This window comes from Halopseudomonas sp., assembly GCF_036960865.1.
Lineage (GTDB): Bacteria > Pseudomonadota > Gammaproteobacteria > Pseudomonadales > Pseudomonadaceae > Halopseudomonas.
On record NZ_JBALWE010000009.1, the window covers coordinates 1 to 112,957 of the forward strand.

A 112,957-nucleotide genomic window follows, 5' to 3' on the forward strand; every position below is an offset into this window, starting at 1 on the left:
ACCATGGTCAAGAACCAAGAGCCATGGCGTAAAAAAACAGCCTAGTTTGGGGTGTTGACACCACAGTCACTTGTTAGATGAATTTTAGCGCAGAAAAAGCAACGCCCCGCGGTGATGTCCGACGGGGCGTTATCGGCAGCTGTTTAACGCTTGGGTTCAGTCGGCGGCGCGATCGATCACCAATTGAAGCTGCTCGTCGTTGCCGGCATGCACGTCGTCCAGTTGGCCCAGATGCGTGCCTTCACGCGCATCGCCGCTCGGCGACACCCGCGCCACCAGCTGCAGTGACTGCTCGCTGCTCAGCGTCACGCCGGGCAGCATGGCATCTGCCTGCGTGAGGGTGATATCCAGCGGCAGTTGCGACAAGGTCAGTCGCTTGGCGATCAGCGGCATGGGCGGGCCATTTGGGTCACGGGCGAATACGAACACACTGGACGCTGGGTCCAACTGGGCTAGCAGTTCAGGCGCTACGCTGACGCGCAGACTGATACTGGGCCCTGATTGTGTTTCTGCCGGCGTCTGACCCGAGGCGGCAAGGCGCTCCCGCGCGCGATCAATCCCGCCCTGAATCGCCTGAGCGCCCTGGCTGCCGGGTTCGGTGCTCTGCAGCAGACGCTCCCAGTAACCAATAGCGCCGCTGTAGTCGCCTGCCTCAAAGGCGGCGATACCCAGCAGGCCAAGCGCCGTGGCGTTGTTGGGCTGCAGCTCTAACGCCTTGTCGAGTGCCGCCACCGATTCCGAATCGAGCTGGTTGCCATTGGCGAAGTAGCGCGCCTGCGCCAGCTGGGCCAGCACGTCTGGCGCCTCACCTATCTGATTAAGACTGTTGCCAAAGGCCTGTACCGCATCAGCGGGACGCTGGGCGCTCATGTAGGCACGACCGAGCATGTACCAGGCTTCGCCGTTGGTGGGCTGCACCTCGACGACCCGCTCGGTGCGGTCGATCAGTGCCTCAAGGCTGCTGACCTGCGGGGTATCCTGCATTTCGCGGTAGAGCGCCAGGCCCTCGGGGTTGCCCCACAACTGGTACAAACCCACCACCGCCGCCGGCAGCAGCAGCGCCGCCAGTACCAGCACACCGGCGACCTTGCGGGTCAGCGGTGCACGCCGGGCGTCAGCATTGGCGGTGTCTTCCAGCAACAGTCGACTGGCTTCCTGACGCGCGCCTTCAGCCTGTGCTTCGGTCAGCTCACCGGCGCGCTGCTGGGCCTGAAGCTCCGCCACACGTTCTTCGTACAGGGCAACGTTCAGGGCGGTACGATCAACCCGACCGTGGGCGCGACGGCGCCACAGCGGCCAGATGACTACTGCTACTGCCACCAGCAACAGGGCGGCAGCACTCAACCAGAAATCAATCATCTTGGCTCTTCTTTTCTTCCAGCAGTTGATCCAGCCGTTCCCGCTCTTCGCTGGTCAGGATGTTGTCGAGCGGGTCGTTGGCCGCTCGCTGGCGCCGACGGATCAGCATGAATACAGCAAGAAAGCCCGCCAGCAGGAAGAATAACGGGCCAAACCAGAGCACCAGGGTGTCGCTGGTCAACGCCGGCTTGTAGCGTACAAAGTCGCCATAGCGCGCGACCATGTAATCGACGATTTCATCGTCGCTCTTGCCATCGTTCAACAGGCGATAGACTTCCTTGCGCAAATCATCGGCAATGGGCGCATTGGAGTCGGCAATATTCTGGTTCTGGCATTTTGGGCAGCGCAGCTCGGTGGATATGGCGTAGAAGCGCTCACGCTCCTGCTCCGAGGCGAACTCAAAAGTATCCACCGCGGCCTGTGCACTCAGCAAAACGGCAATCAGGCTCAAACCCAGAAGCGCGCGTCTCATGGTGTTGCCTCCTCAACCAGCGCCTGATATCGCGCCGCCAGCTCGTTCTGCCACACTGTTTCGTCGATCACGCCGATGAACTTGTAACGCACCACGCCCTGCGCATCGATGAGAAAGGTTTCCGGTGCACCGTAGACACCCAGATCAAGCCCCAGCCGGCCATCGGTATCGCTGATGTTCAACTGATAGGGATTATGAAAGTCGCGTAGCCACTTCTGCGCCTCCGCCTTGTCATCCTTGTAGTTGACACCGTGAATCACCACGCCCTGGGCCGACAGTTTGTTCAACACCGGGTGTTCCACCCGACAGGCCACACACCAGGTGGCCCAGACGTTGACCAGCGCCGGCTTGCCGAGCAGGTCACTGCGGGTGATGGTCTGCTCGGCGTCGGTGACCGAGGTCAGGGTGAATTCGGGGAACGGCTGATTGATCAGCGGCGATGGTAACGCCAGCTCGCTCTCGCCCGCCTTTTTGCCACTGAGGCCCGATAAAGCGAAACCGGCAATCAGCAGAAAGATGGCCAGTGGTACCAACAGAAACATACGCCGCATCAGACTGCCTCCCCTGCACTGGCTGGTACTTTCTCACGCTGGCGGGCCTTGAGCCGATAGCGCTTGTCACTGGCCGACAGCAAACCGCCAGCCATCATCAGCAGGCCACCCAACCAGACCCAGCGGACGAACGGCTTGATGTGCACACGAATGGCCCAAGCGTCTCTCTCCAGCGGCTCACCCATGGCCACAAACAGGTCGCGCGTGAAACCGGCATCGATGCCAGCCTCGGTCATCACCTGATTCTTGACCTTGTAGAGGCGCTTTTCCGGGTGCAGCAGGGTCACTTCGCGGCCGCCCTTGGTGACCCGGATGTGCCCCTGATCAGATACCCAGTTGGAGCCTTCACGGTGTTGCACACCCTCGAAGGTAAACACATACCCGCCCAGTTCCAGGCTATCTCCCGGTGCCATGCGCAGATCGCGCTGATTGTCGAACAGGCTGGCACCGATGATACCGACCGCACACACGGCAATACCCAGGTGCGCCAGAGTCATGCCCCAGTAGCTGCGCGGCAAGGCGCGCAAGCCCTTGGCCAGGCCTTTGTTGCGGGTCTTGTGCAAAATATCGCGAATACTCGCGCCAGTTACCCAGAAAACCAGCAACAACATGCTGCCGACCGCGAACAGGTGGTCACCAATCCAGATCGCGATGGCGACCGCTCCCACCGCCGCGAGCACCAGCACCCACTTCAACTGGCCGGTCAGCCAGGTCAGAGGTGTTTCTTTCCAGCGGCTGAGAATACCCACGCCCATGGCCAGCATCAGAATCGACATCAGCGGCAGGAACATGCCGTTAAAGTAAGGCGGCCCCACTGACACCAAGGTATCAAAAGCCGACATGATCAACGGATACAGGGTGCCCAACAGCACCATAAGCGCGGCGACGACCAGCACCAGGTTGTTCACCAGCAGCAGCGCCTCACGCGAGCTCCAGGCAAAACCAATCTGGCTTTTGACCACCGGCGCGCGCAGCGCGTAGAGCAGCAGCGAGCCACCGACGACGACCAGCAAGAAGCCGAGAATGAAGACGCCACGCTCGGGATCGGTCGCAAAGGCATGCACCGAAGTCAGCACACCGGAGCGCACCAGGAATGTCCCCAGCAGGCTGAGCGAGAAGGCGGCAATCGCCAGCAGCACCGTCCAGCTCTTGAACACGCCGCGTTTTTCGGTGACAGCCAGCGAGTGAATCAGCGCGGTACCGACCAGCCAGGGCATGAAGGAGGCATTTTCTACCGGATCCCAGAACCACCAACCACCCCAGCCAAGTTCGTAATAGGCCCACCAGGAGCCAAGTACGATCCCCAGGCTGAGGAAGGCCCAGGCGATGATGGTCCAGGGACGTGACCAGCGCGCCCAGGCGGCGTCCAGTCGGCCACCCAGCAGCGCTGCAATGGCAAAGGCAAAGGCCACAGAGAACCCCACGTACCCCATGTACAGCATGGGCGGGTGCACAATCAGGCCAAAGTCCTGCAACAGCGGATTGAGGTCGTTGCCATCGGCCGGGTGGAACGGCAGCTGACGATCAAATGGGTTGGAGGTCATCAGCATGAACAGCAGAAAACCAACGCTGATCATGCCCATCACGGCCAGCACCCGGCTCAGCATGTCTTCCGGCAAATCACGTGAAAAGATCGCCACGGCAAAGGTCCAGGCCGCCAGGATCAGGGCCCACAGCAACAACGACCCTTCGTGCCCACCCCACACTGCACTGACGCGGTAGTACCAGGGCAGCGCGGAGTTGGAGTTGAGCGCCACATAGGTCACGCTGAAGTCGTTGGTAACGAAGGCGTGCACAAGACAGAGAAAGGCAAAGAACACAAACAGACACTGGGCCATGGCCGCCGGCTGGGCGAACCCCATGGCCAGCGAGTCGCCGCGCCAGGCGCCGTAAAGTGGCACGGTGGCCTGCAACAGCGCGAGGCAAAGGGCAATAATCAGGGCAACCTGCCCAAGTTCAGGAATCATGCGATCGGCACCTCAGTAGTTGCTTGCTGGCGCGTCTGCGGCTGCTTCACCAGCCGCCGCTTTATTGGCCTTGGCATCGTTCATGGCCTTAGCCACTTCCGGCGGCATGTACTCTTCATCGTGCTTGGCGAGCACCTCATCGGCTTGCAGCACACCCTCGGCATTCAGCCGGCCAAGGGCAACAATGCCCTGCCCCTCGCGGAACAGATCCGGCAGGATGCCGCTGTAGGCGATGGTCACGGCGTGCGCGCCGTCGCTGACGTCAAAATGCACATCCAGGCTATCCTTAGCGCGTACGACACTGCCCTCTACCACCATGCCGCCGGCACGGATACGGGCCTGATCCGGCACCTCTCCGGCCACGATCTGGGTGGGCGTGTAAAACAGGTTGATGTTCTGCTGCAGGGCCGAGAGTGCCAAGGCAACGGCACCACCTACCCCCAGCATCACCAGCACAATCAGGATAAGACGCTTTCTGCGCAACGGATGCATCAGTTTTCCTCCCGCCGACGTCGGCGTGCTTCAGCCTGCACCAGCTGGCGTTTACCCAGCAGCGGTGGCAGGAACAACAGAATCAAAACCACTGCCGTAATCCCGTAGGCAGACCAGACGTAGGCACCGTGACCGCCCATCGCAATGAACTCGGATAGGTTACTCATGCACTCTTCTCCAGAATCTCGCGGACCCAACGGGCCTTGTGTTCGCGGCGCAGCACTTCCAGCCGCATGCGCAGCAACAGGTTGAGCGCAAACAGGCCATAAAACGCCAGCACCATTACCAGCAGCGGCAACCACATTTCCACCGGCATTGCCGGTTTCTCGGTTACGGTGAAGGTGGCCGGCTGGTGCAGGGTATTCCACCAGTCGACCGAGTATTTGATGATCGGAATATTGACCACGCCGACGATGGCCATCACTGCTGTGGCCTTGGCTGCCGTGTCACGATTGCTGATCGCCAGGCGCAAGGCAATGATGCCAAAGTACAGAAACAGCAGGATCAGCATCGACGTAAGGCGGGCATCCCACTCCCAATAGGTGCCCCAGGTGGGCTTGCCCCAGATGGAGCCGGTGATCAATGCCACAAAGGTCATCCAGGCGCCGATGGGCGCAGCACATTGCAGCGCCACATCGGCCAGCTTCATGCGCCAGACCAGACCGACAATACCCGCCACCGCGAGCAGCATGTAGCAGGACTGGGCCAGAATCGCGGCCGGCACGTGAATGTAGATGATGCGAAAGCTATTGCCCTGCTGGTAATCCTGCGGTGCAAACACCAGCCCCCAAACCACACCGACCACCAGCGCCAGCACGCTGAACGCCGTCAGCCAGGGCAGCAGCTTGCTACTGATGTCGTAAAACCACTTGGGCGAGCCCAGTTTGTGAAAAAAAGTCCAGCTCATTCGCTGTCAGTCTCCGCGCCTATTCACTCACGCCAATTCGTAATCCGGCGGCTATCGCCAAGGGTGCCAGACTCAGTGCCAGCAGCGCCAGGCAACCCAGCCAGAGCAGATAACCCAGTACCGGCAAGCCCTGCAGTGCGGCGTCCATGGCTCCAGTGCCCAGAATCAATACCGGGATGTACAACGGCAGTATCAGCAGCGCCAGCAACATGCTGCCACCACCTTTCAAACCTACGGTCAGTGCCGCGCCTATGGCACCCAGCAGGCTGAGCACGGCGGTACCCAGCAGCAGACTGAGGCACAGTGTCGGCATAACCGACCACGGCAGCGCCAGCATCAGGCCGAGCACCGGCGCCAACAGCACCAGCAACAAGCCGCACATCAGCCAGTGGTGCAGCACCTTGACCAGTACCAGCAACGTCAGCGGGTGCGGCGACAGCACCCACTGCTCCAATGAACCATCTTCAAAATCGCTGCGAAACAAGCCATCCAGGGACAACAAGGTAGCCAGGAGCGCTGCCACCCAGATAATGCCCGAAGCCATGCGTTGCAGCAGCTGCGGTTCCGGGCCCACCGCCAGCGGAAACAGGGTAATGACGATGGCGAAAAAGATCAGCGGATTCAGCAGATCGCCGGGACGACGCCACGCCAGTTGCCACTCGCGCTTGAACAGCAGCCAGATGATCTGCCGCATCAGCTCGCCCGTCCCAGCTCAAGACGACGCACACCCGGCACATGGGCCAGGCTGTGGTGTGTGGTCAGTACCACGGTACCACCACCGGCTGCAAAGGCCATGACATGCTGCTCCAGCGCCTGCACCCCGGCCTGGTCAAGCGCCGTGAAGGGTTCGTCCAGGATCCACACGGGAGCACCGGGCAGATACAAGCGAGCCAGAGCGACCCGGCGTTGCTGGCCGGCCGAGAGCTGCCGACAGGGAACATCCTCGAAGCCGCGCAGCCCGACCTGTTGCAGCGCCTGCCAGATCACGTCACGCGCGACCGGTCGGGTCAGTGCGCAGAGCCAGCTGAGGTTCTCCTCCGCGGTCAGCGCGCCCTTGACCGCCGGCGCATGCCCTATGTACAGCAGGTTGCGCCGCCAATGTTCGCGCCCCCGCCCCGACAGCACCGACTTACCGGCATAGCGGATATCACCGCCGCTGGCTGGCATTAGGCCGGCCAATATGCGCAGCAGACTGGTTTTGCCTGCGCCATTGGGACCCGCCACCTGCAGCACATCACCGGGTTGCAGGCAGCAGGACACAGCGGAGAAAAGCTCGCGCTCATCCCGTTCACAGGCCAGTTCGCTGATGTCGATCTGCTGCTTGCTCACTACTACTCCAGACCCAGGCTGAATCGCGCCGGTACCATTGCATTGATGATTCCGGCATGCTGGCCGCTATACTCTTTGAAAGCGCACCAGCAGCGGGCTAGAAGGCCCGTCAATGGGGCGCCATTATACATGCCCCCCTACCCCGGGGGACCTCGATTTACATCAACATGTGACAACATGAGCTCGGACTTTCGCCTACCGCCCAGCGCCATCATCCCCCCCAGCGCGCCAACTACGCCGGCTGCGGCGATCACTGCGCGTGCTGCCGATGCGGTCAGCCTGGCCCTGCAACTCTTGCGGCCAATTGACGCAGCGTTGCTGCCAGCAGGCGAAAAGGTCAGCGCCGAGGTCATCCAGAGCAGCACGCGGGCCAACGGCAACGGTCAGTTTGACGTCCTGCTGCGCCTTGCTCAGAGCACGGCAACCAGCACGCCGGCCACCCTGCCAGCCAGCAGCCCCCAGCCGCTCAACACCGGCACCCAACTGGTGGTTCAGGCTCTGACGCAAACCCAGCTGATGGCCGTGCTGCAGCCGGCCAGCAATGCGTCAGCCAGCGAGCCGCTGACCCGCCTTGACCCGGCCCAGTTTCCACCGGGCAGCACCTTGCAGGCACGCGTGGTTAGCCAGCAACCGGTGGCCGATAATGCTGGCAAGCAAATCGCCTTTGCCCTGCTGGCCAAGATCGTTCAGGGCGCCAGCAGCGGCAGCCTGCTGCAGCTAACCAGTAGCCAGCCGGTAGAGCCCGGCACACGCCTGAACGCCACGGTAGGGGCGCAAGGGGAGTTGCGCGTGCTGGCCAATAGCGCGCAGCAGCGCCAGCTCGACCTGTTGCAAGGCTTGCGTGCGACCCTGCAAAGCCAAGCCTCGAGCGAACCCCTGTTCAACCGGCTCGACCAGTTGCAGGCCAGCCCCCGCGACCTGCCTGCCGTACCAGCGCTACAAAGGGCCATAGCCCAGGTGTTGCAACAGGTGACCACGGCGCAACAATTAACGACAGCCAGCGGTGTGGAAAACGCGATCAAGCAGAGCGGCTTGTTCCTTGAGCCCAACCTGGCCAAAATTGCCGAGTCGCTGGTTGCTCAGAGTGCGGCCAAGCAGGCCGCAAACCCCACGGCACCAGCAGGCGCGGTCGATGCTTCCAGCCAACCGGCCGCCGCAGCACATAAAGTCTTTCCAGCACTCGACAAGCTGCTGCCGCTGCTCGCCAGCCTATCGACGCCCGGCGCACCTGAACCAGTGGCAGGGGTCGACCTCAAGGGCACCCTGGTGAATCTGCTGATAACCTTGCAACAACAATTGCCGCCCGGCAGCCTTAACGCGCTGAACCTTCCGCCCGGCCCCTGGCAGCAAGCCAGCCAGGCGGCGGCGCAGCAACAGCTCAAGCCGGGCATGTTCCCCTTACCGACCCGCGCGCTGCAGGCATTGGGCGAGAACAATGATCTGGGCAGCCTGCTGCGTCTGACCGCAGCCTTGCTCTCACGCATTCAGCACCACCAATTTCAGAGTCTGGGGCAAACCCAGAGCTTTGCCGACGGCAGCACCCAGACCACATGGCAACTGGAAATCCCCATGCGCGACGGGCACCAGTTCAACCATGTGCAACTGCGCATCGAGCGCGACACGCCGCCACCGAATGCCAAACAGGGCGAGCCAACGCCCCAGTGGGAGGTGCGACTGTCTTTCAACCTTGATGAGCTGGGCAGCCTGCAGGCCATCGCCCGCTTGCGAAAGGACAAGGTCAGCAGTGAGTTTTGGGCCGAGCAGGCCGCCACGCTGAAACTGGTCAACAACGAGCTGACCGAACTACGCGACCGCCTGCTGGCGAAGGGACTGGAGGTTGGCGAATTGAGCTGTCACCGCGGCACGCCCCCGCCGCCGCGCCAGGCGCTGCAGCAAACCTGGATTGACGAGGTCACTTGATGAGCAAAAACCGCGAAGCTATTGCCCTGGTCTACGACGGCGAACAGGCACCGACCCTGACTGCCAAGGGCGAGGGCGAGCTGGCCGAGCAGATCATTCAGTTGGCACTGGATTACGAAGTGCCGATTTACGAGAACGCCGACCTGGCACGCATGCTTACGCAGCTGGAATTGGGCGATCAGATTCCCGAGGCGCTGTACCGCACCATCGCCGAGATCATCGCCTTTGCCTGGTACCTGAAGGGCAAGCGCCCTACCGGCTTCAACCCCGACGGTGATCAGCCGCCACTCAAGCGCCTCGAGCGCAACATCCCGGAGTCAGGGGTGTAACGCACGAGCTAGGCAGCACAGGGGATGATCATCACCGAGCAGGTTTGCCAGGTGAAAAGCGCAGGGCACGAAAGGCAGAGGGCCTAGCTGCGGCGACCGCCGTGCAGCTTGACGAAGAGTTCCGCTTCGGCCTTGGACAGACCGCAGGATTGGGTGAGGTCCTCAATACTGGCGCCCATACCGACCAGGCGTGCCGCCTGGTTGTAGGGCAACGCTTGCGGGTCTTGGGTTTCCAGTTTCAGTTGCTTGTCTTCCAGACGTTTGAGCTGCAGCCGCACGGCTGCCAGCTCCTCACCCATGCGAATACTGCCCTGCTGGAAGGTGGCCAAATCCCGAGTGAGTTGCTCCTGCCGCTGACGCAGCTGCTCAGACTGCTGGCGCAAGTCGGCCGGAAGCTGACGGACCCGCGCAAACAGCACTACCAGCGCCGCTATCACGGCGCCCATCAGCGTGCCAAGCAGTAACAGCAACCAGGGCTCCATCATGCCCATCAAAAGCCGGACAACTCCGCCCACTCATCCTCAGTCATCATCTTTTCCAGATCGACCAGAATCAGCAGCTCATTGTTCTTGTTGCACACGCCCTGAATGAACTTCGCGGACTCATCGGTACCCACGTTAGGCGCGGTCTCGATTTCCGACTGACGCAGGTATACAACCTCGGCCACGCTGTCGACCAGAATCCCGACCACTTGCTTGTCGGCTTCGATGATCACGATGCGGGTGTTGTCAGTAATGGGGGCGGGTGTCAGACCAAAGCGCTGGCGGGTGTCGATCACGGTAACGACATTGCCGCGTAGATTGATGATGCCCAGCACGTAGGACGGCGCGCCCGGCACGGGAGCAATCTCGGTATGACGCAATACTTCCTGCACCTGCATCACGTTGATGCCGTAGGATTCGTTGTCCAGGCGGAACGTCACCCATTGCAGGATCGGATCTTCAGCGCCTTGTCCCGAATTATTTTTCATTGTCATGCTTCCCGATCATCGTTGATAGCAGTCCAGCAGCCTTGGACGCCGGACAAGAGCGCCGACCACAAGGTCGGCACCGGTTTACGGTTATCCTAATGCTGGCGATGCGGCATTACCAGACGCCTGACGCGCCATACCATTGACTATCAGGCTAGCCAGCGCCGAGACATCCAGCAAGGCACACATATGATCAATCACGGTACCGGCCAACCAGGGACGCTTGCCCTGCTGTGAGCGCCATTTGATCTGGTTCGGCTCCAGCCGTATCGACTGATGTACGCCGTGCACCGCCATGCCCCAGTCATACCCTTCTACCGAAATGACAAAGGACAGGCTCTCTTTCAGTTCTTCACTGTAACGCTCGGGCATTACCCAGCGCGCCGTATCCAGCACCTTCAAATTGCCCGCCTGGGTGGCGAGTATGCCGAGGAACCAGTCCGGCTGACCAAACAGCGGGGTGATTTCTGCATCCAGCGGGTATATGGTCCCCAGCGAAACAAGCGGCACCGCCAATTTCAACCCGCCCACATCAAACAGCAAGGCTTCGAAGGCCTGCTCCCGCCATGCTGGCTGAGCAACCGCTACCGGTGGCTCAGGTTGCGCAGCGGCAGGCGCAACAACCGGCTCTGCTGGCGCAGGCGTGCTGACCGGGGTCAGCGGCGCGCGCAGCACAGGCACAACCACGGTCGCACAAGGCTGTGCGGCGGTGACTTCAGGCGCAGCAGCCGGTGCCGGCACGGCTTCCACGCGGGCCAGTTCTTCCGCTGCGTCCTGCAGCAGCGCATCCAGATAATGCTGAATGGTTTGTTCCGGTACGAACTCCTGCACCGGCAATCTGGATTTACTCATAACACCCGTATCATCCTGGTTTGGCCACCAAAGGGTTGTGAGATGGCAATCACGGCTCATGCATCTGTATCGGCGGTACGCGGCAAAGCATTAGCCCGCGCAAGCGCGTCAGGCTACCTGCTCGCGGCGCGACAGGCTTTGCGCCAACAGATAGCGCAGCAGTGCACGGTACGCCAGTACCCCGCGCGCGCTCGCATCCAACTGAGATGGCACAACCCCGGCCAGACTGGCGTCGCGCAACTTGGTATCAATCGGAATGTAGGCTTGCCAGAGGTGGTCGGCGTAATCCCGGCGCAACATGCGCAGAGTGCTCAGCGAGGCCTGGGTCCGACGGTCGAACAGCGTCGGCACGATAGTATAGGGCAAGGCCTGCTTGCGCGAGCGATTCACCATATTCAAGGTATGCACCATCCGCTCCAGCCCCTTGAGGGCAAGAAACTCGGTCTGCACCGGTATGATCAACTGCTCACAGGCTGCCAGCGCATTGATCATCGATACACCCAGCAATGGCGGGCTATCAATGATGACAAACTGGAAGTCATTCCAGAGCTGCGCTAGCGCGCGCGAGATCACCAGGCCATAGCCGCCCTGCGCGGCCGACTGACGCTCCAGCGTGGCCAATGAAGTACTCGACGGCAGCAGCTGGATGTTTGGATGCGAGCTGTCCAGCAGCAACGCTGCAGCCAGCCCGTCCGGAACCTGCCCGTTATGCTGAAACAGATTGAACACGCTACTGGTCAGCTGGTCCGGATCATGGCCAAAGTAGCTGGTCATGGACCCGTGTGGGTCCAGGTCGACCACCAGCACGCGCTGCCCCTGATCTGCAAGCAGGCCAGCCAGTGCTACAGCGGAGGTGGTTTTGCCCACCCCACCCTTCTGATTGGCTACTGCCCAGACTCTCATGGCTTACCTCCGGGGGTATTCCAGCCGTGATAGACCCCATAACATGCGATAAACGACAACATTTTGACAGTCCAAACCTGTTTACTACTAGGGAGCAGGAGTCGATGCAGAACCCGTGCCAGATAGGCTCGAGGCTCCAGGCGGCGTTGCTGTTTCACTGCGCGCTTCGCGCATGGCATTGACCGACTCCGGTTCGCCGCCAAAGGGCACATGCCGCTTATCCACAAAACGCGACACCAGCAGCACCACACGGCGATTGGCCTTGCGGCCTGCGGCCGTGGTGTTATCGGCAACAGGCCTGAATTCACCATAGCCTACTGCGGCCAGTCGGTCAGGGTTCACGCCGCCATTGCTCAGCATGCGTACTACACTGGCCGCTCGCGCCGCAGAGAGCTCCCAGTTGGTCGGATAGGTGCCCGAGCGCATGGGCACATTATCAGTAAACCCCTCTACATGGACGGGGTTCTCGTAGGGTGCGAGTATCTCGGCAATACGGTCGACCAGTCCAAAGGCCGCATCCAGCGGCAATGCATCCCCACTGGGAAACAATAGACTCGAACTCAGTTCGATTTCGACCCAAAGCTCATTCCCACGTACCTCCAGGTTGCCCGCCTGAATCAAGTCACCAAACGCGGCCTGCATGGCTTGGGTAATGTCTTGCAGAGCATCGCTGCCACCGGCCTGCTGACCGGTCTGGGTGCCCTGCTCATCCTGCGTTCCGATGCCACGGGGTTTTTCCTGGCCAATCTGTATGGGGTCGATGGCGCGCTGTGGCTGGTTGAAGGCACCTTCAAGGGTGTCAGAGAGTACCTTGTACTTGCCTTCGTTGACCGAGGAGATGGAGTACATGACGACAAAAAAGGCGAAAAGCAGAGTGATGAAGTCGGCATAGGACACCAACCAGCGCTCGTGATTCTCGTGTTCTTCGTGGCGACGTCGCCGCATGTCGGTCTCCCACGCTAGTCGAGGAAGCCTTCAAGCTTCATTTCAATGGAGCGAGGATTTTCCCCTTCGGCAATCGAAAGCAGCCCCTCAAGCAACATCTCCCGGTAACGTGACTGCTGCAGCACCACCGCCTTCAACTTGTGCGCCACCGGCAACAGAAACAGGTTGGCCAGCGCCACACCGTAGATAGTGGCAACAAAAGCCACCGCAATACCGGACCCTAGCATGGACGGATCCGCCAGGTTGCCCATGACATGAATCAGCCCCATCACCGCACCGATAATACCGATGGTCGGTGAATAGCCACCCATGCTCTCATAGACCTTGGCAGCCATAAGGTCGTGGCTTTCGCGCGTCATCAGCTCGACTTCGAGAATCCCGCGTAATGCCTCGGGCTCACTGCCATCCACCAATAGCTGCAAGCCTTTGCGCGCGTAGGCATCCGGCTCCAGCTCAGCGATGGACTCCAGCCCCAGCAGACCATCCTTGCGTGCAATGGTGCTCCAGTTGATAACCTGGCTAATGCCTTCACGCAGCCGATTGGCCGGCGGAAAAATAATCCAGCGCAGGATCACCAGTGCACGCTTGAAAACGGTCAGGGGGGTCTGAATGAACGCAGCGCCGAGGGTGCCACCGATGACAATCAGTGCGGCCGGGGCATTGAGCAGCGCCGAGGCGTGACCGCCTTCCAGGTAGTTGCCGCCGATAATCGCGACAAACGCCAGAATGACCCCAATAACACTGAGAATATCCATCAGCCGATCTCTGCCAGATAGCGACCGATTTCATCCAGGTTATAGATGCCATCAGCAAGATTGGCCTTCGCCACCGCCATGGGCATACCATAAATCACACAACTGGCTTCGTCCTGAGCCCACACGGCGCTGCCTGCCTGCTTGAGCATACGCGCGCCTTCACGCCCGTCCGCCCCCATGCCGGTGAGCACGACCGCCAATACCTTGTCCTGAAATGCTTTGGCGGCCGAGCCAAAGGTTACATCAACACAGGGTTTGTAATTCAAACGCTCATCGCCGGGCAGAATACGCACCACACCACGCCCATCTACCATCATCTGCTTGCCTCCGGGCGCCAATAGGGCAACGCCTGGGCGCAGCACATCACCGTCCTCGGCTTCCTTTACCGAAATACGGCAAAGCTTATCGAGGCGCTCGGCAAAGGCCTTGGTGAAGGCAGCCGGCATATGCTGAATCAGTAGCAGCGGCGCAGGGAAACTGCCGGGTAGTTGCGTCAGCACTTTTTGCAGGGCGACCGGGCCACCGGTCGAGGTGCCAATGGCCACCAGCTTGTAATTGCGCTTGCGCGGCGCCGAGCTGGTGCGTGCCACAGGCGCTGCCGGCTTGGCGGTAGAAGCACCGCTCAGCGTGCTGCTGCCAGGGCGCGCTGCGGGAGGAGCCGTGCCCGCTCCAAGCGCAGGGTGCGGCGCTGCTACACCACTACCACCCAACCCCAGCGAGCGGCGGTTGGTACGTGCCAACGCGTTCACCCGCTCGCAAAGCAGCTGGCGCACCTTGTCTGGATTGCGGGAAATGTCTTCGAAGTTTTTAGGCAGATAATCCGCGGCGCCGGCATCCAGAGCGTCAAGGCTGACGCGGGCGCCCTCGTAGGTAAGCGAGGAAAACATGATTACCGGCGTAGGGCAGCGCTGCATGATCTGCTTGACCGCTGAGATGCCATCCATCACCGGCATCTCGTAATCCATGGTGATAACATCCGGACGCAGCGACAGGGTCTGCTCAATGGCTTCTTTGCCGTTGGTCGCCGTGCCGACCACCTGAATCTGCGGGTCACCCGCCAGAATTTCCGTTACCCGGCGGCGAAAGAAACCCGAGTCATCCACCACCAGAACCTTGACCGCCATACCCTCTCCTGAAACCGCATCGCCATCCAGCGCAGTCATGCGCCTGTTTCGAGTAATCGTACCCGTCTACCGCCTCAGCTCACTACGCCACAGCCATCGGCAGATGCGTCTGATACAGCATGATACAACCTATCACACCCGTCGCGCGTAGCGCTTGAGCAGGCTGGGAATATCCAGAATCAGCGCGATGCGGCCGTCACCGGTAATAGTCGCACCCGCCATCCCAGCAGTGCCTTGCAGCATGCGACCCAAGGGCTTGATGACCACCTCTTCCTGACCGACCAACTGGTCGACCACAAAACCAACCCGCTGGGTGCCAACAGAGACGATAACCACACTGGCCGCTGAATGATCGCTGGTGTCTTCCACGCCCGGCATCAGCCAGCGCTTTAGATAAAACAGCGGTAGCGCTTTCTCGCGCACGATAATCACTTCCTGGCCATCAACAATATTGGTGCGCGACAGGTCGAGGCTGTAGATCTCGTTGACGCTGACCAGCGGCAAGGCAAAGGCTTGGTTCGCCAGCATCACCATCAGCGTCGGCATGATGGCCAGCGTCAGCGGCACCTTGATGGCAATCCGAGAGCCCTGGCCTTTGGTCGACTCGATATTGATGGTGCCGTTGAGCTGGGAAATTTTGGTTTTCACCACGTCCATTCCCACACCACGCCCGGACACATCGGAAATTTCCGTTTTGGTCGAGAAACCGGGCGCAAGGATCAGATTGAAACACTCGCTGTCACTCAGGCGATCAGCGGCATCCTTCTCCATCATGCCCTTTTCAACGGCCTTGGCACGTAAAACCTCCGGATCCATGCCGCGACCGTCGTCAACAATGGTCAGCAGAATGTGATCGCCTTCCTGCTGCGCCGCCAGAACAACCTTGCCAGTGCGTGGCTTGCCGGCCGCCTCACGCTCATCCGGCGGCTCTACGCCGTGATCTACGGAGTTGCGCACCAAGTGAACCAGTGGATCGGCAAGCGCCTCGACCAAGTTCTTGTCGAGATCAGTGTCTTCACCGACTAGCTCCAGATTGATTTCCTTCTTCAGGTTGCGCGCCAGATCACGCACCACCCGCGGGAAACGACCAAAAACCTTCTTGATTGGCTGCATGCGGGTCTTCATAACCGACATCTGCAGGTCCGCGGTCACTACATCGAGATTGCCGACAGCCTTGTTCCACTCCTCGTCACCACTGCTAAGGCCAAGGCGCACCAGACGGTTACGCACCAGTACCAGCTCGCCCACCATGTTCATGATTTCATCCAGCCGCGCGGTGTCTACCCGTACCGTGGTCTCGGCAGCGGGCGGCGCTTCCTGCGCAGGCGCGGCTTTCGCCGCAGCAGCAGGAGGTGCTGCTGCGGGCTTGGCGACCGGTTTGGGCTCAGCCTTGGCGGCCGGCTTGCTCGCCGGGGCCGGATCGGCCTTGGCAGGCGGTGTTGACTCAGGCGCCGACATGTCAGCATCTGTCTTGCCCGGAGCAGCGCCCTTGCCATGCAACTGGTCCAGCAGCGCTTCAAACTCGTCATCAGTAATCTTGTCTGCATCGGCAGAAGAGGCGGCCGCGGACGCGTCTGCTACCTCAGCCTGCTTGCTTTCCTGCAGCCCTGGGGCACTGCCTTTGCCATGCAGCTCATCGAGCAGGGCTTCAAATTCGTCGTCAGAGATATCGTCGCTACTGGCAACCGCAGCTGGCTCGGGCGCTGCACTGGCGGGAGCTTTACCGCTGCCGTGCAGCTCATCCAGCAGGGCTTCGAACTCGTCGTCGGAAATGTCGTCACCCGAGGCCGTCACAGGTGGAGCGGCGGGCACTGCCGCAGCTACTGCCGGCGCACTGTCACCGTGCAGCGCCTCGAGTAACTGTTCAAATTCATCATCGGTAATATCGCCCTCGCCGCTGGCGATAGCATCCACTGTGGCAGCGGGTGTAACGGGCTCGGGCTCTGCGACCGGCGCAGCGACTTCAACTGCCGGCGGCGGTGCACTGCCTGGCTGCGCGAGTGCTGCCAAAGCCTCAAGCAGGGCCGGATCGGCGGGCGTGGGCTCTTGCTGATTACGAACCTGGTCAAACATGGTGTTGACCGCATCCAACGCCTGGAGCACCACGTCCATCAGGTCGGACGTTACCGGGCGCTCACCTTTGCGCAGAATGTCGAATACGTTCTCAGCAATATGACAACAGGCAACCAGCGCATCGAGCTGCAGGAATCCAGCACCACCTTTGACGGTATGGAAACCGCGGAAAATGGCGTTGAGCAGATCCATGTCATCGGGACGGTTCTCCAGTTCGACCAACTGCTCGGACAACTGCTCGAGAATTTCACCTGCCTCGACCAGAAAGTCCTGGAGAATCTCTTCATCCGCATCGAAACTCATGCACCCACTCCCCTCGGGCGTGTTGAAGTAAACGGCTATGCGCGGGCACCAATACTGCTACTTGGACGCAGTCCGTTGTTATTAGACGTTATTCCGGAACCAGCAAACCTGCCTACTTCCTACACTGCCTGGCGCTTGCCACCACCATGCTGTGGCAGCGCACATCGGCAGGAATCAGAAACCCAGACTGGATAGAAGGTCGTCGACTTCATCCTGACCGGAAACCACGTCTTCTCTTTTATCGGCATGAATCTGTGGACCTTCACCCCTGGATGACGGTTTTTTTGCCTCACTGACGGTTTCAACATGATTTATGCCGGTAATCCGATCCACTTGGCCTGCCATGCGAACCAGATTGAGCAGGCTTTCCTCGACATCGTGAACCAGAGTGATGACGCGCTTGATCACCTGGCCGGTGAGATCCTGATAATCCTGTGCCATGAGAATATCGTTGAGGTGGCCGGAAACGTCATTACTGGTGTTCTCAGCTTTCTCAAGAAAGTCGCCCATACGCTTGTACAGCTCGCGGAACTCGTCTGCCGCCATCTCACGACGCTGCAGACGTTGCCAGTCGGCGCGCAGCGCTGCGGCTTCACCGCCGAGTTCAGAAATCTTTGGTGCGCTGCTCTCTACCAGATCCATAGTGCGGTTGGCAGCCTTGTCGGTCAGCTGCACCACATAGTCAAGGCGATCAGAGGCATCGGAGATCTTTGAGGTCTCGCTGTCGTCTTCAAGCGCGTGAGAGGTATCGAGCTGAAAATTGACGATGGCGTTGTGCAACGCACGGGTCAGCTGCCCGACCTCGTGATAAAGACCGCGATCTCGGGCTTGATTGATTGCGTGGATCACCAGCAGAGCTTCGGCGAAATCACCTTGCTCCAGGTGGTCGACCAGTTGGCGCGCATTGTCTTTGAGGGAATGTTCAAATTCCTGAGCAGTCGCCTGGCCGGGATCCTTACTTAACGCCATAACCTGTACCCCGGTTGGTTGTTATTTTGCTTGTACTCGCTCAAAAATCTTTTCGATCTTTTCTTTCAAGGCTTGAGCGGTGAAAGGCTTGACCACGTAGCCATTGACGCCGGCCTGTGCAGCCTCGATGATCTGGTCGCGCTTGGCCTCAGCCGTCACCATCAACACCGGCAGGTGCTTGAGGCGGTCATCTGCGCGCACCGCGCGCAACAGGTCGATGCCACTCATGCCGGGCATGTTCCAGTCGGTCACCAGAAAGTCGAAATTACCGCTCTGCAGCATCGGCAACGCGGTATTGCCATCATCGGCTTCAGCCGTGTTGGTAAAACCCAGGTCGCGCAACAGGTTCTTTATAATGCGCCTCATCGTCGAAAAATCATCAACGATGAGAATTTTCATATTCTTGTCCAAGTCGACCTCCGTACAAACCAGGGAAAGTGCAGGCCTGCACCCCGAAAACCCATTGCAATGGCCAAACTAGCCGTATAAAGACATTCTGAACAACCTTCTGCGAGGCAAACTGCTGTTCACAACACCCTCGCTACTGCCATCAAAACAGGATCAGGCACAGTGCTACCATCAGCGCGATCCGAGCATTGTCCGGATGTTGGCGACAAAATCAATCATTTCGCCAACTTGATAAGCGAGCTCGCAGACGCGCCGCACATTGGCTGTGCAACTGACTGACCCGCGACTCACTGACACCGAGCACAGCGCCGATTTCCTTGAGGTTAAGTTCCTCATCGTAATAAAGCGACAGCAACAGCTTCTCACGTTCGGGCAGACCCTCGATCGCCTCAACCAGCGCCGCCCGGAAACGCTCATCCTCAAGCCCGGAAAAAGGCTCAAAGTCACCCTGCACGTCGGCCGGTGCACCGCTCTCCAGCAAATCATCAAAACTGAACAACTTGCTGCCGGCGGTATCATTGAGGATCGAGTAATAATCCTCAAGGCTCATATCCAATTCGGCCGCAACTTCGTGATCTTTAGCGTCGCGCCCCAAACGGGCCTCTACCGAGCGCATCGCCTCGCTGACCATCCGCGTATTACGGTGCACCGAGCGTGGCGCCCAGTCGCCCTTGCGCACCTCATCCAGCATGGCACCACGAATACGAATACCGGCGTAGGTCTCAAAGCTCGCCCCCTTGCCGAAATCGAATTTACGTGACGCTTCGAGCAGGCCAATCATACCCGCCTGCATCAGATCCTCTACCTGCACACTGGCCGGCAGGCGACCCAGCAGGTGGTAGGCAATACGTTTTACCAGCGGAGCATATTGCTCAACGAGTCGATCCTGATTGTCTGCAGAAACTTGCGCTCGTGTATACATGCTCAATCCGCCAGCCGATGCAATCATAGGCCTGACCCGGTGGGTCGTACCAGACGCTCGACAAAGAACTCAAGGTGCCCGCGTGGATTGGCTGGCAAGGGCCAGGCATCCACTTTTTGTGCAATCGCTCGAATAGCCATGGCCGCCTTGCTGCGCGGAAAGGCTTCGTAGACTGCACGTTGCTTCTGTACGGACTTGCGCACCGCTTCGTCGAAAGGTACGGCCCCGACGTATTGCAGCGCTACGTCGAGAAACCGGTCAGTTACTTTGGAGAGTTTAGCAAAGACCAGCCGACCTTCCTGCGGCGTGCCCACCATATTGGCCAGCACACGGAATCGGGTCATGCCGTGGTCGCGATTAAGCAACTTGATCAGTGCGTAAGCATCAGTAATCGAAGTGGGCTCATCACAGACGACGATCAGTGCTTCCTGTGCTGCACGGACGAAACTGACCACCGAGTCGCCAATACCTGCAGCCGTATCGACAATAAGTACGTCGATATTGTCGCCTAGCTCGCTGAAGGCCTGAATCAAGCCGGCGTGCTGTTGATGGTTCAAACTCACCATGCTGGCGGCGCCCGATGCAGCGGGCACCACACGCACGCCGCCGGGGCCGTTGAGCATCACATCGCGCAGATCACATTTGCCTTCGAGCACATCCGCCAGCGTCGCCTTGGGTTTGAGCCCCAGCAACACATCGACATTGGCGAGCCCCAAGTCGGCATCGAGCAGCACGACGCGGCGGCCCATGTCTGCCAGCGCCAAACTGAGGTTGACCGACACGTTGGTTTTGCCGATACCACCCTTGCCGCCGGTGACTGCGATAACCTGAACCGGATGATTGCTACCCATCTACGTTGATTACCTTGAATTATTGATTTTGCTTAGCTTGCCCGCTGGCCATGCATCATGCCGGCAAACACATCCGCCATCGCCTGATCGGCTGGCGCTTCATTTCCGGCCATGCTGACCGCACGACTGACCAGCTGGTGACCCACGGCCCGGTTTATATCGTCCGGAATTCGCTGGCCATCTGCCAGATAGGCTACCGGCAAACCCTGCTCCATAGCCAGCCCTAATGACTCGCCCAGAGTGGCTGCTTCGTCGACCTTGGTCAGAATACAGCCACTCAAACCGCAGGTCTTGTAGTTGTGGTATGCCGCCTTCATCACCCGATACTGACTGGTCGCTGCCAGTACCAGCAGGTTGCGAACCTGGCGACCCTGCTGCGCAAGTGCGCTCAACTGGCCACGCAGATAGGGGTCGTTTGCCTGGAGCCCGGCAGTATCCACCAGGACCAGACGTTTGCCAGCGAAATCGGCGAGCACATCCTCAAGACTGTTCTGCTCGTCTACCACGCGAACCGGCACATCCAGGATCCGGCCAAGCGTACGCAGCTGCTCGTGTGCGCCAATCCGATAGGTATCCATGGTTACCAACGCCACGTGCTGGCTGCCGTGCTTGAGCACATAGCGCGCTGCCAGCTTACCCAGAGTAGTGGTTTTGCCTGCCCCGGTCGGCCCGACCAAAGCGATGATGCCGCCCTGCTCCAATACTTCTTCGCGCAGCGTGGGAATACGGTGCGACAGGTGTGCCAGCAACAGGCGCCAGGCCTGACGTATATCGGGCACGTCAGCTACCTGGCGCAGCAAGTCCTGGCAGATTTCCGCCGGCAGGCCGATCTGAGTGAGGCGACGCCACAGCCCAGCCTGTTTGGGCTGACGCTGGTTAAGTTGCCCCCAGGCCATGCCACCCAGCTGCGATTCCAGCATTTCACGCAAACCAGCCAGTTCAGCGCGCATCGCGCTCAAACCCGAATTCTCGGCAGGCTCTGCCGCAGCGGGCGCTGCACTGGCCGCAGGCGCAGCCTTGTGCGGTGTCGGCGCGTCGCTAGGCTCCTGTACCAGGCGATCAAGCAGATCACGCGCGACGGGCGAGCCCTGCTCGGCCGCTGCACGCATGCTGTCACCAAATAATTGACGGTTGACGGTCGGCTGGTTGCGCGAGGCCATCTGCCCTACTTCCAGCTCGGCCCGCGCCGCAACGATGCGCTCCTGTGTCTTCTTCAGTTCCTGATCCAGGCCGGGGGTCGGCGGCGTGATGCGCGGCGCGACATAGTCCAGAGCAGCGGTCAGCTCAACGCCGCCAGCCACACGGCGGTTGGCGATGATGGAAGCATCAGCACCCAACTCGTCACGCACCAGCTTCATCGCCTGGCGCATATCGGCGGCAAAGAAACGTTTTACTTTCATGGCTGACCTCATCTGTTACCGGTGCCCCGCGCAGGGCGCCAGGCGGCTGTTAATCTCTATTCGCACTAGGCGTTCAGTTCTGACCGACGGTGGCAACAATGGTCACCTGTTTGCTGTCCGGTATTTCCTGATAGGACAACACATGGGCTCCGGGGGCAGCGTAGCGGACAAACTTGGCCATCATCATGCGTATCGGCCCAGCTACCAGCAGTATCGCCGGCTTGCCCTGCACTTCCTGCCGCTGCACCGCTTCAGAGAGCGATCGTTGCAGTTTTTCCGCCATCCCCGGCTCCAGCAGCATGCCATCATCGGCACCCTGCCCGGCCTTCTGAAGACTCTGTAGCAACATCTGTTCCAACCTTGGCTCCAGCGTGATCACAGGTAGCTCGGAGTCAAGCCCCACAATGCTTTGCACGATGGAGCGCGACAGCGCCACCCGCACGGCGCCGATCACAGCGCCAGTATCTTGACTCTTGCCCGAGCTGTTGGCGATGGCCTCGGCAATGGTACGAATATCCCGCACCGGCACCTGCTCCTGCAGCAGCCCTTGCAACACCTTGAGCAGGTTCGACAGTGAAATGAGCCCTGGCACCAGCTCCTCGGCCAGCTTGGGTGAGGCCTTGGCCAGCACCTGCAGCAATTGCTGTACTTCCTCGTGACCGATCAGCTCATGCGCATGCTTGTGCAGGATCTGGTTGATGTGGGTAGCAACCACGGTACTGGCATCCACTACCGTGTAGCCCAGTGATTGCGCCTGGTCCTTCTGCGACGGCTCGATCCACACCGCATCCAGACCAAAGGCCGGGTCCTTGCCCGCCAGGCCCTTGATTTCGCCAAATACCTGCCCGGGATTGATCGCCAGCTCGCGATCTGGATAAACCTCTGCCTCGGCCACGCCTACGCCCATCAGCGTCAGACGGTAAGCGTTGGGCGCCAGATCCAGGTTGTCGCGGATATGTACCGAGGGCATCAGAAAACCCAGGTCCTGCGACAACTTCTTGCGCACGCCCTTGATCCGCGCCAGCAACTGGCCTCCCTGATTGCGGTCAACCAGCGGGATGAGACGGTAACCGACCTCCAGCCCCACCATGTCTACCGGCGTAACGTCGTCCCAGCCCAGCTCCCGGGTTTCCGGGCTTTGCAGCGCCGGCGGCTGCGCCTGCTTGCGCTCAACCTCAGCTTCTTCCTCAGCCTTGACCTGCTGCCGCTTGGCGATCACATAGGCGCCCCCCGCCGCCAGCAGCCCCAGGCCGATAAAAGCGAAGTGCGGCATACCAGGGATCAGCCCCATGATAATCAGAATGCCCGCGGCAATCGCCAGCGCCTTGGGCGAGGCGAACATCTGACGCTGCACCTGCGCGCCCATATCCTCAGAAGTGGAGACCCGCGTCACCATAATGGCGGCAGCAGTAGACAGCAGCAGCGACGGAATTTGCGCCACCAGACCGTCACCGATGGTCAGCAACACATAGATCTTGCCGGCTTCGGCAAAGGGTAGGCCATGCTGCGCCATGCCGATGGCCAGACCACCGATCACGTTAATGAACAGGATCAGCAAACCTGCTACCGCGTCACCGCGAACGAACTTGCTGGCACCGTCCATAGAGCCGTAAAAGTCTGCCTCCTGGGCTACTTCCGAGCGCCGAAGCTTGGCTTGCTCCTGGTCGATCAGGCCGGAGTTAAGGTCGGCATCAATCGCCATCTGCTTGCCGGGCATGGCATCCAGCGTGAAACGGGCGCTCACTTCGGAGATACGCCCTGCACCCTTGGTCACCACGACGAAGTTGATGATCATCAAGATGGCAAACACCACCAGACCCACCACGTAATTCCCGCCAATCACCACCTCACCGAAGGCTTGAATCACCTTACCCGCGGCATCGCCCCCCTCGTGACCGTAGAGCAACACTACCCGCGTGGAGGCCACGTTCAAGGCTAGGCGCAGCAAGGTCGCGACCAGCAGAATGGTCGGAAAAACAGCGAAATCCAGCGGCCGCAGGGCGTAAGCACAAACCAGCAGTACCACCAGCGCCAGGGCAATGTTGAAGGTAAAAAGGACGTCCAGCAGGAAGGGCGGCACCGGCAACATCATCATGCCGAGCATGACCAGAAGCAGAATCGGCACGCCCAGACTGCCGTGCCGCAGTCCGGCGAGATTGGTCCGCATATTACCCATCAGTTGTGCGCGATCGACAGCCATTGCCCGGTAGGTTCCTGATCAATAATTTGACGCAAATTGCGTTCTTGCAAAGGCCTACGCAAGAAGCGTTCCAGCTCGCCGCGAACTGTTGCGCAATAGTGATGTCGTAGTGCTATACAACAACAAAGGTCAACGCCGGTGCTATGCTTTGCGAACGCCGTCACTCTGTTACACTGACGCCCCTATGACGGCAATGGATGGCCCGGTTCAGTCTTGCGCCGGCAGCTGCTCCGCATCGCCCTGCCCAAGACCCGTAGACCATCTCGGGATACCGCTATGAGCAGTAAGAAATGCGTTGACAGCCACTGCGTGCAGGCAACCCACACACGCAGGTTCTACGCAGGTTCAGGAGCACGATCCAGCGACCCCCGGCCATCACAGAGAGATTTCATGCGCGTACTTCTTGTTTTGCTGCTCGGCATGACAGCGGCCCTGAGCGGCTGCGAGAGCCTGTCCAAACCCGACGGGCTGCTGGCACGCTCAGGCGAAGTGTTGGAAAACCAGCGCCAACGCCTGGCCGAGCTGGCCGGCAGCCTGACCGGCGACCCGCAAGAGCAGCAGCGTCATGCCGAAGTGGAAGCGCTGTTTGACCAGCAATACATAGACCCACTCACCCGCTACCTGAACGCCCATAGCGGCGACGCCGCCTATGCCCCCTACCTTTCGTTGGTACGTGACGAGCGCCAGCAACGTTGCAGCGCCATTGCCGACCGCTACGCGGTCCAGGCACCTAGCCCGGCGGCCCTGCAACGCTTGAAGGGCGGCTACAACTTCTCCTGCCCCGACGTGGTAAGCGCCTTTGCGCAGCGACTAGACTCGCTGCCGGCGGACGCAACCGCGCTGCCCGACGCAGAACAGCGCAGGGCAACCGCCAAACCTGCGGCCAGCAGCCAACCCGCCAGCGACGATGCCAAAAATTGCTATCTGCTGTTTAGCATCAAGAACCTGCAGCAAGCCGCCACGCCCTGTCTCGCCGCCGCGACCCAAGGCGACGCCAAGGCCGAGCACCACATGGCCGTCATCGAACAAACCGCCAATAATCAAAACGAGGCGCTGCGCTGGGCTCGGCGATCGGCGGAGGCTGGCGACGCGGCAGGACAGTTGTTGCTGGCGAAGATGTTGAGCGCAGCCGGGGAGCAAGAGCAGGCCTTCGGATGGTTGCAGAAAAGCGCCGGCCAGAACCAGCGCGAGGCCAACTACTTGCTGGCCCAGGCCTATCAACAGGGCAAGGGCACTCGCACCAACTTTCCGCAATCGCAAATTCATTTGCAGCGCGCCGCCAGCGCCGGCCATGTGCCGGCCATGCTGCAACTGGCCAGCCAGCAGAAAGGCTCAGCCGGGGCCCGCCACTGGCTGAAGGAGGCGGCGCGCAAAAACTCCGCCGAGGCACAGTATCAACTGGGAATGGATTACCTGAAGGGCAGCAGCGGTGATATTGACCTGCAGGAAGCTTACGTGTGGCTCAGCCTGTCACTGGTCAACGGTGACAACCGCGGGAAAGGCACCGTGGAGAAACTGGCTGGCCAATTGAGCGCGCAAGAGTTGACGCAGGCCCAGAGCCGCATTCATTCTGGCTTGAACGGAATCTAGCCAAGGAATGCCCATGCTCCCGGTCAAGCCAGCGATCATGTTTTTGCTCAGTCTGCTGGTATGCATTTTCATGTTCGGCAGCTGGCTGATGTCCAGTCTGAATCTGGACTATGCGCAGAGCGCTATGGCCGAGCTGCGGCAACGGCAGATTACCGACACCTTTTACGCCAACCTTGACCGTATCAACGCCCACCATCGCCAGATGGAGCACAACACCCAGGGGCTGGCGCGCATGGGCAGCCTGTTTAACAGCCTGCAGGACAGCCCCGGCGTCACTGAACAACGCCTGCGCCAAAGCCTGCAACAGGCGCTCCGCGACTTTCCTGATAGCTACGGTGGCAGCGTCTGGTTCGCTGAAGGTCAGGGTGAGCGGGGGCTCTACGCCTATCGGCAGGAAAACCGCATTCTAGTGGAGCCCATCCCGGCGGCAGAGCAGCAGCTGATCAGGCAATGGTATGAGCGCCTCATCAGCCTGAATAGTCAGACTGACACCCTCCCCGACCCGGCCAACAACTGGATGCCGGCCTATTACAAAGCCAGTATCGACAGCGCCGTCATCAGCCACGTCGTGCTCATTTTCAACACCCAGCAGCAACCTGTTGGCGTGGCCGTTACCGACTGGCGCGCTGAAGACATCGTGCGCACTGTTAGCCGCGTCGAGGTCACCCCAGGCACCTTCTCCTTTCTGCTCGACACAGAGAACCGCAACCTCTCCAGCCTGGCGGAAGCCAAGAACGTGACCCGGGCTCAGGCCCTGATCAACGGCATCATCGACTTGAACCTGTATGAACAACTGAAGCCGCAGGCGGCACCGCAGATAATCAGCACCCGCCAGCTAGCCTCTCCCATGCAGCAACTGGAGCTGCCCCTCAACCAACGCGACTACGCACTGTTCTTCTCGCGTACCCAGGCCGGCATGCTGTTTGGTATCGGTGTCCCACGCGCAGAGATTGACGCGGTGTTGGAGCCCATGCGCGCCAGCAACTTTCGTATCGTCAGCGTGACCGCCCTGGTGCTGCTGCTTATCTCAGCGCTGATTTTGTATCTAGTGGCAGGCATCTTGCGGCAGTTGCATAACCTGTATACCGATAGTTTGACCGATCTGCCCAACCGCGAACGCTTACTGGTCGATCTGAAAAAGCGCCGCACCGACGCGCTGATTCTTCTGAACATCGACTCCTTTAAGGAAATCAACGACTTTTACGGGCATGAGTGTGGCGACCATGTGATTGCAGAGCTAGCCGACGCGCTCGACGAGTACCTGTTCAACGAAGAGCAATGGCAGGGCAGCCAGCTCTACCGTATGCCCGCCGACGAACTGGCGATCTGGCTGCCGGGCGATCACGACGAGGCATCGCTTCGCCCTCAGCTTAATGATCTGCTCAACTTCATCAGCGGCCTGCACATTACCTGGCACGATCAGGAAGTCCCGGTGAACGCCAGCCTGGGCGCGGCCAGCAGCGCCCAGCGCGGCAGCAGCGAGGTGACCGGGGAAGCATTGCTGCCCGGCGCTAACATTGCTTTGGAGCTGGCAAGGTTGCACAAGGACAACTACGTCATCTACGACGAGCGCCACAAGGTACGCGAGAGCTACGAGCAGAACCTGATCTGGGCAAGCCGGCTGAAAGGCGCTCTGGAAACCGGTCGCATTGTGCCTTTCTTTCAACCCATCATGGATATCAAGACCAACCGTATCGAGAAATACGAGTGCCTGGTGCGCCTGCTGGATGAACAGGGCGAACCCATCAGTCCCGTGCAATTCCTTGATCTGGCGAAAAAGGTTCGACTGTACCGCTCCATCACCCGCTGTATGGTGGAAAGCAGCATGCGCCAGTTTGCCGACCTGCCCCACACATTTTCGCTCAACCTGTCTTGCGAGGACCTGCTTGATAAGGAACTGTCGGATCACATTATCGACACGGTCGCGCACAACCAGATTGGTTCAAGGGTGATATTCGAGATCCTTGAATCCGAAGGCATCGAAAACTACGCCGCGGTGCGCCAGTTCATCGACCGCGCCAAGGCGCTGGGCTGCCGTATCGCGATTGACGATTTTGGCACCGGTTACTCCAACTTCGAGCACCTGTTGCGCCTGGACGTGGACCTGATCAAGATTGATGGCAGCCTGATCCAGCAGCTCGACACCAACCCCACCGCGATGACCATCTGCAAGGGGATCGTACAATTCGCCGAGGAGCTGCACATGCAGACCGTTGCCGAGTTTGTGCATAGCCCGGCGATTCTGGCCAAAGTACGCGAGCTGGGGGTGACCTTTGCGCAGGGCGCGGCCATCGGCATGCCCTCGGCCAGCCTGATTACCCGCATTACCATGACCGGCGAGTGACGCCGGTTGATCGGCCACTAGCGATAGATGATGTCGCTGCGCATCGGCGCCAGCCGCTGCAACAGACGATTCTGTGCCGGTACCGGCACACCCTCTGCCGTCATGGCGGCGATCAGGTCTTCCACCAGCGCATTGAAATCCGACTCGGTGATCGCAAAGCCGGCATGCACCTCGGCCATGCTGTCCCCGGTGTATTCACAGGGGCCACCTGCTTCAACGCAGAGCTGCTCCTGGAGCTTTTCCTGCAAGCGCAGGATATCGGTATCAGCAAAGTGATGGACAATGCGTTCATCGTCGGCGATTCGATAGAGCAAGCCTTCAACAACGCGGTCAATGCCGGCCTGCCCGCCCAGGGCCTGGTAAAGGCTGTCGTCGGGTAACGGGTGAGGTGCCGTGGCAGTGCAGGCGGTGAGAACAACAACGCCGCAACCGCTCAGGGCTCGGGACAATAACTTGAACATGCGCGCCTCAGTAGCTCAGTTGCAGCGATAGGTACAAGCCCTGCTGGGCTTCCAGCGTCGCTATTTCACCCAAATCAGCCCAGCCCGCCATCAGAGCCAGTTGCTTGCTGGGGAAATAGCCAACGAATACATCCTGCCAATCACTCTCGCCGGCAAAGGACAGATTGTCCGGCTTCTCGCGGTATTCCACGCCCACTACCCATTGAGGAGTGAGCAACACCGCCGCAGTGCCTTCCTTCAGCAGGCTGCGGCTGTCGCGCCGGTCGCCACCAAATCCCAGCAAGCCGGTTTCGTTGGCCCGGGAGTAACGCAACGTACCGTTGAGCAACAGGTTGTAGCCGCCCACCGCCCCCACGTACAGGCGCGACGCAGCCAGATAATAATCGGTATCCGAGTCGCGTGCGGCCCCCACCTGGGAAGGAACCAGAAAATTGCGCTGCCGCTTGTATTGCGCACCCAGCGCCACCTGCGGCATACGGTCATAGACGAGATCGCCAAACAGCCGCAGTTTGAGGCCGTAGATATCCTGATTGAGGGTTTTCTCGGTGAGACTGGCCGCCTTGGCCAGGGCGGCTATATCCAGACTCTGCCGGGCCACCGAAACCTCGAGGCGATTGCCCAAAGAGAGCGCAGCACCGTAGCTGTAGAGTTGATAGTCACCGGTGTCGACGCGGGTAGCGAACGCCGTGCCCCCCCACTCATCCCGCGCAGCATAGCCCGACATAACCGCCCAAGGCACGATACCACCGCCGGCAGCCCCCTCTATACTGCTTGCACCGCCGGTGGCCAGCAGGCGCCCACCGGGGGCTGCGGCAACACCACTGGAACAGACCGCCAGCAAGGCGGCCACAACTGTTCTATTCACGCAGGTTCCATTACTCCAAATGAGCCACGGGTATCCTCGAGCCAACGCTCCAGATCAACGGGCGACAGTGGCCGGCTGATGAAGTACCCCTGCGCTACATCACAACGGCGTTCTTTCAGCCAGTTCAGGCTGTGGATGTTTTCAATGCCTTCAGCGATCACTTTCAGGCCCATATTGTGCGCTAGCTCGATGGTCGATTTGACGATCACGGCATCATCGCCGCCTTCGGCCAGCTGCAGCACAAAGGATTTGTCGATCTTCAGGTCCTGCACCGGCAGGCTCTTTAGCGTGGCCAGCGACGAGTAGCCGGTGCCGTAGTCATCCACGGCTAGCTGTATGCCCAGGTCGCGCAGCGCCCTGAGACTACTGAGATTGCGTTCCGGATCCTTCATTACCGCGCTTTCGGTTACCTCCAGCGCGAGGTAATCGGTGCTGATTTCCTGGGCTTGCAGCACTCGCTCTATGCGCAGCGGAAAATGCGGGTCATCCAGATCACGTGCCGAGATATTCATTGCCACCTGCAGATGAATGCCCCGATCAATCCAGTTGCGCAGCTGCGAGGCGACCGCCGCCATCATCCACTGGGTCAGCATGCCAATACTGCCGGTCTGCTCGGCCAGGATAATAAACTCGTCGGGGCTGATAGGCCCAAGCTCGCTGTGGTTCCAGCGCATCAGGGCTTCAACCTGACGTACCTCCCCGCTGGCCAGATCCAGCTTGGGTTGATAGACCGCACTCAGCTCCTTGAACTGCGCGGCATAGCGCAGATCCCGCGCCAGGCGAATACGCCGTTGGTAAGCCTGATCGCGCTGCGCCTGGTACACCGCAATGCGCTCCGGTCCGGGCGCCGCATCAGCCAGCGCTATACTGGCCTGGCGCAGCAGGTCGTGGGCATCACTACCGTGCAATGGCCAGCTGACGACACCGGCCAACCACTGCGAGCGCAGTTTGATGTCATCGATCTGCAGCTTCTCGCCGAGCTTGCTCAGCAAGTTATCGACTACGACCACGGCCTCATCCAGATCACGCTGCTCCAACAGCAGCAAGAACCCGACGCCAGGCTGCCAGGCAAGCAAGGAATCCGCCGGCAGATGCCCCTGCAGGTGCGCTACCGACTGGCGTATCAGGGTATCCATAAAGTCCTGACCGCGCGCCTTGGCTATCAATTCCGCGGCGACCAGATTGCACTGTGCCAACACGCCCTGGTGCCCGCTGATCAACGCACCCCTGAGCCGCTCACGCACTACGCTGACATTCGGCAATCCCGTCAGCGGATCATGCATGGCATTGTGCGCAATCAACTCCTCCCGTTCGGCAATACCGCTACGCATGGTATCTATGCTGTCGGCAAGCAGCCCCAGCTCATCATCGCGCGCCAGGGCGACCTTGCCGGTGTAGTCGCCGCGGCCGATGCGCGTGGCCGCCTCGGCAAGCAGGGTGACCGGCCGCGCTAGACTGCCGGACAGGCGGACCGCCAGCAGGGAGGACGCCAGCAAGGCGATCAGGGTGATGACCAGCAGCTCTCGCTTGAGATCATCAAAGCTCGCCAGCGCTTCACTCAAGGGGCTCGCCAACTGGGCGCTCACGCTGTAGGGCGCTTGATCCAGCAGGGTAATCACCGTGGTCAGGTAGCCCTCGCCTTCCAATTTGCGGGTACCCTCCTGCAGGTTCATATCCTGCTGCGCGTAAGGCGAGGTGGAATAGGTACTCATGATCTCTTCGTCAAGGCTGCTGACAAAGCGGATTTCCAGGCCGGTGAGTTTCTGCAGCTCCCGCGCCAAGGCGGCGTCAAGACTGAAGACCATCGCCACCTGACCCACTGGCACTGGCGCACGTACCACGGCTTCCACCAACAGGTACGGCTGATGATCTATTACCGCGATAAAGGCCTGCTCGGAGAAGGGCTGCAGCGCTTCGACCACTACCCTGCCGACGTTAGCCGCAGCAGAAGAGGTTTGCAGCTCTCCCTGCACATCAAAGAACATTGCCTGGTCAGCCCCAATGCGCCGCACCTGATTCTGCAGGGCTGAGCGAATGGTAGGCAGATCGCCGGTGGCTACTGCCTGCCGAAAACCGAAATCGGCGACAAGTATCTGAGTCGCATTGGTCAGCTCACGTGCTCGCGCCTCTAACAGGTTGCTGAACACCTTGCTACCCACTTCCAGCTGATGCTGCGCCTGGCGCTTGGCAGAAAAGTTGGTGCTGGTATAAACCGCCAGAAAGACCGCAATCAGAACCAGCGCCAACAAGCCGACCGACGTGACGATAAGGCGGGTGCGCAGGTAGCGAACGCGCATTGGATCAGTACCCCGACTTGAAACGTTGTTGCAGCGGCGACAGCATTGGCACCGGCTTGGCCTGCGCCGCCGTCACCGGCAGGCTCAGCTTCTGGTCTTGCCCCAAGTCCAGCTCACCGAGCGACTCCGGCCCTTTCTGCAACCGCGAGGAATGCCACCAGGAGACCGGCCACTTGCCCGCGGGCAGGTCCGGTAGTGAAACCCGACCCTGCACGTCACTGACGGCAAAACGGGGACTATCGGTAATCAGAATGTACCCCAGCATAGCGTCATGAATATTGCAGCCCAGCACCACCACACCCGAGCGATCAAAGACCACCGGCGGCGCCTCCGAGCCCTTGAACAGGCGCAGCTCAAAGGGCTTGGCCTCGGAAAACGAGTAAACGTGATGCCGCACATCGTCACTGTTCGGGAAATCAACCTCGGCGCCCACTGGCGCCGCCAGCACATGCGGTACAAACTGCCGATCAATCTGATCCATCACATAACCATCGGCAGTCAATGGCGGCACGCCATCCACCAACAGCACTGCATTGGCCAACGGCGCACCAGTCGCATCAGTGAGGGTAATCTGCGCCGCCAGCGATCGTCCGGCTAGCAACAGCTGTGTGGCCGCGAGCAGAGCGGTCATCAGGGTACAGGCCAAAAAACGGCGATAGGGGGAATACAACATAAGGGCATTCACTCTCCGGATGTGAGGGTATTACTAAGGAACTGTCCCGCTCCGACGCCCAGACACCACAGGGAAACAGACTGCCGATTGATCATGCAGTCCTGTTTAGCGGTGTCGCCTGACATCATTCAACGTTAGCATAGCGTGATTGCAAATTGATGTGCAGGAGTGAAGATGACTACCTCGGCCATAAAGCTGTCCATACTGGATCTGTGTTCCGTCAGCGAAGATGCCACGCCGGCCGATGCGCTGCACAATGCCCTGGCCCTGGCACAGGTTGCCGAAGCCGAGGGTTACAACCGCTTCTGGGTCGCCGAGCACCACAACATGACCGGCATCGCCAGCGCCGCCACCTCGGTCGTCATGGGCTATCTGGCTGGCGGCACCCGCAGCATCCGCATAGGCTCCGGCGGCATCATGCTGCCCAACCACGCGCCGCTGCAGATCGCCGAGCAGTTCGGCACGCTGGAATCACTCTACCCTGGGCGCATAGACCTCGGCCTTGGCCGCGCGCCCGGCACCGACCAGTCAACCGCGCAAGCCCTGCGCCGCGGCCGCATAGACGGTGAAGACTTCCCGCTGATGCTCGATGAGCTGCGCAAACTCTTTGCCACCCCGGAACCCGGCCAACGCCTGCGCGCCGTGCCCGGCGCCGGCCTCAACGTGCCCATCTGGCTGCTCGGCTCCAGTACCTTCAGCGCTCAACTGGCCGGACGCCTCGGCCTGCCCTTTGCCTTCGCCGGTCAATTCTCACCCGACTACCTGTTCAGCGCCCTGCGCCTGTACCGCGAACACTTCACGCCCTCGGAGCAACTGAGCGAGCCCTACGCCATGCTGGGCATCAACGCCTACCTGGCCGACGACCGCGAACAGGCGCACTACCTGGCGACCTCACACCAGCAGGCCTTCCTCAACCTGATACGCGGCCGCCCTGGAAAACTACCCGCCCCGGTACGCTCGATGGAAAATCTCTGGCAGGCGCATGAGCGGCATCAGGTGATGTCGACCCTCTCCGGCAGCCTGATCGGCGACCCACAGGCCGCTGGCGAACAGCTGGAGCAGCTGTTGGAGCGCACGGGCGTCAACGAATTGATCGTCAACAGCCCGATCGTCGATCAAAGCGCCAGGCAGCACAGCTACCGCCTGCTCATGCAGCTCAATCGGCAGCGCTGACGCTGCGGCGCAGCCCAGCGCAAAACAAATAGGCGCGCCCTCTTCCCCACCGTCAGCGACTCTGGTACAAAGAGCGCCTGTGCGGGTGTAGCTCAATGGTAGAGCAGAAGCTTCCCAAGCTTACGACGAGGGTTCGATTCCCTTCACCCGCTCCAGTTTTAGCCTCATCCAGCGCTGCCTGCTGATAGCACGTGATCTCAAATAACCCGTCCACCCTTTATTTTCCCGCCCTGCGCACTAAACTCCCAGAACAGCCGCACATAAAATATGTGCCCTAAAAACAATGCGAGCAAGAAGTACTCTCAACACGCTTTTCAACACGACCTATACAAACATAACCTATTGTAAGTATTAGCGTTTTATTTGAATCGAGGGTGGCATTGCGCGCCATACTGAGGCACAATTTGCCACTTGCAACCCAGCCGCAGGAGTCGCGTTACATGAAAGGCCATCCAGACGTTGTTAATTGCCTGATCGAACTGCTGCGCGGTGAGCTCGGCGCGCGCGATCAGTATTTCCTGCACTCCCGTCTGTATGAGGATTTCGGCTACAGCAAGCTGTATGAGCGCATCAATCACGAGATGGAAGAAGAAACCCAGCACGCCGACGCCATCCTCAAGCGCATTCTTTTCCTCGAAGGCAAACCGGACATGCGTCCGCACGCGATCACACCCGGCTTTACCGTTCAAGAGATGCTGGAGTCCGATCTGAAGCTGGAGTACGAAGTGCGCGATAATCTTGCCAAGGCCATCGCGCTATGCGAAAAGGTGGGCGATTACCCCAGCCGCGAGATGCTCGAAGTACAGCTCAAGGATACCGAAGAAGATCACGCCTACTGGCTTGAGCAGCAACTTCGTCTGATCAAGATGGTCGGTGAGAAGAACTACCTGCAGTCGCAAATCTAACCCAGGTAACTGCGCTGACATAGGCCCCGACAACACACCGTTGTCGGGGCCTTTTTGTTTTTTGCCTGCCACTCTGATAATCGAGACTAAGGGTTTCTCGCCGCTATTGCCTCCCTCTCCCGCCGGGCAGCCTTACTAGATACGGAAACTGCCGACCAGCTGACGCAGGCGCGCCACTTGCTGTTCCAGGGAGGTACAAGCGCGCAAGGTCGCCTGCAGGTTGTCCACGCCCTCCTGGTTGAGCATGTTGATGTCAGTAATATCCACGTTCAGGCTTTCGATTACCGACGTCTGCTCCTCGGTCGCAGTAGCAACCGATTGGTTCATGTTGTCGATCTCACCGATCCCCAGGGTAATCTGCTGTAGCCGCTCACCGGCCTGTCCAGCCACCGAGACGCTGTGTTGGCTGTATTCCTGGCTGTCGCTCATCAGCGTTACGGCGGAGCCAGCGTCAGTGCGCAACCCTTCGATCATCTCTTGAATTTCCTGCGCCGAACTCTGTGTGCGATGTGCAAGATTACGCACTTCATCCGCGACCACGGCAAAGCCGCGGCCTGCTTCACCGGCCCGGGCGGCCTCAATCGCGGCGTTCAATGCCAGCAGGTTGGTCTGCTCGGAGATCCCCTGGATCACCTCAAGAATGCGACCGATATCGGCTGTCTTGTGACTCAGTTGCTGGATGGTCTGGCTGGACTCGCTGATCTTACTCGACAACTCCTGCATCGCCGCGATGGTCTTGCTCACCACTTCGCTGCCCTGTTCTGCGCCGTCGCGCGCCTGGCTGGCTTGATTAGAAGCATCAGCCGCGTTGCGGGCAATTTCCTGCGCTGCCGCACCCAGCTCGTTGATCGCTGCTGCGACGCTGTTGGTGCGCGCGGCCTGCTGATCTGAACTGGCCATGTTGGCGTTGGAGGCATCCACCACCCGCAGCGCTACGTCATTCAATTCGCTGCTGGTCTGCGCCACCTGGGTGATGGACGCGTGGATGCGCTCGACAAACTGGTTGAAGGCAACCGCCAGCCGGCCGAACTCATCGCGGCTTTGCACCGGCAGGCGACGGGTAAGATCACCCTCCCCCTGGGCAATGTTGTCCAGCGCATTGCCCAGCGACGTCAGCGGGCGCAGCAGGTAGCGCATCAACAGGCTGAGCAACAACACGATGGCAATCAGCGCGATGATCGCGGCGATCAAGGCGGAAATACGAAAACTGGTCAGACTGGCGAAGGCCTTGTCGCGGTCAACCGACAGGCCTACATACCACTCCACCCCCGGTAGCCCGGACACAGGCACGAAGGTCAGCAGGCGCGGCTGCCCATCCAACTCCGCGGCGCTGAGCTCGCTGCTGATCTGCGGGGTATTTTGCGGATAGAGTTCACGCAAGGTTTTCATCTGTAGCGCGCTGTCCGGGTGCACCAGAACACTGCCATCGCGACTGACCAGAAAGGCGTAGCCCAGGCCATTGAAGTCCAGCGCATTGATGATGTTCGAGATCACCTTGAGATTCAGGTCGCCGCCCACTACTCCGCGGCCGGCAGGCGTGGCGATGGTCATGATCAGCGCCCCGGTGGCCGCATCGACGTAAGGAGCGGTCAGAACGGTTTTGCCCGCGGCCGTAGCATCCTTGAACCAGGGTCGGGTACGCGGATCGTAATCCGCCGGCATTTCCGATTCAGGGCGCATGGTGAACTCACCCGTGGCGCTGCCCAGATAGCTGAAGTCAAAGGTCTTCGCCAGCGTGCGCTGCTCCAGCAGCGGCACCAGCCGGTCTGGGGCCTCACTTTGCGCATTGGCGGCGAGGTTTTCCAGCAGCAGAATACGCCCGGACAACCAATTGCTGATGTTCTCTGCAGTCAAACTGCCGGCATCGGCCAGGTAGGTCTCAAGGTTTTCCTGCAGGGTCTTGCGCTGCAGATAGTCGTTGTAAAGGGAGAATGCGGCGAAGGCGGCAATGACCACCAGGCACGCAGCGCTGACAATTTTCTGGTTGAAACTGAGTTGTGCAGCCACGCTGAATGCCTCACAGACATAGGTAATACCCAAATGTCGTCCGGCGCTGGAAAAACTTTATCTCGCCTTATGCAATTGCCCCGAAATACACCGGCGGCGCGCCAAGAGCGCTCAACTGGCAGCCTGCAGTCCCGCAGTGCGGCGCTGAGTACTCAAGCGCTGCCAATCCTGCCGCCAGATCACCCGCAGCCCTTTGATCAACAGATAAAGAAACAGCAGCGGCAAGATCAATGTACGCAGTAAGAACAGTGTCATCGCCTGCAGCACGCTGTCTACAGCGCTGTCCAGCGCCCGCTTGATGTCCAGATAGGTCTCGGGGTCAGCCGCCCGTGCCAGTTGCTCGCCCAGACCGGCCCAGCCCTCATCCGCGGCCGCAGCAGGATCAGCCTTGGCTTGCTGCAGTGCTTTCCTTTCACGCGCCAATTCATCCAGCTGGCGGATAACCTGCTGTGCTCGACGCGTCACTCGCGTTTGTTGCTCGCTCAGCTTGGTGACCTGCTGCGCCAGCGCGGCGTGGTCCTCATCACGCGTAAAGGGGTTGATGCGCGCCAGAGCACCCAACTGCGCGTCTCGCTCGCTCAGAGCACGCTGGCTCTGCGCCAGAGCGAGAGTGATGCGCTGTTGCTCGGCCTGCAGTTGCTCAACTTGCTGCTGCAGGGTTTGCTCGCGTTCACCCAGCGCCCCTAACGCCGGTTCGCTGTCGAGCATGCTGTCGTTGGCGCTGAGCGCCTGCACCTGGGCCGGCAGGTTATCCAGCCGCGCCACCTGCTGACGCGCCTCGGTATCCAGAAAGTAGTGATCCACCACGCCGTTGAGCAACACCACCGCCGCCAAGGCGAAACGCAGGAACAACAGGGCCAGAAACAGGCGCAGGCACAACGGCATCCAGTGCCCCTGACGCCAGTAGAGACTGATGATCAGCAGCGCTGCACTGACGGTCACCAGTACCTTGAACAGCGCATGCGAGACCACACCGAGCAGGATTTTCTGGGTCAGCAACGAGCCGATTGCCCACTGCATCAGAGTGCCATACTGCTCAATCAGATCGTTGAACGGGTCGAGCAACTCGCCCAAGGTGACAGCTACGCCGCCAAACAGGCTGAAACTCAAGGTTGTCGACTGCAACACCGAGACCAGCGCGTTCAAGGCGCGCGCCGAAGCGAAGGCGACTGAGGCCTGCAACAACGCGCCGTCGACATACTCCACCGAGGCGCGATCCGCGCTGCCCAACCAGGAAAGCAGCACAACTAGCGCCGCGAGTATGAACACGGCCACACGAAACCGGAATGCCTGCCCTTTGCCTGCGCCGCTGTGCATCAACCACCCCCTGTACCGCGTTGTGCGAGTGGTCCAGCATACCAGCAGCGCAGCTTGCCGGGCAGCGTACGCCAGCGCCTCAGATAATGCGCGAGAAGCGTTGCGTGCTTTGGTCGCCCTGGTAGGCATCGAACAGCATGCAGATCGAGCGGATCAGCAGACGGCCGGCCGGTTGCACGCGTATGCTACGCGGTGTCAGCAGAATCAGGCCGTCGCGCGCCATCTGCTCCAGCATCGGCAGGCAATCGGCAAAGTACTCGTGAAAGTCGATCCCGAAGCGCTGCTCGACAGTAGCAAATGACAACTTGCAATGGCAGATCAGCTGCGCGATCACCGCGCGGCGAATATGGTCATCGGTATGGCACACCAGTCCTCGCCGGGTCGCCAGCTTGTCGGCCTGCAGCGCCTGTTGGTATTGCTTCAGATCGCTGCAGTTCTGGCTGTACAGATCACCAACCTGGCTAATGGCGGACACGCCCAGGCCAATCAGGTCGCAATGGCCGTGGGTGGTGTATCCCTGAAAGTTGCGCTGCAATTCGCCATTGTCCTGAGCGATGCTCAGACTGTCGTCTGGCAGCGCGAAATGGTCCATGCCGATGTAGCGATACCCCGCAGCCAGTAGCTGCTGCACACTGTTCTCAAACATGCGTAACTTGTCTGCCGGAGCCGGTAAATCAGCACTGTCGATACGTCGCTGTGGCAGGAACCGCTCCGGCAAATGAGCATAGTTGAACACCGACAGCCGATCGGGCTTGAGCGCAATGATGGCCTCAACGGTACGTGCAAAGCTTTCCGGCGTCTGCTTGGGCAAACCGTAGATCAGGTCAATGTTGATCGAACGGTAGGCCAAGGTACGCGCAGCATCCATTACGGTCTGGGTCTGCTCCGGACTCTGCAAACGATTAACGGCGCGCTGGACTTCCGGGTCCAGATCCTGCACGCCAAAGCTGACCCTGTTGAAACCCAGCTCACGCAGCAATCCCATGGTCGCCCAGTCGGCTTCCCGCGGATCAATCTCGATGCTGTAATCGCCGCCATCATCGTCGCGCAGCACGAAATGCTTGCGCAGGCAGGCCATCAGCTCGCGCAGCTCGGCATGACTGAGAAAGGTCGGGGTACCGCCGCCAAAATGCAACTGCTCAACCTGCTGATCCGGCCCGGTGTGGCGGCTTACCAGTTCAATTTCCCGCTGCAGCGCCGCCAGATACTCGCGTGCGCGGCTACGGTCTTTGGTAATCACCTTGTTGCAGGCGCAGTAGTAGCAAATGTTGGCGCAGAACGGAATGTGCACATACAGGGAAAGGCCGCGCTGCTGCTGGCGGCTGTGGTCCAGTGCGTGCAGTAGGTCGGTCGGCAAAACGCCATCGTGAAACTGCACTGCCGTCGGGTAGGAGGTGTACCGCGGACCGGCATGGTCGTAGCGACGAATCAGGTCTGCGTCCCAACGAATAGAGCTAAGCATGAGGTTCTCCGGCGCTGTAAAGTCTGAGCTCGCAGACTACGCCGAGCGAACAACCGAGGTTTTGACGCGGATCAATAGAGCAAGGCGCGCCACCGAGACGCCGCCAGCGGGCGATGAACGGCAAGCCGCGCGGAATTAGCCGCCGGTCGCGTTCATGAAACGCAGCACCTGCACCTCGCCGTCAATAGCAAACTCATGCCGTGCAGGCTTGTAATGCAGGGCGCGTTCCAGAGCCTCGCGGATCGGCTCGTCGGTATCGGGATGGCGGCGCACCAGATCGCGCATGTCGAGTGCGTTCTCATGCCCCAGACAGAGCAGCAAGCGACCTTCGGTGGTCAAGCGCACGCGGTTGCAGGTGTCGCAGAAATTGTGTGAGTGCGGCGAGATAAAGCCGATACGGCTCCCGGGATAGCCCTCGACGCGCAGATAACGCGCCGGTCCGCCACTGGTCTCATCGCTATCCACCAGACGGTGCTGCCGGCTGATCATCTCACGCACCTCGGCGCTGGAACAAAAAGCCTCGCCGCGCTCGCGACCAACGTTGCCCAAGGGCATCTCTTCAATAAAGGTAATGTCGAGCCCGCGCTGCAGGGCAAAATCGGTGAGCGTGGTCACCTCATCGTGATTGCGCCCTTTCATCACTACCACGTTCAGCTTGATACGCTCGAAACCCGCCGCGCGCGCAGCCTCGATACCGCTGAGCACCTGACCCAGTTCGCCGGTGCGAGTGATGGCCTTGAATTTGTCTGCCTGCAGGCTATCCAGGCTGATATTGAGACGCTTGACGCCAGCGTCCGCCAACGGTTTGGCGAGGCGGTCGAGCTGCGACCCATTGGTGGTCATGACCAGTTCATCCAGCCCAGGTAGCCCACTCAGGCGGGCGCACAGCTCCACGATGCCCCGGCGTACCAGCGGCTCGCCACCGGTCAGGCGAATCTTGCGCACGCCCTGCGCCACAAACAGCCGAGCGATACGCTCAAGCTCTTCGAGACTGAGAATCTGCGCTCGCGGCAGAAAGGTCATGTCTTCGGCCATGCAATAGACACAGCGAAAATCGCACCTATCGGTCACCGAGAGGCGCAGATACTCTATGCGGCGTCCCTGACCGTCCTGCAATCGACCCTGTGTCATGCCTTACTCCACTTGCTACTCATTGGGCACTGTACCACGCTGGCTCAGGACTCGGACCAGCGCGCCAGCGCCTGCTCATCGCTAGCGCGTGCCTCGACCCAGCGCTCGCCTTGTGGCGTGGTCTCCCGCTTCCAGAACGGCGCACGGGTTTTCAGGTAGTCCATGATGAATTCGGTCGCCGCAAAAGCGTCCTGCCGATGCGCCGAAGCAGCTCCCACAAACACGATCGGCTCACCGGGATCAAGTTGCCCGACCCGATGAATCAGCTGCACATCGAGCAAAGCCCAGCGCGCCGACGCCTGATTGACAATCGCCTGCAGGGCTTTCTCGGTCATGCCGGGATAATGCTCCAGCCACATACCTGCTACGTCCTTGCCGTCGTTGTAGTCGCGTACATAGCCGACAAAGCCACTCACCGCACCGGTGCCGCGGTTATCACCGTGCAAACGATTCAGCCAGTCGCCTGGGTCAAAGACCGCTTCCTGCACCACTATGCGCATATCAGCCTCCAGTCACCGGCGGAAAGAACGCCAGCTCGTCGCCATCAGCGACAGGACTGTCGAGCGAACACATTTCCTGGTTGCGCGCACACATGATGCGCGGCTCGGCGAGCACCTGCCAAGGCCCGCCCCGCGCCAGCAACCGCTGGCGCACATCATCCAGGGTGCGCAACTGTCCGTCCCAGACCATCTGGTCAGCGCCACAGCCGAGCTGCTCGCGGTAACGGGCAAAAAACTGCAGGCTGATCATGGCGCCTCCGCAACCTGGTAATCGCCGCTCTTGCCGCCGGATTTATGCAGCAGCCGGGTAGCTTCAATCACCATGCCCTTGTCGACCGCCTTGCACATATCGTACAGCGTGAGCGCAGCCACGCTCGCAGCGGTCAGCGCTTCCATCTCCACGCCAGTCTGCCCAGCCAGTTTGCAGCGCGCCTGAATGCGTACCGCATCGGGCGCCTCCAATAGCAGCTCTACCTTGACGCTGGTCAGCATCAGCGGGTGACACAGGGGGATGAGGTCGGCCGTTTTCTTGGCGGCTTGAATACCGGCAATCCGCGCCACCGCCAATACGTCACCCTTGGGGTGGCCGCCAGACTGAATCAGATCAAAGGTTTGCGGGCGCATACGCACGAGTGATTCGGCCAAGGCTTCACGCGAGGTCACGGCCTTGTCGGTCACATCAACCATGTTGGCCCGACCTTGTGCATCCAGATGAGTCAGCATACATTTGCTCTATCAGGTTCGATGGGCTCTACTTTACTGGAATCGCCGCCAGGGTTCAGCCTCGGGAAACTGTCTGCGCGTAAAACGGTCAGATCCCGAATCACGGCCGCCCCCTTCCGAGCACGCCGAGCACGTGCTTACCACTGGCCCTTGAAATCCCCTGCGGCGGCCTCAGATAGTAAAAAGCTATCTGCAATTTAGTTGAAATTTATTTTAAGTATTCTTAACAGGGGCCTAGTATTGCACCTGTCTTCTCAACCAACGACGCAAACGACTCAACAAGGAGTTAATCGATGTCAGTTATCAACACCGAAATCAAACCTTTCAAGGCCCAGGCATTCAAGAACGGCGAGTTCTTCGAAGTCACCGACGCTGATGTAAAAGGCAAATGGGCGATTTTCTTCTTCTATCCAGCTGACTTCACCTTCGTTTGCCCCACCGAGCTGGGCGACGTTGCTGACTATTACGACGAGCTGCAGAAAATGGGCGTAGAAGTGTACTCCGTGTCGACCGACACGCACTTCACCCACAAGGCATGGCACGATGCGTCCGAGACCATCGCCAAGATCAAGTACACCATGATCGGCGACCCGACCGGCACCATCACCCGCAACTTCGACAACATGCGCGAAGACATGGGCCTGGCTGACCGCGGTACCTTCATCATCGATCCGCAGGGCATCATCCAGGCGGTTGAAGTAACCAGCGAAGGCATCGGCCGTAACGCTGAAGACCTGGTTCGCAAGGTCAAGGCTGCCCAGTACATCGCCGCTCACCCAGGTGAAGTCTGCCCGGCCAAGTGGAAAGAAGGCGAAGCCACCCTGGCTCCTTCTCTCGATCTGGTAGGCAAGATCTAAGTTTGCCTGATGACCCGGCCCGCTGCGGAGCGCGACGCGCTCCCGGTTGGCGGGCCGGGTTTTTTACGCCCAGAATTTGACTATTTGTTTAAAGGACACGCATATGTTGGACGCCAACCTGAAGAAACAACTGGACACGTACCTGCAGAACATCGTTAACCCGATTGAAATCAGCGTGTCCGTAGACGACAGCCCCAAGGGCAAAGAACTGCATGAACTCGCGGTTGAAATTGCGGAAATGTCCGGCAAGATCGGCCTGGTCGCGGCCGATGACAAGCGCACGCCCAGCATGGGTGTGGGCCCTAGCGGTCAGCCGCCGCGCGTGCGTTTTGCCGGTATCCCGATGGGCCACGAGTTCACCTCACTGGTACTGGCGCTGCTGCAGTCCGGTGGCCACCCCTCCAAGGCTGACCCTGCCCTGCTGGACCAGATCCGTCACCTGGAAGGCGAGTTTCACTTCGAGACCTATATTTCGCTGTCGTGCCAGAACTGCCCCGATGTAGTCCAGGCTTTGAACCTGATGGCGACCCTGAACCCCAACATCACCCATGTGATGATTGACGGCGCGCTCTTTCAGGATGAAGTCGATGAGCGCCAGATCATGGCCGTACCCTCGGTTTACCTGAATGGCGAGCACTTCGGCCAGGGCCGCATGACCCTGCCGGAGATCGTCAACAAGGTCGACAGTGGTGCATCCAAGCGCCGCGCCGCCGAGCTAAACGAGAAGAAGCCTTACGATGTTCTCATCGTTGGCGGTGGCCCGGCAGCCGCTTCTGCCGCGATCTACGCAGCTCGCAAGGGCATTCGCACCGGTATCGTGGCTGAGCGCTTTGGCGGTCAGGTACTGGATACCGTGGGCATCGAGAACTTCATATCCGTGCCTTACACCGAAGGCCCCAAGCTGGTCGCCAGCCTGGAGCAACACGTCAAAGAGTATGAAGTCGACCTGATCACCGAGCAGACCGCCGCCAAGCTGACAACCGGCGATTATGTACAGATCGCACTGGAAAGCGGCGCAACACTGGAAAGCCGCGCGGTCATTCTGGCCACTGGCGCACGCTGGAGGGAGATGAACGTACCCGGCGAACAGGAATACCGCGGCAAGGGCGTAGCCTACTGCCCACACTGTGATGGCCCGCTGTTCAAGGGCAAGCGTGTGGCGGTGATCGGCGGAGGTAACTCGGGCATCGAAGCCGCCATCGATCTGGCCGGTATTGTCGAGCACGTGACCGTGCTGGAGTTTGCCGACACCCTGCGCGCCGATGAAGTACTGCAGCGCAAGGCTCGCTCGATGCGCAATATCGACATCATCAAAAGCGCGCAGACCACAGAAGTACGCGGCGACGGCAACAAGGTTGTGGGCCTGACTTACAAGGACCGCGAGACCGAAGAGCTGAAGCAGGTCGATGTGGCCGGTGTTTTCGTGCAAATCGGCCTGGTGCCCAATACCGAGTGGCTGAAGGATAGCGAGCTGAACCTGACCCGCTTTGGCGAGATCGAGATTGATGCCCGCGGTGCTACCAACATCCCTGGCGTGTTTGCCGCCGGTGATGTGACCACAGTGCCCTTCAAACAGATCATCGTTGCCATGGGTGCCGGCTCTACCGCGTCCCTGGCTGCCTTCGATCACCTGATCCGCACGCCTGATCCGGCAGCGGTCAAGGAAGAGGCAGTCAGCGCCTGACCGGCTACCTGCAGTAACCAAAAACCGCCCCTCCGGGCGGTTTTTGGTTTATGTCAGATCAACTGATTAACTTGGCAACCAGAGCGCGTCGAGATTTCTGAATGGCCAGTCCTCTGGATTCTCTCGCCCCACAATCCGATCCTTTTCGTGCTCACTGGCAAGATCAACCACGGTTACCGGCAGCCCCTGCTTAAGCCGGGTGGAGTAAAACACGCTGACCTTGGGCACCAGTAATGAATCCTTGCCTTGCTCCACCACCACACCCAGTCGCTGCGACTCGAGCCGTACCAGTGAACCAACCGGATAGATACCCAGCATGCGAACGAAAAGCTTGAACAGGCCAGGGTCAAAATGCCCCTGCCAACTGGCCATGCGGCTGAGCGACTCGGCCGGATCCCAACCCGCTTTATAGGGACGGTTGGAGGTGATGGCGTCATACACATCACAGATCGCGCCGACGCGCGCCAACAGGGAGATGTTGTCGCCAGCCAGCCGCTCGGGGTAACCGCTGCCATCCACCTTTTCGTGGTGATGCAGGCACACGTCGAGCACCGCATCAGGCACGTTTTCCCATTCCAGCAGCAGCTTGTGCCCCTCAGCCGGATGACCCCGCATGATGGCAAACTCATCGTCGGTAAGCTTGCCCGGTTTGTTCAGTACAGCCTCCGGCATTACCGCCTTACCCATGTCGTGTAGCAGACCCGCCATACCGGCTTCCAGCACTTCTGTCTCGGACAGGCCCAACGCACGGGCCATGCCCACCATCATGGCGGCAACCGCTACCGAGTGCAGGTAGGTGTATTCATCCTTGGTCTTGATCCGGGCGACGCTGATCAATGCATGCGGATTACGGCTGAGGGAGCTGTTCATCTCGCTTACCAGCTCACTGAGGCCGGCAGTATTGACGACCTGGCCTAGGCGCACATCGGTAAACATCGCCTTGACTGCCTGCTTGCCGCGGCGAAACACCTGTTGCGCGCGCAGCACCTCGTCGGCCATCGAACTAGCCTGCAGGTGCTCTATGGGGGCGGGTTTCATCTCGGCAGGCCCAGCGGCCGCAACCGCCGGCTCTGCCACCGCTTCAGAGGGCAATACAGCGGCGACTTCTGCTGCTAAGACATCCAGGCCTTTACTGGTATCGATCACCAGTTCGCTGACCGAACTCTCTTTGATCTGGTTAAGCATTTGCCGATCCTCGATCAGCATCTTGCTGGACCAGAACGGGTGCTGTATCCATGAACCGCAAAAGCGTTCGACGTACATGCCTATGCGGATTTCATCTATGGTTATTTTTTTTAACATCGTTACCGGACGTCCCAATAGCACTGTTGAGCGAGCATCCTTACCACGTCGATCTGCGCGGACCAGCGGTGAAACCGGGTACCACCTAGATGCATACGGCATAGCCATTTGCCACAATCAGTATAGGCATCCAGCAAAGTTTCTGAACAGCGACTTTAGTCATCCTCAGAAAATTGTGGGCAGGTAGCCGCCGCCGAAAAATCGGCCCCCATCTGCTCGTTAAGTGCTTCCGGAGAGAACCGCAGCAGGCAGCCTTCACCTTGCATAGCAGGGAGTACCGCGGCGCCGGCAGTCAGCGGGTCAGACTCGCTCTGGTCGTCGTCAAACGGCTTCATTTCGGCGCGGCGTGCTCGTTGTACTTCTGCATGGCACGCAGAATGTCGCGACGACTGATCTGCCCCACCAGCTTGCCTTCGTCAATGACTGGCAAACGACGGCGACGCATACGAATGAAGTGCTCTGCCGCCTTGACGATGTCAGCATCGGCGTCGATGGTTTCAACCACCACCGTCATCACCGACGCCACAGTGCCCCCGGCTTCCTCGAAGTAGCTACCGGCGAGAATACCCTTGAGGCAATCACCTTCTGACAATAACCCGATGAGATTCCCGTGCTCATCGAGCACCGGTGCCCCGGAAATCCGATGAGCCAGCAGGCGATCAATCGCCCGAAACAAGTCCATGTCGGCGGTGAAAGTCACCAGATCCGACGTCATGTAATCCCGCACCTTGACCGATTTCAGCATAAAGCCTCCTGCCTTGGGTTAGTCCCCTACAGCTTAGCTGAACACCACGGTCTTGTTGTCGTGAACAAGGACACGATCTTCCAGGTGGTAACGCAAGCCGCGAGAAAGCACCATTTTTTCCACGTCTTTGCCCAGCCGCACCATATCTTCAGCATTGTGCCGGTGGGTAATGCGTACCACATCCTGTTCAATGATCGGGCCGGCATCCAGCTCTTCGGTGACATAGTGGCAGGTGGCACCAATCAGCTTCACACCCCGCTGCGCCGCCTGATGATAAGGGCGTGCACCCACAAAGGACGGCAGGAAGCTGTGGTGAATATTGATGATGCGGTGCGCATAACGCTCACAAAGTTCGGGCGGCAGAATTTGCATATAACGCGCCAGCACAATGCAGTCCGCCTGCTGATCAGCCACCAGCTCGTTCACCCGAGCAAAGGCCGGCGCCTTGTCTTGCGGGTTGACCGGCACGTGGTGAAACGGGATGCCATGCCACTCGACCATACTGCGCAAATCATCGTGATTTGAAATCACACTGGTAATATCGCAATCGAGTTCACCGCTGTGCCAGCGGTGCAACAAGTCTGCCAAACAGTGCGATTCACGACTGGCCATCAACACCACTTTCTTGCGTTGCGCCGAATCACTGACGCGCCAATCCATCTTGAACTCATTACCGATGGGGGCGAACGCCGTACGTAAACCATCGACATCAAAAGGCAATGAGTCCGCGCGGATTTCATGCCGCATGAAAAACCAGCCAGACAAATTATCAGAATGGTGATTCGCCTCGGTTATCCAACCATTATATGCCGCCAAAACACTACTTACCTTGGCGACTATCCCGACCCGGTCAGGACAGGCGATGACCAACCTGAAAGTACGCATTTTTACTCCTCACTCAATTACCAAAACCACACAACAATGATCAACAAAGACACCCCACCGGCGCGTTTTGTCAGCTCAACTGATGGCGCCAACCAGAGCCGCAGGCGAAGAGAGCCGCCCTGACGCACCGAGGCGGGCATTCTAACCGTTAGTGTGGAGCAGTGGCAGCGAAATAATGCCTGTTGCAGGATTGTTCAAGCCGACGCGCTTAATTAACTTAAAAAATCCAGCCAACTGCCGGAGTAAAGTTACAACTTGTTGTAAGAGAACATTGTATAAACTACTATTACAGCGTTTCCGTCTACCACTCCGTTACAAAAAAGGTAACTTCCATGTCCATGCTGCAAGAATATCGTCAGATTGAAGAAACCATTCGCGAACTTAACGAACGCCTTCAGTCGTTGTCCAATGACGACAAGCTGAAAAAAGAAATTGAGTTTGAAGAAAAACTGCGCAGCCTGATGGGTCAGTACAATAAGTCGCTCAAAGATGTTGTTGGCATTCTTGATCCTGACAACAAAGTTGCCGCTGGCAAGAAAGCCGCTACTGGTAGCAAGCGTGCGCGCAAGGTAAAACAGTACAAAAACCCCAACACCGGTGAAGTTATTGAAACCAAGGGCGGCAACCACAAGACGCTGAAAGCCTGGAAAGAACAGTACGGCGCTGACAAAGTTGAATCCTGGATGACCATCCTGGGCTAAAACAACCAGCCGTTGAAACACAAAACCCGATGCCTCGCATCGGGTTTTTTATGCGCTAAACATACTCAAACACCTTGGATGCCGAGGCGTTGCGCGCGGGCTTGCGCCTCCCTTTGCCATGCCAGGAGGAGTACCTGTTGCTGCGCATCAGCCTGTGGCAGCAATGTCTCGATGCTTTGCATGAAATCGCTATAAGTAATGGGCGCGCCGGGTTCGATGCCGGTCAGGCGGTCATGGCAGAACTGCTGCCATTGTCCGCGCTCCTGCTCACTCAGCGAGTCCGCAAAGTTTCTCGCACGATAGCGAAACAGCATATCTACCAGCCGCTGATCGCGCAGTGGCCACTGCGTTGCGGCCAACACTTTGCCATCGGCTTCGCGAATTGCCGGTAATAAGCGACGGTCGGCATCACCGATGAAGCTGCCATACAGCTGCTGCTCCGGGTCTTCCTGCGTATCGACAGGTACGCTTTGCGGCGCGTAAATCTGCGCCAGCAGGCCCTGAGCCGACCCGCGCCACGCGGCGAGTTGCTCAGCGTGCATCATCAATTGAGGCATGTCCAGCTGCAATCGTTCGATGTCGGGGGGCAACAACACCTTGGTATCGGCCAACACCGGGCATTTGTTGATATGCACCAGCTTCAAGCCGGGCCGGGCTTCACCCTCGGCCAAGGCATCCTGCCGGGTATACAGCAGACGTCGGATATCTTCGGCGGGATGCGCCATGATCAGTGCGGGATCCGCGGCCAGGTCGTAAACGATCAACGCATTGCGGTTGGTGGGATGCCAGCCCAGCGGCAGCACCAGCGCCAAACCACTCCGCTCACGGCCAAAGCGCCCCGATACGTGCACCAGTGGCCGCGTGTTCTGCAGATCGATCAACTCGCTAACCCGATGCTTGCTGCGCAGGGTCAGCAGGTACTCATACAGTCTGGGCTGAGCCTGGCGCAGCAGCCGCGCCATGGCAATGGTGGCACGCACATCCGCCAGCGCGTCATGCGCCTGGCCGTGTTCAATGCCGTTAGCGGCTGTCAGCGCTTCCAGGCGCAGACTGGTAAAGCCGTCCTGCTGAGGCCACACGATGCCTTCGGGGCGCAGCGCGTGGGCCGCGCGCAAGGCATCGAGCAAATCCCAGCGGCTGTTGCCACCCTGCCACTCACGAGCGTAGGGATCATGAAAGTTACGGTACAGGGTGAAACGGGTCATTTCGTCATCGAACCGCAGACTGTTGTAGCCAACACTGCAGGTGCCCGGCACCATCATCTGCTCATGCAGACGATGAATGAACTCAGGCTCGCCCAGGCCGCTCGCCAAGCGTTCGGGGCCGATGCCGGTAACCAGGCAAGCCATGGGGTGCGGCAGCACGTCTTCAGGCAACTGACAATCGATGCACAACGGCTCGCCGATTTCTTCCAGTTGTTCGTTGGTGCGCACGCCCGCAACCTGAACCGGCCGATCGCGACGCGGATCAATGCCGGTGGATTCAAAGTCATACCAGAAAAAACTCTTGCTCATGCCCTGCCCCCGTTACCTGAGGCGTGCAGGGTAACGCAATGCTGCAGCTCAGGCATCCGCTGGCTGACTGAAGCTGAAATAGCGTTGCAGTACCGCCGCCAGACCGGCGAAGGTGTTGGGGTTGGACGTAATGCTGAAACCGCAGTCGTAGTAACCGGGCGTGATGTCCTGACGACACCAGTGACTGTGGACGCGAAAATGCACCTCTTCGGTCTGCTCGCCCTGCATGGCCGGCAATTTGAGCATCAGGTCATATTCCTGGCCAAGCATCACCGGCAATGCGGTAATCAACATGATACCCAGCCGCGATACATTACCAATGTAACCAAAGGGACGATCAGTCTGGCTGTTGTAAACACGCAGAAACGCGCTGAGCTGATGACGCGGAATCTGCCGTTGTTCTAGCGGCCGATCACTGCTGGAGCTAGGTATTACATGCATATCAACAACCCTCTCGGAGCTGCGCCAGCAATGCATTCTTGCTGGCCTGAACCCGGTCATTGGGAACCTCTACTCGCCGGCCGCTGGCATCTTCCTCGTACCAGAAAACGCGCTGCTCGTAGAGCGCCAGTTGCTCACGCAACTTTGCGCAGCGCTGGTCCTGTTGTTGCCTTAACTTAGCGTTAAGCGCACGCTGGTCAGCACGTTCCTGCTCGCGCACCTCGAACAAGCGCTGACGATTCTGCTCGCTTTCGCGCACGTGATCCTCACGCTCGACCACTTGCGGTTGTACCTCAACCGGCTCCGCGCCTTGACGCGGACGCTGCTCAAAATGCACCTGTCCCTGCGCATCGACCCAGCGATAGATCTGCGCCTCGGCCTGGCCCGTGGCACAGGTGACCAGCAAAGGCAGCAGCAACAAACGTAGCTTCATGACGTTACCCGGTGAATCCTTGACCAGACGGTCGAGCATAGCCCAATGCCATCAGCGGGCCAAGCCCCGCGATCCACGGCAGCCGGTTTCAGCGCACCTGCGGCGCCAGCGGTTGGTCGGGGTCGTAATGGCCGAGCTGCCGCAGAGTCTCCAGTCGCGCACCGGCACGGTAGGCGTACTCATTGTGGGGGTAGTGGTCAACCAGATAGCGATAGACCTGCACGGCATCCAGGTAAAGCGCTTGTCTTTCAAGACACTGGCCGCGCAACAGGGAAATTTCCGGCTGTAGGTAAGGGCGCGAGCGACTCACCCGCTCGGTCTCCGACAGCTGACTGATGACCTCGGCGCAGTCACCGCGTTCATAGGCACTGTAGGCGTTGCTCAGGTGCTTGCTGTAGGCCGTCGACCCACAGCCGGTCAACAGCAAGATTCCGGCGAGCACGAAGGGGAGCTGACTAGTCATGGGCATCTCGGCAAAAGGCAGTGTTATCGACATATCGGCGCGGTGGCGGAATTCTTCAGTCTGTCATTCACTTGACGCAGGTCAGTGACAGCGGCCGATGTGGGCACTATTTTGAGTTTATGAACTCTCTTTGCATAACGGGCAAGCTGCCAAGCAAAGAAGCAGACCATAGCGCTGCGCACCCCATCCCTGCCGGAGGACCACATGAAGATTCATCACCTGCTGGTTGTGATAGACCCCACAAGTAAAGACCAACAGCCGTGCCTGGCTCGCGCGGAAAGCCTCGCGCAAAACCATCCCGAGGCGCGCCTGACGCTGCTGCTCTGCGACTATGTTGCGGCGCTCGACGGCGGCTCCCTGTTTGAGAGCAGCGGGCTGGAAAAGGCCCGCGCATCGCTGCTGCACAACCATACCGTGTTTCTTGAGCGGCTGGCCGCCCCGCTGCGTGCCAAAGGCCTTCAGGTAGATGTGCAGGCGGTGTGGGGTAAGCGGCTGGATCGCCACATTCTGCAGGCCGCGCAGCAGTTGAAGCCCGACCTTATTCTGAAAACAACACACCATCACAATGCGCTGAAACGCCTGTTTCTGACTAATACTGATTGGCAGCTGATTCGCCACTGCGAAGTGCCGCTATGGCTGGTCAAGCAGGGAGAGCAGCCGGTTACACAAATTTGTGCCGCCGTTGACCCGCTGCACATCGACGACAAACCGGCCAACCTCGACCTGAAGCTCATCACTGAAGCTCGGGCACTTGCCGACAGCACTGCGGCTACGCTGCACCTGGTGCACTGCTATAACCCGCTACCACGCACCATGGTGGTTGATGCCACTTTGGTCGTCGATTATCAGGGCTACGCAGACGACGTGAAAAAGCAGCACACCGATGCCTTCAGCGACCTGCTGGGGCGCACCGAGGCCGGCCAGGCTCAGCAGCACCTGCTGGAAGGTTATCCGGAAGAAGCCATACCACAGCTGGTAGAAAAGCTAGGCATCAATCTGTTGCTATTGGGAGCGGTATCACGCTCACGACTGGAAAGCGCGTTGATTGGTCACACTGCAGAACGCCTGCTGGATGAGGTGCCCTGCGATCTGCTGATCATCAAACCGGATGATTTTCGCGATCCGAGCAAGCCCGCGTAAGCGGTCAATAAAACAGACCGGTGCGGCGCGCTTCAGTGCCGCGCTGCCATGCTGCTGGCGGCGCGGCTGAGCCGAGTAATCTCGGCCCAGTTACCTGCCGCGATAGCAGCTTTGGGTGCAACCCAGCTGCCGCCCACCGCCATCACGTTATCCAGTGCCAGATAGTCCGCAAAACTCTGCTGATCAATTCCACCGGTGGGACAGAAACGCACATCCTTGAACGGGCCGGCGAAGGCTCTTAACAGCGCTGTGCCACCCAGCACCGCGGCGGGAAAAACCTTGAAGCGGCGATACCCCAATCGGTATCCGGCAAGAATCTCCGACGCGCTGGCAATACCCGGCAGCAACGGCACCTCACTGTGCAGGCCCAGCTCCAGCAATTCATCGGTGATACCCGGCGTCACCACGAACTGCGCACCAGCCTTGATTACCGCGCGGTACTGCGCGGCGTCGGTCACGGTTCCGGCACCAATACACAATTCAGGACGCTCACGCCGCAGCAGGGCGATCGCCGGCAGGCCAAGCGCCGTGCGCAGGGTGATTTCCAGCGTGGTGATGCCACCGGCAGCCAGGGCATCAGCCAGCGGCAGAATATCGGTTTCTCGCTCGACATTGATTACCGGCAGCAGCGTTGCCTTGGCGAATAACGCATCCAGAGTCTGAGTCATATCCATGTACTGCGTCGCTCTCCCGGCAGACCATTAAAATGTAAACGTTTTTCATCACAACCGTGTTACGGCCAAACCGCTAACCGGCATCCGCGCTGTAAACAATCTGCAATGGCGGCCGCAGGAAAGCGCTGATTGGCCACTGAGGCTGCTGTCCGGCCAGCGCAGCGATCAGCGTCTGCGCCTTATCCTCGCCGCGGATGGCCAGCAACTGCAAGCGCGCGGAGTGTAACGCAGCGCCCGTGAGGGTCAACCGCTGGCTGCCATCTGGCGCTACGGCCGGCAGGCAAAGCGCGGCAGCCTCATGGCTCAAGGCCGCCGCCAGCCCCTCCGCTGCGGGAAACAGCGACGCAGTATGGCCATCGCTACCCATGCCCAGAACCACCACATCCAACGGCAGCCAGGCCCGCAACGCCGCGCTGCTGCGCTCGGCATCCTGCACCGGCCCAATGCCATGATAGAGCGGCTGCCAACGCACTCGGGGCATCACCTGCGGCATATTCCGCCATATCAGACCGGCGTTGCTATCAGGCTGATCCGGCGCTACCCAGCGCTCATCAACCAGCGTGATACCCACCTGCTCCCACGGCATTTCGATATCATTGAGCGCCTTGAGCAGCGGTATCGGGCTGCGCCCACCAGAGAGCGCCAGGGTCGCTCGCCCCCTCGCCAACAACGCCGCCTGTAAAGCCTGGGCTATGCTCTGCGCCAACCATTGCGCTTGCTGCTGCGCGGTTGCCTCGGTCCGCAGAAGCAAGCCGCGCTGTGCGGCCAGCCGCGCCAGCTCGCTCACCTATCTGCCTGCTGCAGGCTGGCGGTAAACACACTGCCGCCCTGCTCTGCCGGACTAGCCTCGGCGCGCATGAATGCAAATAACTCACGGCCCAAGCCACGACGTACCGACTGCGGCTGCAACGCCGGCGTGCGTGCTTGCCATATTGCCTCATCCAACTGCACCTGAAGCTGGCCGTGGCCGGCATCCAATGCAATGGGATCACCGTCTCGCAAGTAGGCCAACGGCCCACCATCTGCTGCCTCAGGACAAAGATGAATAGCCGCCGGCACCTTACCCGAGGCACCCGACATGCGCCCGTCCGTGACCAGCGCCACTTGATGGCCGCGATCCTGCAGCACACCCAGGTAAGGCATAAGTTTGTGGAGCTCCGGCATACCGTTGGCTCGCGGCCCCTGAAAGCGCAAAACAGCGACACAGTCGCGGTCCAGCTCACCGGCCTGAAATGCCGCTACAAAATCGTCCTGCTCATCGAACACCCGGCAAGGCGCACTGACCTGCCAGTGCGCCTGTGCCACCGCCGAGACCTTCAACACGCCTCTGCCAAGATTACCCTGCAGCAGCCGTAAGCCACCATTGGGCAGAAAAGGCCGTTCCAGCGGCCGCAGGATACTGTCATCCAGACTGAATTCCGCGCCCTCACGCCAGTGCAATTTGCCGTCTTGCAACACCGGTTCGCGGCAGTATCGCGCCAGCCCGAACCCCGCTACCGTCTGTACCTGTTCGTGCAACAAGCCACCGGCCAGCAGCTGGCGGAACAACCAGGCGGTGCCGCCTGCGGCGTGAAATTGATTAATATCCGCCTTGCCGCTCGGGTAGATGTGCGCCAGCGTCGGCACCACCGCAGACAGCGCGGCCATATCTTCCCAACGCAGCTGCAACCCGGCTGCCTGGCCGATGGCAACCAGATGAATGGTCAGGTTGGTTGAGCCACCCGTGGCCAAGAGCATCACCAGCGCGTTGACCAGTGCGCGCTCATCCAGAATATCGGCCAGCCGCACTTCACCTGCCTGCGCCAGGCGCACAACCTGCTCTGCAGCGTACTGGGTCAAGGCGTCGCGCAAGGGCGTACCCGGCGCCACAAAGGAGCTGCCGGGCAGCTGCAGCCCCATGGCTTCGAGCAGCATCTGGTTGGTGTTGGCGGTGCCGTAGAAAGTGCAGGTGCCGGCGCTGTGATAGGACGCGCTTTCGGCCGCCAGCAAGGCGTCGCGATCAACCTTGCCCTCCGCAAACAGCTCGCGCACGCGCGCCTTCTCGCTATTGGGCAAGCCACTGGGCATGGGGCCTGCTGGTACAAAGAGCACCGGCAGATGGCCGAACCGTAACGCGCCCATCAACAGGCCGGGCACGATCTTGTCGCATATCCCCAGACAGAGCGCACCATTGAACATATTGTGGGACAGCGCGATGGCCGTGCTCATGGCGATCACATCCCGACTGGCCAGCGACAACTCCATGCCCGGCTCGCCCTGTGTCACGCCGTCGCACATCGCCGGCACGCCGCCTGCGACCTGCCCGGTCGCGCCCATACCGCGCAGCGTTTGTCGAATCTGCGCCGGGTAGCTTTCGTAGGGCTGGTGCGCCGAGAGCATATCGTTGTAGGCCGTGACCAAGCCGATGTTGACCGCGTCCACCATACGCAAGCGATCTTTATCCGTGGCAGAGCAGGCCGCCATGCCGTGCGCCAAATTGCCACAGGACAAGCCCTTGCGCCCCGGAGGAGCGGCCTGAATTTGCGCCAAATAGGCAGCTCGGCTGCGTTTGCTACGCTCGCGTATTGCTGCCGTAACGGCTTCAACCTGTGGATGCATGCAACCCTCCTCTGTCAACCTACCCGCGAAGGGCAATTATGTTCTATTGTAGAACCCATTCCCATTCGCCCGTCCATCACACAAGGACCTTCGCATGTCGTTGCGCCGTACCAAAATCGTCGCCACCCTTGGACCCGCCACAAGCAGTCCGGAACGCATCGCTGAACTGATTGCCGCGGGCATGAACGTAGCCCGCCTCAACTTCTCCCACGGCAGCGCAGATGAGCACCGCCGCCGCGCGCGTCTGGTGCGTGAGATTGCCGAAGAAAATGGTCAGCACGTTGCCCTGCTCGGCGACCTGCAAGGCCCGAAAATCCGCATTGGCCGCTTTACCGATGGGCGTATCGAACTGGAGGTGGGTGACAACTTCCGCCTGTCTACCGTACATGATCTCGACAACGGCACCAGCGATATCGTCGGCCTCGACTACCCCGATCTGGTGAAAGACTGCCGCGCCGGTGACGAGCTGCTGCTGGACGATGGCCGTGTGGTGCTGGCGGTCGAAAGCGTCGGTCGTGATGAGGTGCGCTGCCGCGTGACCGTGGGCGGCCCATTGTCCAACAACAAGGGCATCAACCGGCGTGGTGGTGGCCTCTCGGCCGCCGCCCTGACCGACAAGGATCGCAACGACATCAATCTGGCGGCAGAGCTGCAGATGGAATACGTGGCCGTCTCTTTCCCGCGCGACGCCGCCGACATGCACCTGGCGCGCAAGCTGTTGCGCGACGCCGAATCCGAAGCCTGGCTGATTGCCAAGATCGAGCGCGCTGAAGCGGTTGCCGACGATGAAGCGCTGGACGGCCTGATCCAGGCCAGCGACGGCGTCATGGTGGCGCGCGGCGATCTGGGCGTGGAAATCGGCGACGCCGAGCTGGTAGGAATTCAAAAACACATAATCAGCCGCGCCCGCAAACAGAACAAGGTCGTCATCACCGCAACCCAGATGATGGAGTCGATGATCTCCAGCCCGCTGCCAACTCGCGCCGAGGTATCCGACGTCGCCAACGCCGCCCTGGATTACACCGACGCAGTAATGCTCTCGGCCGAAACCGCCGCCGGGGATTATCCGGTAGAAGCAGTACGCGCCATGGACCGGGTGTGCCGCGGCGCAGAGAAGCATCCCACCAGCCAGAAGTCCGGGCACCGCCTGTACCAGAAATTCGAGCGCTGTGACGAAACCGTTGCGCTGGCTGCCATGTACGCCGGCAACCACTTCCCCGGCGTGACTGCGGTGATCACCCTGACCGAGAGCGGCTTTACGCCACTGATCATGTCGCGCATTCGCTCGCATCTGCCGATCTTCGCGCTGTCACCCAATACCCAGACCCTGGGCCGCGTGGCGCTGTATCGCGGCGTGCAGGCGATCCCCTTCAACCCGGCAGACATGCCCTCCAGCGACATCAACCAGCAGGCAGTCAACAAGCTGCTCGAAGGCGGTTATGTGCAGCCCGGCGACTGGGTGATACTAACCAAGGGTGATGTATACAACTCGCGCGGCGGCACCAACTCGATGAAGCTGCTGCACGTAGGTGAATCACTGGTTTAACGCTGTAACAAGCTGCTGGCCGGCGAGTCTCTTGGGTAGTTCAACAACCACCCAGAGACTCGCCCCATGCTTGCCACGCTCAATCGTCTGCAGAACTGCCTAGACGCCACTCGGCAATTCGATTTTCTCGCCCCGCCACTGCTGCGCCTTTATCTGGTCCCGGTGCTATGGATGGCCGGCAGCCGCAAGCTGCAGCACATGGATGCCACCATCAGTTGGTTCGGTGACGTGGAAAACGGCCTTGGTCTGCCTTTTCCTGAACTGCTCGCCTGGCTGGCAACCCTGACCGAGATTGGCGGAGCACTCCTGCTGCTAATCGGGTTGGCGGTGCGCTGGATCAGCATTCCACTGATCATCACCATGCTGGTTGCCATCTTCGCCGTGCACTGGCCCTATGGCTGGCCGGTAATCGCCGATCCCTCCTCGCTGTTCGCCAACGAACGCGTCACCGCCTCCGCCGACAAGCTGGCGCGCGCCCGCAGCATACTGCAGGAGCACGGCAACTATGAGTGGCTCACCAGCAGTGGGCGGCTAGTCATACTCAACAACGGAATCGAGTGGGCCGCCACCTACCTACTGATGCTGCTTGCACTGTTCTTTACCGGTGCGGGACGCTGGGTCAGCGTGGACTACTGGCTGGCCCAGCGGTATCGCACGGTGTAGCAAAAATAAAAAAGGGCCTCGCAAGCGAGGCCCTTTTCTTGCCCGGAGAGGGCTTACTTCACTTCTACCGCCAGGCTTTCGGCAATCTTCTTCTGCCAGATCTGCGGGCCGGTGATGTGTGCGGATTCGCCTGTGCTGTCGACCGCAACGGTGACCGGCATGTCTTGCACGTCGAACTCGTAGATCGCTTCCATGCCCAGCTCGGGGAAGGCAATAACCTCGGCTTTCTTGATCGCCTGGGCAACCAGGTAGGCTGCGCCACCAACGGCCATCAGGTAAACCGCCTTGTGGTCCTTGATCGCTTCGATGGCAATCGGGCCGCGCTCGGACTTACCGATCATGCCCAGCAGGCCAGTCGCCTCAAGGATCTGACGGGTGAACTTGTCCATGCGGGTCGCGGTGGTCGGGCCTGCCGGTCCAACAACCTCGTCACGCACCGGGTCAACCGGACCGACGTAGTAGATGAAGCGGCCTTTCAGATCAACCGGCAGCTCTTCGCCCTTGTTCAGCATGTCGACCATACGCTTGTGCGCAGCATCGCGGCCGGTCAGCATCTTGCCGGACAGCAGCACGGTCTCGCCGCTCTTCCAGCTCAGCACGTCTTCCGGGGTAACGGTGTCGAGGTTGACGCGGCGCACGCCATCGCCAACTTCCCAGGTAATTTCCGGGTAGGCGTCCATCGGCGGCGCTTTCAGCTCGGCCGGGCCACTGCCGTCGAGCACGAAGTGCGCGTGACGGGTCGCGGCGCAGTTGGGAATCATGCACACCGGCAGACTGGCTGCGTGGGTCGGGTAATCCTTGATCTTGATATCCAGAACGGTGGTCAGACCGCCCAGACCCTGCGCGCCGATACCCAGTGCGTTGACCTTGTCCATGATTTCCAGGCGCAGCTCTTCAGCGCGGTTCTGCGGGCCGCGGGCACGCAGTTCATGGATGTCGATCGGATCCATCAGCGCTTCCTTGGCCATCACCGCAGCCTTCTCCGCGGTACCACCGATACCAATGCCGAGCATGCCCGGCGGGCACCAGCCCGCGCCCATGGTCGGAACGGTCTTGACCACCCAGTCAACGATCGAGTCGGACGGGTTGAGCATGACCATCTTGGACTTGTTCTCGGATCCGCCGCCCTTGGCAGCCACATCGACTTCTACCTTGTCGCCCGGGACGATCTGGTAGTGGATAACCGCCGGGGTGTTGTCCTTGGTGTTGGTGCGCTTGCCAGCCGGGTCGGCCAAGATGGAGGCACGCAGAACGTTGTCCGGGTTGTTGTAGGCGCGGCGCACGCCTTCGTTGATCATATCGTCCAGGCTCATGGTGGCGCCGTCCCAACTGACGTTCATGCCGACCTTGACGAACACGGTGACGATACCGGTGTCCTGGCAGATCGGACGGTGGCCTGTGGCGCACATGCGGGAGTTGATCAGAATCTGCGCGATGGCATCCTTCGCCGCCTTGGACTCTTCACGCTCGTAGGCTTCGTGCACAGCCTGGATGAAGTCCACGGGGTGGTAGTAGGAAATGTATTGCAGCGCATCGGCTACGCTCTGGATCAGATCGTCTTGCTTGATAACGGCCATGCTCGGACAGGCTCCTCTCATTCGGCGGCTGACACGGACGGCGTTATGTCAGACCAGGCTAACGGAATCGGACAGGCTCGGGTGCTGTAAGGCCGCACCCTTGAGAAAACAGTCGCCAAGTATACCCGAGCTGACCGTACGGCATAGCGCCTGAAGCGACTCTCTGACGAAATGGGCCTCGCCAGGGCCGCTGGGCAATAAAAGAAAGTCTCTCCTACCACTGTTTTTCAATACTGCCGAGCCTGTCTCAGTCATTCCCGGTACGGGTGAAATAAAATGCTTTTCAAAACAAGGCTGAAACTATAAATTGACGTCATAATGCCATCACATAACAACAGGCCTAATCGTGAGCGAATTGCAGGATGCAAATAGCGATAAATTCCAGGCTTTGAGGCTGCAGCGCTTCTACCTGGCGCAAATCAACTATCTGATTACCTACGTCGTGATCGGCGTGGCCTGGGCAGCCGGGCACTATGATTCAACTGCCTGGATGGCTTCCATCCACATACTCCTCGGCGTTGTAACCCAAGGCGCGTTTTTTCTGGCGTTTAAAAGCGGCTTCAATCTGCGCTTTCGAGAGCCCAGCCTGACCAACGTCCAAATTGTTGTCGCCATCTTGTTGACCACGTTCTTCCTGGCCTTTGCCGGCAGCTTGCGCGGCAGCCTGGTATTGGTCTACGCCAATATTCTGGTGTTTGGTATTTTCCAGCTCTCGCGCCGCGATCTGATACTGCAGGCGCTGCTGTGTCTAACCTGCTTTGGCGGCCTGATTGCCATCGAGAGTTACCAAGGGCCCAGTGCTCACGGCCTCACGCTGAGTCTGGTGCAATGGTTTATTCTCGCCTGCTTCCTCGGCTGCCTGTGCGTCACCGGTAGTTATATTCGCGAGCTGCGCGAACGTCTGCAGCAGCGCCACAGCACACTGCAGGCGCATCAGGAAACCCTGCGCGGGATGATGGGCCAGCTGCAGAATCTTGCTACCACTGACAGCCTGACCGGCTTGGCCAATCGGCGTTATTTTATTGAAGAGGCGCGCCGCCGCATGACACTCATGCGACCCAACCAGCAGCTCGGGGTGGCCCTGATCGACCTGGATCACTTCAAGCGCATCAACGATCTGTATGGCCATTCCGCAGGGGACGAAGTGCTGCAGGGCTTCGCCAGGTTGGCCCGCGACAGTTTGCGCGATGGCGACCTGGTTGCCCGCTTTGGCGGCGAGGAGTTTGTCATCCTCCTCAGCAATACCGATCTCGGTGCGCTGCATCAGTGCCTGGAGCGCATTCGCGACAACTTTGCCAAGGTTCAGTTTGCTTGCCTGCCGGACGGGGTACACTGCACCTTGTCGGCTGGCCTGAGCCTGATCCGCCAGGAAGACGACCTTGAGGTGTGCCTGAACGATGCCGATCAGGCGCTTTATCTGGCCAAACACAGTGGCCGCAACCGCTGCGAGCATCATGTACCCAAGCATAATCACGCCGATAACGTCTGACCCGTCTCATGCCTGAATTGAGCATTCGCGGTCGCCAGATTCAGGTACCTGCCGGCAGCAACCTGCTCTGCGCGCTGCAAGCTGCAGAGCTGCCGATCAGCTGGTCCTGCCGTGCCGGGCAGTGCCACAGCTGCCTGGTGCAGGCGCCCGCCCAGATGGTGCCGCCCTCCGCACAACGCGGACTGACACCACAGCAGCAGGCCGAGGGCTGGCTACTGGCTTGCCAATGCAACGTTGAACAGGATATGCAGCTTACCTTGCATGATCCGGCCAGCGATGGCCTGCCAGCGCAAATCGACTCTCTGGAACAACGGCCTGGCGATATTCTGGTGCTGCGCGTGCGGCCGCTGCGTCCACTACGCTACCGGGCTGGCCAGCACCTGACGCTGTGGTTATCGCCGCAACTGGGTCGCAGCTACTCGCTGGCCAGCCTGCCCACCGAGCCACTGCTGGAGTTTCACCTGCAGCTGCATGACGATGGCGCCTTTTCCAGCGAGATTCGACGCGCCAAGCCAGGACAGCAGCTGTATCTCGGCGCAGCCAGCGGCCATCTGTGTTACGACCCCGCCTGGCATGACCGACCGTTACTGTTACTCGCCAGGGGAACCGGGCTAGCCCCCCTGCAGGCGCTGGCCCGCGACGCCCTGCGTGAAGAGCACGCCGCGCCCATACACCTTTGGCACTGGTCCGCCACCGAGCAAGACTGCTACCTGCAACAGCGCCTGCACGCGCTGGCTGACGCGGCCCCCAGCCTGCAATTGCACTTGCGCAAGCGTTCGCAGTTTGACGCCGATCTGCGCACATTACGCATCGGCTCGCGCAACAGCCTGGCGCTGCTGTGCGGCAGTCCGGGCTTTATCGAACAGTTACGTCGCCCGCTGTTCATGGCCGGCCTGGCCGGTCGGCAGATCATTGACGAGGCCTTTCTACCGCCGCAATTGAAGTAGCAGCAGCCCGCCTCCTCTGACTGATAGCCAAGCCAACAATAGCGCCTACACTTTGCCCACCACCTTTCGGTGGTGGCAGCTGACACGGGGTTAGCCGCCACAGCACTCATTCGAGCCGCCCCATGCACGCCACCCGCCTTTTCACCCACTACCTGAGCAGACTGCTGTCTGCATGGCTATTGCTGTCACCCGCCGCCTTCGCTGAGTGCATCACGCCGCTGAACTCCGGCGATTGGCCCGCAGGCATCCCGGGTGAACATGGCTTTGCTATCACACCCCTGCAGACGGCGATCAACACCTTCCACAACAGCGATACCAACCTGCATGCACTATTGGTCGAGCGCGCTGGCATCCTGTTGCTGGAGTGCTATCGCAGTGGTCCAGATGCTCCCATCACCCGCCGCTACGGCTTGGCGCTGCCACTGACCGGCAGTACCGACTTTGATGGCAACACCCTGCATGACCAACGCTCAATCAGCAAAAGCGTGGTTAGCCTGCTGTATGGCATGGCGCTCGCGGAGCAACAGGCCCCGCCGCTGGACCGGCCGGTGCTCAGCGATCACCCCAACCTCACCCCTGCCTGGCAGCACAGCGAACCACCACTCACCTACCGACACCTACTGGGCATGACCGCAGGGCTTGACTGGCAGGAGTGGGGACATGGCCTGTTCAGCAGCAATGAAACCGCGCTCTACTGGCGCCGCGATCTGGCGGATTACGTGCTCGACCGCGACCGGGTAGCCAGTCCCGGCACGCGCTTCAGCTACACCGGCGGCGCTAGCGCCCTGCTGGCGGCGGCGCTGGAACAGCGTAGCCAGCAAACGCTCTCAGCGCTCGCGGCAAAGCGTCTGTTCGCGCCACTGGGCATTACCCGTTTTGAATGGGCCGAAGACCTCCACGGCCGTCCGCTGGCCTTCTCCGGCTTGCGTCTGCGCCCACGTGACATGCTGAAAATCGGCCGACTGGTCAATCAACGTGGACAGTGGCAAGGCCAGCAACTGGTGAGAGCCGAGTGGATCGACGAGATTACCGCCGCCCACATCGACACCGACGTTGCCCTGTTTTCCCTCGACGGCAGGCCAGTGCACTACGGCTACCAGTGGTGGACCGGCACAGTCGCGGTGGCCGGCCGCGAGCAACGCTGGGTTGCCGCCATCGGCAATGGCGGGCAGCGCTTGCTGCTGATTCCGGCGCTGCAGCTGGGCCTGATGTTGCAAGGCGGGGATTATGGCTCAGCTGACATACAGCGCCGCGAGAACCAACTGGTACTTCAGCTATTGGCCGCTGTGACCCAGCAGGACTAATCCGGCGCCGTTATACAGCTTCATTCGGCGCGCCTAGGGTTGCTGGGGCAGCCGGCAGTTTCATGCGACCATGCTGCTTTAGCCTTTCGACTGCCAGATCCAGGAGATACCGTGAGCGAACATGTGTTGATCGAGCGCAACGGCGGCGTACTGACGCTGACAATGAACCGTGCCGACAAGAAGAACGCCCTGACACAGAACATGTACGGGGCGATGGCCGATGCCATCAAGAGCGCGCAAGAGGACGCGCAGATCCGTGCGGTGGTCATCCAGGGCAGCGACACCTGCTTCACCAGCGGCAACGATGTGAGCGACTTCGTAAACTCGCCGCGTAGCGACACCAAGAGCCCGGTCTACCATTTCCTGCGCGCCATCTGTCACGCTGAAAAGCCCCTGATTGCCGCCATCAACGGTCCTGCCGTGGGTGTCGGCGTGACCATGCTGCTGCATTGCGACCTGGTGTTTGTGGCAGACAACGCGCGCCTGAAAATGCCCTTCGTCAATCTTGGCCTCTGCCCGGAAGCCGGCTCCAGCTTCCTGCTACCACGTCTGCTCGGCCACCTGCGCGCGGCGGAACTCTTGCTGCTAGGTGAAGAGATTTCCGGCCAGCGCGCCACCGAAATCGGCCTGGCCAATCGCGCCCTGCCCGCCGGAGCGGCGGTTCTGCAAGCGGCTCAGGAAGCAGCCCAGCGCATCAGCGAACAGCCACCGGGTTCGGTCAAGCTGACCAAGCAACTGATCAAGCAGGGAGTGGCACAGATTGCCGAGCAAACCATGGATGCCGAGGGCGACCACTTCACTCAGCTGTTGGCTGGCCCTGAAGCCCGCGAAGCGCTGACCGCCTTCCTGGAAAAACGCAAACCGGTATTTGCCAACAACTGACCGTCTAGCGGCTCTACGCCCTGCGTGGAGCCGCCTCAGCGCGATATTCCAAAGATTCGCATTACCCAGCGATTGACCTGCCCCCACACGCGAATTTTCATCCGGTGTGTCCACGCCAGATTACGCCAGCGCGCCATGGTCCATTCGTGGCTCTCGGCAAAATCACTCTCAAAGCTCTCGGTAACCGCACGAGTCAAGGTCGGGTCAACGGCCTGCTGGTTGGCTTCAAGATTCCAATGCAGCGTCCAGTGGTCAAAATTGCAGGATCCCAGCGATACCCAGTTATCCACCATGGCGGTCTTCAAGTGGGTAAAGCGCGGCTGAAATTCAAAGATACGCACGCCGGCCTTGAGCAGCCGCCGGTAATAGCGTTGGCCCGCATAGAGCACGGCCGGGTGATCGATGCTGGTACCACAGAGCAGCAGGCGAACGTCTACGCCCCGCCTGGACGCGCGCATCAGCGCCCGGCGAATGCGCCAGGAGGGCAGAAAGTAAGGGGTCGCCAGCCAGGCACGTTCGCTACTGTCAGCCAGCGCCGAGAGTAGCGAGGCAACTACTTCCTTCTGCTCCCGGGCACCAATATAGGAAACCCTGCCGTGACCCTCGCCGTCTTTGGGTTGCGGCGGTATGCGTACGCGCCTCACGGCAGAGAGCCCACGCCGCTGAAAACTGTCTACCCGCCCCCATTCGGTTTCAAACAGATCGAGCCAGTCAGCCACTACCGGCCCCTGCACTTCAAGCATCTGCTCGTGCCAACGCGGACACTGACCACCCTCTTCGGTCTGACAAAACTCATCAGTGAAGCCCGTGCCGCCGACGAAGGTGATACGGCGGTCAACAATAATCAGCTTGCGGTGATCCCGGTGGAACATGCGCCGCCCGTGGTACCAGGAGGCGGGATTGTAGATGCGGAGTTCAATGCCGCCATCGCGCAGGCGGTCACGGTCGTCCTGCTTCAGTTTTTCGCTGCCGATGGCATCAAACAAAAAGCGCACTTTCACCCCGCGCCCCGACGCCTTCAACAACGCGTCGATGACCCGATCGCAACTGGCACCGGAGGTGACCAGGTACATCTCGATGTCGATGCTGCTCTGCGCCTGATCAAAGGCCTCAAGCAAACGCGGGAAGTAACGGTGCCCATCCACGCGCAGGGTGAATTGATTGTCCTGATGCCACTCATATACCCGCGACGACATAGTTCTCCTTGTACCCGATACAGAGTAACCGAGACAGATCAGGGAATGCGGTAGTCGTCCTGTGTCAGCAGGTCGAGGCCGCATTCCAGTTGGCTGATCCAGTCCAGAAAGGCGTTGATCATAGCAGGGCCGACAAACGGCCGACCGTGCTGCGGAACCAGCATGCTGGGTGCCAGCTGCCGTACCATATTGGCCCAGAGCCGGCAGGCCTTGTTGCCGGCCATATAACGCCGGTGAAAGCCCTCCATACTGGATTTGTGAGTCGCAAAGTCGGCAACAGGTTCCGCATCGTCGAGCATCGAGGCACCCATGTCGCCGGAAAACAGAATGCCACTGATCGGATCGAAGAACTGCAGGTTGCCCACCGAGTGCAGAAAGTGCGCTGGCAGCACCTTGAGAATCGACTTACCCAGCGGCACATCGGCACCGCGATCGGCAATCGCAATCATGCGGTCGGTGGTCGACATCCCCAACTGGCGATTCAGATAACCGGCACTCAGATGCGGCAGGAAGCGCGCCCACAGCTTGGAGCACACCACCTGACAGCGCGTGTGCAGCAACCATTTGTCGAGCGAGGCGATGATGTCCGGGTCCTGATGCGAGGCAAACACGTAGGTCAGATCGGTCAGCGGAATATAGCGACTGACCGCCAGCGACAGGGGCATGTAGGTCAGGTCGCCGCCTGGATCCAGCAGCGCGTGCTGGTCATGGTCGATGATCAGAAACTGGTTGGATTGCACGCCGTCGCCGGTCACCAACTGGTCAAAGCACAACACCTTGTGCGGCCCGTTATCAAACAACACCCTTGCCACTGTCATTGCTGCCACTCCCTACCGCGTTATTGGAGCAGACCTTATAGAGCAGCCGAGGCGACCGCTTCCTGACCTGAATCAAGATGTGCGCAGTAACACGAACGTCACCAAGTATTCACAAGCCTGACACCCGAGCGCCATAGGCTCAGCCTGTACATCAAATAACAGATGCCCGGATGGAGGTGTCCATGTCACAAGCAGCGCTCGCCCTCGAAGACTCCAACAGCCGCCAGCTGGCGGTAGAACTGGTTACCGACGCCCACCACATCAGAGCCGCACAGGCTTTGCGCTATCAGGTGTTTGCCGAAGAGTGCGGTGCCCGGCTGCACACCAGCGAGACTGGGCTGGATCAGGACCACTATGATCTGCACTGTGAGCACCTGATCGTGCGTGACCTGAGCAACAATCGCGTGGTGGCCACCACCCGCATCCTCGATAGCCGACGCGCACCCGCCGCCGGAGGCTTCTACAGCGAAAGCGAATTTCAACTGGTGGGCCTGGCTGATCTGCGTGGCGACATCATGGAGATTGGCCGTACCTGTGTACACGCCGACTACCGCAATGGAGCGACCATTTCAGTGCTCTGGTCCGGTCTGGCGCAGTTGATGAACGAACGCCGCTACAACTACCTGATGGGCTGTGCCAGCATCGACATGCACGACGGTGGTCTGCAGGCCCACGCCATCATGCAGCGCCTGCGTGGCCGCTACCTGAGCCGCGAGTATCTGAATGCCATTCCGCGTTTGCCGATTCCCGAGCGCGACCTGCCGACCAACCTGACGGCGCAACTGCCGCCACTGCTCAAGGCTTACATGCGCCTGGGCGCCAAGGTCTGCGGTGAGCCCTGCTGGGACCCGGAGTTCAACTGCGCCGATGTGTTCATTCTGCTGCGCCGCGAACAGCTCTGCCCGCGCTACGCCCGTCACTTCAAGGCGAGCTGAGGATGACGCTGAACAAGACGGTGCGCCTGATCGCGGTGGTGGGGTGGATTGCCTGTGGACTGCTTCTGGCTACCTGGGTGGCACTGCTGCAGCCCTTCAAGCCGGCCTTCCTGGATGGGCAGCGACAACGCCTGACGCGCTGGTGGATGCGCAACCTCATCCGCCTGCTACCACTGCGCCTGCATGTACAGGGCGCGCCGATCAGCGACACCGCGCTGTGGGTCAGCAACCATGTATCCTGGCTGGATATTGTGGTGCTTGGTGCGCAGGCTCCGGTGCACTTTCTATCCAAGGCCGAGGTACGGCATTGGCCGGTCATCGGCTGGCTGGCCGCCGCCGCCGGCACCTGCTTCATTGAGCGCGGCAAATCCGTTACCCACTCCCTGCAACAGTTGACCGAGATTTTGCAGCAGGGGCGTAGCCTGGTGATCTTTGCCGAAGGCACCACCACCGCCGGAGACCGCGTGCGCACCTTTCATGGCCGCCTGCTGGGCAGCGCGATAGACGCCGCGGTGCCGATTCAACCGATCGCCATCGGCTATCGCCTGAATGGCGCCGTCGACCAGACTGCGCCCTTCATCAACGACGATGAGTTTTCCCGACACCTGCTGCGCCTGCTGGGCGCACAAACCATCGATGTGCGCCTGCACTTTCTCCCCCCGCTCGACAGCCGTGCGGGCAATCGCAATCAGCTGGCGCGTGAAGCGCAGTCCGCGGTGAGTCAGACCTTGGGGCTGGACGACGGCACGCTTAAGTCGACACCGCCCGCGTTCAGCAACGCAGCCTGATCGGCGGCGTACGCCTGAACCTCGGGCATGAAGCGCAAAAAGTCGTCTTCGAACGCGGCGTAATCCGCCTCCAGTTCAGCTACAGCGCCGGGCAGCGGATTATCCCGGCGCAAGCGTCTGGCCATGTTGTCGAGTGCGCGGTGCAGGTGAGGTAGCTGCGCGTAGCTGCTTAACCAGTCGTGCTCGCTCATGTGCGCGATCACCGGACGGGCATTGTCCGGAATCAGCTCGGGCTGATTCAGCAGGTCCCGGTAGGCCTGCTGCGTGAACTCAGCCAGGGGTTGCTCGGCAAAGCGCTGCCAGTGTTGCGCGAGCAGATGATCGTAGAACATATCCACCATGATGCCGGCAAAGCGCCGACGCTCCGCACTCACTCGCGTCTTGCTTTGCAACACCAACGGATGGCTGTCGGTAAACACATCGATCCGACGGTGCAACCAGATGCCGCCACGCACTGCCTCTGGCAGCGCGATCTGCTGTACCGGGCCCTTGACGAAATCCCCCAGCAGGCTGCCGAGCGCCTGCTGGGGTGTTTGCGAGCCCATCAGCAGGTGGGCCAGAAAGTTCATCAGTTGCCCTGAACCTGCGCGTGCAGCGCCTGCAATTGGCTTTGCAGCGTATTGATACTGCGGTTGGTCTGCAGCCGGAAGCTGTCGATGGCATCCAGCGCCTGCTCGGTTTGCGCGGCACGCTGGTCGAGCTCGGTGCGCATGATCAGTAGGCTCTGTTCGACATCGCCGTTACCCTTACTCTGTAGCGCCTGCACGGCCTGCTGCTGGCTCGCCACCAGCGCAGCCTGCTGCTTGAGCTGTTGCTCCAGCGCATCCAGACTACCCAACTGTCCCTGCAATTCCCCCAGCGCGGTATTGGCCGCGGTCAATTGCTTGGCAAGGCTATCCAAGCGCTCGGTCTGTTTTTCCAGTACTTGGTCCGTTGCAGCGGCGCTGGCCGCCAGTGCCGCCAGCTCGGTCTGCTGGCTCGCCAACCGTTTGCCCAGATCCGCATTGCCCGCATTCATAGTGCTCATGCGGCCATCGTGCTCACCTAGCGTCTTGCTCAGTTCCGCCAGCTGATTCTCCAGCTTCGCCACGCGGGCATTGCGCGCCTGCTCGGCCTCGCTGAGAGAGGACTCGGTAGCACTGACCTTACCGGTGATGTCCTGAATACGCCCGGAAGCTTCCTCACTGATCCGCGCGAAGCTGGTCTGGGTCGCGACCAGTTGCTGCCTGAGCAGGGCCTGCTGCTGGTACGTCCAGTAACCCAGTGCGACCAACGCCAGCGACAGCGCCGCGCACAGCGCCCATAACGGTCCATTACTGCGGGCTGGCTGCACTACCGGCGGATCGGCCCGCAAACCGCCATGGGGTGCGTTGCGGCCTCGCGTCGCCGGGCCCGGTTCAAAGTCATCGTCACGACTCGCGCGCAAACCCGGCAAATCGTCTCCTCTGCCCTGCTCCTTCATACTCCCCCCACTCGTCAATTTCTGCAGAAAGCCCGCGCCAGAGCGGTGCAAGCTCGCACCAAGGAATAGCATGCCACCCGAATAAACCACTGACCGAGGACGGGTGATCCCCGGCAAGCCGCCCATATCCGGTGACATTGGCGTATTGGTACACATTCTGCTTGCAGATTGCTGCCTTGGCTACCGCACCTTGCGCGGCCATTGATTATTCGGGGGTAGAAGCATGATTGCAGAAGCGCAGTTCAACCGAGCGACCCTTGACTGCATGACCAGCCTGCGGCGCCATATCAAGCGTTCATTGGGGGTTACCGTGCGCCTGGGCGACCCGGACGCCGTAGAAAACATGATCGGTTTGAGCAAGGATTGCCCCTTCGCGGATATCCGCGAACTGGGTAGCCGTCTGGCCGAAATGGTGACGCCGGCGCCAACAGAGCCCGAAGAGAGCATGGTAGCCAGCGGCGCCATCGCCGCCAGGCAGTATCAGGCCAGCGCAGAACGCCGGGCCAGTGCGGTGCAAGATCCTACGCCAGCTGCGCCCAGCGGCAGCGTTCGCATTTACCGCGGGCAGGTCATTCGCTGACGGGCCATTGATCGCGCGCCTGTTCACACAACCGCACCTTTAAGGCCATTGGCGCACGCAACGCGCTGGCGCATCCAGGGCGCAGACATTACCCTGATCCTTCTTGTTATCGAGGAGTGACGGTATGGCTGAATGGATGATCTACGGTGCGAATGGCTACGCAGGCTCGCTGCTGGCAAGAGCAGCCGTCGCCCGGGGGCTGACCCCGGTACTGGCCGGGCGCAATCACAGAGCTGTGGCCGATCTGGCCGCAGAGCTCAAGCTGCAGGCACGTCACTTCAGCCTAGATGATGCCCAAGGCACGCGTGACGGTACGCAGGGGATGAGCATTGTCGTGCACTGCGCCGGCCCGTTTTCGGCGACCAGTCAGCCCATGATCGATGCCTGCCTGCACAACCAATGTCATTACCTCGACATTACTGGCGAGATCGATGTGTTTGTCGCAGCGCAAAGTCGCCACAACGACGCCACCGAGGCCAATATCGTTATTTGCCCCGGCGTCGGCTTCGATGTCATTCCCACCGACTGCATTGCTGCTCGCCTCAAGGAGGCGCTGCCCGACGCCGACCGCCTGGCGCTGGGTTTTGATTCGCGCAGCAGTTTCTCGCCAGGCACCGCGAGAACCTCGATCGAGGGGCTCAAGTATGGTGGGCGCATCCGCAAAGACGACAAGATCAAGACTGTGCCCCTGGCCTACCAGAGTCGTGACATCGATTTTGGCAATGGCACCAAGCACGCCGTGACTATCCCCTGGGGAGACATTGCCACGGCCTGGTTCTCTACCGGGATAGACGACATCGAAGTCTTCATACCCATGGCGCCCAGTGCTGCCACGCGTCTGCGCCGGCTGGACCGGCTGCGACCACTGCTCGGCCTGGCGCCGGTACAGGCACTGCTCAAGTACTTGGTGGGTCGCCGCATTCTTGGCCCTGACAGCAGCCAGCGGGAAAAAGCGCGCACCTATGTGTGGGGCGAGGCACAGAACCGCGCCGGCAAGAAGATTACTGCCCGCATTCAGACCGCTAATGGCTACGATGTAACGACCGAAGGCGCGCTCTTTGCCGTTGAGTTCCTGCGGCATAACGAACCTGCACCGGGCTACTACACGCCCTCTCGCCTGCTCGGCTCCGACTGCATCGAAAAGCTGCCCGGCTCAGGCGAAATGCACTTGGAGTAGTCAGTCAACCCAACAGCACAGGCACTCGCCTGGCCAACTCGCGGGTCAGGCCTTCCAGCAACTGCCCGCCATTGCGCCAATAGTGCCAGTACAGCGCAACCTCCTGCGCCTGACCGGGCACTAGCTCGTACAGCTCACCGCTGCGCAGCTCCTCCGCCACTTGCAGCGCCGGCACCATGCCCCAACCGACGCCCGCCGTCAGCAAACGGACAAACCCCTCGGAAGACGGGCAAAGGTGATACTCGAATTCACCCGGCACACCCAATTGGCGTAGAAACCGGTGCTGCAGCTGATCGTCAGGGCCAAATACAATGGCGGGAATCTGCGCCAACCGCGCGACATCCATACCTCCCGGGAAGTAACGTGCAATGAACTCACGGCTGGCCACCGCCAAGTAGGGCATATTGCCCAGCAACAAACTGCGCGCGCCAGCGACCGGCTGTTCGGTAGAGCAGACGCAGGCCGCTACCTCACCATTGCGCATACGCCGCAGGCCGACGTCCTGATCTTCCACCTGCATGTCCAGCAACACCTGTTCGACGCTACACCAGCCACTGATCGCCGCCGCCCACCAGGTCGCCAGGCTGTCGGCGTTAAGTGCTATACGCAGGCGTGCAAGCCCTGAGCGGCTGTCAATTGCAGGCAGGTCGGTGCGCAAGTCATGCTCCAGCAAGCGCACCTGCTGCACGTGATTGAGCAGCCGTTGGCCGGCAGCTGTAGCGTGCGGCGGCGATCCCCTGACCAGAACCGGCGTGCCCAGGCGCGACTCAAGCAACTTGATACGCTGCGACACCGCCGATTGCGACAGCCCGAGGCTCAGGGCCGCGCGCTCAAAACCACCTTGTTCAATGACCGCGCTCAGCGCCGCCAGCAGTTTGTAATCCAGCATCATTAATTTCTCTAATATCTCATGAGCATTATTCTCTTTTTTAATGGAAAGTGTCACGCCAGAATGCAGCCACTTTCACCGAGACAAGGCGCACTACATGCCCACCCTGCTGCATAGCTACACCAATGGTCTGTTTGTCGCCGCTGGCCTGATCATGGCCATCGGCGCACAAAACGCCTTTGTTCTGGCCCAAGGCTTGCGCCGCGAATACCACATCAGCGCAGCACTGATCTGCATGGGCTGTGATGCGGTGCTGATACTGGCCGGCACTTTCGGTCTCGCGGCGCTGCTACAAAGCCATCCGCTGGCGATGGAGATCACTCGCTGGGCAGGCGTCGCTTTTCTCTCGCTCTACGCACTCCAGGCGCTCCGCCGCGCACTATCTCCGCACGCCATGAATGCAGGCGAGCAGCCCAGACGCTCGCGGCGCGCCGTCCTGCTCAGCACCCTGGCGGTGACCCTGCTGAACCCACATGTGTACCTCGACACCATGGTGCTGATCGGCTCGGTCGGCGCGCAGCATCCACTACCACTTATCTTTGCTTTGGGCGCCGTCAGCGCATCGGTGCTCTGGTTCAGTCTGCTGGCATTGGGTTCGGCCCGGCTGGCCCCATTGCTGAGCCGTCCCCTGACCTGGCGCTGCATCGACCTGGCCGTCGCCGCGATGATGCTGGCAGTTGCCTGGTCCCTCGCCAGACCGGCATTGCAGACACTCTGAATCGCTATAACCCTATACTTGGTGCGTGGATAGCCCCGCTTTCAGGTGCTATCATCGAGTCTTCCCGATCGCAAGACGGGCAGCGCCCCAAGGAGCTAGTATCAGCTCCGGCAAAAGAGGCGTAACAGATTGTCCACCCTGCTTAGATGGCAACCGTGGTCAACTTGATCGAACTGTAGAGCGGTCAAGCCGGTCATACAGTTAGCAGTATTCCGTTTCTGGACCCTGATACCTGAAGATGGAGATAAATCATGGCTTTTGAATTACCAGCACTCCCCTACGAGAAGAATGCACTGGAACCGCACATCTCTGCGGAAACTCTGGAATACCATCACGGTAAGCATCACAACACCTACGTTGTTAACCTGAACAACATGGTTCCGGGCACCGAGTACGAAGGCAAAAGCCTGGAAGACATCATCAAGACCTCCAGCGGCGGCGTATTCAACAACGCAGCTCAAATCTGGAACCACACTTTCTACTGGAACTGCCTGAGCCCGAACGGCGGCGGCGAACCTACTGGCGATTTGGCTGAAGCCATCAACAAGGCATTTGGCTCCTTCGCTGCCTTCAAGGAAGAGTTCAGCAAAACCTCCATCGGTACCTTCGGCTCCGGCTGGGGCTGGCTGGTCAAGAAGTCTGACGGTTCACTGGCCCTGGCCAGCACCATTGGCGCCGGCAACCCGATCACCTCCGGTGACACCCCGCTGCTGACCTGCGACGTATGGGAACACGCCTACTACATCGACTACCGCAATGCCCGTCCCAAGTACGTTGAGGCATTCTGGAATCTGGTCAACTGGGACTTTGTAGCGAAGAACTTCGCTGCCTGATCGCAGTCGCAGCAGCTCAACAACACCCCGCTCCGGCGGGGTGTTGTGCGTTCTGGGCCGGCAAAAGTGATTTCACTTTGACGTCACTGTTCAGTTTGCCGATACTCGACTAAACGCTGCACAGACAAATAACAATGATTGCAGCAGTTGCGCAGGCTAATCAGATACTTGCATGATGGCCCTACAGCTCAACTGACCATGACAGGAATAACAAGATCTTGAAGCTCGAGCGCCGCCACAGCCTTTCCATCAAGCTACTGCGTCTGGTGTTGCTCTGGGCACTAGTGGTCGGTGTTGTACTCAGCATGGGGCAGATCGCCTATGACCTGCGCAAGGAAAGCAAGCTGATCGACAGCAACGCCGAGCAAATTCTCGCCATGTCGCAGGACCCCGCCACCCAAGCCGTCTATAGCCTGGATCGCGAGATGGCGTTGCAAGTCATCGGCGGGCTATTCGAACATGAAGCCGTTCGCTACGCCGCAATAGGGCACCCGGATGAAACCCAACTGGCCAGCCGCGAGCGGCCGCTGAAAGAGTCTCCCTACCGCACACTAACCGATTGGCTGTTTGGCGTGGAACAGCAATACAGCGTCGGACTATTTGGTCGCGCGCCCTACAACGAGTATTACGGCGACCTGCGCATCACGCTGGATACCGCGCCCTACGGCGAAGACTTTCTGCAAAGCTCCCTGATCATTCTGCTCTCCGGCGTACTGCGCGCCATGGCCATGGCCTTCGCTCTGTACCTGCTTTACCACGTTCTGCTGACAAAACCCCTGGCCGGCATCATCGATCGTATTGCCGACATCAACCCTGACCATCCCGGCAAGATGCATATCCCGATGCTGCCCGGGCAGGAAAAAAACGAACTGGGTCTTTGGATTAGAAAGGCCAATGAGCTGCTCGAGTCAATTGAGCGCAACAGTAGCCGGCGCCGCGAAGCGGAAGCCAATCTGCTGCATATGGCGCAACACGATCACCTGACTGGACTACCCAACCGCAGCATGCTGCAGGAGCAGCTCGCTCGCATTCTTGCTGACGCTGGGCGCCGCCAACGCGGTGTAGCCGTGCTCTGCTGCGGCCTGGATGATTTCAAGGAAATCAACGAGCAGTTCAGCTATCAATCCGGTGACAGCTTGCTGGTTACCGTCGCTGATCGCCTGCGCGCCAACAGCGGCCGCTTGGGTAGCTTGGCACGCTTGGGTGGTGACCAGTTCGCCCTGGTCCAGACGGGTGTTGGTGAGCCCTACGAAGCCGCCGAATTGGCCCAGACCATTCTGGACGACCTTAGTCGCCCCTTCGAACTCGGCGATAATACCGTCAGTCTGCGGGCGACTATCGGCATTACCCTCTTCCCCGACGACGGCGACAACGCCGAGAAGCTGCTGCAAAAAGCCGAGCAAACGATGATGCTGGCCAAGGCCCGCTCGCGCAACCGCTACCAGTTCTACATCGCTAGCCTCGACAGTGAGATGCGCGTGCGCCGGGAGCTCGACAAGGAGCTACGCGGCGCGCTGGAGCGCAATGAATTTCATCTGACCTATCAGCCACAGGTCAGCTATGCCACTCATCAGGTAGTGGGTGTCGAAGCCCTACTCCGTTGGCAGCACCCCGAACGCGGGCTGGTGCCGCCGGACCTGTTCATCCCGCTGGCGGAACAGAACGGCATCATCATCAGCATCGGCGAATGGGTACTGGATCAGGCCTGCAAGCAGCTGCGGGATTGGCACGACCAGGGCTTCAACGAGCTACGCATGGCGGTCAACCTGTCGACAGTGCAGCTCCACCATAGCGAGCTTTCACGCGTGGTGACCAACCTGATGCAACGCTATCAACTGCCCGCGCACTGCCTGGAAATGGAAGTGACCGAAACCGGCCTGATGGAAGATATTGCTGCCGCCGCGAGTCACCTCAACAGCCTCAAAAAAGCCGGGGTATTGATCGCCATTGACGATTTCGGCACCGGCTACTCGTCCCTGAGCTACCTGCGCGGCCTGCCCCTGGACAAGATCAAGATCGACAAGAGTTTCGTGCAAGACGTGCTGGTGGACGAAGACGATGCAACCATCGTGCGCGCCATCATACAGCTTGGCCGCAGCCTCAACATGGAAGTCATTGCAGAGGGGGTAGAGTCCGCCGAGCAGGAAGCCTATGTGATTGCTCAGGGCTGTAACGAAGGCCAGGGTTACTACTACAGCAGGCCGCTCTCAGCTGCCGCGTTTGGCGAATGGATAGTGCAGTACCGCGCCAAAACCAACAGGGTTCGCAGTAACTCGGAAATCAGCTAGCTGGCCTATCAGGCCAGCCACAACCAGCAGGCCAGTGTGCCGCTCACCGCCAGCCCGATCAACGCCCACCGGCTCTTGCCACGCAGCCGACGACTGAGATCCTCTTCGTGATGATCCGACAGAACAAAGGGTAAGCCGCGCCGCGGCGGCTTGCGCAAGGCATGTATCACGGGTGCCTGCCCGGCAGTCCGCGCTTCCAGCTCTGCCGCCTGGTTAGCTGCACGGCGTACGCGCTCCCATTCTTCCAAGTCGATTTTGCCGTCGCCATTGCGATCAAAACGTGCCAATAGATCGGGGAAGTCTGCCTTCCAGTTACTGATCACCTGGCGTGACAGTGCGTTCATATCGACCGCATCACGGCCGCCACCGCGGCTCTCGAACCAGCCTATGGCATACAAGGGCTCTTCTGCCACAAACCACTCTTCGGTGTAGCGATAGCGCTTGCGCAGCAGGCCACCCAGAAAGCCCTTGGCAACGGATTTGTCTGCCGGCCAGCGCTGGTTCCCCTCCCAGCGACGACGGTGCTTGGGATGCACCTCCGCGCCGAGCGGATTGATCCAGCAGACGCCGGTGGAATCGCGCAGCAAAAACGGACGCTCCGATACACCCTGCTCTACCGTACGCCATTGATTGTCGCGGTCGGAGTTGCCCTTGTGCTCCTCAACCCGAAAGCGGTACCAGAGGCAAGGGCGCTTCGCCAGGGGAGACAGCAGCGGCTCATGCCCGCCAGCGTCAAGCATGCCATTGAGTTCAACCAGGCCTTGCGCCGCTGAGCGCACCCGCGAGGTGGGTGTATCTTCAATCCAGCGCGCGCGCTGCAAGCGCGTCAACATCAGGTAGAGGCAGCCAACGGCTGCAGCAGTGGCGAGCCCGGTAAACAGGTAGTAATGCGCTGGGGACAACCACATGACCCCATGCACATCAATCATGAAAACAGCGCCCGCAGGTCAACGTCGGCCTTTTCCTCTTCAGTAAACTGCAATAGCTCAGCGGGCTTGAACGAAAACAGACGTGCTAGTAGCACTTCCGGAAACTGCTCGATGCGTACGTTGTTGATATTCACCGCGGCATTGTAGAGCTCACGACGATCTGCAATACCACTCTCCAGCCCGGTGATCCGCCCCTGAAGATGCTGAAACGAGTCGCTGGCTTTCAATTCAGGGTAGTTTTCAGCCAGCGCGAACAATTGCCCAAGACCGCTGCGCAAGGCGGTCTCGGCGACGCCCACCCCTTTTACATCGCTCTGCTGGCGGGCACTCGCAACGGCACTGCGCGCAGCGATAACGCGCTCCAAGGTTTCGCCTTCGTACTGCATATAACGCCGGCAGGCTTCGACCAGCTTGGGCAGCTCATCGTGTCGCTGACGCAACAGCACATCGATATTCGACCAGGCCTGGCTGACGGCATGCTTCACACTGACCAGCTGGTTGTACAGCATGATGGCGTATATGAGGCCTACCGCAAGCGCCACAAGAATAATCAGGGTAGTCAGTTCCATTGCACAAATTCCTCTTGTAAAACGTCAACGCGTCGTCAGCAAGCCCCACCAGGGGCACCCGGTGGATACTATAACGGCAGATTCGGCGGCGTGGCACGACGTTTTTCGTACGGGTTCAAGCGTGGGGGCAAGCGCACAATGCGAGGGGATATTACCCGCCTCACCGCCAGGGGCGGCAAGGCGTTATGCAACCAGCATACCTGCAGACTTACTGGAACAGTGACTCACTGGACAGACCGTGCTGCTCCAGAATATCGCGCAGGCGCTTCAAGGCTTCGACCTGAATCTGCCGCACCCGCTCACGGGTCAGGCCAATCTCACGACCCACCTCCTCCAGCGTACTACTCTCGTGCCCACGCAGACCAAAACGGCGAGTTACGACCTCACGCTGCTTTTCGGTCAACTCGGACAACCAGCTGTCGATACTGGTGTTGAGGTCATCGTCTTGCAGCTGATCGCAAGGATCGCTGCCCTGCTCGTCGGTCAGGGTATCGAGCAGGGTCTTGTCCGAATCCGGGCCAAGCGACATATCTACCGATGCCACCCGCTCGTTGAGACCGAGCATGCGCTTGACGTCAGCGACCGGCTTGTCGAGTAACAACGCAATCTCTTCCGGAGAGGGCTCGTGATCCAGCTTTTGCGTCAACTCGCGCGCCGCACGCAAATAGATATTGAGTTCCTTTACAACATGAATAGGCAGGCGAATGGTGCGCGTCTGATTCATGATAGCGCGTTCGATGGTTTGCCTGATCCACCAGGTTGCATAAGTAGAGAAGCGAAAGCCACGTTCCGGATCAAATTTTTCCACGGCGCGAATCAAGCCAAGGTTACCCTCTTCGATCAGATCAAGCAGGGTAAGGCCGCGATTGACATAGCGCCGGGCGATTTTCACCACCAGACGCAAATTGCTCTCGATCATGCGCTTGCGTCCCGCAGGATCGCCCTTCTGCGCCAGACGCGCAAAATGGACTTCCTCTTCGGGGGTCAACAGCGGGGAAAAACCGATTTCGTTGAGATACAGCTGAGTGGCATCCAGCTGCTTGGTGAACTCGAACGCATTTTCGCGCTTGTGGTTGCGTGGTGTAGCGCGTTTAGCGGCAGTTATCGATGCAGACATCAATGCCTCCTCATCATCCTTGATAGCACGCTTGGGCGGCGCGGGTTGATCCATCATGGCCTGCCCGGTCTGTTTCTTATTCTTGACTGCCATATACATGCCCCATTCCCAGTCAAAGCGCGGTATGAACAGTACTACAGCAACGACCCACCTATGGTCGACAGGCTAAGGTCGACCGAGCCGTCCAACATTCATACCTGTGCAAACATCTCTGTTTGTTCAGGCAGCGTGCCTGTACGACATGACAATCTTGTGTCAGCTACCACCACCCTAGCATCAAGACTTGGGTAAATACGCCAACGGGTCTACAGGTTGACCTTTTCGTCTGATCTCGAAATGCAATTTCACCCTGTCAGTGCCGCTGCTACCCATCTCTGCGACAGCTTGGCCGACCTTCACCTGATCGCCTTCCTTTACCAGCAAACGACTGTTGTGCGCATACGCACTCAAGTAGGTCTCGTCGTGCTTGATGATGATCATCTCACCATAGCCGATCAGCCCGCGCCCAGCGTAGACCACAACACCATCAGCAGCCGCTTTCACAGGCTCACCCAATTGTCCGGCAATATCAATCCCTTTATTCAAACTGCCGTTTGACTGAAAGCGTGCCAGCAAAGTGCCACGTGCGGGCCAGTTCCAGCCGGCCACAGTGGTGGGCAGACTGGCCTGCGCCGGCGCGCCACCCTGGGTTCGCGTTGCAGGCGCTGCAGCCCGCGGGGTAGCCGGCGTGGTGGTCGTGGTGAGTCCGGGTTTTGGCTGGTTGGTTGGCCGCGAAACCACCGCAGAGCCGGCACTTGCAGGCACTGGCGTGGCCGTACGCGGCGGCGTGGTATTGGACGAAGGTCTAGCCGGCGTGGTGCGCGCAGTAGTGCGCGTATTCAGGTTGATGCGTTGCCCGGGATAGATGGTGTAGGGCGCCGCCATATGGTTGTTGCTGGCGAGCGCCTTCCAGTCCCAGCCATAGCGAAAGGCGATCTGGTACAGGGTTTCGCCACGCTGAACTGTATGGTAACCGGATGTAACAGTATCGGCGCGTTGCCCGCCGCGGCCGCGCTCGTCAATAGGGACAGTGCCAGATGGCCCGGCACAGGCAACCAGCAGCATAGCCAGCAAAGAAATACCTAGCTGTTTGATTTTCACACCCGCCTGTAGCCTATAACGCACACACCGCCCCATTTCCAGGTTGGCTCCCGTTCTTTCCCTACTGCAGCTGTGGTACCGATGTCAGTCGGCCGAGCGCCGGCCCCACCAGTCCAATAGGCACACTAATACCACGGCCAGGGCCATCAACGCCAACCCGGCCTGCCACAACGAGGGCTCGCCAATGACGCTTTGATACTGTGCCGGTAGCAGGTTTTGCTGCAACAGCGGAACCTGCTCGCCGTGGCTGTTAACCCGCCAGGTCAGGGTTTCTTTCCAGGGCCAGACCTTGTTCAGCGAGCCGATCAGCAGCCCGGTCAAAAAGGCCAAGGTGATATTGCGCATATGTCCGAGCAGCCATGACAGCAGCCTGGAAAAACTCAGGATACCAATGACGCAGCCGAGCAGAAAACAGCCCAGCAGCACCAGATCGAAACTTTTTACCGCCTGCAGGACACCACTGTACAAACCCAGCAACAGCAGAATGAAGCTACCTGAGATACCTGGCAAGATCATTGCGCAGATCGCAATGCTGCCGCCAAGGAAGAGTGTGAGTGGCGTCACACTCAGCGCCAACGGCGACGCCACCGTGATCAGGTACGCAAAAGCGCAGCCGGCAACACCCGCCGTCACCGTCGCCAGATTCCAGCGGTGAATTTCACGGCCAACCAGATAAACCGAGACCAGGATCAGGCCGAAGAAGAACGACCATACCAGCAAACCGTGTTCAGCCAGCAGGTAGCTGATAACCCGCGCCAGGCTGGCGATACTGCAAAGAATGCCTGCCAGCAGCGCTAGCAGAAAGCCGCCGTCGATGGCTTGCCAGGTTTCACGAAAGCGACCGCGCGCCAGCCACACCAGCTTGTCTGGCGTACAGGCCGAAATGGCGGCCAGCAGGCGATCATAAATACCCGAGATAAAGGCGATTGTGCCGCCTGACACGCCCGGCACCACATCCGCAGCACCCATGGCGATGCCACGCAAAAAAATCAGAATGTATTCCCTCACCTGCACCTTCCTCTGGGGGTAATTCAGGAACGAATCGCGCCCGCCAGTAAAGGCACAAAGCGAACCGGTTCAACCTGCTGATAAATGAATTCGTCGCCGTTACGCACCACCAGCATCAGATGCTGATCCTGCTCACCCACCGGAATCACCATACGGCCACCGTCGGCAAGCTGCCCGAGCAGCTCCTTTGGCACCTCCGCAGGCGCGGCAGTCACCAGAATGGCATCGTAAGGCCCGTACTGCGGCCAGCCCCAGTTGCCGTCGGCGTGGCGAAACACCACGTTACGAATATTGATGTCCTTGAGCACTGCCTTGGCCCGCTCCTGCAGTGGGTAGATGCGCTCCACGCTGAAAATGCGCTCCACTACCTGAGACAGAATCGCGGTTTGATAACCGGAACCGGTGCCGACTTCCATCACCTTGTCGAGCGGCCCACCGCCAAGCAGCAACTCTGTCATGCGGGCGACTATATAGGGCTGCGACAGCGTCTGGTTGTGGCCGATAGGCAGCGCCGTGTCTTCGTAAGCGCGGTGCGCCAGCGCCTCATCCACAAACAGGTGACGCGGCGTGCGCCGAATCGCCTCCAGCACATGCAGGTTGCGGATACCCTCTTCGAACAACCGTTCCAGCAAGCGCTCACGGGTGCGCTGGGAGGTCATGCCGATGCCATTTTTATACAGTTCGTCGCGCACCATGATTCAGCCCAGATTACCCAACCAGCCTTGCAGGTGGTCGAAGACTTCGTAATGCGTCTTGTCGACCCGCAAAGGCGTTACCGAAACATAACCCTGCATGACCGCATGAAAATCGGTGCCTTCGCCGCCGTCCTCGGCATCGCCGGCAACCGAAATCCAGTAACCTTCCTTGCCGCGCGGGTCGGTCCATTTGATCGGCCGCGCCGCACGTGAGCGGTGACCCAGGCGCGTCAGGCGAATGCCTTTGATTTGCGCCAACGGCAGGTTGGGAATGTTCACGCTCAAGATGGTACGCGGCGGCAGATCAAGCTTGTCGTGCGCCTCGACCATTTGCCGGGCAATGGCTGCGGCCGCCGGCAGATTGTCGGTCTGTCGGCCCACCAACGAAAAGGCCATCGCCGGACGCGCCAGAAAACGCCCTTCCAGCGCCGCCGCTACCGTACCCGAATAGAGCACATCGTCGCCCAGGTTGGCGCCCAGATTGATGCCGGACACGACCATGTCCACGCTGTCTTCGTAGAAGGCATTGAGGCCCAGGTGCACGCAGTCGGTCGGCGTGCCGTTGAGGCCAATAAAGCCGTTTTCATACACAAAGGGGCGCAGCGGCCGGTCCAAGCTAAGGGCACTGCTCGCGCCGCTGCGGTCTTCTTCCGGGGCGACCACTACGCAATCGGCGTAGTCCGCCAGTGCGCCGTGCAGGGCTTTGATACCCGGCGCCAGCACACCGTCGTCATTGGCTATCAGAATACGCATCAGTTTTCGCTTTCTAGCCCACCGCCGGCCTGGCTGACCAGCACTACCAGCTCGCGCAGTACCGCGGTTGCGAAGCAGCCGGTGGGCAGGGTGAATTCAAGTTCAAGGCAATCCGAGGACGGATAATGCCACGTCAGACCGGCAATGGGGAGGCGTAAAATGCGCCGCGCCTGATCCAGTCCGGCCGCCGCCAACCACTCTGCCAGAAGCAGATGCTGCGACGCTACCATTGCCTCCATTTGCGCCTGCTCGCCGCTGCTGTCCAGCTCACCGGCGCCCCAAAGCGTGGCAGTCGGGTGCAGATCCAGTTGGGCTACGCGGGGATCATCGGTGGCCAGTTCCGCCGCTGGAAACTGGCTGCGGCTCTGGGTAAAGGCCAGACAGTCACCGGGCAGCACGGCATTCCAGCTACCGTCGGCCACGCGCACCGCAAGCATTCGGTTGAACAGGTAACTGCGCGCGGTGGAAAGCAGCCGCGAGCGGGTGCCGCGCGCTGGCGGATAGGCGCTGCGCTGCGCCCAAGCGGTGGCGTCTTCCAGATTGCCGCCGGCATGGCCAAAGCGCTGCGGACCAAAATAATTTGGCACACCCTGCGCCGCAATGCGCTGCAGCCGCTCATCCAGCGCCGCCGGATCAGCCTGCAGCTCAGTCAGACGAATCAGAAAGCGGTTGGCACTGTGTGCGCCACGCTGCAGTTTGCGTCTGTGCCGCTGCGCCTGCAGACAACTCAGGTTGGCGTCCCAGAGAGCAGACAAGTCCGGGTCGGCCTTGCCCGGCAACTGCAGGCTGAACCACTGCCGCGTCACGGCCTGGCGATCCTTCAACCCGGCATAGCTGATATTGCGCAAGGAGACACCACTGGCCCGCGCCAGCTTGCGCGCCACCTCTTCGGTATTCAGTCCGCGCTTTTCCAGCAACAGCCAGAGGTGCTCACCCTCACCGGACAACTCGATATCCAGCACTTCGGTGACGCGAAAGTCTTCCGGAGCGGCTTTCAGCACCGCCGCACCACAGGGCTCGCCCCAGGCGCGCGGCCCTAACAGCTCGGCCTCAAGCATGGGGCAACAACAGGGCAACAGCGTGTACCGCGATACCCTCTTCCCGCCCGGTGAAACCCAGTTTCTCGGTGGTGGTAGCCTTGACGTTGACCTGATCCAGCGTGACCTGCAGATCGGCGGCGATCAACTCACGCATGGCGTCAATGTGCGGCGCCATTTTTGGCGCCTGGGCGATGATGGTGGCGTCGACATTAGCCACCTGCCAGCCCTTGCCCTGCACCAGCCCCAGCACATGCCGCAGCAATACGCGGCTATCGGCACCAGCGTAGGCGGCATCGGTATCCGGGAAGTGCTTGCCGATGTCGCCCAGTGCCGCCGCCCCCAGCAGGGCATCGCTCAGGGCGTGCAGCAATACGTCGCCATCGGAGTGCGCCAGCAGGCCAAATCGATGCGCAATCCGCACCCCGCCCAGAGTAACGAAATTCCCCTCGGTGAAGCGGTGTACATCATAGCCGTGACCGATACGCATACTGTGTTCCTGCCTGATTCAATGTGCCGGCGATTCTACCGCCTTGGGCCATCCAGTGACAGGCCGATGACCCAAGGCGGAGAAGGCGAGGATCGCCCTATCAGAGCAGTCCCAGCGCCTTGCCGTGATGACGTAAATGATCATCAATGAAACTGGCGATAAAGAAGTAGCTGTGATCGTACCCAGGCTGCCTACGCAGTGTGAGCGGGTGCCCTGCTGCCTGGGCTGCGGCTTCCAGCGCTTCGGGCTTGAGTTGCTCAGCCAGGAAGTTGTCTGCCTCGCCCTGGTCCACCAGCAATGGCAGCCGCTCTTCGGCCTCGGCAATCAGTTCGCAGGCATCCCACTGCTTCCAGGCCTGCCGATCATTACCCAGGTAATTGCCCAACGCCTTGTGGCCCCAGGGACAATCCATTGGATGGGTAATAGGCGCAAAGGCCGACACCGAGCGATAACGGCCAGGGTTGCGCAGCGCGCACACCAGAGCACCGTGCCCACCCATGGAATGGCCACTGATACTGCGCTGATCACTGACCGGAAAGTGCTCTTCGATCAAGGCCGGCAACTCATCTACCACGTAGTCGTACATGCGGTAGTGTTCCGCCCAGGGCAGCTGGGTGGCGTTGACATAAAAACCAGCGCCAAGACCAAAATCATAGGCACCGGCCGCGTCATCCGGCACACCGTCGCCGCGCGGGCTGGTGTCGGGCATGACCAGCACCATGCCAAGCTCGGCCGCCAGCCGCTGCGCGCCGGCCTTCTGGCTGAAGTTCTCATCGTTGCAGGTCAAGCCCGACAACCAGTACAGCACCGGTAGCGGCTTACCCTGATCTGCCTGCGGCGGCAGGTAAATACCAAACACCATGTCGCAACGCAGCGCTTTGGACTGGTGCCGATAACGCTTCTGCCAACCGCCGAAGCTCTTGTTGGCAGAAACCAGTTCAAGAAGTGAATCCATCGTTAACTCCTGTTCAGAAACGGCGAGCTGCCGGCCAGAGCGTCAAATGACCCTCTGGCTGCTGGCAGCTTGTCGCTTGGGGCTTGTCGCCTGTCTTCAGAAATGAATAACGGTGCGGATGCTCTTGCCTTCGTGCATCAGATCAAAGGCCTTGTTGATGTCGTCCAGGCCCATGGTATGAGTGATAAAGGTGTCCAGCGGAATTTCACCACTCTGCGCCTTGGCCACATAGCCCGGCAGCTCGGTGCGGCCCTTGACGCCGCCGAAGGCACTGCCACGCCAGACGCGACCGGTCACCAACTGGAACGGGCGGGTGCTGATTTCCTGACCTGCACCGGCAACACCGATGATGGTGGATTCGCCCCACCCCTTGTGCGCGCATTCCAGTGCAGCGCGCATCAGTTGCACGTTGCCCACGCACTCGAAGGAGTAGTCGACGCCGCCGTCGGTCATCTCGACGATGACTTCCTGAATCGGCTTATCGTGATCCTTGGGATTGACGAAATCAGTGGCACCCAGCTCGCGGGCGATATCGAACTTGGCCGGGTTGATGTCGATTGCAATGATGCGACTGGCCTTGGCCATGGTCGCACCGATGATCGCCGCCAGACCGATGCCGCCCAGACCAAAGATCGCCACAGTAGCGCCCTCGGTCACCTTGGCGGTATTGAGCACCGCACCAATGCCGGTGGTGACGCCACAACCCAGCAGGCACACCTTCTCTAGCGGGGCTTCCTTGGGAATCTTGGCCAGGGAGATTTCCGGTACCACGGTGTACTCGGAGAAAGTCGAGGTACCCATGTAGTGGTAGATCGGCTCCCCTTTATAGGAAAAGCGCGAGGTGCCGTCCGGCATCACGCCTTTGCCCTGGGTCGCACGCACCGCTTGGCACAGGTTGGTCTTGCCGGAGGTGCAGAATTTACAGGTGCGGCACTCGGCGGTGTACAGAGGGATCACGTGATCGCCGACTTCCAGCGAGGTGACGCCCTCGCCCACCGCCTCAACGATACCGCCACCCTCGTGACCGAGAATGGCCGGAAAGATGCCCTCCGGATCATCACCCGACAGCGTGAAGGCATCGGTGTGGCAAACGCCACTGGCGACAATTCGCACCAGCACTTCACCCTTCTGTGGCGGCGCCACATCCACTTCAACGATTTCCAGCGGCTTGCCGGCAGCAAAGGCAACGGCGGCACGAGATTTGATCATGCGAATTCTCCTCACGGGTTTCAGATGTTCTGCAGTGTAGTAGAGGCGGCTTTTGTGGATAATAGCCATCGCAGCAAAACATTACTGCCATACAGGGATAATCAATGAGTCAGTGGGAGGGGATAGACGAGTTTGTCAGCGTCGCCGAGCTGGGCCACTTCAGCGGCGCCGCTGCTCGCCTTGGAGTGTCCTCTTCCCACGTCAGCCGTCAGATAGCCCGATTGGAAGATCGCCTGCAAACGCGGCTGTTCTATCGCAGCACTCGTAAAGTCAGCCTGACCGAGGCCGGGCAGACCTTTCTGCAGCATTGCCAGCGCCTGCAGGATGCCCGCGATGAGGCGCTACAGGCCATCACCGACCTGGGCAGCGAACCCAAGGGGCTATTGCGCATGACCTGCGCGGTTGCCTATGGCGAAAGCTTCATCATGCCGCTGGTAGACGATTTCATGCAGCGGCACCCACAGCTGCGGGTAGAAATGACCCTTACCAACCAGACGCTGGACCTGCTGCACGGCAGCTATGACCTGGCCATCCGTCTGGGGCGACTGCAGGACTCCCGCCTGATCGCCAGCCGACTGGCGCCGCGCCACATGTACCTGTGCGCTGCGCCGAGCTACCTGACGCACCACGGCGCGCCGCACAGTCTGTCCGAGTTGCCGCGGCACAATTGTCTTATCGGCAGCAGCGATGTGTGGAGTTTCCAACAGCGCGGTAAGGAAGTCCCGGTGCGCGTGCAGGGTAACTGGCGCTGCAACAGTGGCCAGGCCGTACTGGAGGCAGCGCTGCGTGGCTTCGGCCTGTGCCAGCTGCCTGACTACTACGTCCGCGAACACCTGCGCAGCGGCGCGTTGCGCGCCCTGCTGCCACAACACCAGCCGCCGCATACCGCGGTGTGGGCGCTCTATCCGCAACAACGGCACCTGTCACCCAAGGTGCGCCAACTGGTTGACTACCTGAAACAGGGCTTGGCTTTGAGGCCGGAATACCGGCACGACCAAACGCCATGAAATCTCCTTCGGCACCAGAACACAAAAAAGGGGCCGGAGCCCCTTTTTCTGCGTTCCCATAGCGGCGAAAGGCTATGGCGATCAGACCTTAGTTATACTGCTGGGCGCGTTGGCGCAGCTCCATGTCGGTCTGCATGCGCGAGGCAATTTCGTTGTAGCGCGGAATGTCCAGGTCCTCGTCCTGAATTGCTTCAACCATCTCTTTCTGAGCCCCCATTTGCAGCTCTTGGGCTTCCTGCTGGTCGCCGGCGCTGCTCAATTCTTCAGTAAGGTCTTCACGAATTTCGTTCACTTTCTTCTCGGCACTGACGAACTTCTCCAGATCCGCTTCGCTGACCGGAGCAGACGCCTGAGCGGCACCCTGCGGCTCACCGTACTGCTGCTGGGTCGCGCCATCCATGGACTGTGCCATGGCAAGGGGCGCGCCAGCGGTGGCGGTCATGGTAGCAATGGCAAGAGCGGCACTGAGTTTTTTAATGTTCATCATGAGTATCTCCTTCGGTTGAACTCACAGAAGGTATTACACAGAGCGTGCCAGCTTTTTAAAATAAATAATAAGACATTGATTTAAAACAATAAAATATTAAAAAACAAGTTTTAATCAAACGCCATCGCCTTGCAATAACCCAAATAACATGTATCTTTTTTAAACATGAGCAAAAAAGACCCGTTTACATTTGGCACACTCGCCCGTCGCTTGTCACCCTCGCGCTTGAGCGGCCTGCAGCGCACACTATTGCTTTTTGTGGTGCTCCCTCTGCTAGTGCTGACCGCGCTCGGCATCCGCTTCGGCCTGGAACAGGCCAGCCAGTTTCAGGAGCAGCGTTTAAAGAACGATCTTGAGCTGATTGGCCGCGCCATCAGTATTCCCATTGGCACGGCGCTGGGCGAGAACGACCGTCAAGCCATTGAACTGGCGCTCGGCTCGGTCTTTGTGCTCGGCGAGGTCTATGGCGCCTCGGTATTTGACGTCAACGGTGTGCGGCTGGCCTCGGCCGGGGTAACCGAGAGCGATCTCACGCGCACCCGCATACCCGATCTGATTGTCGCCACTGGTGAGTCACAGCAAGGGTTTAGTCAAGTGGGCGGCCGCCACCTTTTCTCCCATTTCATGCCATTGTTTGATGTCGGCGGTAACATTCAGGGACTGATCCAGATTACCCGGCGAGCCAGCGACTTCGGTCGCGCGCTGGACCAACTGACCATCATCGCCTGGGCCGCCTGGGGCGTGCTTGGGCTAACCATTATCTGCGCGGTGATGCTCGGCCACTACGGCGGCGTAGGGCGGCACGTCGACAAGCTGCTTGAGCACATGCAGCGGGTTGCCCAGGGCGACCACTCCCACCGCGCAGCCCTGGAGGGCCCGGCCGAAGTCGCGGCGCTGGCCGAAGGGCTCAATCATATGCTCGACAGCATCGAGCAGGCCCGGCGCGAGTTGGACGAGCACCGCGCCGCAGAAACTGCGCTGCTCGCGCAACTCAAAGACAACGAAAAAATGGCGGCCATCGGCGGTATGGCGCGCGGCGTCGCGCATGAGCTGGGCGCGCCGCTGAGCGTGATTGACGGCCGCGCTCGCCGGCTGCAACGCAGCAGCGATCCCGACTCTCCACACCAACGCGAGTTCACTGCGATCCGCGCCCAGGTCGCGCGCCTGACCAGCACTGTCAAGCAACTGCTCGACTACAGCCGCCCTGCCGCCGCAACCTTGCGTAAAACCGACCCGGTGCAGTTGAGCAACAGCGCAGTCGACGCCATCACGCCCGAGTTCGAACAGGCTCGTAAGCACCTGCAGCGCCACTACGAATCCGACCTACCAGCCCTGTTCGGCGACCCGGCACGGTTGGAGCTGGCCCTGTTGAACCTGCTACGCAATGCCATGCAGGCTGCGCATAGCCGCGTCGAGGTAAACCTGACCAGCAACGAACAGCAATTGATCATCCGCATCAGCGACGACGGCCCCGGGCTACCGGATAACGACGTAAACCAGTTACTGGAGCCCTTTTTCACCACCAAGGTGCCCGGAGAAGGCACGGGGCTGGGGCTGGCCATCGTTCAAACAGTCGTCGAGGAGCACGGCGGCGCGCTGTTGCTGAACAACCAACCGCAAGGGGGTTGCTGTGCCAGCCTGCTGCTACCGATACACAAGGAGGCGGACGTATGAGCCACACCGAACACCTGCTATTGGTCGAGGACGATAGCGGCCTGCGCGAGCTGCTGCAGGAGGAACTGGAAGCCGAGGGCTATCAGGTTACCGCCTGCGGCAGTGCAGAAGATGCGCTGGCCCCGCTGCAGCAGGCCGAGATCGACCTACTGGTCAGCGATCTGCGCCTGCCCGGCGCTGATGGTCTCAGCCTGCTGCCCGCCGCCCAGGCGCTATCGCCCGCCCCGGCGGTGCTGATCATCACCGCCTTTGGCTCTGTGCAGCAGGCGGTCAACGCCTTGCAGAACGGCGCAGACGACTTTCTGACCAAACCACTGGAGATCGATCACTTCCTGCTAACCGTCAAACGCCTGCTGGAAAACCGCCGGCTGCGCCGAGAGGTGCAGCGTTACCGCTCGATCATGGCGGTGGAGCAGTTTCACGGCATTATCGGCCAGAGCAGCGGCATGCGCCGACTATTTCAGCACATTCGGCAGATGGCCGGCGCTGATGGCCCGGTGCTGATTCAGGGCGAAAGCGGCACCGGCAAGGAACTGGTCGCCCGTGCCGTGCATGAAGAAAGCGTACGCAGTGGCAGACCCTACATGGTGGTCAACTGCGGTGGCATTCCGGCAGAACTGATGGAAAGCGAATTCTTTGGCCACGCTGCCGGCGCCTATACCGGTGCACGCAAGGCCCGTGCCGGCCTGTTTCAGCAGGCCGAAGGTGGCACCCTGATGCTGGATGAAATAGGCGAAATGCCTCTGGCGCTGCAGGCCAAGCTGCTGCGCGCGCTGCAGGACGGTCACGTCAGACCGGTCGGCAGCGATCATGAAATCCAACTGGATGTGCGCGTGATCGCGGCCACAAACCGCAACCTAACCGAGTGCGTCGAGCTGGGCACCTTCCGCGAGGACCTGTTCTACCGGCTGGAAACCTTCAACCTGCAGGTGCCGCCGCTACGCGAGCGCACCGACGATATTCATTACCTGGCGGATTTCTTTCTGGCCCGCTTCAACGCGCGCCAACAGCGACAGATCAAGGGCTTCAGCGATGCGGCACGCCAGGCGTTGTTGCACTACCCCTTTCCCGGCAATGTGCGAGAACTGCAAAATGCCGTAGAGCGCGCGGCGACCTTTTCCCAGGGGGCACTGATCGAGCTGCATGATCTGCCCGAGCGGATGCAAACCAGCAACCTCAGCAACCCCCTTACCCAGACCGCAACGCCAAGTGAGCTGCACCAACCCACCGACCAGCTGCCCAGTCTGGAGCAGGTGCAGCGTCGTTACATCCATCAGGTACTGGATGCTACCGGCGGCAACAAGCGCAAGGCCGCCGATATCCTCGGCATCACCCGCCGCACCCTCTACCGCTGGATCGAGTAACGCAGAGCATGCGCGCCGCACCAGCCCTGCGGTAAGCTAGTGCGTCGCGCCCTCAGCCAGGAGAACCTTGTGTCACGCGTGCTACGGCTCAATACATTGCTCGATCGCTGCTTTCAGCCAGGCGCGGTACCGCTCGCCGCCCTGAGCCAAGACCTGAAACGACTCGATGCCCTGTGCAAAACGCTGGGCGTCAGCGAACTGAGCAGCTTTATCGACACCACCGCAGTAGAGCTGCAACAGGCCGTCGAACTCATCGACGACGAAGTTCGGCCGACGGGCGAAGCCGAGACAGACCCCGAGACGGGGCTGCTCTATGGCATTGAAGACATGCGCTGGCAGCCCATAGCCGCCGGTATGAGCAGCCTGGAGGCACTGCAAGGACATCTCCAGCGAGAGCGTCCGGGTGCTGCGCCGTCCCCTTTGCTGGCAGAACTTGCCTACTGCATCGAAGCGCTAAGCCCACTGGAAACCGAGGGCGCCCAGTTCCATCTGGCTCTCACAGCCGACTGATCTCGCCAGCGCCCAGCACTACAGCAACCCCCACTCGCGCAACTGCTCGATGCAGGCCGGCACGTCCACCTCATCCAGCTGTTCGGGAGCCAGAAAACGCCGCCCGTATTGCAGGTGCACTCCGGTGCTCAAAAACAATGCCAGCAGGCGCGCATCCAGGTGTTGGTCACGCGCCATGAACAACATGATACGGACCGATTCCGAGAGCTTCTTGGCTTCCTTGTAAGGCCGGTCGGCCGCAGTCAGGGCTTCAAAGATATCGGCTATGGCCAGCACCCGATCTTCCACCGACAACTGCTCGGCATTGAGCCGCCGTGGGTAGCCGGTGCCGTCCAGACGCTCGTGGTGCGTGGCCGCCAACTCCGGCACCTGTGCCAGCGCCTTGGGGAACGGCAGGGTCGACAGCATGATCAGCGTTTGCACTATGTGGTCGTTGATCTTGAAGCGCTCTTCCGCCGTCAGCGTGCCACGACTGATCGACAGGTTGTACAGCTCACCCCGGTTGCTGCTGTGCTCGGGCAGATCCATATCAAAGCCCCAGCGGTTGGCGGGATCGCTCGCGGCCACCGGCGGCTTGCGATCACCCCAGGCCACAAGGTGCTCGGGACGGTCCATCAGCAACTGTTCTTCGGCCGGCAATGCCGCAGCCGGCACGCCAATCAGTTGTTGCCGCTCATCCCCCGACAGACCTAGGCGGTTGTCGAAGTAGCGCAGCCAGGTCTGCTTGCCAATCTCCTGTAGTCGATCCACGTCTTCCTGCGCCATGAACTCACCCCCGGTGTTGGCTTTGGCGACCACGCCAAAATCCACGCGCAGGCGCGCCTGCTCGGCGTCACGGGTGCGCTGCAGCGCCTTCTCATCCGCACCGGCTGCGCGCCCTTGCCAGTAGCGGATATCAGCCTCGCGCCACAGCACCTCGAAGCGAGTGCGAATCTCATGAATGCGGTTATAGAGGGTTTCCAGCTTGGTAGCCTTGTCGACCACATACTCCGGGCTGGTAATCTTGCCGCAATCGTGCAACCAGGCGGCCGTGCGGAAGGCGTAGCGCTGTTCCTCGGTCAGGCTGAAACTGGCAAAGGGCCCCTCCTCTGCCTGCTGCGCCTGCTCAAGCAGCATTTCAGCCAGTTGCGGCACCCGATCGCAATGTCCCCCCGTGTAGGGCGATTTGGCATCAATGGCGGAGGCCAGCAGGCGAATGAAAGACTCCAGCAATATCTGCTGATCATCAAATAGTTGCCGGGTTTCTATGGCTACCGCCAAGGTGCCCGCCAGGCTGCCAAGGAAATGGCGCAGGCTGCACACCGCATCATTGGGCAACAGCGGCGACACCTCCACCACCAGCACGCCTTGCAAGATGCTCTGGCGGTCACGCAGCGCCAGGGTGAGATAGCGATGATCATCGTCCAGCTGACTGGCCAGGCTGCGCGCCGGATCTTCAAGCAGTGCATCGCTCAGGGGCACGCTGGCCGGATAATGCGCCGGACGGGCATCGCCGGCACAGCGCAACACGCGCTCATCCTCGTTGTACAGATACACGGCACCACCTTGCCCTCCCGCAATCGCTATCAGCTGCTCAAGCACTACATCCAGCATGCGCTCCAGGCGGGTTTCCTGGCTGAGCGTCAAAGTAATGGTTTGAAAACGACCAATCGCTTTGGCCATGCGTGCGGTCATCTTGCTCAGATCGTTGACCTCACGAATACGTGATCGCACGCCAATCGGACTGCTGAAATCGAAATTGGCAAGCTGCCCAACCTGATCACAAAGCGACTTCAGCGGCTGCCCGAGCCGCTGGCCCAGCGCCCACCCAATCAGCAACAGCAGGGCTGCCAGGGCAAAAACCAGCCTCGCCTGATCACGCAGTGTGTCACGCACCCCTGCCAGCAATTCGTCTGACGGCATGGCGATCAGGATGTTACCCGGACTGCTGCCAAGCTTCCCCAGCGGCAGATTCAGTACGTACCACTGTTGCCCGGAGTGCTCCAGAAATCGCGGTGCGTCGGAGCTGCCCTTCATTTTTTGCACTGCTTCCAAGACAGGCACATTCAACTCAGGCAGGCTCACCAGCTGCATGCCATCGGCATCACCTCTGACAATCTGCTGCAGGTCGGTGTAGGCAATGACCTTGTTGCCCGCGCCCACCAGCGCGATTTCGGTGCCGGGTGTTAGCCGCAGGTCACTTACCTCGCTACTGAGATCCTGCAGAGACGCATCCAGGCCAAAGACCACACCCGCCTCGTTCCGCCGCGCCATGGTGACGCCAATATCCCCGCTGGTAAAAAAGATGTAGGGCTCGGTCAGCACGACATCCGGCGCCGCGGCAGCCTGCCGATACCAAGGGCGTGTGCGCGGATCAAAGCGATAGTTGTCGACCGCCACCTCGCCCAGGCCCCGCCCCTGATCGTCGTAGGCTAGCCAGCGTCCCTGCACACCAGCCCCATTCGCGCGTTCGACCGATTGCACCAGAAAGGCAGCGTGCCTGGGCAACTGACGACCGCCCGGCAGCAGCGTGGACGCGACCCGGCGCAACAGGAAAAAGTCACCATTCGGATAACCCGCATAGACCGCGCTGAGGGTGGTATTGCTGCGCAGCGTCTCGATCAGCACCGGAAGGCGCTGCAAGCGCTGCTCCAGCGTCAGTCCATCGGTCAGGGGGTCATGATTCAGAATACGCAGAGCACTCTCTGCGGGGCCTAGCAAGCGCTCAGCGCGCTCGTTCAACACCACGCCCAATTGCTTTGCAGACTCATTGGCTGCCGCGATCAGCAGCGTGCGCGAACCTCGGTACCCCTGCCACACAGTCACACTGGCCATCGCCAGCAGACAGATCACCATTGACCACGCAAACAACCATTGCAGGCTGAAACCGCTCTTCGCCTTCGCCATTCCCTTGCTTGCTCCCTGTCAAAGTTAGACCTTGCTGAAGCAGAGAATAGCCTAGCCAGAGCAGCCGCGAGCAAATTCAACCACCAGGTATATGTACATCGACCGAATGCATAGCCGCTACTTCGGCTGGTGAATAGCCCGGGCAGATTACAAGCCAACGGCTCACACTTTTGCCATAGTGTGCGCAGCAGACAACCGGGAGCGCACCGATGGATCAGTTCGAACACCAGATGATCCCCACCAATCACATTGAACTCAGCCTCTACAGCACCGGGCCAAAGAGCGGGCGGCCAGTATGGCTGCTGCATGGCTTCCCGGAGTGCTGGTATTCCTGGCGCCACCAGGCGCTGGCACTGGCCGCCCAGGGGTATCACGTGCACATTCCCGAGATGCGCGGATATGGCGCCAGCAGCGCGCCAGACGCGGCAGAGGACTACGACCTGATCACGCTCTGCGCAGACATTCAGGGGGCAATGAATCACCTAGGACACGAGCAGGTCGCCATGATCGGCCACGACTGGGGTGCGCCCGTGGCTTGGCATCTGGCCCTGCTGGAGCCGGCACGGGTCAAAGCCGTATGCGGCATGTCGGTTCCCTTTGGCGGCCGACCACGCCAACCGGCGATCAACATGATGCGCGAAGCCTACAAGGATCGCTTCCACTACATCGTCTACTTCCAGCAGCCGGGCCTGGCCGAAGCGGAGATGGCCGCCGACATCCCGCGCACCCTGCGCCTGATGATGCACGGTTTGTCGGGTACCGACGGCGACAATTCGCTGGTGCAGGACAAACCGGCGGACGCCCGCTGGCTGGACGACCACACCGACCCCGGCACACCGCCTGCCTGGTGCACTGACGAAGCCTTTGCCGTGTACGTGAAGACCTTTGAACAGAGCGGCTTTCATGGCCCGGTTAATTGGTATCGCAACTTTGAGCGCAACTGGCAACGAACCGAGTCGCTGGCCGGTAAGCAGATTGAGCAACCGGCGCTATTCCTGATCGGAGATCGGGACCCGGTCGGCGCGCTTGAGGCCTACACCATCAAAAAAATGCCCAACGTGGTGCCCAAGGTGGAACAACGGGTGATCGCCGACTGCGGCCACTGGATACAGGCCGAAAAACCGGCGGAAGTGAATGGCGCGCTGCTACCCTTTCTGGCAACGCATTTTCCCGCTGGCTGATATCGGAGTATTGCCATGGCCCTTTGCGACCTCACTGGAAAACGCATTCTCCTGACGCAGGCCAACGCCTTCATGGGCCCGGCGCTGCAGCAAACCCTGGAAAACTGCGGCGCTGAAGTAATTGCCGATGTGCGCGACTTTCTCGACCCCAAGGCACCGGCACAGCTGATCAAGGAGGCCGGCGCGATTGATGTACTGCTATTGAACCTGGGCGTGCCAGCACCCAGCACCCCGGCCGCACTGGTAGAGGACGACGAGTGGGGGATGCTGTTTCGCCATATGGTCGACCCGCTACCGCGCTTTGCCCGCGCCCTGCTGCCAACGATGACCGAGCGCCAGCGCGGCAAGATCATTCTCATGGGCAGCGCCTCGGCACTACGCGGCATGAAGCGCGCCTCCAGCTACAGTGCCGCCCGCGGCGCACAGCTGGCCTGGGTGCAGGCGGTTGGCGCGGAGGTGGCCGCCAAGGGTGTACAGGTGAACGCCATCGCGCAGAACTTCGTCGATAATCCGACCTACTTCCCCGCCGACATCCAAGCCAACCCCGCATTCCAGGCGCGACTGCAGCGTGAGGTTCCGCTGGGCCGGTTGGTCAGCGCAGAGGAAGACGCCAGCTTCGCAGCATACCTGTGCAGCGAAGCGGCCAACTGCTTTGTCGGTCAGGTATTTCCCGTGTGCGGTGGCTGGAGCCACTGACACCCCTCTTCATTCAGGATTACACCATGCAGCAACGCGAACATATCGTCAGCATCAGCTCACGCTTCTGTGGACCGCCCAACAGCGGTAATGGCGGCTATGTGTCCGGCCTGCTGGCCAATGCCATGGGCACGCCCTGCCAGGTCACCCTGCACGCGCCGCCACCACTGGACACGCCACTGCAACTGGTAGCCAGCGCCGAGGGCGCTGAGCTGCGGCTAGGAGAGCAGCTGCTCGGCAGCGCCAAACCCCATGTCTTCGAGCTGGAGCTGCCCAAGACTGTGGACGCGGCGACTGCGGCCCAGGCGCAGGAACGTTTTGAAGGCTTTGAACAGCACAACCTGCCCTGCTGCTTTGTCTGCGGCACCAACCGCGAGCCGCTGGATGGTCTGCGCATCTTTGCCGGGCCGACCGAACAGCAAGCCGAGCAGGTCGCCGCACTCTGGACCCCCGACGAGACGCTCGCCGACGATCAAGGAATGATCGCCAGCGAGTATCTCTGGGCGGCATTGGATTGCCCGGGCTACTTTGCCGTGCGCGGCCAGGCCGGCATCGCCCTGTTGGGACGCTTTGCTGCACACATCGAACAGCCGGTGCGCGCCGGCGAGCAACTGGTGGTCTGTGGCTGGGCCCTACGCCATGACGGTCGCAAGCACTTTGCCGGGACCGCCCTTTACAACCAGCAGGGCCAGGCCGTGGCCTGGGCCGAGGCGACCTGGATCAGCCTGCAAAAGGCCGCTGTGGCCTGAGCGCTACTCAGCGCTCAGATAGGAGGAGCGGGTCAGCCCCAGCCGCAGCGCATCGACAAAGCGCGTGCGCTCGGCGGGGCTGAGCTTGGCGCCGGCTACCTTGTCGCGGTAGAGCGTCACCAGTTCGTCCGGAGCAAAGTGCACGTAGCGCAGCATGTCCTCGATGGTGTCGTGGGTTTCAATGCCGCCATGCACCACCTTGCCGTCGGGGCGCAGGTAGACATTGACCGAGTCGGTATCGCCGAACAGGTTGTGCATGTCGCCCAGAATTTCCTGGTAGGCACCGACCAGGAAAATGCCCAGCAGGTAATCCTCACCCTCGCGCAGCTCATGCACCGGCAGGCTGTTCTCGATGCTCTGCTCGTCCACGTAATGCCGAATCTTGCCGTCGGAGTCACAGGTCAGATCCTGCAGCACGGCACGCCGCAGCGGCTCCTCCTCCAGGCGGTCGAGCGGCATGATCGGCAACACCTGATCAATCGCCCAGGTATCGGGCAGACTCTGGAACACCGAGAAGTTGCAGATGTACTTGTCGGCCATCTTGTCGTTCAGTTCGTCCAGCACCTGACGGTGGGAGCGCTGGCGCGCCTTCAGTTGGGTATGCAGGCGGTTGCACAGCGCGAAGTAGCACTGTTCGGCCAAGGCTTTCTGCGACAGCGTGAGCTTGCCCTCGGCATATTGCGCGGCAACGTCAGCCATGTAATGCGTGGCGCGCCAGTAGGTTTCAGTGACCATTTCGATGTCGTGCTGGTCCTGCAATCCGACCAGGTTGCGCACCACCTGCGGCAGTTCGTCCAGATTGTCGATCTCCGGCAACACGTCGTTGTAACGCTCAACGTCGGTCACCTGCACCACCAGTACGGCGTGATGAGCGGTCATCGCACGGCCACTTTCAGAGAAAATGTGCGGGTGCGGCAGCCCCTGCTCATCGCAGAAGTCCTTGAGCATGCCAACCACCGTCTGGGCGTACTCCCGGACGTCATAGTTGATCGAACTGGCGTTACGCGAATGAGTGCCGTCGTAATCGACTCCCAGACCACCACCCACATCGATGTGGTCAACCGGCAAACCCAGCGCGCGCAGCTCGCCAAAATAGCGAATCGCCTCTCGGAAGCCGTGCTGGTAGTCCGCCAGATTGGCGATCTGCGAGCCCATGTGGAAGTGCAGCAGGCGCACACCGTCTTGCAGGCCGGCCGCCGTGAAGGCGTCGACGACGCGCAACAGTTGCGCAGCCGACAGGCCGAACTTGGACTTCTCACCACCGGTATCGGCCCACTTGCTGGAGGCCAGCGACGATAAGCGCACACGTAGCCCCACCTGCGGGGTCACGCCCAACTTCTCGGCCTCTTCAATCACCAGGCGTACTTCGGATTCTTTCTCGATAACGATGAAGACCTTGTGCCCAAGCTTCTGGCCGATCAGCGCCAGATGAATGAACTCGCGATCCTTGTAGCCGTTACAGACGATGGTGCCGCCCTTGGGCGCCAGCGCCAGCACCGCCATCAGCTCCGGCTTGGAGCCGGCTTCGAGACCGATAGAGACGTTGTCGGTCGCAATGATGTTCTCTACCACGGTTTCCTGCTGGTTGACCTTGATCGGGTAAAGAGCGGTATAGCCGCTGTCGTATTCCAGCGCCGCGATGCTCTGGTCGAAAGCGCCAGTCAGTTGCTTGACTCGCGATTGCAGAATGTCCGGGAAGCGCACCAGCAGCGGCAGATCAAGCCCGCTCTCGCGAAGCTGCCCCACCAGCTCGTGCAAATCGATACTGCCAGCCTCTGCTCCGCGCGGCATGACTTCGACATGTCCGGCGTCACTGACGTTGAAATAGCCCGCGCCCCAGTGCCGGATGCCGTAGACGCTGCGGCTGTCCGCCACCGTCCAGGCTGATGCATCTTCCTTGCGTGAACGCCGTACTGGGCCCATGACTACCTCGCTTGCCGAATAATGAATACAGCCACTGAGATGCGTGGTGCGGCAAACAGTTCACTTGCCCACCGCAGTGGCCTGATCGCCACAGGATAAAGCAAAAGCGCAGCGCGCGCCCGGTCACGCAGTGCGCATGAGGCAGCATTTGCGCTCTGGATAAACCAGCCCTTTGCTTGGGCGCAGGGCGCGCGCATATTAAGGTATCGGGCATCGCTACACAGCGTTGAACACCATCACAAGGAGAGATTACATGCAGCAGTATTTCAGTTTGGCGGGGCGCACTGCGCTGGTCACAGGCGGCAGCCGCGGCATTGGCCGCATGATTGCACAGGGCTACCTAGAGGCCGGCGCCAAGGTCATCATCTGCTGTCGCAAGTTGGCAGAAGGTCAGCAGACCGCGCAGGAACTGAGCCAGTACGGTGAATGCATCGCCATCGGTGCCGACCTGTCCACCGAAGCCGGTGCCAAGCAGCTGGCTGCCGATGTGGCCCAGCACACCGACCACCTCGACATTCTCGTGAACAACGCCGGCACTAGCTGGGGTGCGCCGCTGGAGGACTTCCCGGTCTCTGGCTGGGAAAAGGTCATGCAACTCAACGTTGTCTCGGTGTTCAGCTGCATCCAGCAGCTACTGCCCATGCTGCGCAAGAATGCCAGCGCGGAAAATCCGGCGCGGGTAATCAACATTGGTTCGGTGGCCGGTATCAGCTCCTTTGGCGAGCAGGCCTACTCCTACGGCCCCAGCAAAGCGGCGGTGCATCAGCTGTCACGCAACCTGGCGCGCGAACTGGTCAGCGAGCACATCAACGTCAATGTGATTGCTCCGGGCCGCTTCCCGAGCAAGATGACCCAGCACATTCACAACAACGCAGAAGCAATGGCCGAGGACTGCCAGCACATCCCGATGAAGCGCTGGGGGCGCGAAGAAGAGATGTCGGCCCTCGCCATCATGCTGGCAAGCGCTGGTGGCGCCTACATGACCGGTAACATCATTCCGATCGACGGTGGCTTCACCTTGTGATGCTGCGGTAGATACCTCCTCTGCCGGCCGCGCAGTAAATGCGCTGCCGGCGCTTCCACGCCAGCTGTTTCCATCGCCTCCAGCCCTGCTAGAAGCGACGTCCGCCCTAGCCAACTCTGTTCTAGACTCCTCCATCGCACCCCCAGCCAGCGCACAGTCATGGTGCAACTTCGGCAGATCACCCTGCTTCACTTCGGCGCAAAAAAATAAATTTGCACCAGCATCCCGCAGAAAGTGCTCTTTTTTGCAGCCTTCAAAAACCACGTCAAAGGCGCACACCGGAACTTTTCCGACCTCCCCGCAATCCCTTTAATGGCAAGGGCTGAACGCATAAACAATAAATAAAAACCCTCAAATATGACGCCAATATTTAACAGCTATAAATATTTGATGAGCAAAAATATCTGCCTGTAAGCGGCATTACCAGCGGGTTGAGATAATTTTCAGGATATGTTTATTATGAAAAAAGAATTCAAGCATAAACATTCAGGGACTTAACTTTGGCTTCCATAAACGCAACACTCCGCCAGCCTACCGCTGAGGACGGCTTTGCTCTGAATCAGCTGGTTGCACGCTGCCAGCCGCTGGATACCAACTCGGTGTATTGCAACTTGCTGCAATGTGCCGACTTCGCCGAAACGGCCATCGCGGCCGAGGCAGACGATGGGGATTTGGTCGGATTCATTTCCGGTTACCGCCCGCCTGCCCGGCCAGATACCTTGTTTGTCTGGCAAGTTGCCGTCGATAGCCGCATGCGTGGTCAAGGCCTAGCACTGAAGATGTTGCTTGCCCTGATCGAGCGTGCTCGCGCTGCTGGCGTCACCCGCCTGGAGACAACCATCTCCCCGGGCAACGACGCATCCGAGGCGCTGTTCAAAAAAGCTTTCCGCCTGCTGGGCGCCGAATTCACCACTGATGTGCTGTTTTCCCGCGAGAAGCACTTCAACGGACAGCACGACGACGAAGTTATTTACCGTGCTGGACCCTTTACCCAATCAGTTACTCAATCAGCTCAAGTTTGAGATCAGGAGATACCATGAACAATTTCGAACAGTTTGAAAAAAACGAATCCGATATCCGCAGCTACTGCCGCTCGTTCCCGGTCATCTTCAACCAGGCCCAGGGCGCTGAACTGGTAACCACTGAAGGCAAGCGTTACATCGACTTCCTCGCCGGTGCCGGTACGCTGAACTACGGTCACAACCACCCGGTATTGAAGAAAGCACTGATTCAGTATCTGGAAGAAGACGGCATCACCCACGGTCTGGATATGTATTCCGCGGCCAAAGAGCGCTTTCTGGAGACCTTCAACCGGGTCATCCTTGAGCCACGCGGCTTTGCCAACTACAAGATCCAGTTCAGCGGCCCGACTGGCGCCAACGCAGTAGAAGCTGCGCTGAAACTCGCTCGCAAGGTTACCGGCCGCAACAACATCATCAGCTTCACCAATGGCTTCCATGGCTGCACCATAGGCGCACTGGCGGTAACCGGTAACGGCCACCACCGTGGCGCTGCCGGTGTCCCGCTGACCGACGTCAGCCGTATGCCCTACGCCAACTACTTTGGCGATAAGGTCAACACCATTTCAATGATGGACAAACTGCTGAGCGACCCCAGCAGCGGCATCGACAAGCCTGCCGCAGTTATCGTCGAGGTCGTGCAGGGTGAAGGCGGTCTCAATGCAGCCTCTGCCGAGTGGATGCGCAAGCTGGAAAAACTCTGCCGCAAGCATGAAATGCTGCTGATTGCAGACGACATCCAGGCAGGTTGTGGCCGCACCGGCACCTTCTTCAGCTTTGAAGAAATGGGCATCAAGCCAGACATCATCACTATGTCCAAGTCGCTGAGCGGCTTTGGTCTGCCCTTCGCCATCGTGATCATGCGCAACGAGCTGGACCAGTGGGAGCCAGGCGAGCACAACGGCACCTTCCGTGGCAACAACCACGCCTTCGTTACCGCTGCTGCCGCACTGGAGCACTTCTGGACCAACGGTGAGTTCGCCAAGAGCGTGCAAGCCAAGGGCAAGCTGATCAAGGAACGCATGCAGAAGATCGCTCGCAAGCATGGCCCCGACTCCCTGTTCGTCAAAGGTCGCGGCATGATGGTCGGCATCAGCTGCCCCAATGGCGAGATTGCTTCCGCCATCTGTAAAGAAGCCTTTGCCAACGGCTTGGTTATCGAAACGAGCGGTAATCACAGCCAGGTCGTCAAATGCCTGTGCCCACTGACCATTACCGACGAGCAGATCGACAAGGCTCTGAACATTCTGGACGCGGCCTTTGCCAAGGTCATGGCTGAAGACATCGCCAACCAGGCTTCCTGAAGCCTGGTGTCCTGAACCCCGAATACCCAAGAGGAACCGAATATATGATCGTACGCACACTGGAAGAATGTGAAAACTCGGAACGCCGTGTAACTACCGAGACTTGGGAAAGCACCCGCATGCTGCTCAAGGACGACAACATGGGCTTCTCGTTTCACATCACCACCATCTACGCCAACAAGGAAACCCACATCCACTACAAGAACCATCTTGAGTCGGTTTACTGCATGAGTGGGAACGGCGAGATCGAAACACTGTCGGACGGGAAGGTATATCAGATTCGTCCCGGCACGCTGTACATTCTGGACAAGCACGACGACCACATGCTGCGCGGCGGCACCGAAGACATGAAAATGGCTTGCGTGTTCAACCCACCGATCAGCGGTCGCGAAGTACACGACAAGGACGGCGTATACCCCGTAGATAACACCTAACGAGGTAATGTAGAGGAGGACTTATGACGGTAGCAGCTGACGTATATCCATCGCGACAGCTCAACCAACAACCCCGCTGGCTCGATCGCCTGGATCCGATAATTTACCGGAACCCTTCGAACGACGCCCCTCTCACGGCAGACCAGTTGGCGCGCTTTGAACGCGATGGTTTTCTGGTCTTGCCGGAGTTGTTCAATCAGGATGAAGTCGCGGTTTTCCGTAAAGAGGTAAACCGCTTGCGTAATAACCAGACGGTGCTGGAACAGCCCTCTGCAATACGCGAACCGGACAGCGGCGCTCTGCGCTCACTGTTTGCCATCCACCGCAGCAACGACCTGTTCAAGCGCATTGCCAGCGATGAGCGCATCGCCGGCCCGGCCAGTTACATACTGGGCGGTGAGGTCTATGTTCATCAATCGCGCATGAACCTGAAGCCGGGATTCAAGGGCAAGGAGTTCTACTGGCACTCCGACTTTGAAACCTGGCATGTGGAAGACGGCCTGCCCCGCATGCGTGCGGTGAGCTGTTCGATTCTGCTAACCGACAACACGCCCTACAACGGGCCGCTGATGCTGATTCCGGGATCGCATCGCCACTACATCAGCTGTACTGGTGATACTCCGGATAATCACTACCAGCGCTCTCTGCGCAAGCAGGAACTGGGCGTACCCGATGACAGCAGCCTGAACGATATGGTGGCTGAAGGCGGGATAGAAGCGGTAACCGGCAAAGCCGGGACAGTAGTACTGTTTGATTGCAACACGCTGCATGGCTCGAACAGCAACATCACCCCGAGCCCACGCAGTAATTTGTTTTACGTCTACAACCATGTAGACAACCAACCGGTCGCGCCTTACGGCGAATTGACACCCAGGCCGGACTTTGTCGCGGAACGCGGCCCGGTAGAACCGCTGCAGATAGCACCGCAGCGTTACCGATAACGAGGGCATGAGGCCCTCGACCTGCTGGTGGCAGGACAAGATTCACCAACGACAGAAACCAGGACTATGCATACAGTAGAGAAAATCGGCGGCACATCAATGAGTCGCTTTGAGGAAGTACTGAACAACATTTTCATTGGCCAACGTCAGGGTACTGAACTGTACCAGCGTGTTTTCGTTGTCTCTGCCTACAGCGGTATGACCAACATGCTGCTTGAGCACAAAAAGACCGGGGAGCCCGGCGTGTACGAGCGCTTTGCCGACGCGCACGTCGAAGATGCCTGGCTCGAAGCGCTGGACAACGTACAGAGCGCGATGGTCAGCAAGAACGCCGAGCTGTTCAAGGGCGAGTATGAGCGCCAGGCGGCCGACCGCTTTATCGAAGGCCGCATCAGCGACGTGCGCGATTGCATGGTGAGCCTGCACCAACTGTGCTCCTACGGCCACTTCCAGCTCACCGAACACCTGATGAAGGTGCGTGAGATGCTCGCCTCACTGGGCGAAGCTCACAGTGCCTTCAACACGGTGCTGGCGCTGAAGAAAAAAGGCATCAACGCGCGCCTGGTCGACCTGACCGGCTGGAATCAGAGCGAACCCAAGGCCTTTCAGGATATGGTCAAGGACAGCTTTGATGGCATCGACCTTAGCCGTGAGCTGGTGGTCGCCACCGGTTACACCCATTGCAGCGAAGGCTTGATGAATACCTTTGATCGCGGCTACAGCGAAATCACTTTCGCTCAGATCGCCGCCAGCACCAGTGCGCGCGAGGCGATCATCCACAAGGAGTACCACCTCTCCAGTGCCGACCCGAACCTGGTCGGTGTGGACAAGGTAGTAACCATCGGCCGGACCAATTACGACGTTGCCGACCAGCTGTCCAACCTTGGCATGGAAGCAATACATCCCAAGGCGGCCCGCACGCTGCGCCGCGCCGGCATTCACCTGCGTATCAAGAATGCCTTCGAACCGGATCACGGCGGCACACTGATCAGTCAGGACTACTGCAGCGAGAAACCCTGCGTGGAAATTATCGCCGGTCGCAAGGACGTCTTTGGCCTCGAGGTATTCGATCAGGAAATGCTTGGCGACGTGGGTTACGACCTGGAAATCACCAAGCTGTTGAAGCAGCTCAAGCTGTATGTAGTGAACAAGGATTCCGATGCTAACAGCATCACCTACTATGCCTCCGGCTCACGCAAGATGATCAACCGCGCCTCGCGTCTGATTGAGGAGCGCTATCCGATGGCAGAGGTGAATGTGCACAACATCGCCATCGTGTCGGCCATTGGCTCGGACCTCAAGGTCAAGGGCATACTGGCCAAAACCGTGGCCGCATTGGCAGCGTCCGACATCAGCATCCAGGCGATTCACCAGTCGATCCGTCAAGTCGAGATGCAGTGCATCATCAAGGAAGAAGACTACGATGCCGCGGTGGCGTCGCTGCACTCGGCGCTGATTGAACCGGAAAACCACGGCGACGTGATTGTCGCTGCCTGATTCCGGCTGACGACACTAGCCACGGGCTCGGCAGGTAACTGCCGGGCCCGTGTCGTTTCTGCTTCCCCTCCCCTGCATCGAACAGAAAACTCCGATATAGTCTGGCGAACTACCCAGCGGACATTTGCCCGCGAGCACTGAACAACAAACGCGGGTTCAAGCAGCACCTTATTATACGGAAACGGGAATCGCCTGTGATTGAAGCAGTATGGATTGCTTTCGCCTTCTTGATGGGCCTGGCCACGCGTCAGGTGGGCCTACCACCCTTGATCGGCTATCTCGGCGCCGGCTTCGCACTCTCGGCGCTGGGCACTCAGGTGGGGATTGGTCCAGAAGACAGCGAAATACTGTCCCATATCGCTCACCTGGGCGTGCTACTGCTGCTATTCACTGTAGGACTCAAACTCAAGGTCAAGAACCTGGTTCGCCCCGAGGTCATCGGTGGCAGCTTGCTGCATTTCGGACTGTCCACTGCCCTGCTGCTGGCCGGCCTGCTGTACTTTCTGGAACTGCCCCTGGGCGAGGCAACCCTGCTGGCGATGGCCCTGTCATTCTCCAGTACAGTGCTTGCCGCCAAAGTGCTGGAGAGCAAGCGCGAGCTGCGCGCCTTCCACGGCCGCGTCGCTATTGGCGTGCTGATCATGCAGGACCTGATCGCGCTGGTAGCCATCAGCATCGCCAGCGGCAAAAGCCCTTCTGCGTGGGTACTACTGGTACTGCTCCTGCCGCTGAGCAAGCCGCTGCTGTTCAAACTGCTGGACATGAGCGGCCACGAAGAGCTGATGATCCTGTTGGGCCTTCTGCTGGCCCTAGTAGTCGGCGGTACCGGCTTTGAAGCCCTGGGGCTTAGCTCCGAGCTGGGCGCACTGGCCTTCGGCGCGCTTATGGCCGGGCACAAGCGTGCCGGCGAGTTGTCGCAGTCACTCTGGAGCCTGAAGGAAATCTTTCTGGTCGGCTTCTTCCTGCAGATCGGCCTGGGCGGCCTGCCCGACATGCACGCCGTGGTCTTCGCCCTGGTACTGACGCTGTTGCTGCCGCTCAAGGCGCTGCTGTTCTTCTTCCTCTTCGTCGGCTTCAAGTTGCGCGCGCGCAGCGCCTTCCTCAGCAGTCTCACGCTGGCGAACTACAGCGAGTTCGGCCTGATCATGGCCAGCCTGGTACTACCTCAGTGGCTGATACCCCTGGCCTTGACCGTCGCCTTCTCCTTTCTGCTGTCGGCGCCGCTCAACCGTATCGTGCACTCCATCTATGAGCGCCTATCACCGTATCTGCTGCCCTTCGAGCGCAACATTCGTCATCCAGATGAGCAGCCCATTACCCTGGGCGACGCGCAAATCCTGGTAATGGGCCTCGGGCGAACCGGCCGCGCGGCCTACGACAATCTGTTTGAGCAGGGCTTCAATGTGATCGCGCTGGACTCCGACCCCGTGGCCGTCGACGCCAGCCTGCAGGATGGCCGTAGGGCCCTGTTTGCCGACGCGGAGGACCAGGTGTTCTGGCAAAACCTCGACATGCCCAACATCCACTCGGTGATACTGGCGATGAACGACGCCGAGGCCAAGACCATCGCCGTACAAAAGTTGCGCTCACGCGGCTTCGACGGGCTGATTGTCTCGCACGCCATGTATGAAGATATCGCCCGCCGCATCATCCGTGCGGGTGCTGACCACACCTATCTGACCATGAGCGAGGCCGGCGCCGGCCTCGCCGAACACGTCGCCCGTAGCGCACGAGAGCGCGCCAGCCTGCTAAGCGAAACCGCTGAGCCCGGCCCCGCAAACAACCACAGCTAGCTGAGCAAAGACTGACAAACCTGCTGAGCAGTAAGGCGCGGATGCTCCAGCATGAAACAGTGCCCGCCGGCGGTTTTCTGCGCTGTGCAAACAGCACTGCTGGCAGCGAGGCGCTTCGCGCTGGCCGCTACAAAGGGATAGCTGCGATCTCCATAAATGATATGAGTGGGTGTACTGATGCGCCGCAAACTACGCCACAGTCCGTGCGGCATGGTCATGAACACTTCGGCTTCTCGGCTGGGCCGGCAGCATAGCTCCACCCCGCGCTCCGGATGCTCTCGCAACGCATGCGCGATATGCGCGGCGAAAGCGCTCTCATCCCAACCGCGGAACATGCCGCGATTGTGCAAGCCGGCATGCGCTGCATCGCGATCAGGCCAGCTATCGCGGCGCAAGCGCGCCCGTTTGGCAACCGGATTGTTGTGCAGACCCAGCAGCCCGAGACTACGGCGCAGCGCAATCAAACCCGGCGGAAAGAACACCGGGTCAAGCAATACCGCGCACTTGAACAGCGACGGCTGCGCCGACAGCACCAATGCCGTCAACACGCCACCGAAGCTGTGCCCACAAGCGTAACGCGGGACCTCGCCAAAGCACTGGCGACCAGCTTCGAAAGCTTCCAACGCCAGCTCGGCATTGCGATTCCAGCCAACAAAGCGCTCACCGTGATCACTCTGGCCATGCCCTTGCAAATCACACAGCCAGAGATCGAAGTCGGCGGCCAGCAGCTCCAGCAAGGGTTCATAGCTGCGCGTGCAGAAGCCATTGCCGTGCAGGAAATGCAACAACGGCTTTCCGCTGGGCGGGCTATGCCAGCCGCGCAGGGTAAAACCGGCGCTTGTTTGATGCGCCCAGGGTAACAACTCCATGCCCAATACCCTCTGAGAAAACAGCCAGTCTAAACGCCGTCATCGTACCTGTCAGCGGCAATGACATTTGCTAAGCTGCCGCATCGATTTCAGGAATGCTGACTTATGCTTCAGGTCGACATCGCCGGCGATGGACCAACCCTGGTCTGGGGTCACGGCTTGATGAGCTCGATGGCGCAGGAAAGAGCCCATGGGTGGTTTCATCGTGTAGGTCTGCCATTGCGCCTTCTGCGCTACGACGCCTGCGGCCATGGACAATCAGCGCGCCCGCTGGATGCCGCGCGCTATACCTGGCCGGCACTGGCGACAGACATGCTCGCGGTCGCCTGCCAGCACGCGGGCGAACGCTATGCGCTGGGCGGACATTCACTGGGGTGTGCCAGCGCGTTGCTCGCGGCCCTCAGGGCGCCACAGCAGGTGAGCAAACTGGTCCTAGCCACACCACCCGCCGTGTGGCAGCAACGCGCGGCTCAGCAACAGCGCTACCAGCAGATGATCCGTGTACTGCAAAAGCGGGGGCTGGGCGCACTGGTTCAGACGTCACGCCGCAATCCGGCGCTCCCGGGCTGGCTGCTGCACACGCAACCCGCCGCCGCGATGCCGCAGCTTGAGGCGCTCAGGGACTTTTCCAGTGAACTGCTCATTGCCATATTGCAGGGCGCCATGGCATCCGATCTGCCGCCACCGAAGGAACTGGCAGGCTTGAAGCAGCCCGCACTGATACTGGCGTGGCAAGACGATCCTATCCATCCCTTGGCGAGCGCCGAGCAACTGGCAGACTGTCTGCCGCATGCCGAACTGCGCGTCATTAACTCCGTCCGGGAGCTCAGCCACTGGCCACAACAGATCGCCGAGTTCATCCACCAGTGAAGCAGCCCGGTTTTACTCCAGGCTGTAGTCAATGTTGGTAACCACGCGGATGCGCTTGGTTTCCGGCGTGAACGGATCTACGTCCTCAATAGAAAAATACCCCTGGGACGCGCGTCGTATGCTGCCCACCTCGGCACCGGCATCTCGAGCAAACTGATCGGCCGCCGCGCGCGCATCACGGGTAGCATCTGCAATCATGTCCGGTTTGATGCTGTCGAGTTGCGTGAACAGGAAGCTAGGCTGAAACTCGTAGCTCTGGGTCAGGGCCACCCCGGACTTGACCAGTTCACCCACCGACTGCATGCCCTGCTTGACGCTGTCCACATCGTTGGTGCGCACCAGCACTGTCACCTCAGCCCGGTAGCGATCAGGTGGCAAACTGTTGCCATAGGCATTGGCATGCTGATCGGTAATCTTGGGAACCGACAGCTGAATCTCCGGCTCCTTGAATCCCTTGAGCAACAGAAAAGAACGCACCAGCCCCTGTTGCGTGTCTATGTCATCCTGCAACTGGTCTAGACTATTGCCAGTAAGGGTGAAATTGACCGGCCAAAGCGCCAAATCGGCAGACACTTCGCGCTCCGCCAGTCCTTTGACACTGACAACCCGGTCGGCGCCACGAAACTGCAGCAGCCCGGTTTTCAGGCTGATTGCCATGAAAGCCAGCGATAACGCGATCAACGCAGCGGCAAAAATAGAACCCCAAGCAACACGGGAAGCAGACGGCATAGGTACCTCCAATAAAAAAATCGAACCGGGCAGCAAAAGACGAACATTTGACACCAGGCATTTAACTTACGGGCGTTCCCCCTTAGAATAGCGCCCCGCTGCCATCGCCCGAACTTTCTTTGCTGTATCTCCATCACAATTCAAGGAGCAAAAGTGGATCTCGCGACACTTATTGGCCTTATCGGCGCCATTGGCATCATCGCCGCTTCCATCCTGTTGGGCACCGGCGCGCAGGTTTTCTTCAACGTGCCCTCCTTGCTGATCGTTATCGGCGGCAGTCTTTTCGTGGTATTGGCAAAATTCAACGTCGGGCAGTTCATAGGTGCCATCAAGGTCGCTGGCCGGGCGTTTCGTTTCAAGCTGCCAGACGTTGAAGAAAGCATCACTGAACTGGTGGAGCTAGCCACTGTTTCGCGCAAGCAGGGTCTGCTGGCACTGGAAGACAAGGAAATTTCTGCCGACTTCCTGAAAAGCGGTATCCAACTGCTGATCGACGGCCACCCGCAGGAAACCGTGAAGGCCATTCTCGACAAGGAACGCCTGCTCACGCTGGATCGCAACCGCTGGGGCGCCAAGGTCTTCACTGCGCTGGGTGACGTTGGGCCAGCCATGGGCATGATCGGTACATTGATCGGCCTGGTGCAGATGCTGTCCAACATGGAAGACCCCAAGTCCATTGGTCCGGCAATGGCAGTAGCCCTGCTGACGACCCTGTACGGTGCCATGCTGGCGACCATGATCTGCATCCCCATTGCCGACAAGCTGGCCCTGCGCATGACAGAGGAAGCGCGCATGCAGGAACTGTGGATTGACGCCATTCTGGCCATTCAGGAGGGGACCAACCCCAGGGTAATAGAGCAACTGCTGAGCAGCTATCTGCCACGAGGCAAAGCCGCTAAAGCCGGCGAAGCGGAAGACGCCTGATGGACGGTGAAGACGACAAGCCGGGTATCCCCGCGTGGGTAATGACCTTCGCCGATCTGATGTCACTGCTGATGTGCTTCTTCGTCCTGCTGCTATCGTTCTCCGAGATTGATGCACAAAAGTTCAAGCAGATTGCCGGTGAGCTATCCAAGGCCTTTGGCGTACAACGCGACATACCCGCGCTAGATATTCCCATGGGCACCAGCCCGATCTTTGACAATTTTTCGCCGGGCAAACCCGAGCCGACGCCAGTCGATAGCGTGCGCCAGCAAACCACCGAGGAAGCGCCGCAACTGGAAACGCTGAAAGCGGAAATGGAAGGCAAGCTACAGCAACAAGTCGCCGACACGACCGAGAAGCAGGTTGAAACCAGCGTCGATGCGCTGCGTGACGTGCTGGAGAACGAACTGCAGGAAGGGCGTATTCAGCTGGAACACGATCGCAAGCGCATCGTCATCCGTGTCGAGGAAAAAGGCTCTTTCCCTTCAGGATCGGCGGACATGACCGCCGACTTCGAGGATATGCTCGACAAGATCGCCGACGTTATTGCTCGGCTCCCGGGTGAAATTACTATCGAAGGCCATACCGACGATATTCCGATTCATACCGCCCGTTTCCAGTCGAACTGGGACCTCTCCGCTGCCCGCGCCTCCTCTGTGGCCAACGCCCTGTTGATTGGCGACGCCGTGCAGCCGGAACGGCTCAAGGTTCAGGGTTACGCCGAAACCCGTCCACGCGCGAACAACGATTCATCAGAAAACCGCGCATTGAACCGCCGAGTCGAGATCATTATCGATCTGTCGGGATCGATCGAGGAGTACGAAGCGCAGCTGCGCCGCCTGATGGAAGAGGATCTGGGCGAGCTGATCAAGGACTTGGAGTTGCAGGACAGCCCCAACCCGCAGCCAAGAGCCACCGAGCAACCCTGAGGCTACTTTTTAAGGTCATCCGGAATGGGCGGCTCAGGCATTGGCCCAGGGCGCTTGCCCTGCCCTGCTCGATACTGCCGCAGCTGGAAGACGTACGCCAACACCTGGGCTACCGCCAGATAGAGGCCGGCAGGAATCTCCTGATCCAGCTCGGTACTGTAATACACCGCCCGTGCCAGGGGCGGTGACTCCAGCACAACCACCTCGTTTGCATTGGCTACTTCACGAATCTTCTGCGCTATGAAGTCGGCGCCCTTGGCCAGCACGACGGGAGCCCCGCGGTTCAGCGGATCGTACTTCAGCGCTACCGCAAAGTGGGTCGGGTTGGTTATCACCACATCAGCCTGCGGCACCTTCTCCATCATGCGCCGCTCAGCCATCTCGCGCTGCATCTGGCGAATCTTCGACTTGACCTCAGGTTTGCCTTCGGAGTCCTTGTACTCGTCACGCACTTCCTGCTTGGTCATCATCAGCTTCTGCTTGTTATCCCAGAGCTGAAAGGGCACATCCACAGCCGCGATCAGAATCAGCGATGCTGCCAGGATTAGCAACGCGGTGGCCAACGCCCAGGCGCAATGCACTATGGCCTGTTCCAGCGGCTCCTGTCCCATGGTCAGGAAGTCGTCGGTACGCAAGTGCAGCACCAGCAACGCTACGCTCAGCACCACGAGAAACTTGCCAAGCGCTTTCAGCAGCTCGACCAGCGCCTTTAGCGAGAACATGCGCTTGAGCCCTGACAATGGGTTCATGCGCTCGAACTTGGGCGCCAACGACGAGGCACTGAACAACCAGCCACCGAGCATGATGGGGCCAACAATCGAGGCGACCAGCAAAAAGCCAAACAACGGCGCCAACACCATCAACCCTTCTTTCACCGAGGCAAACAGATGCAGCGCCATGGCATCGGTACCGAACAGCGCGTCACGCTCGAAGGAGAAGTTGAACACCATGATGTCCATCAACTTGCGTACCATACCCGGCCCCAGCATCAGCAACGCCACGGCCGCCACCATGACCACCGCCAGCGTATTAAGCTCCTTGGAGCGCGCAACCTGACCCTTGTCGCGCGACTCCTTGAGCCGTTTCGCCGTGGGCTCTTCTGTTTTTTCCTGACCGCTCTCGGAATCTGCCATCAGCCGGCCCTCACCAGTGCGCGCAACCAGATCAAGGCATTGGAGGCCAGCTCCTGATACTGCCCCAACACGTTACTCAGCAGCACCCAGAGGATGAACAAACCAAATACCAAGGTCAGCGGAAAACCAATGGAAAAGATGTTCAGCTGCGGGGCCGCACGCATCATCACACCAAACGACAAGTTAACGATCAGCAGCGCCGCAATAGCTGGCAAGCCGATCAGAATGGCGGACGCCATCACCCAGGAAAAGCGATAAACCAGCGCTTCAAAGTCGGTCACCGCCAAGGTTTCACCTATCGGCAGGGTGGTAAAGCTTTCAACCAGCACTTCCAGCACCACAAGATGCCCATTCATAGCAAGAAACAGCAGAGTAACCAGCATGGTGAAGACCTGCGCGACCACGGCAACGGAAATACCCATGCTCGGATCGTTCATCGAAGCAAAGCCCAAACCCATCTGCATAGCCACAATCTGACCAGCCAGCACATGAACTTGAAACAGGAGCTGCAAGGAGAAACCCATGGCGGCACCAATCAGTATCTGCTCGGCGATAATTACCCAGGTACTCAAGGACAAGGCATCCAGAGTGGGCACTTGCGGAATCTGCGGCGCGACCAACAGAGTCAAGGCCAGGGCAAAATATAGACGGATGCGAGTAGGCACCAACTGGGTCCCGAACACCGGCATGGTCATCAGCAGACTGGCGATGCGAAACAGCACCCACAGGTAACTGGCGACCCAGCGGCTGAGCTCGGCGCTGGACAACTCCAGCATCAGCCGATCAGCCCTGGAATATTTCGGTACAGGTTGTCGGTAAACTCGATCAACTGGGTGGTCAACCACGGCCCCAGCCAGATCAGGGTCAGAAAGGTGACCAGCAAACGCGGCAGAAAACTCAGGGTCTGCTCGTTGATCTGTGTGGCCGCCTGAAACATGGCCACCACCAGGCCGATGAGCAAGCTCGGCATAACCACTACGGCCACCATAATGCCGGTCAACCACAGCGCCTGACGGAACAGATCAACAGCAACTTCCGGCGTCATCGCAGTTCTCCTAGCTCACCGCAAAGCTGGCCGCCAGGGTGCCGATAATCAGCGCCCAGCCGTCCACCAGTACGAAGAGCATGATCTTGAATGGCAATGAAATAATCAGTGGCGAGAGCATCATCATACCCATGGCCATGAGCACACTGGCCACCACCAAGTCGATAACCAGAAAGGGAATAAAGATCATGAAGCCGATCTGGAACGCGGTTTTCAGCTCGGAGGTCACGAAGGCCGGCACCAGGATATGAAAAGGCACCTCATCCGGGCTGGCCAGATCGGTACGCTTGGCCAAACGCACAAAGAGTTCTAGGTCCGTCTCGCGCGTCTGCGCCAGCATGAATTCACGCATGGGCACGCTAGCGACCTGAATGGCCTCCTGTGCCTGCATCTCTTCATTGATGTAAGGCTGCAATGCCGACTCATTGATGCGCTCGAATACCGGCGCCATGATGAACAGCGTGAGAAACAGCGCCAACCCCACCATGATCTGGCTGGACGGAGTCTGCTGCAGACCCAGCGCCTGACGCAAAATGGCAAAAACGATAATGATCCGCGTGAAGCTGGTCATCATCATCACGAAGGCCGGAATGAAGGTCAGCGCCGACATCAACAGCAAAACCTGCAGGCTGACTGAGTAGGTCTGCTCGCCGTCGGCGTCGGTACTCAGGGTCACCGCTGGCAAGCTCAGCGGATCTGCAGCGGTCTGCGCCCACACAGAGGGTGCGGCGAGTAACAGCAGGAGCCAGGTCCAGCGCATCATGAATCGGCTCCCCGTTTCAGCATCGCCTGCAACTTGCGGGCAAAATCATTGTTGCTGGCGGCAGCCGCAGCCAGGTCGGCCACCGGTTGATCAAACACGTGCAGGGTATTGATCCGTCCCGGTGAGGTACCCAGCAGCATCTGAGTGCCGCCTACGTCCACCAGCAGCAGGCGATCACGCGGGCCGAGCGGCAGGCTGCTGACCAGCTTGATGTGCTGGCCGCCCTGCGGCGCCAACGGTCCGACACGACGCATCAGGTAGCCCAAACCGAAAATCAGCCCCACAACCACTGCCAACCCCAGCCCCAATTGCAGCAACTGGCCGAT

The 112,957-nt window shown here is 59.9% G+C and carries 112 protein-coding genes and 1 tRNA gene (1 of these 113 cut by a window edge); 41 read left to right on the top strand and 72 right to left on the bottom strand.

What is annotated here, in order from left to right; all coding sequences use genetic code 11:
- Positions 1-156: 156 nt before the first annotated feature.
- Genes ccmI through ccmA form a run of 9 tightly spaced genes read right to left on the bottom strand, consistent with a single transcriptional unit; the run spans position 157 to position 7,077 of the window.
- Complete coding sequence (gene ccmI, locus V7747_RS13400) at positions 157-1,359, bottom strand: c-type cytochrome biogenesis protein CcmI (RefSeq protein WP_335616528.1); 1,203 nt, start codon at positions 1,357-1,359, stop codon at positions 157-159.
- Positions 1,352-1,831: a cytochrome c-type biogenesis protein gene (locus tag V7747_RS13405; RefSeq protein WP_335616529.1), complete on the bottom strand. Its 480-nt coding sequence runs from the start codon at positions 1,829-1,831 to the stop codon at positions 1,352-1,354. The genes ccmI and V7747_RS13405 overlap by 8 nt, the downstream gene beginning before the upstream one ends.
- Positions 1,828-2,382: a DsbE family thiol:disulfide interchange protein gene (locus V7747_RS13410; protein WP_335616530.1), complete on the bottom strand. Its 555-nt coding sequence runs from the start codon at positions 2,380-2,382 to the stop codon at positions 1,828-1,830. Before V7747_RS13410 ends, V7747_RS13405 begins: the two co-directional genes overlap by 4 nt.
- On the bottom strand, positions 2,382-4,349 hold the full coding sequence (locus V7747_RS13415) for a heme lyase CcmF/NrfE family subunit (protein ID WP_335616531.1): 1,968 nt from the start codon (positions 4,347-4,349) through the stop codon (positions 2,382-2,384). The genes V7747_RS13410 and V7747_RS13415 overlap by 1 nt, the downstream gene beginning before the upstream one ends.
- A 12-nt stretch (positions 4,350-4,361) precedes the next feature.
- Positions 4,362-4,841 (bottom strand): cytochrome c maturation protein CcmE, encoded by a 480-nt coding sequence (gene ccmE, locus V7747_RS13420; protein ID WP_335616532.1) that lies wholly within the window; start codon positions 4,839-4,841, stop codon positions 4,362-4,364.
- The gene (gene ccmD / locus V7747_RS13425) at positions 4,841-5,008 is read right to left on the bottom strand and encodes a heme exporter protein CcmD (RefSeq protein ID WP_335616533.1); all 168 of its coding nucleotides are present in this window, start codon (positions 5,006-5,008) and stop codon (positions 4,841-4,843) included. The genes ccmE and ccmD overlap by 1 nt, the downstream gene beginning before the upstream one ends.
- Positions 5,005-5,748 (bottom strand): heme ABC transporter permease, encoded by a 744-nt coding sequence (locus V7747_RS13430; RefSeq protein WP_335616534.1) that lies wholly within the window; start codon positions 5,746-5,748, stop codon positions 5,005-5,007. Before V7747_RS13430 ends, ccmD begins: the two co-directional genes overlap by 4 nt.
- A 19-nt stretch (positions 5,749-5,767) precedes the next feature.
- The gene (gene ccmB / locus V7747_RS13435) at positions 5,768-6,442 is read right to left on the bottom strand and encodes a heme exporter protein CcmB (protein WP_092284774.1); all 675 of its coding nucleotides are present in this window, start codon (positions 6,440-6,442) and stop codon (positions 5,768-5,770) included.
- A complete protein-coding gene (gene ccmA / locus V7747_RS13440) occupies positions 6,442-7,077 on the bottom strand; it encodes a cytochrome c biogenesis heme-transporting ATPase CcmA (RefSeq protein WP_335616535.1) in 636 nt (211 codons plus the stop codon). The genes ccmB and ccmA overlap by 1 nt, the downstream gene beginning before the upstream one ends.
- A gap of 177 nt (positions 7,078-7,254) precedes the next feature.
- Here ccmA and fliK point away from each other — a divergent pair, with 177 nt between their 5' ends.
- Together fliK and V7747_RS13450 are read left to right on the top strand one after the other, a co-directional pair.
- Positions 7,255-8,997, top strand: coding sequence for a flagellar hook-length control protein FliK (fliK, locus tag V7747_RS13445; protein ID WP_335616536.1), 1,743 nt, complete (start codon positions 7,255-7,257; stop codon positions 8,995-8,997).
- On the top strand, positions 8,997-9,326 hold the full coding sequence (locus V7747_RS13450) for an EscU/YscU/HrcU family type III secretion system export apparatus switch protein (RefSeq protein ID WP_335616537.1): 330 nt from the start codon (positions 8,997-8,999) through the stop codon (positions 9,324-9,326). Before fliK ends, V7747_RS13450 begins: the two co-directional genes overlap by 1 nt.
- Before the next feature lie 83 nt (positions 9,327-9,409).
- Here the strand turns inward: V7747_RS13450 and V7747_RS13455 are convergent, their stop codons facing one another.
- The 14 genes from V7747_RS13455 to flhA all read right to left on the bottom strand — a co-directional run bounded on the left by V7747_RS13455 (position 9,410) and on the right by flhA (position 24,001).
- Positions 9,410-9,796 (bottom strand): DUF2802 domain-containing protein, encoded by a 387-nt coding sequence (locus V7747_RS13455; RefSeq protein WP_335616538.1) that lies wholly within the window; start codon positions 9,794-9,796, stop codon positions 9,410-9,412.
- 20 nt (positions 9,797-9,816) lie between these two features.
- Complete coding sequence (locus tag V7747_RS13460) at positions 9,817-10,296, bottom strand: chemotaxis protein CheW (RefSeq protein ID WP_092284784.1); 480 nt, start codon at positions 10,294-10,296, stop codon at positions 9,817-9,819.
- 90 nt (positions 10,297-10,386) lie between these two features.
- Positions 10,387-11,148, bottom strand: a complete 762-nt coding sequence (locus V7747_RS13465) for a CheW domain-containing protein (RefSeq protein WP_335616539.1) — start codon at positions 11,146-11,148, stop codon at positions 10,387-10,389.
- 108 nt (positions 11,149-11,256) lie between these two features.
- Complete coding sequence (locus tag V7747_RS13470) at positions 11,257-12,051, bottom strand: ParA family protein (RefSeq protein WP_335616540.1); 795 nt, start codon at positions 12,049-12,051, stop codon at positions 11,257-11,259.
- 87 nt (positions 12,052-12,138) lie between these two features.
- On the bottom strand, positions 12,139-12,996 hold the full coding sequence (gene motD / locus V7747_RS13475; RefSeq protein WP_335616541.1) for a flagellar motor protein MotD: 858 nt from the start codon (positions 12,994-12,996) through the stop codon (positions 12,139-12,141).
- 14 nt (positions 12,997-13,010) lie between these two features.
- Positions 13,011-13,751, bottom strand: coding sequence for a flagellar motor protein (locus V7747_RS13480; RefSeq protein WP_335616542.1), 741 nt, complete (start codon positions 13,749-13,751; stop codon positions 13,011-13,013).
- Positions 13,751-14,875, bottom strand: coding sequence for a protein-glutamate methylesterase/protein-glutamine glutaminase (locus V7747_RS13485; RefSeq protein ID WP_335616724.1), 1,125 nt, complete (start codon positions 14,873-14,875; stop codon positions 13,751-13,753). The genes V7747_RS13480 and V7747_RS13485 overlap by 1 nt, the downstream gene beginning before the upstream one ends.
- A 132-nt stretch (positions 14,876-15,007) precedes the next feature.
- Positions 15,008-17,251: a chemotaxis protein CheA gene (locus tag V7747_RS13490; protein WP_335616543.1), complete on the bottom strand. Its 2,244-nt coding sequence runs from the start codon at positions 17,249-17,251 to the stop codon at positions 15,008-15,010.
- A gap of 174 nt (positions 17,252-17,425) precedes the next feature.
- On the bottom strand, positions 17,426-18,220 hold the full coding sequence (locus V7747_RS13495) for a protein phosphatase CheZ (protein WP_335616544.1): 795 nt from the start codon (positions 18,218-18,220) through the stop codon (positions 17,426-17,428).
- A gap of 21 nt (positions 18,221-18,241) precedes the next feature.
- Positions 18,242-18,619 (bottom strand): chemotaxis response regulator CheY, encoded by a 378-nt coding sequence (locus tag V7747_RS13500; RefSeq protein ID WP_172830643.1) that lies wholly within the window; start codon positions 18,617-18,619, stop codon positions 18,242-18,244.
- Positions 18,620-18,839: 220 nt separating this feature from the next.
- Positions 18,840-19,574 carry an RNA polymerase sigma factor FliA gene (locus V7747_RS13505; protein ID WP_335616725.1) on the bottom strand — a complete coding sequence of 245 codons (735 nt, stop codon included), beginning with the start codon at positions 19,572-19,574 and terminating at the stop codon, positions 18,840-18,842.
- Positions 19,574-20,401 (bottom strand): flagellar synthesis regulator FleN, encoded by an 828-nt coding sequence (gene fleN / locus V7747_RS13510; RefSeq protein WP_335616545.1) that lies wholly within the window; start codon positions 20,399-20,401, stop codon positions 19,574-19,576. Before fleN ends, V7747_RS13505 begins: the two co-directional genes overlap by 1 nt.
- 32 nt (positions 20,402-20,433) lie before the next feature.
- The gene (gene flhF / locus V7747_RS13515) at positions 20,434-21,801 is read right to left on the bottom strand and encodes a flagellar biosynthesis protein FlhF (RefSeq protein ID WP_335616546.1); all 1,368 of its coding nucleotides are present in this window, start codon (positions 21,799-21,801) and stop codon (positions 20,434-20,436) included.
- Between the two features lie 73 nt (positions 21,802-21,874).
- On the bottom strand, positions 21,875-24,001 hold the full coding sequence (flhA, locus tag V7747_RS13520; RefSeq protein WP_335616547.1) for a flagellar biosynthesis protein FlhA: 2,127 nt from the start codon (positions 23,999-24,001) through the stop codon (positions 21,875-21,877).
- A 390-nt stretch (positions 24,002-24,391) separates the two neighbouring features.
- Between flhA and V7747_RS13525 the strand changes: the two genes are divergently transcribed.
- On the top strand, positions 24,392-25,591 hold the full coding sequence (locus tag V7747_RS13525; RefSeq protein WP_335616548.1) for a tetratricopeptide repeat protein: 1,200 nt from the start codon (positions 24,392-24,394) through the stop codon (positions 25,589-25,591).
- Positions 25,592-25,604: 13 nt separating this feature from the next.
- Positions 25,605-27,935, top strand: a complete 2,331-nt coding sequence (locus tag V7747_RS13530) for an EAL domain-containing protein (protein WP_335616549.1) — start codon at positions 25,605-25,607, stop codon at positions 27,933-27,935.
- A gap of 17 nt (positions 27,936-27,952) precedes the next feature.
- Here the strand turns inward: V7747_RS13530 and V7747_RS13535 are convergent, their stop codons facing one another.
- From V7747_RS13535 to V7747_RS13550, 4 genes are read right to left on the bottom strand one after another with little or no spacing between them, the layout of a single operon-like run.
- On the bottom strand, positions 27,953-28,396 hold the full coding sequence (locus V7747_RS13535) for a group I truncated hemoglobin (RefSeq protein WP_335616550.1): 444 nt from the start codon (positions 28,394-28,396) through the stop codon (positions 27,953-27,955).
- A 7-nt stretch (positions 28,397-28,403) separates the two neighbouring features.
- Complete coding sequence (locus V7747_RS13540) at positions 28,404-29,261, bottom strand: DUF3034 family protein (protein ID WP_442909258.1); 858 nt, start codon at positions 29,259-29,261, stop codon at positions 28,404-28,406.
- Entirely contained in the window at positions 29,258-31,558 is a 2,301-nt protein-coding gene (locus V7747_RS13545) for a putative bifunctional diguanylate cyclase/phosphodiesterase (RefSeq protein WP_335616551.1), read from the bottom strand. Before V7747_RS13545 ends, V7747_RS13540 begins: the two co-directional genes overlap by 4 nt.
- Positions 31,559-31,562: 4 nt before the next feature.
- Complete coding sequence (locus V7747_RS13550; protein ID WP_335616552.1) at positions 31,563-32,231, bottom strand: methylamine utilization protein; 669 nt, start codon at positions 32,229-32,231, stop codon at positions 31,563-31,565.
- Between the two features lie 174 nt (positions 32,232-32,405).
- Here V7747_RS13550 and V7747_RS13555 point away from each other — a divergent pair, with 174 nt between their 5' ends.
- From V7747_RS13555 to bfr, 3 genes are all read left to right on the top strand, one after another.
- Positions 32,406-33,404 (top strand): LLM class flavin-dependent oxidoreductase, encoded by a 999-nt coding sequence (locus V7747_RS13555; RefSeq protein ID WP_335616553.1) that lies wholly within the window; start codon positions 32,406-32,408, stop codon positions 33,402-33,404.
- Between the two features lie 81 nt (positions 33,405-33,485).
- Positions 33,486-33,559 (top strand) — tRNA-Gly (locus tag V7747_RS13560).
- Between the two features lie 285 nt (positions 33,560-33,844).
- Positions 33,845-34,309 carry a bacterioferritin gene (gene bfr / locus V7747_RS13565; RefSeq protein WP_335616554.1) on the top strand — a complete coding sequence of 155 codons (465 nt, stop codon included), beginning with the start codon at positions 33,845-33,847 and terminating at the stop codon, positions 34,307-34,309.
- A 135-nt stretch (positions 34,310-34,444) separates the two neighbouring features.
- Here the strand turns inward: bfr and V7747_RS13570 are convergent, their stop codons facing one another.
- The 7 genes from V7747_RS13570 to moaC form a co-directional block, all read right to left on the bottom strand.
- Complete coding sequence (locus tag V7747_RS13570) at positions 34,445-36,316, bottom strand: methyl-accepting chemotaxis protein (protein ID WP_335616555.1); 1,872 nt, start codon at positions 36,314-36,316, stop codon at positions 34,445-34,447.
- Between the two features lie 111 nt (positions 36,317-36,427).
- Complete coding sequence (locus V7747_RS13575; protein ID WP_335616556.1) at positions 36,428-37,633, bottom strand: hypothetical protein; 1,206 nt, start codon at positions 37,631-37,633, stop codon at positions 36,428-36,430.
- 79 nt (positions 37,634-37,712) lie between these two features.
- On the bottom strand, positions 37,713-39,095 hold the full coding sequence (gene hemN / locus V7747_RS13580; RefSeq protein ID WP_335616557.1) for an oxygen-independent coproporphyrinogen III oxidase: 1,383 nt from the start codon (positions 39,093-39,095) through the stop codon (positions 37,713-37,715).
- Between the two features lie 135 nt (positions 39,096-39,230).
- Positions 39,231-40,226, bottom strand: coding sequence for a GTP 3',8-cyclase MoaA (gene moaA / locus V7747_RS13585; protein ID WP_335616558.1), 996 nt, complete (start codon positions 40,224-40,226; stop codon positions 39,231-39,233).
- Between the two features lie 44 nt (positions 40,227-40,270).
- Entirely contained in the window at positions 40,271-40,726 is a 456-nt protein-coding gene (gene moaE, locus V7747_RS13590; protein ID WP_335616559.1) for a molybdopterin synthase catalytic subunit MoaE, read from the bottom strand.
- A 1-nt stretch (position 40,727) separates the two neighbouring features.
- Positions 40,728-40,976: a MoaD/ThiS family protein gene (locus V7747_RS13595; protein WP_335616560.1), complete on the bottom strand. Its 249-nt coding sequence runs from the start codon at positions 40,974-40,976 to the stop codon at positions 40,728-40,730.
- Positions 40,973-41,449 carry a cyclic pyranopterin monophosphate synthase MoaC gene (gene moaC, locus V7747_RS13600; protein ID WP_335616561.1) on the bottom strand — a complete coding sequence of 159 codons (477 nt, stop codon included), beginning with the start codon at positions 41,447-41,449 and terminating at the stop codon, positions 40,973-40,975. The genes V7747_RS13595 and moaC overlap by 4 nt, the downstream gene beginning before the upstream one ends.
- 293 nt (positions 41,450-41,742) lie before the next feature.
- Between moaC and ahpC the strand changes: the two genes are divergently transcribed.
- Positions 41,743-42,306 (top strand): alkyl hydroperoxide reductase subunit C, encoded by a 564-nt coding sequence (gene ahpC / locus V7747_RS13605; RefSeq protein WP_335610566.1) that lies wholly within the window; start codon positions 41,743-41,745, stop codon positions 42,304-42,306.
- Positions 42,307-42,409: 103 nt separating this feature from the next.
- Complete coding sequence (gene ahpF / locus V7747_RS13610) at positions 42,410-43,990, top strand: alkyl hydroperoxide reductase subunit F (RefSeq protein ID WP_335616562.1); 1,581 nt, start codon at positions 42,410-42,412, stop codon at positions 43,988-43,990.
- 66 nt (positions 43,991-44,056) lie between these two features.
- Here the strand turns inward: ahpF and V7747_RS13615 are convergent, their stop codons facing one another.
- The 4 genes from V7747_RS13615 to purU all read right to left on the bottom strand — a co-directional run bounded on the left by V7747_RS13615 (position 44,057) and on the right by purU (position 46,922).
- Positions 44,057-45,292 carry an HD-GYP domain-containing protein gene (locus V7747_RS13615; protein WP_335616563.1) on the bottom strand — a complete coding sequence of 412 codons (1,236 nt, stop codon included), beginning with the start codon at positions 45,290-45,292 and terminating at the stop codon, positions 44,057-44,059.
- Between the two features lie 155 nt (positions 45,293-45,447).
- Positions 45,448-45,627 carry a hypothetical protein gene (locus V7747_RS13620; protein WP_335616564.1) on the bottom strand — a complete coding sequence of 60 codons (180 nt, stop codon included), beginning with the start codon at positions 45,625-45,627 and terminating at the stop codon, positions 45,448-45,450.
- The gene (locus V7747_RS13625; protein ID WP_335616565.1) at positions 45,624-46,037 is read right to left on the bottom strand and encodes a CBS domain-containing protein; all 414 of its coding nucleotides are present in this window, start codon (positions 46,035-46,037) and stop codon (positions 45,624-45,626) included. The genes V7747_RS13620 and V7747_RS13625 overlap by 4 nt, the downstream gene beginning before the upstream one ends.
- Before the next feature lie 33 nt (positions 46,038-46,070).
- A complete protein-coding gene (purU, locus tag V7747_RS13630; protein WP_335616566.1) occupies positions 46,071-46,922 on the bottom strand; it encodes a formyltetrahydrofolate deformylase in 852 nt (283 codons plus the stop codon).
- 332 nt (positions 46,923-47,254) lie between these two features.
- Here purU and mvaT point away from each other — a divergent pair, with 332 nt between their 5' ends.
- Complete coding sequence (gene mvaT / locus V7747_RS13635) at positions 47,255-47,623, top strand: histone-like nucleoid-structuring protein MvaT (protein WP_335616567.1); 369 nt, start codon at positions 47,255-47,257, stop codon at positions 47,621-47,623.
- A 65-nt stretch (positions 47,624-47,688) separates the two neighbouring features.
- On the opposite strand, the gene sbcB is transcribed toward mvaT, so the two are convergent.
- From sbcB to V7747_RS13655, 4 genes are read right to left on the bottom strand one after another with little or no spacing between them, the layout of a single operon-like run.
- Positions 47,689-49,137 carry an exodeoxyribonuclease I gene (sbcB, locus tag V7747_RS13640; protein WP_335616568.1) on the bottom strand — a complete coding sequence of 483 codons (1,449 nt, stop codon included), beginning with the start codon at positions 49,135-49,137 and terminating at the stop codon, positions 47,689-47,691.
- 48 nt (positions 49,138-49,185) lie between these two features.
- On the bottom strand, positions 49,186-49,578 hold the full coding sequence (locus V7747_RS13645; RefSeq protein ID WP_335616569.1) for a PilZ domain-containing protein: 393 nt from the start codon (positions 49,576-49,578) through the stop codon (positions 49,186-49,188).
- Position 49,579: 1 nt separating this feature from the next.
- Positions 49,580-50,050, bottom strand: a complete 471-nt coding sequence (locus V7747_RS13650; protein ID WP_335616570.1) for a DUF4124 domain-containing protein — start codon at positions 50,048-50,050, stop codon at positions 49,580-49,582.
- A gap of 49 nt (positions 50,051-50,099) precedes the next feature.
- Positions 50,100-50,474, bottom strand: coding sequence for a tetratricopeptide repeat protein (locus V7747_RS13655; RefSeq protein ID WP_335616571.1), 375 nt, complete (start codon positions 50,472-50,474; stop codon positions 50,100-50,102).
- A gap of 204 nt (positions 50,475-50,678) precedes the next feature.
- On the opposite strand from V7747_RS13655, the gene V7747_RS13660 reads away from it, so the two are divergent.
- The gene (locus V7747_RS13660) at positions 50,679-51,614 is read left to right on the top strand and encodes a universal stress protein (RefSeq protein ID WP_335616572.1); all 936 of its coding nucleotides are present in this window, start codon (positions 50,679-50,681) and stop codon (positions 51,612-51,614) included.
- A gap of 32 nt (positions 51,615-51,646) precedes the next feature.
- Here the strand turns inward: V7747_RS13660 and V7747_RS13665 are convergent, their stop codons facing one another.
- From V7747_RS13665 to edd, 3 genes are all read right to left on the bottom strand, one after another.
- Positions 51,647-52,288, bottom strand: a complete 642-nt coding sequence (locus V7747_RS13665; protein ID WP_335616573.1) for a bifunctional 4-hydroxy-2-oxoglutarate aldolase/2-dehydro-3-deoxy-phosphogluconate aldolase — start codon at positions 52,286-52,288, stop codon at positions 51,647-51,649.
- 73 nt (positions 52,289-52,361) lie between these two features.
- A complete protein-coding gene (pgl, locus tag V7747_RS13670; protein WP_335616574.1) occupies positions 52,362-53,075 on the bottom strand; it encodes a 6-phosphogluconolactonase in 714 nt (237 codons plus the stop codon).
- Positions 53,072-54,886 (bottom strand): phosphogluconate dehydratase, encoded by a 1,815-nt coding sequence (gene edd, locus V7747_RS13675; protein WP_335616575.1) that lies wholly within the window; start codon positions 54,884-54,886, stop codon positions 53,072-53,074. Before edd ends, pgl begins: the two co-directional genes overlap by 4 nt.
- 94 nt (positions 54,887-54,980) lie before the next feature.
- On the opposite strand from edd, the gene pyk reads away from it, so the two are divergent.
- Positions 54,981-56,432: a pyruvate kinase gene (pyk, locus tag V7747_RS13680; protein ID WP_335616576.1), complete on the top strand. Its 1,452-nt coding sequence runs from the start codon at positions 54,981-54,983 to the stop codon at positions 56,430-56,432.
- Positions 56,433-56,498: 66 nt separating this feature from the next.
- Complete coding sequence (locus V7747_RS13685) at positions 56,499-57,095, top strand: HvfX family Cu-binding RiPP maturation protein (RefSeq protein ID WP_335616577.1); 597 nt, start codon at positions 56,499-56,501, stop codon at positions 57,093-57,095.
- 53 nt (positions 57,096-57,148) lie between these two features.
- Here V7747_RS13685 and V7747_RS13690 read toward each other — a convergent pair whose 3' ends face one another.
- Entirely contained in the window at positions 57,149-58,672 is a 1,524-nt protein-coding gene (locus V7747_RS13690) for a fumarate hydratase (protein WP_335616578.1), read from the bottom strand.
- Between the two features lie 346 nt (positions 58,673-59,018).
- Between V7747_RS13690 and V7747_RS13695 the strand changes: the two genes are divergently transcribed.
- The 4 genes from V7747_RS13695 to V7747_RS13710 all read left to right on the top strand — a co-directional run bounded on the left by V7747_RS13695 (position 59,019) and on the right by V7747_RS13710 (position 63,294).
- Positions 59,019-60,161, top strand: coding sequence for a GGDEF domain-containing protein (locus V7747_RS13695; protein WP_335616579.1), 1,143 nt, complete (start codon positions 59,019-59,021; stop codon positions 60,159-60,161).
- An 8-nt stretch (positions 60,162-60,169) separates the two neighbouring features.
- Positions 60,170-61,108, top strand: coding sequence for a 2Fe-2S iron-sulfur cluster-binding protein (locus V7747_RS13700; RefSeq protein WP_335616580.1), 939 nt, complete (start codon positions 60,170-60,172; stop codon positions 61,106-61,108).
- A gap of 122 nt (positions 61,109-61,230) precedes the next feature.
- A complete protein-coding gene (locus V7747_RS13705) occupies positions 61,231-62,412 on the top strand; it encodes a serine hydrolase domain-containing protein (protein WP_335616581.1) in 1,182 nt (393 codons plus the stop codon).
- A 111-nt stretch (positions 62,413-62,523) separates the two neighbouring features.
- Positions 62,524-63,294, top strand: a complete 771-nt coding sequence (locus V7747_RS13710; protein WP_335616582.1) for an enoyl-CoA hydratase — start codon at positions 62,524-62,526, stop codon at positions 63,292-63,294.
- Positions 63,295-63,329: 35 nt separating this feature from the next.
- Here V7747_RS13710 and V7747_RS13715 read toward each other — a convergent pair whose 3' ends face one another.
- Both V7747_RS13715 and V7747_RS13720 read right to left on the bottom strand, forming a co-directional pair.
- Complete coding sequence (locus tag V7747_RS13715; protein ID WP_335616583.1) at positions 63,330-64,490, bottom strand: phospholipase D-like domain-containing protein; 1,161 nt, start codon at positions 64,488-64,490, stop codon at positions 63,330-63,332.
- A gap of 38 nt (positions 64,491-64,528) precedes the next feature.
- Entirely contained in the window at positions 64,529-65,308 is a 780-nt protein-coding gene (locus tag V7747_RS13720; RefSeq protein ID WP_335616584.1) for an MBL fold metallo-hydrolase, read from the bottom strand.
- A gap of 182 nt (positions 65,309-65,490) precedes the next feature.
- Between V7747_RS13720 and V7747_RS13725 the strand changes: the two genes are divergently transcribed.
- Positions 65,491-66,243 (top strand): GNAT family N-acetyltransferase, encoded by a 753-nt coding sequence (locus V7747_RS13725; RefSeq protein WP_335616585.1) that lies wholly within the window; start codon positions 65,491-65,493, stop codon positions 66,241-66,243.
- A gap of 2 nt (positions 66,244-66,245) precedes the next feature.
- Entirely contained in the window at positions 66,246-67,031 is a 786-nt protein-coding gene (locus V7747_RS13730; RefSeq protein ID WP_335616586.1) for a lysophospholipid acyltransferase family protein, read from the top strand.
- On the opposite strand, the gene V7747_RS13735 is transcribed toward V7747_RS13730, so the two are convergent.
- Together V7747_RS13735 and V7747_RS13740 are read right to left on the bottom strand one after the other, a co-directional pair.
- Positions 66,965-67,600 (bottom strand): acyl carrier protein phosphodiesterase, encoded by a 636-nt coding sequence (locus tag V7747_RS13735; RefSeq protein ID WP_335616587.1) that lies wholly within the window; start codon positions 67,598-67,600, stop codon positions 66,965-66,967. The two genes, V7747_RS13730 and V7747_RS13735, sit on opposite strands and share 67 nt — an antisense overlap.
- Positions 67,600-68,493 (bottom strand): ATPase, encoded by an 894-nt coding sequence (locus V7747_RS13740; protein WP_335616588.1) that lies wholly within the window; start codon positions 68,491-68,493, stop codon positions 67,600-67,602. Before V7747_RS13740 ends, V7747_RS13735 begins: the two co-directional genes overlap by 1 nt.
- A 223-nt stretch (positions 68,494-68,716) precedes the next feature.
- Here V7747_RS13740 and V7747_RS13745 point away from each other — a divergent pair, with 223 nt between their 5' ends.
- Together V7747_RS13745 and V7747_RS13750 are read left to right on the top strand one after the other, a co-directional pair.
- Entirely contained in the window at positions 68,717-69,073 is a 357-nt protein-coding gene (locus tag V7747_RS13745; protein WP_335616589.1) for a hypothetical protein, read from the top strand.
- 124 nt (positions 69,074-69,197) lie between these two features.
- Positions 69,198-70,250, top strand: coding sequence for a saccharopine dehydrogenase family protein (locus tag V7747_RS13750; RefSeq protein WP_335616590.1), 1,053 nt, complete (start codon positions 69,198-69,200; stop codon positions 70,248-70,250).
- Between the two features lie 4 nt (positions 70,251-70,254).
- On the opposite strand, the gene V7747_RS13755 is transcribed toward V7747_RS13750, so the two are convergent.
- Positions 70,255-71,139 carry a LysR family transcriptional regulator ArgP gene (locus V7747_RS13755; RefSeq protein ID WP_335616591.1) on the bottom strand — a complete coding sequence of 295 codons (885 nt, stop codon included), beginning with the start codon at positions 71,137-71,139 and terminating at the stop codon, positions 70,255-70,257.
- A gap of 97 nt (positions 71,140-71,236) precedes the next feature.
- Between V7747_RS13755 and V7747_RS13760 the strand changes: the two genes are divergently transcribed.
- The 3 genes from V7747_RS13760 (at position 71,237) to V7747_RS13770 (ending at position 74,978) form a co-directional block, all read left to right on the top strand.
- Positions 71,237-71,857, top strand: coding sequence for a LysE/ArgO family amino acid transporter (locus V7747_RS13760; protein ID WP_335616592.1), 621 nt, complete (start codon positions 71,237-71,239; stop codon positions 71,855-71,857).
- Between the two features lie 251 nt (positions 71,858-72,108).
- Positions 72,109-72,690: a superoxide dismutase [Fe] gene (gene sodB / locus V7747_RS13765; RefSeq protein WP_335616593.1), complete on the top strand. Its 582-nt coding sequence runs from the start codon at positions 72,109-72,111 to the stop codon at positions 72,688-72,690.
- 218 nt (positions 72,691-72,908) lie between these two features.
- The gene (locus tag V7747_RS13770) at positions 72,909-74,978 is read left to right on the top strand and encodes a putative bifunctional diguanylate cyclase/phosphodiesterase (RefSeq protein ID WP_335616594.1); all 2,070 of its coding nucleotides are present in this window, start codon (positions 72,909-72,911) and stop codon (positions 74,976-74,978) included.
- Positions 74,979-74,986: 8 nt separating this feature from the next.
- On the opposite strand, the gene V7747_RS13775 is transcribed toward V7747_RS13770, so the two are convergent.
- The 11 genes from V7747_RS13775 to V7747_RS13825 all read right to left on the bottom strand — a co-directional run bounded on the left by V7747_RS13775 (position 74,987) and on the right by V7747_RS13825 (position 84,880).
- Complete coding sequence (locus tag V7747_RS13775) at positions 74,987-75,907, bottom strand: GIDE domain-containing protein (RefSeq protein WP_335616595.1); 921 nt, start codon at positions 75,905-75,907, stop codon at positions 74,987-74,989.
- Entirely contained in the window at positions 75,904-76,476 is a 573-nt protein-coding gene (locus tag V7747_RS13780) for a LemA family protein (protein ID WP_335616596.1), read from the bottom strand. Before V7747_RS13780 ends, V7747_RS13775 begins: the two co-directional genes overlap by 4 nt.
- A 208-nt stretch (positions 76,477-76,684) precedes the next feature.
- Positions 76,685-77,647 (bottom strand): RNA polymerase sigma factor RpoS, encoded by a 963-nt coding sequence (gene rpoS, locus V7747_RS13785; RefSeq protein WP_442909272.1) that lies wholly within the window; start codon positions 77,645-77,647, stop codon positions 76,685-76,687.
- Positions 77,648-77,869: 222 nt separating this feature from the next.
- Positions 77,870-78,769: a peptidoglycan DD-metalloendopeptidase family protein gene (locus V7747_RS13790; protein ID WP_335616598.1), complete on the bottom strand. Its 900-nt coding sequence runs from the start codon at positions 78,767-78,769 to the stop codon at positions 77,870-77,872.
- A 48-nt stretch (positions 78,770-78,817) separates the two neighbouring features.
- A complete protein-coding gene (locus tag V7747_RS13795) occupies positions 78,818-79,741 on the bottom strand; it encodes a DUF368 domain-containing protein (RefSeq protein ID WP_335616599.1) in 924 nt (307 codons plus the stop codon).
- Between the two features lie 23 nt (positions 79,742-79,764).
- On the bottom strand, positions 79,765-80,436 hold the full coding sequence (locus tag V7747_RS13800) for a protein-L-isoaspartate(D-aspartate) O-methyltransferase (RefSeq protein WP_335616600.1): 672 nt from the start codon (positions 80,434-80,436) through the stop codon (positions 79,765-79,767).
- A 3-nt stretch (positions 80,437-80,439) separates the two neighbouring features.
- Positions 80,440-81,189, bottom strand: coding sequence for a 5'/3'-nucleotidase SurE (gene surE / locus V7747_RS13805; protein ID WP_335616601.1), 750 nt, complete (start codon positions 81,187-81,189; stop codon positions 80,440-80,442).
- Complete coding sequence (truD, locus tag V7747_RS13810) at positions 81,189-82,247, bottom strand: tRNA pseudouridine(13) synthase TruD (RefSeq protein ID WP_335616602.1); 1,059 nt, start codon at positions 82,245-82,247, stop codon at positions 81,189-81,191. Before truD ends, surE begins: the two co-directional genes overlap by 1 nt.
- Positions 82,240-82,716 carry a 2-C-methyl-D-erythritol 2,4-cyclodiphosphate synthase gene (ispF, locus tag V7747_RS13815; protein ID WP_335616603.1) on the bottom strand — a complete coding sequence of 159 codons (477 nt, stop codon included), beginning with the start codon at positions 82,714-82,716 and terminating at the stop codon, positions 82,240-82,242. The genes truD and ispF overlap by 8 nt, the downstream gene beginning before the upstream one ends.
- 100 nt (positions 82,717-82,816) lie before the next feature.
- Complete coding sequence (gene fghA, locus V7747_RS13820; RefSeq protein WP_335616604.1) at positions 82,817-83,671, bottom strand: S-formylglutathione hydrolase; 855 nt, start codon at positions 83,669-83,671, stop codon at positions 82,817-82,819.
- A gap of 96 nt (positions 83,672-83,767) precedes the next feature.
- On the bottom strand, positions 83,768-84,880 hold the full coding sequence (locus V7747_RS13825; RefSeq protein WP_335616605.1) for an S-(hydroxymethyl)glutathione dehydrogenase/class III alcohol dehydrogenase: 1,113 nt from the start codon (positions 84,878-84,880) through the stop codon (positions 83,768-83,770).
- A gap of 104 nt (positions 84,881-84,984) precedes the next feature.
- Here V7747_RS13825 and V7747_RS13830 point away from each other — a divergent pair, with 104 nt between their 5' ends.
- Positions 84,985-85,887, top strand: coding sequence for a LysR substrate-binding domain-containing protein (locus V7747_RS13830; RefSeq protein ID WP_335616606.1), 903 nt, complete (start codon positions 84,985-84,987; stop codon positions 85,885-85,887).
- Between the two features lie 88 nt (positions 85,888-85,975).
- Here V7747_RS13830 and V7747_RS13835 read toward each other — a convergent pair whose 3' ends face one another.
- Positions 85,976-86,374, bottom strand: coding sequence for a DUF4168 domain-containing protein (locus V7747_RS13835; protein WP_335616607.1), 399 nt, complete (start codon positions 86,372-86,374; stop codon positions 85,976-85,978).
- Positions 86,375-86,539: 165 nt separating this feature from the next.
- Here V7747_RS13835 and V7747_RS13840 point away from each other — a divergent pair, with 165 nt between their 5' ends.
- The 3 genes from V7747_RS13840 to V7747_RS13850 all read left to right on the top strand — a co-directional run bounded on the left by V7747_RS13840 (position 86,540) and on the right by V7747_RS13850 (position 89,922).
- Positions 86,540-88,048 (top strand): sensor histidine kinase, encoded by a 1,509-nt coding sequence (locus V7747_RS13840; RefSeq protein WP_335616608.1) that lies wholly within the window; start codon positions 86,540-86,542, stop codon positions 88,046-88,048.
- Positions 88,045-89,412, top strand: a complete 1,368-nt coding sequence (locus tag V7747_RS13845) for a sigma-54-dependent transcriptional regulator (protein ID WP_335616609.1) — start codon at positions 88,045-88,047, stop codon at positions 89,410-89,412. Before V7747_RS13840 ends, V7747_RS13845 begins: the two co-directional genes overlap by 4 nt.
- A 69-nt stretch (positions 89,413-89,481) precedes the next feature.
- The gene (locus tag V7747_RS13850) at positions 89,482-89,922 is read left to right on the top strand and encodes a hypothetical protein (protein ID WP_335616610.1); all 441 of its coding nucleotides are present in this window, start codon (positions 89,482-89,484) and stop codon (positions 89,920-89,922) included.
- 18 nt (positions 89,923-89,940) lie between these two features.
- Here V7747_RS13850 and V7747_RS13855 read toward each other — a convergent pair whose 3' ends face one another.
- Positions 89,941-92,808, bottom strand: a complete 2,868-nt coding sequence (locus V7747_RS13855; RefSeq protein WP_335616611.1) for an HD domain-containing phosphohydrolase — start codon at positions 92,806-92,808, stop codon at positions 89,941-89,943.
- 209 nt (positions 92,809-93,017) lie between these two features.
- On the opposite strand from V7747_RS13855, the gene V7747_RS13860 reads away from it, so the two are divergent.
- The 3 genes from V7747_RS13860 to V7747_RS13870 are packed head-to-tail and all read left to right on the top strand — an operon-like array spanning position 93,018 to position 95,434.
- A complete protein-coding gene (locus V7747_RS13860) occupies positions 93,018-93,989 on the top strand; it encodes an alpha/beta fold hydrolase (RefSeq protein ID WP_335616612.1) in 972 nt (323 codons plus the stop codon).
- 15 nt (positions 93,990-94,004) lie between these two features.
- Entirely contained in the window at positions 94,005-94,685 is a 681-nt protein-coding gene (locus V7747_RS13865) for an SDR family NAD(P)-dependent oxidoreductase (protein WP_335616613.1), read from the top strand.
- Between the two features lie 26 nt (positions 94,686-94,711).
- Positions 94,712-95,434 (top strand): hypothetical protein, encoded by a 723-nt coding sequence (locus V7747_RS13870; protein WP_335616614.1) that lies wholly within the window; start codon positions 94,712-94,714, stop codon positions 95,432-95,434.
- A gap of 3 nt (positions 95,435-95,437) precedes the next feature.
- Here the strand turns inward: V7747_RS13870 and speA are convergent, their stop codons facing one another.
- On the bottom strand, positions 95,438-97,357 hold the full coding sequence (gene speA / locus V7747_RS13875; protein ID WP_335616615.1) for an arginine decarboxylase: 1,920 nt from the start codon (positions 97,355-97,357) through the stop codon (positions 95,438-95,440).
- A 253-nt stretch (positions 97,358-97,610) separates the two neighbouring features.
- Here speA and V7747_RS13880 point away from each other — a divergent pair, with 253 nt between their 5' ends.
- The 7 genes from V7747_RS13880 (at position 97,611) to V7747_RS13910 (ending at position 105,369) form a co-directional block, all read left to right on the top strand.
- On the top strand, positions 97,611-98,381 hold the full coding sequence (locus V7747_RS13880; RefSeq protein ID WP_335616616.1) for an SDR family oxidoreductase: 771 nt from the start codon (positions 97,611-97,613) through the stop codon (positions 98,379-98,381).
- A 500-nt stretch (positions 98,382-98,881) separates the two neighbouring features.
- A complete protein-coding gene (gene ectA, locus V7747_RS13885; RefSeq protein WP_335616617.1) occupies positions 98,882-99,403 on the top strand; it encodes a diaminobutyrate acetyltransferase in 522 nt (173 codons plus the stop codon).
- Between the two features lie 14 nt (positions 99,404-99,417).
- Complete coding sequence (ectB, locus tag V7747_RS13890; RefSeq protein WP_335616618.1) at positions 99,418-100,704, top strand: diaminobutyrate--2-oxoglutarate transaminase; 1,287 nt, start codon at positions 99,418-99,420, stop codon at positions 100,702-100,704.
- A gap of 44 nt (positions 100,705-100,748) precedes the next feature.
- Entirely contained in the window at positions 100,749-101,138 is a 390-nt protein-coding gene (locus V7747_RS13895) for an ectoine synthase (RefSeq protein ID WP_092284954.1), read from the top strand.
- Positions 101,139-101,161: 23 nt separating this feature from the next.
- Positions 101,162-102,079, top strand: a complete 918-nt coding sequence (thpD, locus tag V7747_RS13900; protein ID WP_335616619.1) for an ectoine hydroxylase — start codon at positions 101,162-101,164, stop codon at positions 102,077-102,079.
- A 66-nt stretch (positions 102,080-102,145) separates the two neighbouring features.
- A complete protein-coding gene (locus tag V7747_RS13905; RefSeq protein ID WP_092284958.1) occupies positions 102,146-103,576 on the top strand; it encodes an aspartate kinase in 1,431 nt (476 codons plus the stop codon).
- 194 nt (positions 103,577-103,770) lie between these two features.
- On the top strand, positions 103,771-105,369 hold the full coding sequence (locus V7747_RS13910; protein ID WP_335616620.1) for a cation:proton antiporter family protein: 1,599 nt from the start codon (positions 103,771-103,773) through the stop codon (positions 105,367-105,369).
- Here V7747_RS13910 and V7747_RS13915 read toward each other — a convergent pair.
- Positions 105,366-106,238 (bottom strand): alpha/beta fold hydrolase, encoded by an 873-nt coding sequence (locus V7747_RS13915; RefSeq protein WP_335616621.1) that lies wholly within the window; start codon positions 106,236-106,238, stop codon positions 105,366-105,368. The genes V7747_RS13910 and V7747_RS13915 overlap by 4 nt on opposite strands.
- A gap of 105 nt (positions 106,239-106,343) precedes the next feature.
- Between V7747_RS13915 and V7747_RS13920 the strand changes: the two genes are divergently transcribed.
- Entirely contained in the window at positions 106,344-107,108 is a 765-nt protein-coding gene (locus V7747_RS13920) for an alpha/beta fold hydrolase (protein WP_335616622.1), read from the top strand.
- 12 nt (positions 107,109-107,120) lie between these two features.
- Here the strand turns inward: V7747_RS13920 and V7747_RS13925 are convergent, their stop codons facing one another.
- Positions 107,121-107,837, bottom strand: coding sequence for an SIMPL domain-containing protein (locus tag V7747_RS13925; RefSeq protein ID WP_335616623.1), 717 nt, complete (start codon positions 107,835-107,837; stop codon positions 107,121-107,123).
- Positions 107,838-107,990: 153 nt separating this feature from the next.
- On the opposite strand from V7747_RS13925, the gene pomA reads away from it, so the two are divergent.
- Positions 107,991-108,761, top strand: a complete 771-nt coding sequence (pomA, locus tag V7747_RS13930) for a flagellar motor protein PomA (RefSeq protein ID WP_335616624.1) — start codon at positions 107,991-107,993, stop codon at positions 108,759-108,761.
- Entirely contained in the window at positions 108,761-109,690 is a 930-nt protein-coding gene (locus V7747_RS13935; RefSeq protein ID WP_335616625.1) for a flagellar motor protein MotB, read from the top strand. The genes pomA and V7747_RS13935 overlap by 1 nt, the downstream gene beginning before the upstream one ends.
- Positions 109,691-109,692: 2 nt before the next feature.
- Here V7747_RS13935 and flhB read toward each other — a convergent pair whose 3' ends face one another.
- The 5 genes in view from flhB to fliO are tightly spaced (at most 10 nt apart) and all read right to left on the bottom strand, a layout consistent with a single transcriptional unit that may run on beyond the window.
- Positions 109,693-110,823, bottom strand: a complete 1,131-nt coding sequence (gene flhB, locus V7747_RS13940) for a flagellar biosynthesis protein FlhB (RefSeq protein WP_335616626.1) — start codon at positions 110,821-110,823, stop codon at positions 109,693-109,695.
- Positions 110,823-111,599 (bottom strand): flagellar biosynthetic protein FliR, encoded by a 777-nt coding sequence (gene fliR / locus V7747_RS13945; RefSeq protein ID WP_335616627.1) that lies wholly within the window; start codon positions 111,597-111,599, stop codon positions 110,823-110,825. Before fliR ends, flhB begins: the two co-directional genes overlap by 1 nt.
- The gene (gene fliQ, locus V7747_RS13950; RefSeq protein WP_335610501.1) at positions 111,599-111,868 is read right to left on the bottom strand and encodes a flagellar biosynthesis protein FliQ; all 270 of its coding nucleotides are present in this window, start codon (positions 111,866-111,868) and stop codon (positions 111,599-111,601) included. Before fliQ ends, fliR begins: the two co-directional genes overlap by 1 nt.
- A 10-nt stretch (positions 111,869-111,878) precedes the next feature.
- Positions 111,879-112,631: a flagellar type III secretion system pore protein FliP gene (gene fliP / locus V7747_RS13955; protein WP_335616628.1), complete on the bottom strand. Its 753-nt coding sequence runs from the start codon at positions 112,629-112,631 to the stop codon at positions 111,879-111,881.
- Positions 112,628-112,957 carry the 3' portion of a flagellar biosynthetic protein FliO gene (gene fliO, locus V7747_RS13960; RefSeq protein ID WP_335616629.1) on the bottom strand. It continues 105 nt past the right edge of the window, so the window shows 330 of its 435 coding nt (coding positions 106-435); the start codon falls outside the window, past its right edge; the stop codon is at positions 112,628-112,630. Before fliO ends, fliP begins: the two co-directional genes overlap by 4 nt.

What these genes read in the sequence shown, in the direction of transcription:
- V7747_RS13860 (WP_335616612.1), top strand. Translation starts at nt 93,018, where the DNA reads ATGGATCAGTTCGAACACCAGATGATCCCCACCAATCACATTGAACTC.
- ispF (WP_335616603.1), bottom strand. Translation starts at nt 82,716, where the DNA reads ATGCGTATCGGTCACGGCTATGATGTACACCGCTTCACCGAGGGGAAT.
- V7747_RS13800 (WP_335616600.1), bottom strand. Translation starts at nt 80,436, where the DNA reads ATGGTGCGCGACGAACTGTATAAAAATGGCATCGGCATGACCTCCCAG.
- sbcB (WP_335616568.1), bottom strand. Translation starts at nt 49,137, where the DNA reads ATGAGCAAGAGTTTTTTCTGGTATGACTTTGAATCCACCGGCATTGAT.
- fliQ (WP_335610501.1), bottom strand. Translation starts at nt 111,868, where the DNA reads ATGACGCCGGAAGTTGCTGTTGATCTGTTCCGTCAGGCGCTGTGGTTG.
- moaE (WP_335616559.1), bottom strand. Translation starts at nt 40,726, where the DNA reads ATGCGCATAGTGGTGCAGGAAGCGGTCTTTGACCCAGGCGACTGGCTG.
- V7747_RS13830 (WP_335616606.1), top strand. Translation starts at nt 84,985, where the DNA reads ATGAGTCAGTGGGAGGGGATAGACGAGTTTGTCAGCGTCGCCGAGCTG.
- edd (WP_335616575.1), bottom strand. Translation starts at nt 54,886, where the DNA reads ATGCATCCACAGGTTGAAGCCGTTACGGCAGCAATACGCGAGCGTAGC.
- V7747_RS13780 (WP_335616596.1), bottom strand. Translation starts at nt 76,476, where the DNA reads ATGGAACTGACTACCCTGATTATTCTTGTGGCGCTTGCGGTAGGCCTC.
- moaC (WP_335616561.1), bottom strand. Translation starts at nt 41,449, where the DNA reads ATGCTGACTCATCTGGATGCACAAGGTCGGGCCAACATGGTTGATGTG.
- V7747_RS13855 (WP_335616611.1), bottom strand. Translation starts at nt 92,808, where the DNA reads ATGGCGAAGGCGAAGAGCGGTTTCAGCCTGCAATGGTTGTTTGCGTGG.
- truD (WP_335616602.1), bottom strand. Translation starts at nt 82,247, where the DNA reads ATGCTTGAGGCCGAGCTGTTAGGGCCGCGCGCCTGGGGCGAGCCCTGT.
- V7747_RS13740 (WP_335616588.1), bottom strand. Translation starts at nt 68,493, where the DNA reads ATGAAGGAGCAGGGCAGAGGAGACGATTTGCCGGGTTTGCGCGCGAGT.
- V7747_RS13620 (WP_335616564.1), bottom strand. Translation starts at nt 45,627, where the DNA reads ATGAAGCCGTTTGACGACGACCAGAGCGAGTCTGACCCGCTGACTGCC.
- V7747_RS13790 (WP_335616598.1), bottom strand. Translation starts at nt 78,769, where the DNA reads ATGGGGCGGTGTGTGCGTTATAGGCTACAGGCGGGTGTGAAAATCAAA.
- V7747_RS13470 (WP_335616540.1), bottom strand. Translation starts at nt 12,051, where the DNA reads ATGAGAGTCTGGGCAGTAGCCAATCAGAAGGGTGGGGTGGGCAAAACC.
- ahpC (WP_335610566.1), top strand. Translation starts at nt 41,743, where the DNA reads ATGTCAGTTATCAACACCGAAATCAAACCTTTCAAGGCCCAGGCATTC.
- V7747_RS13750 (WP_335616590.1), top strand. Translation starts at nt 69,198, where the DNA reads ATGGCTGAATGGATGATCTACGGTGCGAATGGCTACGCAGGCTCGCTG.
- V7747_RS13725 (WP_335616585.1), top strand. Translation starts at nt 65,491, where the DNA reads ATGTCACAAGCAGCGCTCGCCCTCGAAGACTCCAACAGCCGCCAGCTG.
- V7747_RS13685 (WP_335616577.1), top strand. Translation starts at nt 56,499, where the DNA reads ATGCTTGCCACGCTCAATCGTCTGCAGAACTGCCTAGACGCCACTCGG.
- V7747_RS13550 (WP_335616552.1), bottom strand. Translation starts at nt 32,231, where the DNA reads ATGTTGTATTCCCCCTATCGCCGTTTTTTGGCCTGTACCCTGATGACC.
- V7747_RS13500 (WP_172830643.1), bottom strand. Translation starts at nt 18,619, where the DNA reads ATGAAAATTCTCATCGTTGATGATTTTTCGACGATGAGGCGCATTATA.
- mvaT (WP_335616567.1), top strand. Translation starts at nt 47,255, where the DNA reads ATGTCCATGCTGCAAGAATATCGTCAGATTGAAGAAACCATTCGCGAA.
- V7747_RS13895 (WP_092284954.1), top strand. Translation starts at nt 100,749, where the DNA reads ATGATCGTACGCACACTGGAAGAATGTGAAAACTCGGAACGCCGTGTA.
- V7747_RS13905 (WP_092284958.1), top strand. Translation starts at nt 102,146, where the DNA reads ATGCATACAGTAGAGAAAATCGGCGGCACATCAATGAGTCGCTTTGAG.
- V7747_RS13760 (WP_335616592.1), top strand. Translation starts at nt 71,237, where the DNA reads ATGCCCACCCTGCTGCATAGCTACACCAATGGTCTGTTTGTCGCCGCT.
- V7747_RS13705 (WP_335616581.1), top strand. Translation starts at nt 61,231, where the DNA reads ATGCACGCCACCCGCCTTTTCACCCACTACCTGAGCAGACTGCTGTCT.
- V7747_RS13700 (WP_335616580.1), top strand. Translation starts at nt 60,170, where the DNA reads ATGCCTGAATTGAGCATTCGCGGTCGCCAGATTCAGGTACCTGCCGGC.
- pyk (WP_335616576.1), top strand. Translation starts at nt 54,981, where the DNA reads ATGTCGTTGCGCCGTACCAAAATCGTCGCCACCCTTGGACCCGCCACA.
- ahpF (WP_335616562.1), top strand. Translation starts at nt 42,410, where the DNA reads ATGTTGGACGCCAACCTGAAGAAACAACTGGACACGTACCTGCAGAAC.
- V7747_RS13545 (WP_335616551.1), bottom strand. Translation starts at nt 31,558, where the DNA reads ATGCGCGTTCGCTACCTGCGCACCCGCCTTATCGTCACGTCGGTCGGC.
- fghA (WP_335616604.1), bottom strand. Translation starts at nt 83,671, where the DNA reads ATGGATTCACTTCTTGAACTGGTTTCTGCCAACAAGAGCTTCGGCGGT.
- V7747_RS13530 (WP_335616549.1), top strand. Translation starts at nt 25,605, where the DNA reads ATGCTCCCGGTCAAGCCAGCGATCATGTTTTTGCTCAGTCTGCTGGTA.
- V7747_RS13865 (WP_335616613.1), top strand. Translation starts at nt 94,005, where the DNA reads ATGGCCCTTTGCGACCTCACTGGAAAACGCATTCTCCTGACGCAGGCC.
- V7747_RS13645 (WP_335616569.1), bottom strand. Translation starts at nt 49,578, where the DNA reads ATGCATGTAATACCTAGCTCCAGCAGTGATCGGCCGCTAGAACAACGG.
- V7747_RS13415 (WP_335616531.1), bottom strand. Translation starts at nt 4,349, where the DNA reads ATGATTCCTGAACTTGGGCAGGTTGCCCTGATTATTGCCCTTTGCCTC.
- V7747_RS13655 (WP_335616571.1), bottom strand. Translation starts at nt 50,474, where the DNA reads ATGACTAGTCAGCTCCCCTTCGTGCTCGCCGGAATCTTGCTGTTGACC.
- V7747_RS13405 (WP_335616529.1), bottom strand. Translation starts at nt 1,831, where the DNA reads ATGAGACGCGCGCTTCTGGGTTTGAGCCTGATTGCCGTTTTGCTGAGT.
- V7747_RS13915 (WP_335616621.1), bottom strand. Translation starts at nt 106,238, where the DNA reads ATGGAGTTGTTACCCTGGGCGCATCAAACAAGCGCCGGTTTTACCCTG.
- V7747_RS13720 (WP_335616584.1), bottom strand. Translation starts at nt 65,308, where the DNA reads ATGACAGTGGCAAGGGTGTTGTTTGATAACGGGCCGCACAAGGTGTTG.
- fliK (WP_335616536.1), top strand. Translation starts at nt 7,255, where the DNA reads ATGAGCTCGGACTTTCGCCTACCGCCCAGCGCCATCATCCCCCCCAGC.
- V7747_RS13525 (WP_335616548.1), top strand. Translation starts at nt 24,392, where the DNA reads ATGCGCGTACTTCTTGTTTTGCTGCTCGGCATGACAGCGGCCCTGAGC.
- surE (WP_335616601.1), bottom strand. Translation starts at nt 81,189, where the DNA reads ATGCGTATTCTGATAGCCAATGACGACGGTGTGCTGGCGCCGGGTATC.
- ccmB (WP_092284774.1), bottom strand. Translation starts at nt 6,442, where the DNA reads ATGCGGCAGATCATCTGGCTGCTGTTCAAGCGCGAGTGGCAACTGGCG.
- motD (WP_335616541.1), bottom strand. Translation starts at nt 12,996, where the DNA reads ATGCGGCGACGTCGCCACGAAGAACACGAGAATCACGAGCGCTGGTTG.
- V7747_RS13660 (WP_335616572.1), top strand. Translation starts at nt 50,679, where the DNA reads ATGAAGATTCATCACCTGCTGGTTGTGATAGACCCCACAAGTAAAGAC.
- V7747_RS13465 (WP_335616539.1), bottom strand. Translation starts at nt 11,148, where the DNA reads ATGAGTAAATCCAGATTGCCGGTGCAGGAGTTCGTACCGGAACAAACC.
- V7747_RS13665 (WP_335616573.1), bottom strand. Translation starts at nt 52,288, where the DNA reads ATGGATATGACTCAGACTCTGGATGCGTTATTCGCCAAGGCAACGCTG.
- fliR (WP_335616627.1), bottom strand. Translation starts at nt 111,599, where the DNA reads ATGCTGGAGTTGTCCAGCGCCGAGCTCAGCCGCTGGGTCGCCAGTTAC.
- V7747_RS13535 (WP_335616550.1), bottom strand. Translation starts at nt 28,396, where the DNA reads ATGTTCAAGTTATTGTCCCGAGCCCTGAGCGGTTGCGGCGTTGTTGTT.
- V7747_RS13880 (WP_335616616.1), top strand. Translation starts at nt 97,611, where the DNA reads ATGCAGCAGTATTTCAGTTTGGCGGGGCGCACTGCGCTGGTCACAGGC.
- V7747_RS13730 (WP_335616586.1), top strand. Translation starts at nt 66,246, where the DNA reads ATGACGCTGAACAAGACGGTGCGCCTGATCGCGGTGGTGGGGTGGATT.
- V7747_RS13480 (WP_335616542.1), bottom strand. Translation starts at nt 13,751, where the DNA reads ATGGATATTCTCAGTGTTATTGGGGTCATTCTGGCGTTTGTCGCGATT.
- V7747_RS13410 (WP_335616530.1), bottom strand. Translation starts at nt 2,382, where the DNA reads ATGCGGCGTATGTTTCTGTTGGTACCACTGGCCATCTTTCTGCTGATT.
- hemN (WP_335616557.1), bottom strand. Translation starts at nt 39,095, where the DNA reads ATGCTTAGCTCTATTCGTTGGGACGCAGACCTGATTCGTCGCTACGAC.
- V7747_RS13755 (WP_335616591.1), bottom strand. Translation starts at nt 71,139, where the DNA reads ATGCTGGATTACAAACTGCTGGCGGCGCTGAGCGCGGTCATTGAACAA.
- ccmE (WP_335616532.1), bottom strand. Translation starts at nt 4,841, where the DNA reads ATGCATCCGTTGCGCAGAAAGCGTCTTATCCTGATTGTGCTGGTGATG.
- moaA (WP_335616558.1), bottom strand. Translation starts at nt 40,226, where the DNA reads ATGACACAGGGTCGATTGCAGGACGGTCAGGGACGCCGCATAGAGTAT.
- V7747_RS13555 (WP_335616553.1), top strand. Translation starts at nt 32,406, where the DNA reads ATGACTACCTCGGCCATAAAGCTGTCCATACTGGATCTGTGTTCCGTC.
- fleN (WP_335616545.1), bottom strand. Translation starts at nt 20,401, where the DNA reads ATGGGTAGCAATCATCCGGTTCAGGTTATCGCAGTCACCGGCGGCAAG.
- V7747_RS13840 (WP_335616608.1), top strand. Translation starts at nt 86,540, where the DNA reads ATGAGCAAAAAAGACCCGTTTACATTTGGCACACTCGCCCGTCGCTTG.
- V7747_RS13450 (WP_335616537.1), top strand. Translation starts at nt 8,997, where the DNA reads ATGAGCAAAAACCGCGAAGCTATTGCCCTGGTCTACGACGGCGAACAG.
- V7747_RS13870 (WP_335616614.1), top strand. Translation starts at nt 94,712, where the DNA reads ATGCAGCAACGCGAACATATCGTCAGCATCAGCTCACGCTTCTGTGGA.
- fliP (WP_335616628.1), bottom strand. Translation starts at nt 112,631, where the DNA reads ATGATGCGCTGGACCTGGCTCCTGCTGTTACTCGCCGCACCCTCTGTG.
- V7747_RS13735 (WP_335616587.1), bottom strand. Translation starts at nt 67,600, where the DNA reads ATGAACTTTCTGGCCCACCTGCTGATGGGCTCGCAAACACCCCAGCAG.
- V7747_RS13835 (WP_335616607.1), bottom strand. Translation starts at nt 86,374, where the DNA reads ATGATGAACATTAAAAAACTCAGTGCCGCTCTTGCCATTGCTACCATG.
- V7747_RS13825 (WP_335616605.1), bottom strand. Translation starts at nt 84,880, where the DNA reads ATGATCAAATCTCGTGCCGCCGTTGCCTTTGCTGCCGGCAAGCCGCTG.
- ectB (WP_335616618.1), top strand. Translation starts at nt 99,418, where the DNA reads ATGAACAATTTCGAACAGTTTGAAAAAAACGAATCCGATATCCGCAGC.
- V7747_RS13485 (WP_335616724.1), bottom strand. Translation starts at nt 14,875, where the DNA reads ATGGCGGTCAAGGTTCTGGTGGTGGATGACTCGGGTTTCTTTCGCCGC.
- flhB (WP_335616626.1), bottom strand. Translation starts at nt 110,823, where the DNA reads ATGGCAGATTCCGAGAGCGGTCAGGAAAAAACAGAAGAGCCCACGGCG.
- V7747_RS13920 (WP_335616622.1), top strand. Translation starts at nt 106,344, where the DNA reads ATGCTTCAGGTCGACATCGCCGGCGATGGACCAACCCTGGTCTGGGGT.
- V7747_RS13595 (WP_335616560.1), bottom strand. Translation starts at nt 40,976, where the DNA reads ATGATCAGCCTGCAGTTTTTTGCCCGTTACCGCGAGCAGCTCGGCTGT.
- V7747_RS13690 (WP_335616578.1), bottom strand. Translation starts at nt 58,672, where the DNA reads ATGGCCGTTATCAAGCAAGACGATCTGATCCAGAGCGTAGCCGATGCG.
- V7747_RS13650 (WP_335616570.1), bottom strand. Translation starts at nt 50,050, where the DNA reads ATGCTCGACCGTCTGGTCAAGGATTCACCGGGTAACGTCATGAAGCTA.
- V7747_RS13490 (WP_335616543.1), bottom strand. Translation starts at nt 17,251, where the DNA reads ATGAGTTTCGATGCGGATGAAGAGATTCTCCAGGACTTTCTGGTCGAG.
- bfr (WP_335616554.1), top strand. Translation starts at nt 33,845, where the DNA reads ATGAAAGGCCATCCAGACGTTGTTAATTGCCTGATCGAACTGCTGCGC.
- V7747_RS13775 (WP_335616595.1), bottom strand. Translation starts at nt 75,907, where the DNA reads ATGATTGATGTGCATGGGGTCATGTGGTTGTCCCCAGCGCATTACTAC.
- V7747_RS13430 (WP_335616534.1), bottom strand. Translation starts at nt 5,748, where the DNA reads ATGAGCTGGACTTTTTTTCACAAACTGGGCTCGCCCAAGTGGTTTTAC.
- V7747_RS13845 (WP_335616609.1), top strand. Translation starts at nt 88,045, where the DNA reads ATGAGCCACACCGAACACCTGCTATTGGTCGAGGACGATAGCGGCCTG.
- flhA (WP_335616547.1), bottom strand. Translation starts at nt 24,001, where the DNA reads ATGGCTGTCGATCGCGCACAACTGATGGGTAATATGCGGACCAATCTC.
- purU (WP_335616566.1), bottom strand. Translation starts at nt 46,922, where the DNA reads ATGCGTACTTTCAGGTTGGTCATCGCCTGTCCTGACCGGGTCGGGATA.
- V7747_RS13460 (WP_092284784.1), bottom strand. Translation starts at nt 10,296, where the DNA reads ATGAAAAATAATTCGGGACAAGGCGCTGAAGATCCGATCCTGCAATGG.
- flhF (WP_335616546.1), bottom strand. Translation starts at nt 21,801, where the DNA reads ATGAAAGTAAAACGTTTCTTTGCCGCCGATATGCGCCAGGCGATGAAG.
- sodB (WP_335616593.1), top strand. Translation starts at nt 72,109, where the DNA reads ATGGCTTTTGAATTACCAGCACTCCCCTACGAGAAGAATGCACTGGAA.
- V7747_RS13615 (WP_335616563.1), bottom strand. Translation starts at nt 45,292, where the DNA reads ATGTTAAAAAAAATAACCATAGATGAAATCCGCATAGGCATGTACGTC.
- ccmD (WP_335616533.1), bottom strand. Translation starts at nt 5,008, where the DNA reads ATGAGTAACCTATCCGAGTTCATTGCGATGGGCGGTCACGGTGCCTAC.
- V7747_RS13495 (WP_335616544.1), bottom strand. Translation starts at nt 18,220, where the DNA reads ATGGCGTTAAGTAAGGATCCCGGCCAGGCGACTGCTCAGGAATTTGAA.
- V7747_RS13935 (WP_335616625.1), top strand. Translation starts at nt 108,761, where the DNA reads ATGGACGGTGAAGACGACAAGCCGGGTATCCCCGCGTGGGTAATGACC.
- V7747_RS13715 (WP_335616583.1), bottom strand. Translation starts at nt 64,490, where the DNA reads ATGTCGTCGCGGGTATATGAGTGGCATCAGGACAATCAATTCACCCTG.
- V7747_RS13575 (WP_335616556.1), bottom strand. Translation starts at nt 37,633, where the DNA reads ATGCACAGCGGCGCAGGCAAAGGGCAGGCATTCCGGTTTCGTGTGGCC.
- V7747_RS13745 (WP_335616589.1), top strand. Translation starts at nt 68,717, where the DNA reads ATGATTGCAGAAGCGCAGTTCAACCGAGCGACCCTTGACTGCATGACC.
- V7747_RS13625 (WP_335616565.1), bottom strand. Translation starts at nt 46,037, where the DNA reads ATGCTGAAATCGGTCAAGGTGCGGGATTACATGACGTCGGATCTGGTG.
- rpoS (WP_442909272.1), bottom strand. Translation starts at nt 77,647, where the DNA reads ATGGATCAACCCGCGCCGCCCAAGCGTGCTATCAAGGATGATGAGGAG.
- thpD (WP_335616619.1), top strand. Translation starts at nt 101,162, where the DNA reads ATGACGGTAGCAGCTGACGTATATCCATCGCGACAGCTCAACCAACAA.
- ccmI (WP_335616528.1), bottom strand. Translation starts at nt 1,359, where the DNA reads ATGATTGATTTCTGGTTGAGTGCTGCCGCCCTGTTGCTGGTGGCAGTA.
- speA (WP_335616615.1), bottom strand. Translation starts at nt 97,357, where the DNA reads ATGGGCCCAGTACGGCGTTCACGCAAGGAAGATGCATCAGCCTGGACG.
- V7747_RS13925 (WP_335616623.1), bottom strand. Translation starts at nt 107,837, where the DNA reads ATGCCGTCTGCTTCCCGTGTTGCTTGGGGTTCTATTTTTGCCGCTGCG.